Source organism: Streptomyces sp. 1114.5, assembly GCF_003635085.1.
In the GTDB taxonomy this organism is placed as follows: domain Bacteria; phylum Actinomycetota; class Actinomycetes; order Streptomycetales; family Streptomycetaceae; genus Kitasatospora.
Genome location: NZ_RBXE01000002.1, coordinates 1,259,703 through 1,350,000 on the forward strand (window position 1 = coordinate 1,259,703; position 90,298 = coordinate 1,350,000).

77 protein-coding genes, 1 tRNA gene, 1 pseudogene and 2 riboswitches are annotated in these 90,298 nt (G+C 72.1%); of the genes and pseudogenes, 46 read left to right on the forward strand and 33 right to left on the reverse strand.

Translation table 11 applies throughout. From position 1 onward, the window contains the following. The first annotated feature begins 93 nt into the window (after positions 1-93). Positions 94-1,251, forward strand: coding sequence for an EamA family transporter (locus tag BX285_RS28770; protein WP_121178695.1), 1,158 nt, complete (start codon positions 94-96; stop codon positions 1,249-1,251). 94 nt (positions 1,252-1,345) lie between these two features. Here the strand turns inward: BX285_RS28770 and BX285_RS28775 are convergent, their stop codons facing one another. The 6 genes and pseudogenes from BX285_RS28775 to BX285_RS28800 form a co-directional block, all read right to left on the reverse strand. Further along, entirely contained in the window at positions 1,346-1,909 is a 564-nt protein-coding gene (locus BX285_RS28775) for an EF-hand domain-containing protein (RefSeq protein WP_097235225.1), read from the reverse strand. Positions 1,910-2,055: 146 nt separating this feature from the next. Next, a complete protein-coding gene (locus BX285_RS28780) occupies positions 2,056-3,696 on the reverse strand; it encodes an ABC transporter ATP-binding protein (protein ID WP_259470830.1) in 1,641 nt (546 codons plus the stop codon). A gap of 151 nt (positions 3,697-3,847) precedes the next feature. Further along, positions 3,848-4,840: an ABC transporter permease gene (locus BX285_RS28785; protein ID WP_121178697.1), complete on the reverse strand. Its 993-nt coding sequence runs from the start codon at positions 4,838-4,840 to the stop codon at positions 3,848-3,850. A 74-nt stretch (positions 4,841-4,914) separates the two neighbouring features. Then, positions 4,915-6,012 (reverse strand): ABC transporter substrate-binding protein, encoded by a 1,098-nt coding sequence (locus BX285_RS28790; RefSeq protein ID WP_121178698.1) that lies wholly within the window; start codon positions 6,010-6,012, stop codon positions 4,915-4,917. Positions 6,013-6,037: 25 nt separating this feature from the next. Then, positions 6,038-6,670: pseudogene (locus BX285_RS39570) on the reverse strand (ABC transporter substrate-binding protein); the annotation flags it as partial. Between the two features lie 96 nt (positions 6,671-6,766). After that, complete coding sequence (locus BX285_RS28800; RefSeq protein WP_259470831.1) at positions 6,767-7,681, reverse strand: ABC transporter permease; 915 nt, start codon at positions 7,679-7,681, stop codon at positions 6,767-6,769. 386 nt (positions 7,682-8,067) lie between these two features. Then, a riboswitch (ZMP/ZTP riboswitch) is annotated at positions 8,068-8,164 on the forward strand. A gap of 19 nt (positions 8,165-8,183) precedes the next feature. Here BX285_RS28800 and BX285_RS28805 point away from each other — a divergent pair. After that, the gene (locus tag BX285_RS28805; RefSeq protein WP_097235220.1) at positions 8,184-9,641 is read left to right on the forward strand and encodes a glycine hydroxymethyltransferase; all 1,458 of its coding nucleotides are present in this window, start codon (positions 8,184-8,186) and stop codon (positions 9,639-9,641) included. Between the two features lie 89 nt (positions 9,642-9,730). Here BX285_RS28805 and BX285_RS28810 read toward each other — a convergent pair whose 3' ends face one another. Next, complete coding sequence (locus BX285_RS28810) at positions 9,731-11,158, reverse strand: aldehyde dehydrogenase family protein (protein ID WP_257032285.1); 1,428 nt, start codon at positions 11,156-11,158, stop codon at positions 9,731-9,733. A 113-nt stretch (positions 11,159-11,271) separates the two neighbouring features. Next, a complete protein-coding gene (locus BX285_RS28815; RefSeq protein ID WP_097239834.1) occupies positions 11,272-11,736 on the reverse strand; it encodes a DUF6624 domain-containing protein in 465 nt (154 codons plus the stop codon). 520 nt (positions 11,737-12,256) lie between these two features. Here BX285_RS28815 and BX285_RS28820 point away from each other — a divergent pair. Beyond that, positions 12,257-13,225 (forward strand): class I SAM-dependent methyltransferase, encoded by a 969-nt coding sequence (locus BX285_RS28820; RefSeq protein ID WP_097235218.1) that lies wholly within the window; start codon positions 12,257-12,259, stop codon positions 13,223-13,225. 113 nt (positions 13,226-13,338) lie between these two features. Here the strand turns inward: BX285_RS28820 and BX285_RS28825 are convergent, their stop codons facing one another. Continuing rightward, on the reverse strand, positions 13,339-15,012 hold the full coding sequence (locus BX285_RS28825) for an APC family permease (protein ID WP_121178701.1): 1,674 nt from the start codon (positions 15,010-15,012) through the stop codon (positions 13,339-13,341). 312 nt (positions 15,013-15,324) lie between these two features. Continuing rightward, positions 15,325-15,409 (reverse strand) — tRNA-Leu (locus BX285_RS28830). A 354-nt stretch (positions 15,410-15,763) separates the two neighbouring features. Between BX285_RS28830 and BX285_RS28835 the strand changes: the two genes are divergently transcribed. Then, positions 15,764-16,363: an ATP-binding protein gene (locus BX285_RS28835; protein ID WP_121178702.1), complete on the forward strand. Its 600-nt coding sequence runs from the start codon at positions 15,764-15,766 to the stop codon at positions 16,361-16,363. Between the two features lie 20 nt (positions 16,364-16,383). Here the strand turns inward: BX285_RS28835 and idi are convergent, their stop codons facing one another. Beyond that, complete coding sequence (idi, locus tag BX285_RS28840) at positions 16,384-17,031, reverse strand: isopentenyl-diphosphate Delta-isomerase (RefSeq protein ID WP_097235216.1); 648 nt, start codon at positions 17,029-17,031, stop codon at positions 16,384-16,386. A gap of 508 nt (positions 17,032-17,539) precedes the next feature. On the opposite strand from idi, the gene BX285_RS28845 reads away from it, so the two are divergent. The 15 genes from BX285_RS28845 to BX285_RS28920 all read left to right on the forward strand — a co-directional run bounded on the left by BX285_RS28845 (position 17,540) and on the right by BX285_RS28920 (position 35,216). Next, positions 17,540-18,295 carry a sugar phosphate nucleotidyltransferase gene (locus BX285_RS28845; protein WP_097235215.1) on the forward strand — a complete coding sequence of 252 codons (756 nt, stop codon included), beginning with the start codon at positions 17,540-17,542 and terminating at the stop codon, positions 18,293-18,295. Next, positions 18,283-19,344, forward strand: coding sequence for an iron-containing alcohol dehydrogenase family protein (locus tag BX285_RS28850; RefSeq protein ID WP_097235214.1), 1,062 nt, complete (start codon positions 18,283-18,285; stop codon positions 19,342-19,344). The genes BX285_RS28845 and BX285_RS28850 overlap by 13 nt, the downstream gene beginning before the upstream one ends. A 91-nt stretch (positions 19,345-19,435) precedes the next feature. After that, complete coding sequence (locus BX285_RS28855; protein WP_179853021.1) at positions 19,436-20,173, forward strand: CDP-alcohol phosphatidyltransferase family protein; 738 nt, start codon at positions 19,436-19,438, stop codon at positions 20,171-20,173. Beyond that, positions 20,170-21,069 (forward strand): glycosyltransferase family 2 protein, encoded by a 900-nt coding sequence (locus tag BX285_RS28860; RefSeq protein ID WP_121178704.1) that lies wholly within the window; start codon positions 20,170-20,172, stop codon positions 21,067-21,069. The genes BX285_RS28855 and BX285_RS28860 overlap by 4 nt, the downstream gene beginning before the upstream one ends. Before the next feature lie 141 nt (positions 21,070-21,210). After that, positions 21,211-22,152, forward strand: coding sequence for an ABC transporter permease (locus BX285_RS28865; RefSeq protein ID WP_097235211.1), 942 nt, complete (start codon positions 21,211-21,213; stop codon positions 22,150-22,152). Then, a complete protein-coding gene (locus BX285_RS28870) occupies positions 22,145-22,954 on the forward strand; it encodes an ABC transporter ATP-binding protein (RefSeq protein WP_257032283.1) in 810 nt (269 codons plus the stop codon). Before BX285_RS28865 ends, BX285_RS28870 begins: the two co-directional genes overlap by 8 nt. A 294-nt stretch (positions 22,955-23,248) precedes the next feature. Continuing rightward, entirely contained in the window at positions 23,249-24,196 is a 948-nt protein-coding gene (gene hpnC, locus BX285_RS28880; protein ID WP_121178705.1) for a squalene synthase HpnC, read from the forward strand. Between the two features lie 41 nt (positions 24,197-24,237). After that, the gene (gene hpnD / locus BX285_RS28885; RefSeq protein WP_097235210.1) at positions 24,238-25,095 is read left to right on the forward strand and encodes a presqualene diphosphate synthase HpnD; all 858 of its coding nucleotides are present in this window, start codon (positions 24,238-24,240) and stop codon (positions 25,093-25,095) included. Between the two features lie 127 nt (positions 25,096-25,222). Continuing rightward, positions 25,223-26,656: a hydroxysqualene dehydroxylase HpnE gene (gene hpnE / locus BX285_RS28890; protein ID WP_121178706.1), complete on the forward strand. Its 1,434-nt coding sequence runs from the start codon at positions 25,223-25,225 to the stop codon at positions 26,654-26,656. A 185-nt stretch (positions 26,657-26,841) separates the two neighbouring features. Beyond that, positions 26,842-27,930: a polyprenyl synthetase family protein gene (locus BX285_RS28895; protein WP_097239832.1), complete on the forward strand. Its 1,089-nt coding sequence runs from the start codon at positions 26,842-26,844 to the stop codon at positions 27,928-27,930. 64 nt (positions 27,931-27,994) lie between these two features. Continuing rightward, positions 27,995-30,019, forward strand: a complete 2,025-nt coding sequence (shc, locus tag BX285_RS28900; protein WP_121179066.1) for a squalene--hopene cyclase — start codon at positions 27,995-27,997, stop codon at positions 30,017-30,019. Continuing rightward, on the forward strand, positions 30,016-30,696 hold the full coding sequence (locus tag BX285_RS28905) for a 1-hydroxy-2-methyl-2-butenyl 4-diphosphate reductase (protein WP_097235208.1): 681 nt from the start codon (positions 30,016-30,018) through the stop codon (positions 30,694-30,696). Before shc ends, BX285_RS28905 begins: the two co-directional genes overlap by 4 nt. A gap of 2 nt (positions 30,697-30,698) precedes the next feature. Then, positions 30,699-31,727 carry an adenosyl-hopene transferase HpnH gene (hpnH, locus tag BX285_RS28910; protein ID WP_097235207.1) on the forward strand — a complete coding sequence of 343 codons (1,029 nt, stop codon included), beginning with the start codon at positions 30,699-30,701 and terminating at the stop codon, positions 31,725-31,727. Positions 31,728-31,855: 128 nt separating this feature from the next. Beyond that, entirely contained in the window at positions 31,856-33,766 is a 1,911-nt protein-coding gene (gene dxs / locus BX285_RS28915) for a 1-deoxy-D-xylulose-5-phosphate synthase (protein WP_121178707.1), read from the forward strand. After that, entirely contained in the window at positions 33,756-35,216 is a 1,461-nt protein-coding gene (locus BX285_RS28920; protein ID WP_121178708.1) for an aspartate aminotransferase family protein, read from the forward strand. Before dxs ends, BX285_RS28920 begins: the two co-directional genes overlap by 11 nt. A gap of 63 nt (positions 35,217-35,279) precedes the next feature. On the opposite strand, the gene BX285_RS28925 is transcribed toward BX285_RS28920, so the two are convergent. Next, complete coding sequence (locus BX285_RS28925; RefSeq protein ID WP_097235204.1) at positions 35,280-35,552, reverse strand: DUF6343 family protein; 273 nt, start codon at positions 35,550-35,552, stop codon at positions 35,280-35,282. A 77-nt stretch (positions 35,553-35,629) separates the two neighbouring features. Between BX285_RS28925 and BX285_RS28930 the strand changes: the two genes are divergently transcribed. Then, a complete protein-coding gene (locus BX285_RS28930; RefSeq protein ID WP_030056530.1) occupies positions 35,630-35,848 on the forward strand; it encodes an I78 family peptidase inhibitor in 219 nt (72 codons plus the stop codon). Between the two features lie 135 nt (positions 35,849-35,983). Here the strand turns inward: BX285_RS28930 and BX285_RS28935 are convergent, their stop codons facing one another. Together BX285_RS28935 and fabG are read right to left on the reverse strand one after the other, a co-directional pair. Further along, complete coding sequence (locus BX285_RS28935) at positions 35,984-36,844, reverse strand: phosphatase PAP2 family protein (RefSeq protein WP_259470833.1); 861 nt, start codon at positions 36,842-36,844, stop codon at positions 35,984-35,986. A 231-nt stretch (positions 36,845-37,075) separates the two neighbouring features. Next, positions 37,076-37,843 carry a 3-oxoacyl-ACP reductase FabG gene (gene fabG, locus BX285_RS28940; RefSeq protein WP_097235203.1) on the reverse strand — a complete coding sequence of 256 codons (768 nt, stop codon included), beginning with the start codon at positions 37,841-37,843 and terminating at the stop codon, positions 37,076-37,078. A gap of 404 nt (positions 37,844-38,247) precedes the next feature. Here fabG and BX285_RS38750 point away from each other — a divergent pair, with 404 nt between their 5' ends. After that, positions 38,248-39,114 (forward strand): MarR family winged helix-turn-helix transcriptional regulator, encoded by an 867-nt coding sequence (locus BX285_RS38750; protein ID WP_259470834.1) that lies wholly within the window; start codon positions 38,248-38,250, stop codon positions 39,112-39,114. A gap of 198 nt (positions 39,115-39,312) precedes the next feature. On the opposite strand, the gene BX285_RS28950 is transcribed toward BX285_RS38750, so the two are convergent. Then, positions 39,313-40,176, reverse strand: a complete 864-nt coding sequence (locus BX285_RS28950) for an aldo/keto reductase (protein WP_121178709.1) — start codon at positions 40,174-40,176, stop codon at positions 39,313-39,315. 553 nt (positions 40,177-40,729) lie between these two features. Between BX285_RS28950 and BX285_RS28955 the strand changes: the two genes are divergently transcribed. The 11 genes from BX285_RS28955 (at position 40,730) to BX285_RS29005 (ending at position 51,809) form a co-directional block, all read left to right on the forward strand. Continuing rightward, the gene (locus BX285_RS28955; RefSeq protein ID WP_121178710.1) at positions 40,730-42,505 is read left to right on the forward strand and encodes an ABC transporter ATP-binding protein; all 1,776 of its coding nucleotides are present in this window, start codon (positions 40,730-40,732) and stop codon (positions 42,503-42,505) included. 103 nt (positions 42,506-42,608) lie between these two features. Beyond that, positions 42,609-44,381 (forward strand): ABC transporter ATP-binding protein, encoded by a 1,773-nt coding sequence (locus BX285_RS28960; protein WP_121178711.1) that lies wholly within the window; start codon positions 42,609-42,611, stop codon positions 44,379-44,381. A 176-nt stretch (positions 44,382-44,557) separates the two neighbouring features. Next, entirely contained in the window at positions 44,558-44,803 is a 246-nt protein-coding gene (locus BX285_RS28965; RefSeq protein ID WP_097235199.1) for a LapA family protein, read from the forward strand. Positions 44,804-44,859: 56 nt separating this feature from the next. Further along, entirely contained in the window at positions 44,860-45,579 is a 720-nt protein-coding gene (locus BX285_RS28970; protein WP_097239829.1) for an amino acid ABC transporter ATP-binding protein, read from the forward strand. A 60-nt stretch (positions 45,580-45,639) separates the two neighbouring features. After that, complete coding sequence (locus BX285_RS28975; RefSeq protein ID WP_121178712.1) at positions 45,640-46,521, forward strand: glutamate ABC transporter substrate-binding protein; 882 nt, start codon at positions 45,640-45,642, stop codon at positions 46,519-46,521. A 12-nt stretch (positions 46,522-46,533) separates the two neighbouring features. Continuing rightward, positions 46,534-47,178, forward strand: a complete 645-nt coding sequence (locus tag BX285_RS28980) for an amino acid ABC transporter permease (RefSeq protein WP_121178713.1) — start codon at positions 46,534-46,536, stop codon at positions 47,176-47,178. Next, positions 47,175-48,044, forward strand: a complete 870-nt coding sequence (locus BX285_RS28985) for an amino acid ABC transporter permease (RefSeq protein WP_097235197.1) — start codon at positions 47,175-47,177, stop codon at positions 48,042-48,044. The genes BX285_RS28980 and BX285_RS28985 overlap by 4 nt, the downstream gene beginning before the upstream one ends. A 115-nt stretch (positions 48,045-48,159) precedes the next feature. Continuing rightward, complete coding sequence (locus BX285_RS28990; protein ID WP_097239827.1) at positions 48,160-49,065, forward strand: LysR family transcriptional regulator; 906 nt, start codon at positions 48,160-48,162, stop codon at positions 49,063-49,065. A gap of 76 nt (positions 49,066-49,141) precedes the next feature. Further along, entirely contained in the window at positions 49,142-49,735 is a 594-nt protein-coding gene (locus BX285_RS28995; RefSeq protein ID WP_121178714.1) for a cysteine dioxygenase family protein, read from the forward strand. A 74-nt stretch (positions 49,736-49,809) separates the two neighbouring features. After that, positions 49,810-50,877: a YeiH family protein gene (locus tag BX285_RS29000; RefSeq protein WP_121179067.1), complete on the forward strand. Its 1,068-nt coding sequence runs from the start codon at positions 49,810-49,812 to the stop codon at positions 50,875-50,877. Between the two features lie 221 nt (positions 50,878-51,098). Next, complete coding sequence (locus tag BX285_RS29005; protein ID WP_097235195.1) at positions 51,099-51,809, forward strand: spermidine synthase; 711 nt, start codon at positions 51,099-51,101, stop codon at positions 51,807-51,809. 350 nt (positions 51,810-52,159) lie between these two features. On the opposite strand, the gene BX285_RS29015 is transcribed toward BX285_RS29005, so the two are convergent. The 3 genes from BX285_RS29015 to BX285_RS29025 all read right to left on the reverse strand — a co-directional run bounded on the left by BX285_RS29015 (position 52,160) and on the right by BX285_RS29025 (position 55,621). Then, on the reverse strand, positions 52,160-53,992 hold the full coding sequence (locus BX285_RS29015; protein WP_121178715.1) for a hypothetical protein: 1,833 nt from the start codon (positions 53,990-53,992) through the stop codon (positions 52,160-52,162). 217 nt (positions 53,993-54,209) lie between these two features. Further along, complete coding sequence (locus tag BX285_RS29020) at positions 54,210-55,031, reverse strand: TetR/AcrR family transcriptional regulator (RefSeq protein ID WP_121178716.1); 822 nt, start codon at positions 55,029-55,031, stop codon at positions 54,210-54,212. Between the two features lie 71 nt (positions 55,032-55,102). Beyond that, the gene (locus BX285_RS29025) at positions 55,103-55,621 is read right to left on the reverse strand and encodes an NUDIX hydrolase (protein ID WP_121178717.1); all 519 of its coding nucleotides are present in this window, start codon (positions 55,619-55,621) and stop codon (positions 55,103-55,105) included. Between the two features lie 112 nt (positions 55,622-55,733). Here BX285_RS29025 and BX285_RS29030 point away from each other — a divergent pair, with 112 nt between their 5' ends. Next, entirely contained in the window at positions 55,734-56,954 is a 1,221-nt protein-coding gene (locus tag BX285_RS29030; RefSeq protein WP_257032280.1) for a serine hydrolase domain-containing protein, read from the forward strand. Positions 56,955-57,063: 109 nt separating this feature from the next. Here the strand turns inward: BX285_RS29030 and BX285_RS29035 are convergent, their stop codons facing one another. The 3 genes from BX285_RS29035 to BX285_RS29045 all read right to left on the reverse strand — a co-directional run bounded on the left by BX285_RS29035 (position 57,064) and on the right by BX285_RS29045 (position 60,432). After that, positions 57,064-57,387, reverse strand: coding sequence for a nuclear transport factor 2 family protein (locus BX285_RS29035; protein WP_097235190.1), 324 nt, complete (start codon positions 57,385-57,387; stop codon positions 57,064-57,066). Positions 57,388-57,660: 273 nt separating this feature from the next. Next, positions 57,661-59,184: an aldehyde dehydrogenase family protein gene (locus BX285_RS29040; protein WP_121178718.1), complete on the reverse strand. Its 1,524-nt coding sequence runs from the start codon at positions 59,182-59,184 to the stop codon at positions 57,661-57,663. 300 nt (positions 59,185-59,484) lie between these two features. Further along, positions 59,485-60,432 (reverse strand): terpene synthase family protein, encoded by a 948-nt coding sequence (locus tag BX285_RS29045; RefSeq protein ID WP_121178719.1) that lies wholly within the window; start codon positions 60,430-60,432, stop codon positions 59,485-59,487. 419 nt (positions 60,433-60,851) lie between these two features. Between BX285_RS29045 and BX285_RS29050 the strand changes: the two genes are divergently transcribed. After that, positions 60,852-63,761, forward strand: coding sequence for an AAA family ATPase (locus BX285_RS29050; RefSeq protein WP_121178720.1), 2,910 nt, complete (start codon positions 60,852-60,854; stop codon positions 63,759-63,761). Positions 63,762-63,951: 190 nt separating this feature from the next. Further along, positions 63,952-65,016 (forward strand): aldose epimerase family protein, encoded by a 1,065-nt coding sequence (locus BX285_RS29055; RefSeq protein ID WP_121178721.1) that lies wholly within the window; start codon positions 63,952-63,954, stop codon positions 65,014-65,016. A 66-nt stretch (positions 65,017-65,082) separates the two neighbouring features. Here BX285_RS29055 and BX285_RS29060 read toward each other — a convergent pair whose 3' ends face one another. Beyond that, positions 65,083-65,586, reverse strand: a complete 504-nt coding sequence (locus tag BX285_RS29060) for a GNAT family N-acetyltransferase (RefSeq protein ID WP_097235184.1) — start codon at positions 65,584-65,586, stop codon at positions 65,083-65,085. A gap of 310 nt (positions 65,587-65,896) precedes the next feature. On the opposite strand from BX285_RS29060, the gene BX285_RS29065 reads away from it, so the two are divergent. The 5 genes from BX285_RS29065 to BX285_RS29085 all read left to right on the forward strand — a co-directional run bounded on the left by BX285_RS29065 (position 65,897) and on the right by BX285_RS29085 (position 72,147). Continuing rightward, positions 65,897-67,174: an extracellular solute-binding protein gene (locus tag BX285_RS29065; protein WP_121178722.1), complete on the forward strand. Its 1,278-nt coding sequence runs from the start codon at positions 65,897-65,899 to the stop codon at positions 67,172-67,174. 196 nt (positions 67,175-67,370) lie between these two features. Next, positions 67,371-68,372: a carbohydrate ABC transporter permease gene (locus BX285_RS29070; RefSeq protein WP_097235182.1), complete on the forward strand. Its 1,002-nt coding sequence runs from the start codon at positions 67,371-67,373 to the stop codon at positions 68,370-68,372. A gap of 40 nt (positions 68,373-68,412) precedes the next feature. Continuing rightward, positions 68,413-69,321, forward strand: a complete 909-nt coding sequence (locus tag BX285_RS29075; protein ID WP_097235181.1) for a sugar ABC transporter permease — start codon at positions 68,413-68,415, stop codon at positions 69,319-69,321. A 65-nt stretch (positions 69,322-69,386) separates the two neighbouring features. Next, positions 69,387-71,102, forward strand: a complete 1,716-nt coding sequence (locus BX285_RS29080; protein WP_097235180.1) for a glycoside hydrolase family 13 protein — start codon at positions 69,387-69,389, stop codon at positions 71,100-71,102. A gap of 25 nt (positions 71,103-71,127) precedes the next feature. Then, the gene (locus tag BX285_RS29085) at positions 71,128-72,147 is read left to right on the forward strand and encodes a LacI family DNA-binding transcriptional regulator (RefSeq protein WP_179852680.1); all 1,020 of its coding nucleotides are present in this window, start codon (positions 71,128-71,130) and stop codon (positions 72,145-72,147) included. Between the two features lie 120 nt (positions 72,148-72,267). Here BX285_RS29085 and BX285_RS29090 read toward each other — a convergent pair whose 3' ends face one another. From BX285_RS29090 to BX285_RS29100, 3 genes are all read right to left on the reverse strand, one after another. Beyond that, positions 72,268-72,468: a hypothetical protein gene (locus BX285_RS29090; RefSeq protein ID WP_121178723.1), complete on the reverse strand. Its 201-nt coding sequence runs from the start codon at positions 72,466-72,468 to the stop codon at positions 72,268-72,270. Positions 72,469-72,650: 182 nt separating this feature from the next. Further along, on the reverse strand, positions 72,651-73,919 hold the full coding sequence (locus BX285_RS39340; RefSeq protein WP_121178724.1) for a transglycosylase family protein: 1,269 nt from the start codon (positions 73,917-73,919) through the stop codon (positions 72,651-72,653). A 7-nt stretch (positions 73,920-73,926) separates the two neighbouring features. Further along, a riboswitch (cyclic di-AMP (ydaO/yuaA leader) is annotated at positions 73,927-74,123 on the reverse strand. 413 nt (positions 74,124-74,536) lie between these two features. Further along, positions 74,537-75,496, reverse strand: a complete 960-nt coding sequence (locus BX285_RS29100; protein ID WP_257032279.1) for a hypothetical protein — start codon at positions 75,494-75,496, stop codon at positions 74,537-74,539. A gap of 568 nt (positions 75,497-76,064) precedes the next feature. Between BX285_RS29100 and BX285_RS29105 the strand changes: the two genes are divergently transcribed. Continuing rightward, entirely contained in the window at positions 76,065-76,328 is a 264-nt protein-coding gene (locus BX285_RS29105) for a DUF397 domain-containing protein (RefSeq protein WP_097235176.1), read from the forward strand. Between the two features lie 295 nt (positions 76,329-76,623). Here the strand turns inward: BX285_RS29105 and BX285_RS29110 are convergent, their stop codons facing one another. Further along, positions 76,624-77,208 (reverse strand): ATP-binding protein, encoded by a 585-nt coding sequence (locus BX285_RS29110; protein WP_257032278.1) that lies wholly within the window; start codon positions 77,206-77,208, stop codon positions 76,624-76,626. 419 nt (positions 77,209-77,627) lie between these two features. Here BX285_RS29110 and BX285_RS29115 point away from each other — a divergent pair, with 419 nt between their 5' ends. Beyond that, positions 77,628-78,494, forward strand: a complete 867-nt coding sequence (locus BX285_RS29115) for a helix-turn-helix transcriptional regulator (protein WP_097235175.1) — start codon at positions 77,628-77,630, stop codon at positions 78,492-78,494. Positions 78,495-78,609: 115 nt separating this feature from the next. Here the strand turns inward: BX285_RS29115 and BX285_RS29120 are convergent, their stop codons facing one another. Both BX285_RS29120 and BX285_RS29125 read right to left on the reverse strand, forming a co-directional pair. Continuing rightward, positions 78,610-79,215, reverse strand: a complete 606-nt coding sequence (locus tag BX285_RS29120; RefSeq protein ID WP_257032277.1) for a TetR/AcrR family transcriptional regulator — start codon at positions 79,213-79,215, stop codon at positions 78,610-78,612. A gap of 231 nt (positions 79,216-79,446) precedes the next feature. Continuing rightward, positions 79,447-80,961, reverse strand: a complete 1,515-nt coding sequence (locus tag BX285_RS29125) for an MFS transporter (protein ID WP_121178725.1) — start codon at positions 80,959-80,961, stop codon at positions 79,447-79,449. An 86-nt stretch (positions 80,962-81,047) separates the two neighbouring features. On the opposite strand from BX285_RS29125, the gene BX285_RS29130 reads away from it, so the two are divergent. Next, positions 81,048-81,485, forward strand: coding sequence for a MarR family winged helix-turn-helix transcriptional regulator (locus tag BX285_RS29130; protein ID WP_257032276.1), 438 nt, complete (start codon positions 81,048-81,050; stop codon positions 81,483-81,485). Between the two features lie 28 nt (positions 81,486-81,513). Here the strand turns inward: BX285_RS29130 and BX285_RS29135 are convergent, their stop codons facing one another. The 5 genes from BX285_RS29135 to BX285_RS29155 all read right to left on the reverse strand — a co-directional run bounded on the left by BX285_RS29135 (position 81,514) and on the right by BX285_RS29155 (position 86,139). Continuing rightward, positions 81,514-82,461: a M56 family metallopeptidase gene (locus tag BX285_RS29135; RefSeq protein ID WP_121178726.1), complete on the reverse strand. Its 948-nt coding sequence runs from the start codon at positions 82,459-82,461 to the stop codon at positions 81,514-81,516. Between the two features lie 144 nt (positions 82,462-82,605). After that, positions 82,606-83,160 carry a DUF5134 domain-containing protein gene (locus tag BX285_RS29140; protein WP_121178727.1) on the reverse strand — a complete coding sequence of 185 codons (555 nt, stop codon included), beginning with the start codon at positions 83,158-83,160 and terminating at the stop codon, positions 82,606-82,608. Between the two features lie 362 nt (positions 83,161-83,522). Next, positions 83,523-84,296 (reverse strand): amino acid ABC transporter ATP-binding protein, encoded by a 774-nt coding sequence (locus BX285_RS29145; protein ID WP_121178728.1) that lies wholly within the window; start codon positions 84,294-84,296, stop codon positions 83,523-83,525. Continuing rightward, entirely contained in the window at positions 84,293-85,234 is a 942-nt protein-coding gene (locus tag BX285_RS29150; RefSeq protein WP_121178729.1) for an amino acid ABC transporter permease, read from the reverse strand. The genes BX285_RS29145 and BX285_RS29150 overlap by 4 nt, the downstream gene beginning before the upstream one ends. Positions 85,235-85,242: 8 nt before the next feature. Next, positions 85,243-86,139: an ABC transporter substrate-binding protein gene (locus BX285_RS29155; protein ID WP_097235168.1), complete on the reverse strand. Its 897-nt coding sequence runs from the start codon at positions 86,137-86,139 to the stop codon at positions 85,243-85,245. 528 nt (positions 86,140-86,667) lie between these two features. Here BX285_RS29155 and BX285_RS29160 point away from each other — a divergent pair. From BX285_RS29160 to BX285_RS29170, 3 genes are read left to right on the forward strand one after another with little or no spacing between them, the layout of a single operon-like run. Further along, positions 86,668-88,068 (forward strand): DUF6421 family protein, encoded by a 1,401-nt coding sequence (locus BX285_RS29160; RefSeq protein ID WP_121178730.1) that lies wholly within the window; start codon positions 86,668-86,670, stop codon positions 88,066-88,068. Continuing rightward, entirely contained in the window at positions 88,065-88,823 is a 759-nt protein-coding gene (locus BX285_RS29165) for an SDR family NAD(P)-dependent oxidoreductase (RefSeq protein ID WP_097235166.1), read from the forward strand. Before BX285_RS29160 ends, BX285_RS29165 begins: the two co-directional genes overlap by 4 nt. Continuing rightward, the gene (locus BX285_RS29170) at positions 88,820-89,896 is read left to right on the forward strand and encodes a low specificity L-threonine aldolase (RefSeq protein ID WP_097235165.1); all 1,077 of its coding nucleotides are present in this window, start codon (positions 88,820-88,822) and stop codon (positions 89,894-89,896) included. Before BX285_RS29165 ends, BX285_RS29170 begins: the two co-directional genes overlap by 4 nt. Positions 89,897-90,298: the final 402 nt, after the last annotated feature.

A 90,298-nucleotide genomic window follows, 5' to 3' on the forward strand; every position in this document is an offset into this window, starting at 1 on the left:
CCCGCGGTCCGGTTCCTGATACGGAGTGGCGCACCGGGCCACCGATGCGATGTCATGTCGGTGTTCGGCCAGCACCGTCCAAGGGGGACACACATGACACCGCCCGCCTCCTCCCAACCGGCCCCCACCCCCGGTTCCGCCTCCGCTCAAGACTCCACCCCAGGGTCCACCCCGGCCACCCCCGCTCAAGGCTCCGCCCCGGCAGCCCCCGCCACCCGCCTCGTCGGCGCGGTCTGGCTGGCCCTCGCGGTGGTCTACGTCGTCTGGGGCTCGACCTACCTGGCGATCCGGATCGCCCTGGAGACGATGCCCTCCTTCCTCTCCGCCGCGGTCCGCTTCCTCACCGCGGGCCTCCTGCTGGTCGGCTACCTGCTGGTGCGCCAGGGCCCGGCCGGCCTGAAGGTCAGCCTGCGCCAACTGGCCTCCGCCGTCCTGGTCGGCGTGCTGCTGCTGACCGGCGGCAACGGGCTGGTGGTCCTGGGCGAGACCTCCGTCCCCTCCGGCCTGGCCGCCCTGCTGGTGGCCGCCGTCCCGCTCTGGATGGTGGTGCTCACGGCCTTCGGCGGTGAGCGCCCGAAGCCGGCCGAGCTGGCCGGGGTGCTGCTCGGGCTGGTCGGCCTCGGTGTGCTGTCGGCCCCGGCGATCGGCGGGACCGTCGAACCGCTCGGCGTGATCGCGATCATCTGCGCCACGCTGCTCTGGGCGGCCGGCTCGTTCGCGAGCAAGCGGGTCCCGATGCCGGGCAACGTGCTCGCCGCGAGCGCCTACCAGATGCTGGCCGGCGGCCTCTGCGATCTGCTGGTCGGACTGGTGCGCGGTGAGCAGCACGGCCTGGACCTCGGGGCCGTCTCCGGCCGGTCCTGGCTGGCGCTGGCCTACCTGGTGCTGTTCGGTTCGCTGCTCGCCTTCACCGCGTACGCCTGGCTGCTGCGCGCCGCCCCGCTGACGCTGGTCGGCACGTACGCGTACGTGAACCCGGTGGTCGCGGTGCTGCTCGGCTGGCTGATCCTGGCCGAGCCGTTGACCGGTCCGACCCTGACCGGTGGGGCGATCGTGGTGGCGGGTGTCTGCCTGGTGGTGAGCGTCAGCCGGAGTCCGGGACGTCCGGGACGGCCGGGCCGCCCGGGGCGTGCTCCGCGGGCGGATCGCCCGGCGAGCCCGGTGAGTCAGGCGAGCCCGGAGCGTCCGGCGAGCCCGGAGCGTCCGGCGAGTCCGGAGCGGCCCGAGAAGACGACGTCCTCGCGCACCTGAGCGAGCGTCCCGAAGGCCCCGCCGGCCGCCCCCGCCCGCGGCCACCGCCTCCGCCGGCCGCCCCCGCCCCCACCAACCGCAGCCCCGGGACGGCTCAGAAGGCGTGCGGGGGCTTGCCCGTCCACCAGTTGCCCGGGGCCTCCGGGTCGCGGCTGGTCCAGTACTCGATGATCGCTTCGGTGAACTCGGCCGCGGACAGGACGCCGTCCCCGTCGGTGTCCAGGTGGCGGAAGGCCTCGTCGGCGTCGTCGCGGCAGAGGCCGGCGAAGTGGCCGCGCTGGAAGACGAAGAACTCCCCGGCGTCCACCGTTCCGCTTCGGTCGGCGTCGGCGACGGCGAGGAAGGCCGCGGCGAGCGAGCCGAGGATGTCCCGCGCGGCCTCGGGGTCGTCGGCGAGCAAGCCGGTCGAGGCGGCGAACTGCTCGCGGGTGATCACCTCGGTGTCGGCGGGCAGCCCGGCGAGGTGGAGATCGTGCCAGATCGTCAGGTAGGCGCGGACGATGACGGCCTCCGCCTCCGAGCCTTCCTGGTGGCCGAGCGAGCGGGCCACCGAGTGGCCCATCAGGACGTGGTCCCGCTCGGTGAGCAGCCCGTCGCCGTCGGCGTCGAGGTGATCAAAACCGTGGTTGATCTTTGCGATGAGCAGGTCGTCCGACAATGTGGCCCCTCGGCTGGCGATTCCTGGTTCTCCTACGTCTACGTCACATCGCTTGCACGCTAACGCCTTGAGCCACGCCCGCGCAGCCGAACACCTCTCCATTCGGTCCTGGTGGGGCTTCGATCATGGTCCCCGCATCGCCGTCCTCAGTGCACCGCCGCCAGCAGCTCCCGGGTGTACTCGGTGTGCGGCGCATCGAACAGCCGGTCCCGGTCGGTGGACTCCACCAGACGGCCCCGGTGCATCACCGCCACCCGGTCGCAGAAGTGCCGCACCACCGCGAGGTCGTGCGAGACGAACAGGAAAGCCACGCCGAGGCGTTCGCGCAGTTCCATCAGCAGGTTGAGCACCTGCGCCTGCACCGACACGTCGAGCGCCGAGACCGGCTCGTCCGCGATGATCAGGCGCGGCTGCGGGGCCAGCGCGCGGGCGATGCCGATCCGTTGGCGCTGTCCGCCGGAGAACTCGTGCGGGTAGCGGTCCAGGTGGTCGCCGCTCAGCCCGACCTGCTCCAGCAACTCGGCCGAGCGCTCCCGCCGTTCGGCCGGGGTGAGCGGGGTGTGCAGGCGCAGCGGGGTGTCGAGGGTCCGGCCGACGGTACGGCGTGGGTTGAGCGAGGCGTACGGGTCCTGGAAGACCAGCTGGATCTCGCGGCTGAGTCGGCGTCGCAGCTCCCGGTCCGGCCGGGTGGCGTCCTGGCCGTCGTACGACACCTGTCCACCGGTGGGCCGTTGCAGTCCGGCCAGGACCCGTGAGGTGGTGGACTTGCCCGAGCCGGACTCGCCGACCAGGCCGACCGTCTCGCCGGGGGCGATCCGCAGGCCCACGCCCTCGACCGCCCGCACCGGCTCGGTGCGCAGGCCGGGGAAGCGCCGCCGGCCGGGGAAGTGCACGGTGAGGTCGTCCACCTCGACCAGCCATCGATCCGTGCGCTCGACGGCCCTCGGCCGGAACACCCGTGACGGTGACGGCTCATCGACTGTGGCCAGTGCAGTACCCGGTACGGAGTCCAGGCGGAGCGCCGCCCCCACCAGTGCCCGGGTGTACGGCTCACGCGGTGCGGCCAGCAGTTCGGCGGTCGGTGCGGATTCGACCTCGACGCCTCCGCGCAGCACCAGCGTGCGGTCCGTGGTGCCCGCGACCACACCCAGGTCGTGGCTGACCAGCAGTACCGCCGTCCCCTGCTCGCGTTGCAACTCGCCCAGCAGATCCAGTACGTGCCGCTGGACTCGGGCGTCCAGGGCGGTGGTCGGCTCGTCCGCGATCAGCAGCTGCGGGTCGTTCATCAGTGCCATCGCGATCATCACCCGCTGACGCATCCCGCCGGAGAACTGGTGCGGGTAGTCGCGCACCCGGGCCGGCGGGATACCGACCCGGTCGAGCATCTCGGTCGCCCGCCGACGGGCTTCGGCGCGGCCCGCCCCCGGGTGGTGCAGCCGGTACATCTCGGCGAGTTGGGCGCCGACACCGTGGAAGGGGCTGAGTGAGGTGAGCGCGTCCTGGAAGACCAGCGCGGCCGTTCCGCCCCGGACGTCACGCAGCGCGGAGTCGTCCGCGCCCACCAACTCCCGCCCGCCCAAGCGGATCGAGCCGGTGACGGTGGTGGTGCGCGGGTCGTGCAGGCCGAGGGCGGCGAGGCCGACGGTCGACTTGCCGGAGCCCGACTCGCCGACCAGGCCCAGGACTTCACCCGCAGCGAGGTCGAAGGAGAGCCCCCGAACGGCGGTCACGGGCGCGCCACCGCGCGGATCGGCGAAGGTGACGGTCAGGTCGCGAACACTCAGCACCGGCTCGGCACCCCCGACGACAGCACCCGGAGCGTCGCCCGGAACCGAACCCGCAGCAGCACCCGTACCAGCAGCACCCGCACCCACCGCAGCCCCCGAAACCGAACCCGCAACCACACCCGAAACAGCGGACTTCATCACAGCACCCCCCTCAGCTCAGCCGGACACGCGGATCGAGCCAGGCCACCGCGAGGTCGGCCAGCGCGACGAACAGCACCACGAAGCAGGCGGCCAGCAGCACCGCACCGACCACGGCGGGCAGGTCCTGCCCGGCGACGGCCTGCGCGGTGAACCGCCCGACGCCGTTCAGCCCGAACACCGTCTCGGTGATCACCGCCCCGCCGAGCAGCGCCCCGGCTTCCAGCCCGAGCAGCTGCACCAGCGGCCCGGCGGCGCCGCGCGAGGTGTACTTGAGGTGCGCGCGCAACCGTCCGAGGCCCTTGGCGCGAGCCGTACGGACGTACTCCTCGTTCATCGTCTCCAGCAGCTGGGAGCGCGAAAGCCGCGCGAACACCGCCGAGTTGACGAAGCCGAGGACGAGCCAGGGGAGCAGCATCCCGCCCGCCCAGGCGGCGGGGCCCTCGGACGGAGGGGTGTACGAGGGAAGCGGCAGCAGGCCGGTGGAGTAGACCAGGACCCACTGCGCGATGTACCCGAGGAAGTAGATCTGCACGCTGGCGCCGACCAGGGTGAAGCCGGACAGCAGCCGGTCCGTGCGCCGCCCGTGCCGCAGCGCGGAGACGAACCCGGTGCCGAGCCCGAGCACCAGCAGGACGGCCAGCGCCCCGGCGGTCAGCGAGAAGGTGACCGGGAGGTGTTCGGCGAGGGCTTCGGTGACGGGCTGGTGCAGCCGGTAGGAGTAGCCGAGGCAGGGCGCGGCGCAGTCGATGGCCGAGCCGTCGACGTCGTTGATGTCCCGCCCGGCGACGACTCCGACCAGGTAGTCGGTGTACTGGGCGACGAGCGGTTGGTCCAGGCCCATGCTCCGGCGAATCGCCGCGATCTGCCCGGCGTCGCAGCGCGGGCCGCAGGCGTCGCGGGCCGGGTCGGCGGGCGCGGCGTAGAAGAGGGCGAAGGCGGCGGCGGAGACCGCGACCAGGACGGCGAGGGCTTGAACGGTCCGTCGCAGGACGAAGGAGAGCATGGCCGATCCGGGGGTCGACGTGGCGGGGAGGCGGGGAGGCGGTGAGGCAGGGACGCAACGAGTACGTCAGTACGTCACGCCTTCAGGTACAGCCACGCCAGCGAGACCGTCCCGTAGATCGGGTGGATGAACGCCCCGCCGACGTTGCTGCCGCGCAGCTGGTTGACGGTCGGGTAGGCGAGCGGCAGGACCGGCACGTCCTTCATCACCGTCTGCTCCAGCGCGTACAGCTCCTTGGCCTTGGCGCGCGGCTCGCCGATCTGGTTGATCCGGTCGATCTCCTTGTCCACCTCCGGGTTGCGGTAGCGCGCGGAGTTGGTGTCGCTGCCGGAGCGGCCGTCGAAGGAGAACGGGACGAGCGTGGACGGGGTCGGCCAGTCGACGGAGGAGGTCTCCTCGAACAGGTCGTACGGGGAGTCGGCGCGGTGCACCTCGTCCAGGAAGGCCTTGGGGTCGACCGGCTTGGGCACGAGGGTGATCCCGGCCTTGGCGTAGCCGTCCACCAGCACCTGCGCGACGCGCTGCCCGTTCGGCGTGTTCTTGTACGCGTAGGTGAGGCCGGCCGGCGCCTGCTTGGCCTTGGCGAGTTCGGCCTTGGCGGCTTCCGGGTCGCCTTCGGGCTTGGCCGGATAGAGGTCGTACTTCTGCCAGTCGATCAGCGCGGGGGAGCTGAGCGTGGTGGCCGGCTCGCCGGTCCGGGCGCCGCCCTGGACCTGGCGGGCCTGCCGGCGCGGGTAGGCCAGGTGCAGGGCCTTGCGGACCTCGACGTCCGGCACCCGCTCGTTGTTGATCACCAGCTGGGTGACGAAGGCGCCCTGCCGGCCGGAGACGACCAGTTCATCGGCCTTCGGGTCGGTGTCGGCCGTCTGGAAGAGCTCGGGGGAGAGGGTGTCGGAGGCGGTGGTGGCGTTGGCGCCGCCGTCCCGCCCGGAGAGGATCTCCTGGTTGAGGTTGAGCGCCTCCTTGCCGTACGTGAAGACGAACTTCTCCGGGTACTGGTTGCGGATCGGGTCGGTCTCGGGCTTCCACGCCGGGTTGCGTTCCAGCACCATGCGGGTGTTCTGGACGTGCTCGACGATCCGGTAGGGGCCGGTCGCGAACGGCTGGCGGTCGTAGTCCGCCCCGGTGTCCTTGTCCCGGCGCACGGGCGAGGAGGAGGACTGCGCGGCCATGTACGGGACGTCGGCCTGCGGCTGGGGGGAAGTGGAAGACGAGGGTGCGCTCGTCCGGCGTCTCGATGGCGGCCAGGTCGCCGTCCTGCGGGCCGGTGTACTCGGCGCGCGCCGCCTCGTAGGAGGCCTCGCCGGTGAGCCACTGCGGCCAGTAGGGCGGGCCGACCTCGTAGCCCTTGCCGAAGGTGCGCTCGATGCCGTACTTGACGTCCTGCGAGGTGATCGGCTTGCCGTCCTCCCAGGCGACGCCCTGCTTGAGTCGGTACGTCCAGGTGCGCCCGCCGTCGGCCGGGGTGCCGGTATCGGTGGCCAGGTCGCCGACCAGCTTGGCCTTGCCGTCCACGACCTGGTACTGGGTCAGCTGGCGGCCCCAGAGCAGTGAGGCGTTGTAGGTGGCGCCCGCGTAGACCTTCTGCGGGTCGAGGTGGCGGAACTCGACGCTGTTGTACACGTTCACGGTGCCGCCCGCACGGGCGCCCGGGACGGCCGGGGCGGGGCCGGCGCTCTCCTGCTCGGTGCCGAGCACGGCGGTCAGCGGGGAGGTGTCCTTGGCGGGGGCTGCGGCGCCGGCGGAGCCGGTGCTGCCCGCGCCCGCCGAGCAGGAGGTCGCCAGCAGGGCGGTGGCGATGACGGCGAGGGACGGTCGGGTCCAGCGCATGGCGGATCTCTCCTTGCCCCGGCGGATCGCGCCGGGAAGGGCTCGGGTGTCGGTACGACGTAGGAAGTGAGAGGTGAAGAAGTGGGAAGAGGCGGCTCAGCGGGCGCCGGAGCGCGGGTCCAGCGCATCCCGGACGGCGTCGCCGAGCAGGTTGAAGGCGATGACGAAGACCAGCAGCGCCACCCCGGGGAAGACCAGGTACGTCGGGTCGGCCCGGAAGACCTCCGAGCCGCGGGAGATCATCCGCCCCCAGTCCGGGACCGGCTCGGTGATGCCGACGCCGAGGAAGGACAGCGCGGCCTCGGAGGCGACGAAGGTCGGCACCGCCATGGTGGCGTGCACCAGCAGTTGCGAGCGGACGTTGGGTAGCAGTTCGTGGACGACGACGTGGAAGCGGCTCGCGCCCTGGGCCCGGGCGGACTGCACGAAATCCCTTTCCCGGAGCGAGCGAACAGCGGCCCGCAGGGAAAGTGCGAGCGGAATCCAGCCGAACGCGGAGAAAACCAGGATCAGCACCAGGAACTGCATCCACTCCGGTTCTGCGGCCCCCGGGTCGACCAGCCGGGACTGGATGACCGGGCTGAGGGCGAGCAGCAGGAGCAGGGTCGGAAAGGCCAGCAGCACATTGGCGAGGAATCCGAACAGCCGGTCCGCGATTCCGCCGAGATAGCCGACCGCGACGCCGGCCAGCACGCCCAGCGCGGTGGTCACGGCTGCCGCCGCGAAGGCGATCAGCAGCGAGGTGCGGACGCCGTACAGCAGCTGGGTGAGGACGTCCCGGCCGAGACCGGGCTCCAGGCCGAACCAGAAGTCGCCGGAGATCCCGCCGTTCGGCAGCATCGGCAGGCCGCCGTCGCTGAGCAGGCCGGGAGTGTTCTGGCCGTAGTGCTCGGCCGGGTTCTTCCCGTACAGCGCGGCGATCAGCGGGGCCGCCGCGGCGAGCAGCAGGAACAGCAGCACGACGGCCAGGGCGGTGGCGCCGACCCGGTCCTTCAGGATCCGGCGGAGCACGCTCGGTGCCGAGGGGGCCGCGGGGGTCGCAGGAGTCGCGGGCCCGCCCGCGGGGACTGGGACTGTGTCGACCACTGCCATGAGGCGTAACCCCCGAATTTCTCCGCCGCCCCATGGGTGAGGGTGCGCTGGTGTGCATTTCCGGTACGGCCGACGGGGGTTTCCCGTGGGCCGTTCGAGCGACATCAGATCGGATGCGTCCGAGGTTCCGCAAATCACCTCCGGAGGTGTTCGGGGGAATTCCTGCCGGACTGTTTCGGGAAATGTGGCGGCTTCATTTCGCCGCAACACCGGCGTTGCAAAAGAACGGACAAACCTCACCAAACCGGTCGGGCTGTTCCGCATTCTGAGACCTCCGCCACAGTCCGTCCGGTGTTGATACGATTCCGGCGGGCTGCGACTGGCGCGTAGGGATGGAATCAACCATCGGGAAGCAGCCTCGTGAAACCTCACGTGCAGTTGCCGAGCGCCTGGGCCCCCGCATCCCCACCAGGAGACCGCCATGGCCCAGCAGCCCCACACCGCCGCGACCCCCGCCGCCGACACCGCCTTCCGCAGCGCCCTCGACGTGGTCGCCGGCGTCGAGCCCCGGATCGCCGCCGCCATCGGCCGGGAACTGGCCGACCAGCGCGCCTCGCTCAAGCTGATCGCCAGCGAGAACTACGCCTCCCCGGCCGTCCTGCTCGCCATGGGCAACTGGCTCAGCGACAAGTACGCCGAGGGCACCGCCGGCCGCCGCTTCTACGCCGGCTGCCGCAACGTCGACACCGTCGAGACCATCGCCGCCGAGCACGCCCGCGAGCTGTTCGGCGCCGACCACGCCTACGTCCAGCCGCACTCCGGCATCGACGCCAACCTCACCGCCTTCTGGGCCGTCCTCTCCCAGCGGGTCGAGAGCCCGGCCCTGGAGCGGGCCCAGGTCCGCAACGTCAACGACCTCACCGAGGAGGACTGGGCGCAGCTGCGCCACGAGCTCGGCAACCAGCGCATGCTCGGCATGTCCCTGGACACCGGCGGCCACCTCACCCACGGCTTCCGCCCCAACATCTCGGGCAAGATGTTCGAGCAGCGCAGCTACGGCACCGACCCGGTCACCGGCCTGATCGACTACGACGCGCTGCGCGAGACCGCCCGCGAGTTCCGCCCGCTGATCATCGTGGCGGGCTACTCCGCCTACCCGCGGCTGGTGAACTTCCGGAAGATGCGCGAGATCGCGGACGAGGTCGGCGCCACCCTCATGGTCGACATGGCGCACTTCGCCGGCCTGGTCGCGGGCAAGGTGCTGACCGGCGACCACGACCCCGTCCCGCACGCCCACATCGTCACCACGACCACCCACAAGTCCCTGCGCGGCCCGCGCGGCGGCATGGTGCTGTGCACCTCCGAGCTGGCCGAACACGTCGACCGCGGCTGCCCGCTGGTGCTCGGCGGCCCGCTCTCGCACGTCATGGCCGCCAAGGCGGTCGCCCTCGCCGAGGCCCGCCGCCCCGAGTTCCAGGCCTACGCCCGCGCCGTGGTCACCAACGCCCAGGCGCTCGCCGAGGGCCTGCTGCGCCGCGGCGGCACGCTGGTCACCGGCGGCACCGACAACCACCTCGTCCTCGCCGACGTCTCCGGCTACGGCCTGACCGGCCGCCAGGCCGAGGCGGCGCTGCTCGACTCGGGCATCGTCACCAACCGCAACTCCGTGCCGCAGGACCCGAACGGCGCCTGGTACACCTCCGGCATCCGCATCGGCACCCCGGCGCTCACCACCCGCGGCCTCGGCGTCGCCGAGATGGACGAGATCGCCGAGCTGATCGACACCGTGCTGCGCGCCGCCACCCCCGCCACCACGGCCGCCGGCGCCCCGTCCAAGGCCAACCACACCCTCGACGCCGCCCTGCGCGACGCCGTCGCCAAGCGCGCCGCGGACCTCCTCGCCCCGTACCCGCTCTACCCGGGCGTCGACCTCGTCTGACGGCCCGGCGAGCAGCACCCGGCGAGCGCCACCGAGCCGCCCCGGGACGTCGGGCCGGTCCCCGACGTCCCGGGGCCACTCGACCAGCGTCAGTACTGCAGCGACTTGTACTGCAGGAACTCCTCCAGCCCGTGCCGCCCCAGCTCGCGGCCGAGGCCGGAGTGCTTGTAACCGCCGAACGGCGCGAGCGGGTTGAAGCGCCCGCCGTTGAGGTCGACCTGGCCGGTGTCCAGACGGCGGGCGAAGGCGGCGGCGGTGTCGGTGTCGCGGGCCCAGACGCCGCCGCCCAGGCCATACGGCGTGCCGTTGGCGAGTTCGACGGCGTGGTCCTCGTCCCGGTAGGCGAGGATCACCAGGACGGGGCCGAAGACCTCCTCCTGGGCGACCGCCATCTCCGGTGTGACGTCGGCGAGTACGGTCGGACGGACGTAGTAGCCGGTGGGCAGGCCGGCGACGGGCTCGGACCCGCCGACGACCAGCCGGGCGCCCTCGGCCAGCGCGCCGTCGATGTAACCGCGCACCCGGGCCAGCTGCTTGGCGTTGACCACCGGGCCGATCCGGGTCTGCGGGTCGGTCGGGTCGCCCGGGGCGTACTGGGCGGCGGCCTTGGCGGCCCGCTCGACGGCCTCCTCGTACTGGTCCTGGTGCACCAGCAGCCGGGTCCAGGCGCTGCAGGTCTGGCCGGAGTTGGCGAACACGTTGGCCACGTTCGCCTTGACCGCGCGGGTGATGTCGGCGCCCGGCAGCACCACGTTGGCCGACTTGCCGCCCAGTTCCAGGGCGACGCGCTTCAGGCCCCGGCCGGCCGTCTCGGCGACCTGCCGGCCGACGGCGGTGGAGCCGGTGAACGAGACCACGTCCACCTCCGGGTGCGCCGCGAGCACCGCACCCGCCACCGCACCGGTGCCGGTGACCAGGTTGAACACCCCTGCCGGGAAGCCGGCTTCGTGCACCAGGCGGGCGAACAGCCGGGCCACCAGCGGGGTGTCCTCGGCCGGCTTGAGCACCACCGGGCAGCCGGCCGCCAGCGCCGGGACGACCTTGGCCACGATCTGGTGCAGCGGGTAGTTCCACGGGGTGATCGCCGCGACCACCCCGGCCGGCTCGGCGTGCACCACCGAGTTGCCGATCCGCTCCTCGAAGGGGTGCTCGGCGAGCAGGGTCAGGTAGGAGGTCGCCACGGTCAGCGGCAGCCCGGCGTGCACGGCCGCGGTGAAGCCGACCGGGGCGCCCAGTTCGGCGACCACGGTCTCGGTGATCTCGTTCTGCGCGGCGGCAATGCCGTCCCGCAGCCGGGTCAGCAGCGCCAGCCGCTCCTCGCGGCTGGTCGCGCCCCAACTCCGGGCCGCCCGGCGGGCCGCCGCCACCGCCGCGTCCACGTCGGCCGTCCCGCCGGCCGCCACGGTGGCGAGCACCTGCTCGGTCGCCGGGTTCAGTACGGTTATCGACCCTTGGTCCCCGGAGGGCCGCCAGGCGCCGTCGATGTACTGGTCGCCGTACTCCGCGTACTGCTGCACCTGTGGTCCTCTCATCCGCTCGGCCGTCCGACCGCCGGCGCTCGTCGAGGGTCAGTCAAAGCGGCCCGGGCGGGCGGGCGCAAGAGCCGGTTCGGCGCCGACGGACCTGCCGGTCACCCCGGGGCGAACCGCGCGGTGTACGCATCGAACGGCTCAATGCCCACCTCGGCGCGCCGCTCGTCCAGGCGCGACGGGTCCTCGCACGGCCACGGCACCGGCCGTCCGTCCGCAACCGCGCCGATCTGGGTGCCGTAGCGCTGCTCGCGGCCCTCGTTGACGGCCAGCCGGTCCTCCAGGAAGGCCAGGTCGCGCGCGCTCGCTTCGCCCCGTCGGACCGCCTCGCCCATCAGCGCCACTGCCCGCCGCTGGACGTCGAGTTGCCGGTCCGCGTGCTGGGCGACCAGCCAGGCCGCCCGGGCGGCCTCGGGGCCGACGGTCCGCTCGGTCGGCCAGCCGTGCTCGGCGGTGATCGCCAGGAGCCGGTCCCCGTGCCGGGCGGTGAGCCGCCGCCAGAGCGCCTGCTCGGCCAGGTCCGCACTGTTCGCGTACCGGGCGGCCGCCGCGTCCTCGGCCATCATCGCCACCAACTCCCGGGCCGGCACCGGATCCTGCTCGTCCCGCCGGTCGTCCCGTCGCTCGTCCCGCTGTGCTTCCGTCACGCCGACGATGCTCCTCATCGCACCGGCCCTCCCGTCGAGGACCGCCCGCGACCACGCTAGGCGCAGAATCCGAGACGAAGATCATCCTCGAAGCGGGTGACCGGGCGACCCCGGCCGGGACACAATGGATCAACGCCAGGAATCCGCCGAGCCGATCTCCCGGCAGTCCGGCGGTCCGATCTTCCGGCAGTCCGGTCTTCCGGCGGCTCGGTGTCCCCGGTGGCGATTCCGGAAACTCCCCACCCCCAGACCTCCACACGACGGTGGATGCCCAGGTAGATTGCAGGGAACTCAGCGGCGGGGGGTCTACTGCTGACAATGCTCCGACGTGCCGCGCACGGTCGGGGACCGGTGCGTTCCGCGCCCGGCGCGGAGTGCCGCCCCCGCTGAGATCCGCTTCGAGAACCAGCGGACCCACCCGTGTCCCGAAGGAGCTGTCATGACCGACGCCGCGTTGCCGGGCGAGCCCCAGCACCCTGCCGAGCCGGCGAGCCTGGACGACGTCCAGGGGTGGTTCTGGGACCACGACCGGCATTCCTTCGACTGGTTCCTCGGGCGGCAGGAGAAGACCGGTGTCACCGGCGACCTCCTGGAGATGGGCGCCTACCTCGGCCGCAGCGCGATCGTCATCGGTGAGCACCTCCAGCCCGGCGAAACCTTCACCGTCTGCGACCTCTTCGACTCGGAGGCGCCCGACGACGAGAACGCCGCCGAGATGGACCTCTCCTACCGCAAGACGCTGACCCGCTCGGCCTTCGAGACCAACTACCTCGCCTTCCACGACGAGCTGCCGGAGATCATCCAGGCCCCGACCGGCGTCCTGTCCCGCGGGCACATATCCCCCGGCACCTTCCGCTTCATCCACATAGACGCCTCCCACCTGTACGAGCACGTCGTCGGCGACCTCCAGGTGGCCCGGGTCGCGCTGCAGGAGCAGGGCGTCGTGGTGCTGGACGACTACCGCGCCCAGCACACTCCGGGCGTCGCGGCCGCGACCTGGGAAGCGGTCTTCAACCACGGGCTCAAGCCGATCCTGCTCACCGAGTGCAAGTTCTACGGCACCTGGGGCGATCCGGAGCCGTTCCAGCGCGAGCTGCTCGACCGGGTCGACCTCGCGGTCGGTTGCCAACTGAGCATCGACCACCTCAACGGGAACCAGGTGCTGCGCATGTACGGCGACTCGGAGGGCATCGAGCCCTTCCGAGGCTCGCGCCACCAGGACCGGCTGGCCGCCGACGCGGCCCACCTGGCGCTCGACTCGGCCCGCGGCGAGGCTGAAATGGATCTCGCGGTCCGGCGCGCCCGTGCCGCCGAGGCCCGCCGCCCGGTCAACGTGGCCAAGCGGGCGGCCCGGGACCTGCTCCCGCCGGTCGTCACCTCCGCCATCCGCCGCGCCCGCCGGGGCTGACCGGCCGCAGGCCCCCACTGCGCAGGACGGCGCAGCCGCAAGCCCCCCCCCGGGTACGCGGAAGGGCCGGTCGGAACACCGACCGGCCCTTCCGCATCCGTACTGCGGACGACTCAGACCCGCGAAGGCTCGCCCATGGAGCCCTGCGCGCCCTCGGCCGCAGCGTCCGCGGCCTCCGCCGCCTCCGCGTCCGCCAGCTCCTGCCGGACGGCGGCCAGCGAGGGGTTGGCCCAGGCGCTCGCGACGCCCCAGTAGTAGAACGCGAGCCCGATCGCGGCCACGATCAGCAGGTCCCAGCCCTCAGGCAGGTACCCGTGGCCGCCGAAGTCGCTGCTGCCGGCCCAGGAGACGCCGGCCATCACGAACAGGTAGGCGACCATCCAGGCGCCCGCCATCAGGTGCGGCTTGAGCTGGGCGAACGGCTTGCGCAGCTCGTACCAGGCCCAGATCGGCAGACCGGCGGCCATCAGCAGGATGACCTTGCCGGTGAGCGGCCAGCGGGCCCAGTACAGGACGAGCGAGCCGAAGACCATCGCGACCGGGGCGATCACCGGCATGGCGCGCAGCCGGACCGGCCGCGGCAGGTCAGGGGCGAGTCGGCGCAGCGCCATCACGGCGACCGGGCCGGTGATGTACGAGATCACCGTGGCCACCGAGACGATCTCGGCCAGCGAGCCCCAGCCGCGGAAGACCGCGAGGAACAGGAAGGCGACGACCAGGTTGAGCACCAGCGCCGGGCGCGGGATGCCGGTCTTGGCGTCGACCTTGCCGAAGACCTTCGGCAGGTGGCCGTTCTCCTGCACGCCGTGGATCATGCGCGAGGTGGTGGCGGCGTAGATCATGCCGGTGCCGGACGGCGAGATGAAGGCGTCCGCGTAGAGCAGGATCGCGAGCCAGTTGAGGCCCCAGGCGATGGCCAGGTCGGCCAGCGGCGAGGTGTAGGCGAGGCTGCTCCAGCCCTGCGAGAGGTCGGCGGTCGGGATGGCGCCGAGGAAGGCGATCTGCAGCGCGACGTAGATCACCAGGGCGATCAGGATCGAGCCGATGACGGCCTTCGGCAGCGACTTGCCGGGGTTCTTGGCCTCGCCGGCGAGGTTGAGCGGCGACTGGAAGCCGTTGAAGGCCCAGACGATGCCGGAGACCGCGACGGCGGTGAACACCGCGCTCCAGCCGTTCGGCGCGAAGCCGCCGTGGTCGGTGAAGTGCGCGGAGTCGAAGTGCGCGAGGAGCAGCGCGCCGGCGGTCAGCGTCGGCACGACGACCTTGAAGACGGTGATCGCCGTGTTGGTCTTGGCGAACAGCGTGATCGCGAACCAGTTCAGGACGAAGTAGCCGACCAGCAGCACGCTGGCGAGCGCCACCCCGCTGAGGGTCAGTTCCTGGCCGTCGTAGAGCCCCTTGGCCCAGCCGAAGTGCCAGGAGCTCATGTACTGGACGGAGGCGGTGGCCTCACCCGGGATGACCGAGACGATGGCGATCCAGTTGGCCCAGGCGGCGAGGTAGCCGGCCAGCGAGCCGTGCGAGTACTGGCCGTAGCGGACCATGCCGCCGGCCTTGGGGAACATCGAGCCCAGCTCGCTGTAGGTGAGGGCAATGGTCAGCGCCACCGCGGCACCGATCACCCAGGCGAGGATCGAGGCCGGTCCGGCGAGCTTGGCGGCCCGCTCGGCACCGAACAGCCACCCGGATCCGATGATCGACCCCAGCCCGACGGCCGTCAGGCTGATGGTGCCGAGCGATCGGCGGTAGTTCTGGTGTGATGCCGTCGAGGATTCGGGCTCACTCAACGTATCGGTCCTCTCGCTCGGGGTTCATTGGGTGGTGTCGGTGTTTTTGCGGTTTTGAGTCCGCATTCCGGACAAACGCACAGCAGCCTATGGTCGGAAAACGGGCGAATACCTCAGGGGAAGCTCAAACCGTACGATCGTTGCCATCTCGTGTCCGGTTTCCGGACCGACGGGTTCCGTGTGGAGACCGGCGTCACACCGCCACGGGGGTGGCGGACGGGGATGGCGGCCCGGGGGTGGCGGGCTGCGAGTGAGCCGGGAAAAAGGAAATTCCCCGTGGGTTCCTTTCGGATCCCACGGGGAATTCGGCTGTGTCCGAGGGGGGACTTGAACCCCCACGCCCGATAAAGGGCACTAGCACCTCAAGCTAGCGCGTCTGCCATTCCGCCACCCGGACGGGGTGTGTGCTCCGGGGGTTTTTCTCTCGCCCCCTCGGCGACAGAGAGAACATTACCAGGGTTCTGGAGTGCTTCTCACCTGCGTTTCCTCGGGCCCGTCCCCCCACCGGCCCGGGCGCTCCTCCCGCGGGTCCGAGCCGGTCCCCCACCGGCTCGAAGCGGCCCCGTACAGGTTGGTACGGCTGGCGAACACGATCGAACCCCGCCCGAACCGGTGGCGTCCGCGAAGGAACCGGTCGACTTCGCCCCCGCCCGCGATCGGTTCCGGTCGGAAGTGGTCCGACACGGGCAACTTGTCGACGGTGCCACGGCCGCCGGGACGCCTCTCCTAGCCTCTGTGGACCGAGGGCGCCATGAGCGGATCGCCTGATTCCCGGGTCGCGGACGAAGGGCGGCTGGACGTGGAGCAGATCAGCGGAACGGCGGAGGCCGAACCGAGACGCGGCGGGCCGGGCGAGGGGCCGGGGGACGGGCGGGGCGACGCCGCTGCGCCCGGCGGACCGGGCGGACCCGGCGGCGGACCCGCCGAGGGCGTGTGGCGCTTCCCGGTGCCCGCCGCGGAGGCCTCGGTGCCGCGCACCCGGCACGCGGTGCGCGACCGCCTGCTGGCCCAGGGCATGGCCGGGGTGCGTTACCAGGAACTGGTGGACGACCTGCTGCTGATCGTCTCGGAGCTGGTCAGCAACGCGGTGACGCACGCCGCCGAGCTGTCGCCCGAGGTGGTCACCGAGCTGTCGGTGCGCGGCGGCTGGGTGCGGGTGTCGGTCGAGGACGGCGATCCGTACCGGCCGAAGGCGCTGGAGAACGACACCGGACGCACCGGCGGGCGCGGGCTGCTGCTGGTGAAGAGCGTCACCCTGCAGGCCGGCGGGGTGTGCGACGTCGAGCGGACGGGGGAGGGCGGCAAGGTCATCTGGGCCTCGCTGCCCGTCCCCCCGGAGCCCGACCGCTGACCGGCTCTTCGACGGTCCGACTACCAGTCCCGCCCGGCGATCTCCCGGATCCCCGGCAGCGCCGCCTCGAAGACGGTCTCGAACCAGACCGAGAACGGCCGCTCGGCCCGCAGCTCCCGCAGCTCCTCCGCGGTCACGAAGGCGAAGTCGTCCACCTCGTCCGGGTTCGGCTCGACCGGCGCGGTGACCAGTCCCACGAAGAGGTGGTTCCACTCCCGCTCGATCAGCCCGGAGGCCTCGTCCGGCAGGTCGTAGCGGACGGTGCCGGCCTCGCAGAGCAGCGCCGGGGCGACGCCCAGCTCCTCGGCGGTGCGCCGGGCGGCGGCGACGAAGGGCGGTTCGTCGGGGTAGGGGTGGCCGCAGCAGGTGTTCGACCAGACGCCGGGGGAGTGGTACTTGCCGAGGGCGCGGCGCTGGAGCAGCAGCCGGCCCTGGCGGTCGAAGAGGAACACCGAGAAGGCGCGGTGCAGCCGGCCCGGCTGCTGGTGGGCCCAGAGCTTCTCGGCGGTGCCGATCGTCACGCCCTCGTCGTCGACCAGCTCCAGCAGGATCTCGGTGCCGGGAGCCGAGGCGGCCCGTGGGTCGACCGTCACGTCGGTCTCCACGTCGAGACCGGTGTCGATCTCGGCGGCGAAGTGCGTCGGGTCGGTCGGCAGACTCTGGGGCATGGGGCCTCTTTCGGGGAGCGGGAGCAACGGGAGCATCGGGCGTGTCCGGCGCTCCGGACGGAGCGCGGCGGACGCAGCGGGGGCACCGGCGCCGGCGTCGGGCTCCAGTCTGCCGTATGGGTGGCACTCGTCCGGGGTCCCACGCACAACCGGGCGGATCATGGCCCGGAGGAGTCGGAATCCGTACAGAAGTGGGTCCGGGAAGCCCCCGTAAGAGTCATCACTGTCGCAGAACCGTTCGACGGACGTTCGGGGGCTGTTCGACCGCCCCGGTGCGATCGGGTGCGGCTCGGCGCGCAGCCGGAGGGTCACCGGGCCGTCACCTTCCCGTCTCCGGGCGCGTTCGGGCCGATCGTCCGAGTCGCCTACCATCACATACGACACGGTGCCCGGACCTGTGCAGGTACCGGCGCGCCGCTGCCCGGTCCGGTCGCACACCGGCCCGGCGGAGCAGCGGCGCCCCTCGGCACGGTTCGCACGCACAGCCCGACGGATCAGGAGACCCCGCATGATCGGCCTCGTTCTGGCAGCCGGCGCCGGCCGCCGGCTGCGCCCGTACACCGACACGCTGCCCAAGGCGCTGGTGCCGGTCGACGGGGAGCGGACCGTCCTGGACCTCACCCTGGGCAACTTCGCCGAGGTCGGACTGCGTGAGGCCGCGATCGTCGTCGGCTACCGCAAGGAGGCGGTGTACGACCGCAAGGACGCCCTGGAGGCCAAGTACGGCGTCAAGCTCCACCTGGTCGAGAACGACAAGGCCGAGGAGTGGAACAACGCCTACTCGCTGTGGTGCGCCCGCGAGCTGTTCTCCGAGGGCCTGCTGCTGGCCAACGGCGACACCGTGCACCCGGCCTCCGTCCAGCGCACCGTGCTGGAGGGCAACGAGCGCCTCACCGAGGCCGGCCGGGCCCCCGGCATCCTGCTCGCCCTCGACACGGTGAAGAAGCTCGCCGACGAGGAGATGAAGGTCGTCGTCGACCCGGCCGCCGGCATGCGCCGCATCACCAAGCTGATGGACCCGGCCGAGGCGAGCGGCGAGTACATCGGCGTGACCGTCATCAACCCGGCCGCCGCCGACGACCTGGCCGACGCGCTGCGCGCCACCTACGAGCGCGACCCGCAGCTGTACTACGAGGACGGCTACCAGGAGATGGTCGACCGCGGCCTGCGGATCGACGTGCAGCCGATCGGCGAGGTCTCCTGGGTCGAGGTCGACAACCACGAGGACCTGGCGAAGGCGCGGGAGATCGCGTGCCGGTACTGACCCGACTGGTCCCGTCGCCGCTGTTCGTGGAGATCCGCTCGGGCGCGCTGGACGCGCTCGGCGGGATCCTCGCGGACCAGCGGCTGTCGGCCTCGGGCCGGATCGCGGTGGCGATCAGCAACGGCTCCGGCGCGGCCATGCGCCGGCGCCTGGAGCCCGCCCTGCCCGGCGCCGACTGGTACAACGTGGACGACGGCACCCTGGACAGCGCGGTGCGGCTGGCCGAGTCGATGCGCGGCGGGCACTACGACGCGATCGTCGGTCTCGGCGGCGGCAAGATCATCGACGCCGCCAAGTACGCCGCCGCCCGGGTCGGCCTGCCGCTGGTCGCGGTCGCCACCAACCTGGCCCACGACGGCATCTGCTCGCCGGTCTCGACCCTCGACAACGACGCCGGCCGGGGCTCCTACGGGGTGCCCAGCCCGATCGGCATCATCGTCGACCTGGACGTGATCCGGCAGGCCCCGCAGCGCTTCGTGGCGGCCGGCATCGGCGACGTCGTCTCCAACATCTCGGCCTGCGCGGACTGGGAGTTGTCGCACGCGGTCACCGGCGAGCCGGTGGACGGACTGGCCGTCGCGATGGCCCGCTCGGCGGGCGAGAACCTGCTGCGGCACCCAGGAAACACTCAGGATCAGGACCTCCTGACGGCCCTCGCGGAGGCCCTGGTACTGTCCGGCATCGCGATGAACATCGCGGGCAGCACCCGGCCTTCGTCGGGCGCCTGCCACGAGATCTCGCATGCCCTGGACGTGCTGTATCCCAAGCGGTCCGCCCAGCACGGCGAACAGGTCGGCCTCGGTGCCGCGTTCGCCAGCTTCCTGCGGGGCGAGCGCGAGCTGACCGGTCTGATCGTGGAGCGCCTGGCGAGCCACGGGCTGCCGGTGACCGCGGCTCAGATCGGCTTCACCGAGGCGGAGTTCACCGAAGCGGTGCACTACGCTCCGAACACCCGCCCGGGGCGCTTCACCATCCTCGAACACCTCGACCTCTCCCCTTCCGCAATCAGGGACGCGTACGCCGACTATGTCCAAGCCGTCAACAGCTGACCGCTCCACCAAGGGCACCGAACGTCCCCCGGTGGACCTGACCCGCCGGCCCTCGATCGAGGAGCTGCGCGCGGTGATCCACCCGGAGGGCATGCTCCAGCGCCGCAGCGCCGAGCACTGGGCCGGGCGCCTGTACATGCGGAAGATCTCGCTGCGGATCACCCGCGTGCTCTCCACCATGACGGCGATCACGCCCAACGGCCTGACCTACCTGATGATGTTCACCGGCATCCTGGCCGGTGCCGCGCTGGTCGTGCCGGGCATCACGGGCGCGGTGCTGGGCGCCCTGCTGATCCAGGTCTACCTGCTGCTGGACTGCGTGGACGGCGAGGTGGCCCGCTGGCGCCGGCAGACCTCGCTCACCGGCGTCTACCTGGACCGGGTGGGCCACTACATGTCCGAGGCGGCCCTGCTGACCGGCCTGGGCCTGCGCGCCACCGACCTGCTCCACCGCGAGGGCGGCGGCTCGCACTGGGAGTGGGCCTTCCTCGGCACGCTGGCCGCGCTCGGCGCGATCCTGATCAAGTCCGAGACGGACCTGGTGGACGTGGCCCGGGCCCGCAGCGGCCTGACGGCCGTCGAGGACAGCGCCTCGGTGCCGCGCTCGACCGCCGTCGCCAAGGCCCGCCGGGCGGCCTCGCTGCTGAAGTTCCACCGCCTGGTCGGCGCGGTCGAGGCCTCGCTGTTCATCCTCGCGGCCGGGATCGCCGACGCGGTGCACGGCGGGCTCCTCTTCACCCGGCTCGCGGTGGTCGTCCTGGCGGCGATCGCCATGCTGCAGACCGTGCTGCACCTGCTGAGCATCGTCCTCTCCAGCAGGCTGCGATGACCGGCGGAGCGACCGCGGAGAGCTTCCGCCTCGGCGCCGTGATCATCACCATGGGCAACCGGCCCGCCGAGCTCAACGCCCTGATCGAGTCCGTCCGCGCCCAGGAGGGCCCGGCGGTCGAGCTGGCCGTGGTCGGCCAGGGGGCCGAGCTGCCCCCGCTGCCCGAGGGCGTGCGCAGCGTGGAGCTGCCGGAGAACCTGGGCATCCCCGGCGGGCGCAACGTCGGCATCGAGCTGTTCGGCCGGGACGGGAAGGACGTCGACGCCGTCCTCTTCCTGGACGACGACGGGAGCCTGCCGCGCACCGACTCGGCCCGGCTGCTGCGGGAGGCCTTCACCGCCGACCCGGAGCTGGGCATCGTCTCCTTCCGGATCGCCGACCCGGACACCGGTGTCACCCAGCGCCGGCACGTCCCCCGGCTGCGCGCCAGCGACCCGCTGCGCTCGTCCCGGGTGACGACCTTCCTGGGCGGCGCGAGCGCCGTGCGCTGCACGGTGTTCGAGCAGGCCGGCCAGCTGCCCGCCGAGTTCTTCTACGCGCACGAGGAGACCGACCTCGCGTGGCGCGCGCTGGACGCCGGCTGGGCCATCGACTACCGCGCGGACGTGGTCCTGCACCACCCCACGACCTCGCCCGCCCGGCACGCCACCTACTTCCACAACGTGGCCCGCAACCGGGTCTGGCTCGCGAGGCGGAACCTTCCGGCCCCGTTGGTGCCTCTCTATCTGGGAACCTGGTTCCTGCTGACCCTGGCCCGACGCCCCTCCCCCGAGGCGCTGAAGGCCTGGTGGGGCGGGTTCCGGGCGGGCTGGCGCGAACCCTGCGGTCCGCGGCGGCCCATGCGATGGCGTACCGTTTGGCAACTGACCAGGCTGGGCCGACCACCGATCATCTGATCTGATCGAATGATCGATCTCCTCGGCCGGTGACCACACACCGGCCGGCTCCCCCGAGATCCCAGTGGATCCCCATCGGCGCACGGCCGACGGACCCTCCGTCGACCGGCTGCTCCGACCGATCCCGCGTGAAGGACGAATGTGTCGACAGTGAGTGAACCCGTCAGCCTCTCGACCCCCAGGGGGGTGGACGCAGGCCTGACCCCCAAGCAGCTTGCGGACAAGTACGGCCTGTCGGTGAGCGGCGCCCGGCCGGGCCTGTTCGCGTACACCAAGCAGCTCTGGGCCCGGCGCCACTTCATCTGGGCCTTCGCCACCGCCCGCCTGGTGGCCCAGTACACCGACGCCAAGCTCGGCCAGCTCTGGCAGGTCGTGACCCCGCTGCTCAACTGCGCCGTGTTCTACCTGGTCTTCGGCGTGATCCTGGAGAGCAAGCAGGGCTTCCCGCCGGGCACCTACATCGCCTGGCTCTGCATCGGCGTCTTCGTCTTCCAGTTCACCCAGAACGCGGTGCAGTCCGGCACCCGGGCGATCTCCGACAACCTCGGCCTGATCCGCGCACTGCACTTCCCCCGCGCCAGCCTGCCGATCGCCTTCACCGTGATCCAGCTCCAGCAGCTGCTGATCTCGATGGTCGTGCTGGTCGTCACCGTCCTGGCCAGCGGCATCGCCCCGGGCAAGACCTGGCTGCTGATCGTCCCGGCACTGCTCCTGCAGACCATGTTCAACACCGGCATCTCCCTGATCATGGCCCGGATCGGCGCCAAGACCAGCGACATCTCCCAGCTGATCCCGTTCGTGATGCGGGCCTGGATGTTCCTGTCCGGCGTGATGTTCAGCATCCAGGACCGCGTCCACAAGTGGCCGCACTACATCCAGGTGCTGACCGACCTGAACCCGGCCTCGGTCTACATGGACCTGCTGCGGCACGCCTTCGCGCCGGTCATCTACAACAAGCACCAGCCCGTGTACCAGACCCTGCCGCCGCACCAGTGGCTGTTCGGCATCGGCTGGGCGGTCGGGTTGTTCGTCATCGGATACGTCTTCTTCTGGAAGGCCGAGGAGGAGTACGGCCGTGGCTGACACCGACCTGAGCAAGCGCGAGACCGTCCGGGACACGGACGTGGCCCGCGAACCCACCGTCGTCGTCGACGACGTGCACATCGTCTACCGGGTGCACGGCGCCGGCTCCGGCAAGGGCAGCGCCACCTCGGCGCTGAGCCGCATCCTCAGCCGCAAGCGCGGCGCCGGCGTGCGCGAGGTGCACGCGGTCAAGGGCATCAGCTTCACCGCCTACAAGGGCGAGGCGATCGGCCTGATCGGCTCCAACGGCTCCGGCAAGTCGACCATGCTGGCCGCCATCGCGGGCCTGCTGCCGACCGAGAAGGGCGGCATCTACACCAACGGCCAGCCCTCGCTGCTGGGCGTCAACGCGGCCCTGATGAACGAGCTCACCGGCGAGCGCAACGTCGTCCTGGGCTGCCTGGCGATGGGCATGACCCCGGCCCAGGTGAAGGCGCGCTACCAGGAGATCGTCGAGTTCTCCGGCATCAACGACAAGGGCGACTTCATCTCCCTGCCGATGCGCACCTACTCCTCCGGCATGGGCGCCCGCCTGCGCTTCTCGATCGCCGCCGCGAAGACCCACGACGTGCTGCTGATCGACGAGGCCCTGGCCACCGGCGACCAGGCCTTCCAGCAGCGCAGCAAGCGCCGCATCGACGAGCTGCGCGGCTCCGCCGGCACGGTCTTCCTGGTCAGCCACGACAACAACTCGATCCGCGAGGTCTGCGAGCGGACCATCTGGATCGAGGCCGGCGAGCTGGTCATGGACGGCCCGACCGAGGAGGTCGTCGGCCGTTACGAGCGCGGCGAGCGCCCGTAACACCGCAGTACCCCGGCACCACCGAGGCCGGTCCCGCACCCCGGGACCGGCCTTCGGCATGCCCCGCCCGGTCCCCCGGGTGGCCCGCCGCCGCGGGGGTGAGCGCCCCGCCCCGACGGGCGGGGCGGTCTTCTCCAGCGCGCCCCGCGGTGTCAGGCTGTCAGGCGCGAGGGCGGTGTGGCGGACGTGACGCCCGCGCTCGGACGCGTGTCCGAGTCGGACCGGTCGTACCCAGCGGTGTAGAACGGGGGAGTGACAGCAGTGTCGGCTTCGGCCCAGCCCAGTGATACGCCGGTGAACCGGTCCGCAGGTCAGACCCTGGAGAAGGCGGGTGCGGAGAACTTCCCGGTCGCCCCGTTCTTCCTGCCCGCGGCCTGGCGCGACGACCTGATGGCGGTCTACGGCTTCGCCCGCCTCGTCGACGACGCCGGCGACGGCGACCTGGCCGACCCGGCCGCCACCGCCGCCCTGCTCGGGATCGAGGAACGGCCCCCCGCCACCCCTTCGGCCCAGCCCGGCCCGCCGGCTCCGCCGGAGGTCGCCTTCCGGCTCGCCCTGCTCGACGGGCTTGAGCACGACCTCGACCGGGCGTTCGAGACCGCGCTGCACCCCTCCGGCGCCGACCGCCCCCGCCACCCCCTGCTGCGCGCCCTGGTCCCGCTGGTCGACCGGCACGGCCTGACCCCCGAGCCGTTCCGCCGTCTGATCGAGGCCAACCGGGTGGACCAGACCACCGCCCGCTACGCCACCTACGACGACCTGGTCGGCTACTGCACGCTCTCCGCCGACCCGGTCGGCCGCCTCGTCCTGGCCATCGCGGGCGTCTCCACGCCCGAGCGGACCGAGCTCTCCGACGCCGTCTGCACCGCCCTCCAGGTTGTCGAACACCTGCAGGACGTCGCCGAGGACCTGCACCGCGGCCGGATCTACCTCCCCACCGAGGACCTGCAGCGCTTCGGCGTGACCGAGGCCGACCTCGCCGCCCCCTCCGCCGACGGCGCGGTGCGCGAACTGATCGCCTTCGAGGTGGAACGGGCCCGCACCCTGCTCGATCGCGGCGCACCATTGGTAGGTACGGTTCGGGGGAGGCTTCGACTGCTCCTGGCGGGATTCACCGCAGGCGGCTACGCGGCCCTGGCGGCCATCGAGGACGCCGGGTACGACGTGCTCGCCCGGCAGGCGAAGCCGGACAAGCGCCGCCTCGCAGCGAAGGCGGCGGCCATCTTCGCGAAGGGAAGGTGAACGCCCGAGTGGCGGCATCACCACTGGCGTCCGCCCAGGTCATGGCGGCGTACCGGTACTGCGAGGCAGTCACCGGGCTGCAGGCGCGCAACTTCAGCTACGGCATCCGGCTGCTGCCAGAACCCAAGCGACTGGCCATGTCGGCCCTGTACGCCCTGGCCCGCCGGGTGGACGACATCGGCGACGGCGACCTCCCGGCCGACCGCAAGGCCGAGGCGCTGCTGCGCACCCGGGAACTGGTGGACGAGGTCCGCTCCGGGGTGGTCGCCGAGGACGACACCGACCCGATCAAGGTCGCCCTGGCCGACACGGCCCGGCGCTTCCCGATCCCGCTCGGCGGCTTCGACGAGCTGATCGACGGCGTCGAGATGGACCTCAAGGGCGCCGAGTACCAGACGTACGAGGAGCTGAAGGTCTACTGCCGCTGCGTGGCCGGCGCGATCGGCCGGCTCTCGCTGGGCGTCTACGGCTGCGACGACCCCGAACGCGGGGCACGCTACGCGGACACCCTGGGCCTGGCGCTCCAGCTCACCAACATCCTGCGCGACCTGCGCGAGGACGCCCTGAACGGCCGCACCTACCTGCCCACCGAGGACCTGGTCCGGTTCGGCTGCGAGCAGGGCTTCGCCCTGTCCAAGCCGCCGGTCGGCGCGGACTTCACCGGCCTGGTCGCCTTCGAGGCCGCCCGCGCCCAGTCCGCCTTCGAGGAGGGCCTGCGGCTGCTGCCGATGCTCGACCGCCGCAGCCGCGCCTGCACCGCCGCCATGGCCGGGATCTACCACCGGCTGCTCGGTCGCATCGCCGCCGACCCCGAGTCGGTGCTGCGCGGCCGCGTCTCGCTGCCGGGCTGGGAGAAGGCGTACGTGGCGCTTTCCGGGCTCGCCGGGGGGCGTTCTTGATTCTCGCCACACTTCTGTCACGCTGTGTCAGCGGGGAATCACGTGCGGGCAGTTCCGTGTTGACGGAACGGGTACCGGCTTCAACGACCGCCTCCCGGCGGTCCGGCGACTGCGAGGGGGAGGACCGATGACCGGGCGAGCCGATGCCGCGCGCCCGGCCGCCCTCGTGGTCGGCGGCGGCCTGGCCGGCATCACCGCCGCGCTCCGCCTGGCCGAGGCGGGCCACCGGGTCACCCTCGCCGAGGGGCGCCCCCGGCTCGGCGGCCTGGCCTTCTCCTTCCGGCGCGGCGAGCTGACCGTCGACAACGGCCAGCACGTCTACCTGCGCTGCTGCACCGCCTACCGCGGCCTGCTGGAACGGCTCGGCGCCACCCGGCTGGCCCACCTGCAGGACCGTCTCGACGTCCCGGTGCTCTCCGTCACCGGCCCCGAGGACGCCCCGGTGCGCACCCTCGGACGGCTCCGGCGCAGCGGCCTGCCCGTCCCGCTCCACCTGGCGGCCAGCCTCGCCCGCTACCCGCACCTGTCCCCGGCCGACCGCGCCCGGGTGGTCCGCGGCGCACTCGCCCTCAAGGGCCTGGACCTCGCCGACCCGGCGCTGGACCGGATCTCCTTCGGCGAGTGGCTGCGCCGCAACGGGCAGAACGCCGCCACCCAGGCGGCCCTGTGGGACCTGGTCGGCGTCGCCACCCTGAACGCCCGGGCCGACCAGGTGTCGATGGCGCTCGCCGCGAAGGTGTTCCAGACCGGCCTGCTCTCCGACCCCGGCGCCGCCGACATCGGCATCGCCGCCGCCCCGCTCGGCGCGATCCACCACGACCGGGCGATCGCCGAACTGGAGCGCCTGGGCGTGAAGGTGCTGCTGCGCGCCCGGGTCGCCGAGCTCAAGCCGGCCGCCCCGCAGCACGCCGTCCTCCTGGAAGGCGGGGAACTGCTCACCGCCGACACCGTCGTCCTGGCCGGCGCCCAGGACAGCGCGGCCGCCCTGCTGCCGCCGAACGCCATCCCGGGGCAGGACCGGCTGGCCCGCTTCGGCACCGCGCCGATCCTCAACGTGCACGTGATCTACGACCGCAAGCTGGTGCGCCGCCCGTTCTTCGCCGCGCTCGGCTCCCCGGTCCAGTGGGTCTTCGACCGCACCGCGCACTCCGGTCTGGCCGCCACCGCGCTCGGCCGGGCCCACCCGGGCGCCCAGTACCTGGCGCTCTCGCAGTCCGCGGTGCAGGACGAGATCGACCTGCCGGTCGCCGAACTGCGCCGCCGCTACCTGCCCGAGCTGGCCCGGCTGCTGCCGGCCGCGGCGGGTGCCGAGGTGCTGGACTTCTTCGTCACCCGGGAGCGCACCGCGACCTTCGACCCGGCCCCCGGCAGCGGGACGCTGCGCCCGTCGGCCCGCACCGACGTGCCAGGCCTGCTGCTGGCCGGTTCGTGGACGGCCACCGGCTGGCCCGCGACCATGGAGGGCGCCGTGCGCAGCGGCCACGCCGCCGCCGACGCCGCCCTCGCCGCGGCCGGCACCCGGGTGCCGGTGGACCGCGGCGACGGGAGGTGGCCCAGGTGACGGCGGGCCCCGCCGCCGGAGAGCCCGCCAGAGCCGTCGGGCGTACCGTCGAGCGCATCGGCGGAATCGACCGGTTCGGCCGCCCCGACACCGTCGGCACCGGCAGCACGCGAAGAGACACCAGCCGCACCGACAGCACCCGGTCGCCCCGGGCGGTCCGGCACCACGAGGGAGAGGGAACGCACGTGGAGTCACGCACCGGCTTCGCCGTCGGAGGCACGGCGCACGCCGAACCGGTCTCGGTGCCGGAGCTGCTCGCCCGCAGCCGTACGCTCTGCACCCCGCCCCTACGGGCCGCGGTCGCCCGTTTGGCGGCACCGATGGACACCGTCGCGGCCTACCACTTCGGCTGGATCGACCGGGACGGCACGCCCGTCGCGGGTGACGGCGGCAAGGCCGTGCGCCCGGCGCTGGCGCTGCTGTCCGCCCAGGCCACCGGCGCGCCGGCCGAGGTGGGCGTCCCCGGCGGGGTGGCTGTTGAACTGGTGCACAACTTCTCCCTGCTCCATGATGATCTGATGGACGGTGACGAGACCCGTCGGCACCGGGCCACCGCCTGGACGGTCTTCGGACCGGCCCAGGCGATCCTGGTCGGCGACGCCCTGGCGACGCTCGGCACGGAGGTGTTGCTCGACGCCGCGGTGAACGGCGGCGCGAGCCCCACCGACGCCGCGCGGGCCGTGCGGCTGCTCACCACGGCGACCCGCCGGCTGATCGACGGGCAGGCCATGGACGTCGCCTTCGAACAGCGCGACAGCGTCACCGTCGCGGAGTGCCTGGAGATGGAGGGCGGAAAGACGGCGGCCCTGCTGGCCGCCGCCTCGGCGATCGGTGCCGTCCTGGCCGGAGCCGACGACAAGGTCTCCGACTCCCTCCAGCGCTACGGCCACCACCTGGGACTGGCCTTCCAGGCGGTGGACGACCTGCTCGGCATCTGGGGTGCCACCGAGGTCACCGGCAAGCCGCACTGGGGTGACCTGCGCCAGCGCAAGAAGTCCCTGCCTGTCGCCGCCGCCCTGGCGGAGGGCGGCCCGGCCTCGCGCCGGCTCGCCGAGCAGCTGGCCGACCCGAAGGGACGCGGGGAGGAGGGCGAGCCCGAGCTCGCCGCCCGGGCCGCGCTGATCGAGGAGGCCGGCGGCCGGGCCTGGACCCAGGAGGAGGCCCGCCGCCAGCACACGACTGCCCTCGCCGCCCTGGACGAGGTGCCCATGTCCGACGAGGTGCGCGAGCACTTCGTCGCACTCGCCGAATTCGTGGTGGTACGAGAGAGGTGACGTTACGTTGACAGCAACCGCGGACGGCCGGCTCGACCCTGAGTACGATCCCGAGCCGGTCGCGGTGGGCGACCGCCCCCCGACCCTGCTGGGCGCGGGGCGGCGGCAGCCCGAGGACACCGACCAGCTCCGGCCGGCCGGTGAGGCGGACCTCCGGCCGGCCGACGCGCGGGAGGCCCTGGCCCGCGCCACCACCCACCTGCTCTCGCTGCAGTCCTCCGAGGGCTGGTGGAAGGGCGACCTGGAAACCAACGTCACCATGGACGCCGAGGATTTACTGCTCCGCCAGTTCCTCGGCATCCGGACCGAGGAACAGACGCGCGCCACCGCCGACTGGATCCGCTCCCAGCAACGTGAGGACGGCACCTGGGGCACCTTCCACGGCGGGCCGGCCGAACTGTCCACCACCGTCGAGGCGTACGTCGCGCTCAGGCTGGCCGGCGACGACCCGAACGCCCCGCACATGCTGGCCGCCGCGCGGTACGTCCGCTCCGCCGGGGGCATCGCGGCCGCCCGGGTGTTCACCCGGATCTGGCTCGCACTGTTCGGCTGGTGGCCCTGGGAGCGGCTGCCCGAGATGCCGCCCGAGATCATCTTCCTGCCCAAGTGGCTGCCGCTGAACATCTACGCCTTCGGCTGCTGGGCCCGCCAGACGATCGTCCCGCTGACCGTCGTCTCGGCCCACCGGCCCGTCCGTCCGGCGCCCTTCCCGCTCACCGAGCTGCACACCGACCCCGACAACCCCTTCCCCGAAAGGCCGCTCGCCCCCGCCACCTCCTGGGACGGCCTGTTCGAACGCCTGGACAAGGCGCTGCACGCCTACCACCGCCGGGCCTTCCGCCCGCTGCGCCGGCTGGCCGTCTCCCAGGCCTGCCGCTGGATCGTCGAACGGCAGGAGGCCGACGGCTGCTGGGGCGGCATCCAGCCGCCCGCCGTCTACTCGCTGATCGCCCTCCACCTGGAGGGCTACGAGCTGGAACACCCGGTGATGCAGGCCGGGCTCTCCTCCTTCGACCGCTTCACCGTGCACACCGAGGACGGCAAGCGCTGGCTGGAGGCCTGCCAGTCCCCGGTCTGGGACACCTGCCTGGCCACCATCGCCCTGGTCGACGCCGGGCTGCCGGCCGACCACCCGGCGCTGGTCTCCGCCGTCGACTGGATGCTCGGCGAGGAGATCCGCAAGCGCGGCGACTGGGCCGTCAAGCGGCCCGGGCTCGCCCCCGGCGGTTGGGCCTTCGAGTTCGAGAACGACACCTACCCCGACATCGACGACACCGCCGAGGTGGTGCTCGCACTGTGCCGGGTCACCCACCCCGACCCGGCCAGGGTCGACGCGGCGGTGGACCGGGGCGTGGTCTGGAACCTCGGCATGCAGTCCAAGAACGGCGCCTGGGCCGCCTTCGACGTCGACAACACCAGCACGCTGCCCAACAAGCTGCCGTTCTGCGACTTCGGCGAGGTCGTCGACCCGCCGTCCGCCGACGTCACCGCCCACGTGGTGGAGATGCTCGCCGAGACCGGCCGCGCCCGCGACCCGCGGACCCGGCGCGGCATCGAGTGGCTGCTGCGCAACCAGGAGGCGGACGGCTCCTGGTTCGGGCGCTGGGGCACCAACTACATCTACGGCACCGGCTCGGTGCTGCCCGCCCTGGTCGCGGCCGGCGTCCCGGACGAGCACCCGGCGATCCGCCGGGCGGTGCGCTGGCTGGAGGACCGGCAGAACGCCGACGGCGGCTGGGGCGAGGACATGCGCTCCTACGAGGACCCGGCGCGCTGGGCCGGGCGCGGCGACTCCACCGCCTCGCAGACCGCATGGGCGCTGATGGCGCTGCTCGCGGCCGGCGAGGGACCGGACGGCCGGGCCAACCTCGCGGTGGAGCGCGGCGTGGACTGGCTGGTGCGCACCCAGCTGCCCGAGGGCACCTGGGACGAACCGCAGTTCACCGGCACCGGCTTCCCGTGGGACTTCTCCATCAACTACCACCTGTACCGGCTGGTCTTCCCGGTCACCGCGCTCGGCCGCTACCTCAACGGAAGCCCGGGGGCTGCCAAGCCGAGCGGCACCCCGGCGATCGGGGCGGCGCGGTGACCACCGCCCCCCTGCTGGTGCTCTGCGCACTGGGCCCCGAGGTCTGGGCCCTGCGCGGCGGTGACTGGCGCGGCGCGGTCGGCGGACCCCCGGTGCTGCTGCGCACCGGGGTCGGCCGGCGGCGCGCCGGGTCGGCCGTGCGACGGCTGCTCGGCTCCGCCCCCGGCTGCTACGGCGCGGTGGTGGTGGCCGGGTTCGGCGCGGCGGTCGGCCCGGGCGTGCAGCCCGGCGACGTCGTCGCCGCCGACGGCGTGCGCGACGCCGAGGGCCACCTCTACCCGCTCGACTCCGGGCCGGAACTGACCCGGGCACTGAAGGAACGCGGCCTGGTCGTGCACACGGGGGTGCACCACACCGCCGACCACGTGGTGCGCGGCATCGAGCGGCGTGCGCTGCACCTGCAGGGCGCGCTGGCCGTGGACATGGAGGCCGCCGCCGTCCTGGCCGCACTGCGGGAGGTGCGGCCGGCACTGCCCGCCGCCGTCCTGCGGGTGGTGGTCGACACCCCCGAACACGAGCTGCTGCGGCCCGGCACCCTCCCGGCCGGAGTACGGGCCTGGCGCAACCTCCGGGCGACGGTACCCGCCCTGGTCGACTGGTACCGGCAGGAGCGCACGCCCGGCTCCGCAGACCCGAACCACCCCACATCCGCGACGCTCCCACAGGAGGCGAGCTAGCCATGGCCATGCCGTTGCGCCAGACCGTGCGGGTCGGCACCTACCTCATGCAGCAGAAGCTGCTCAAGCGACGGGAGAAGTTCCCGCTGATCGTGGAGCTGGAACCGCTGTTCGCCTGCAACCTCGCCTGCGAGGGCTGCGGCAAGATCCAGCACCCGGCGGGCGTCCTGAAGCAGCGGATGCCCGTCGCCCAGGCGGTCGGCGCGGTCCTGGAGTCGGGTGCCCCGATGGTCTCGATCGCCGGCGGCGAGCCGCTGATGCACCCGCAGATCGACGAGATCGTCCGCCAGCTCGTCGAGCGCCGCAAGTACGTCTTCCTGTGCACCAACGCGCTGCTGCTGCGCAAGAAGATGGACAAGTTCACGCCCTCGCCGTACTTCACCTTCGCCGTGCACATCGACGGCCTGCGCGAGCGGCACGACCAGTCGGTGGCCAAGGAGGGCACCTTCGACGAGGCGGTGGCCGCGATCAAGGAGGCCAAGCGACGCGGCTTCCGGGTCACCACCAACAGCACCTTCTTCAACACCGACACCCCGCAGACCGTCATCGAGGTGCTGGACTACCTCAACGACGAACTGAAGGTGGACGAGATGATGATCTCGCCCGCCTACGCCTACGAGAAGGCCCCCGACCAGGAGCACTTCCTCGGCGTCGAGCAGACCCGGGAGCTCTTCCGCAAGGCCTTCGCCGGCGGCAACCGCAGGCGCTGGCGGCTCAACCACAGCCCGCTCTTCCTGGACTTCCTGGAAGGCAAGGCCGACTTCGAGTGCACCCCCTGGGGCATCCCCAACTACTCGCTGTTCGGTTGGCAGCGGCCCTGCTACCTGATGGCCGACGGCTACGTGCCGACCTACCGCGAGCTGGTCGAGAAGACCGACTGGAGCAAGTACGGCCGCGGCAAGGACCCGCGCTGCGCCAACTGCATGGCCCACTGCGGCTACGAGCCGACGGCCGTCCTCGCCACCATGGGCTCGCTGCAGCAGTCGCTGCGCGCCATCACCGAGACCGTCAGCGGCAACAAGGCCCGCTGAGCCGGGAGTCGACCCCCCAGGTCGGCACCCCGGGTCGGCACCCGGCCCGGGCCCCGCGTGCCCGGGCCGGCTCCGCCCTCCGCCGGGCGGAGGCACCACCGCACCGCTTCGAGTCGTGAGGTGTACCCATGTCACTGCTCTCCCGCGTCACGTCGCCGGCCGAGCTGCGCAAGCTCCCGGCGGCCGAACTCCCGCTGCTCGCCGACGAGATCCGCGACTTCCTGATCGACGCCGTCACCCGCACCGGCGGACACCTCGGGCCCAACCTCGGCGTGGTGGAGCTCACCATCGCCCTGCACCGGGTCTTCGACTCGCCGTACGACCGGATCGTCTTCGACACCGGCCACCAGAGCTACGTCCACAAACTCCTCACCGGCCGCCAGGACTTCACCCGCCTGCGGATGCGCGGCGGACTATCCGGCTACCCATCGCGCGGCGAGTCCGAGCACGACCTGGTCGAGAACTCGCACGCCTCCACCGCGCTCTCCTACGCCGACGGCCTGGCCAAGGCCGCCCAACTGCTCGGACAGCACGACCGGCACACCGTCGCGGTGATCGGCGACGGCGCCCTGACCGGCGGGCTCGCCTGGGAGGCGCTCAACAACATCGCCGAGGCCCGCGACCGGCCGCTGGTCATCGTCGTCAACGACAACGAGCGCTCCTACGCCAGGACCATCGGCGGGCTCGCCAACCACCTGGCCACGCTGCGCACCACCCAGGGCTACGAGCGCTTCCTCGCCCTCGGCAAGGAGGCGCTGCAGCGCACCCCGCTGGTCGGGCAGCCGATCTTCGACGCCCTGCACGGCGCCAAGAAGGGGTTCAAGGACGCCTTCGCCCCCCAGGGCATGTTCGAGGACCTGGGGCTCAAGTACCTCGGGCCGATCGACGGCCACGACGTGGGCGCGGTCGAACAGGCACTGCGCCAGGCCCGCAACTTCGGCGGGCCGGTCATCGTGCACTGCCTGACCGTCAAGGGGCGCGGCTACCGGCCCGCCGAACAGGACGAGGCCGACCGCTTCCACGCCGTCAACCCGATCGACCCGTACACCTGCCTGCCGATCTCGCCCAGCAGCGGGGTCTCCTGGACCTCGGTGTTCGGCGACGAACTGCTCGCGCTGGGCGCCGAACGGCCGGACCTGGTGGCGATCACCGCCGCCATGCTCCAGCCGGTCGGTCTGGCCGGATTCGCCAAGGCCTACCCGGCGCGCACCTTCGACGTCGGGATCGCCGAGCAGCACGCCGTCACCAGCGCGGCCGGGCTGGCCACCGGCGGGCTGCACCCGGTGGTCGCGGTGTACGCGACCTTCCTGAACCGGGCCTTCGACCAGGTCCTGATGGACGTCGCCCTGCACCGGCTGGGCGTCACCTTCGTGCTCGACCGCTCCGGGGTGACCGGACCGGACGGAGCCTCGCACAACGGCATGTGGGACATGTCGATCCTGCAGGTCGTCCCCGGCCTGCGACTCGCCGCGCCGCGCGACGCCGAACAGCTGCGGGCGCAGCTGCGCGAGGCCGTCGAGGTCAAGGACGCGCCCACCGTGGTGCGCTTCCCGAAGGGCAACGTCGGGCCCGCGGTGCCGGCCGTCGAACGGATCGGCGGGGTGGACGTGCTGCTGCGCACCGGGCGGCCGGCCGAGATCCTGCTGGTCGCCGTCGGCACCACCGCCTCCGCCTGCCTGGACGCCGCCCGGCTGCTGCTCGCCGAGGGCTTCACCGCGACCGTGGTCGACCCGCGCTGGGTCAAGCCCGTCGACCCGGTGCTGCCCGAACTGGCCGCCGCCCACCGGCTGGTGGTCACCGTCGAGGACAACGGCCGTACCGGCGGCGTCGGTTCGGCGATCGCCCAGGCGCTGCGCGACGCCGACGTGGACGTACCGCTGCGGGTGCTCGGACTGCCGCAGGAGTTCCTCGGGCACGCATCGCGCGGGGAGATCCTGGAGGAGGCCGGGCTCACCGGGACCGGGGTCGCCGCCCAGACCGCCGTCTTCGCCAAGAACCTGCTACCGACCCGAGGAGCGAACCCGCGCCATGCCGGCTGAACCAGACCGCCCCGCCGTCGACCGCCGCGCCGTCGATTCTCCTGCTGTCGACCGCCGGGCCGTCGACCGTCCCGCCTTCGACCTCGCCGCCCTGATCGCCGAACGCGGCGCCGAGCGCTACGAGTTGAACAGCCGCTACCTCAATCCGCAGCTGTCCCGGATGCTCCACACCATCGGCTTCGACAAGTACTACGAGCGTGCTGCGGGGCCGTACTTCTACGACGCCGAGGGCAACGAGTACCTGGACATGCTGGCCGGCTTCGGCATCTTCGCGCTCGGCCGCCACCACCCGGTGGTGCGCTCGGCGATCCAGCAGGTGATGGACCTCGACCTGCCGGACCTGGTCCGCTTCGACTGCTCGCCGCTGCCCGGCCTGCTGGCCGAGCGGCTGCTGTCGTACGCGCCCGGGCTGGACCGGGTCTTCTTCGGCAACAGCGGGACGGAGGCGGTGGAGACCGCGCTGAAGTTCGCCCGCTACGCCACCGGACGCCGGCGGATCCTCTACGCCGACCACGCCTTCCACGGGCTGACCACCGGCTCGCTGTCGGTCAACGGGGAGAACGGCTTCCGCAAGGGCTTCGAGCCGCTGCTGCCGGACACCGCCATCCCGCTCGGCGATCTCGGCGCGCTGGCCAAGGAGCTCAAGCGCGGCGACGTCGCGGGGCTGATCGTCGAACCGATCCAGGGCAAGGGCGTCCAGGCGCCGCCGCCGGGCTGGCTGCGGGCCGCCCAGGCGCTGCTGCACGAGCACAAGGCGCTGCTGATCTGCGACGAGGTGCAGACCGGGATCGGCCGCACCGGCGAGTTCTTCGCCTACCAGCACGAGGACGGCGTGCTGCCCGACCTGGTCTGCGCGGCCAAGGCGCTCTCCGGCGGGTACGTCCCGGTCGGGGCGACGCTCGGCAAGGGCTGGATCTTCGAGAAGGTGTACTCCTCGATGGACCGGGTGCTGGTGCACTCGGCCAGCTTCGGGTCGAATGCCCAGGCCATGGCGGCCGGGCTGGCGACGCTGGAGGTGATGCGGGACGAGAAGGTGGTGGAGAACGCCCGCAAGGTCGGCGACCAGTTCCGCGAGCGGCTGACCGCGCTGGTCGACAAGTACGAGCTGCTGGCCGAGGTGCGCGGGCGCGGGCTGATGATCGGCATCGAGTTCGGCCGGCCCAAGTCGCTCAAGCTGCGCACCGGGTGGACGGCCCTGCAGGCGGCGCGCAAGGGGCTGTTCGCGCAGATGATCGTGGTGCCGCTGCTGCAGCGGCACCGGATCCTGACCCAGGTGTCCGGGGACCACCTGGAGGTGATCAAGCTGATCCCGCCGCTGATCATCACCGAGCGGGACGTGGACCGCTTCATGGACGCCTTCACCGACATCATGGACGAGGCCCACCGGGGCAGCGGCCTGATGTGGGACTTCGGGCGGACGCTGGTGAAGCAGGCGGTCGGCAGCCGCTGACGACCGGGCGCGGGGAGTGGGAAGTCGGCCGGGCCGACTTCCCACTCCATGGGAGACACCGCGTCAGAGCTCGGTCCGGCGGCGCCGGATGACCACCACGAGATCGACGACGGCGACCAGCGAGAGCAGGCCGCAGGCGACGGCGAAGCCGGTGAGGGTGCCCCGGCCGGGTGCACCGTCGACCGGGGAGACGGCCGCCCAGACCGCGAAGCCCACCGTCGCCAGCACGAACAGCGGCGTGAAGATGAGCGAGAGCAGGTAGCGGAGCTTGAGGTCGCTGCGGGCGGTGGCCGGCTCGGTGCCGCTGCGCCACCGTCGCGGGGTGGTGGTGCGCATCGCGGTTCACCTCCGGACCACGCGGGTCGGGCTACGATTCCAGCGTACGTCCGAGGGGGCTAGCCGGGGGAGGCGCGATGTCGGGGTCGGACGCGGTGGGGTCGGGTGCGGCGGGGCCGGACGCCGAGGGGTACGCGGGGCTGCGGATCGAACGGGCCAGGGAGTTGGCCCGGCGGCACGGCTGGGCCTCGGTCCGGGTGCTGGAGCCGGGGGCGATGATGACCATGGAGTACCGGCAGGGGCGGCTCAACCTCGCGGTGCGGGACGGTGTGGTCGAGCGCAGCTGGGAGGGGTGAGGCGGCGCGCTGCCCGGGCCGGCGGATTGCCCGGGACCGGCCGTCGGCGGGTTTCGGGTCCAGGCCGTCCACGGGTTTCGGGGCCGGCGGGTTTCCGGTACGGCCGTCGGCAGGCCTTCCCGGTACGAACGGCTCTCAGCACGGCAGGGGCGGGCGGCCGAAGCGGCGGTGGAGCCGCTGCTCGGCGGCGGCGACCAGGGGTTCCAGCAGCGGCAGCGAGAGCAGGACGAGCAGCCCGGCGGCCCAGCCGGCCAGCACGTCGGTGACCCAGTGGGTGCCCAGGTAGACCGTGGTGAGGCCGATCGAGCAGGCCGTCGCGGCGGCGATCACGGCGCCGGTGCGCCGCCAGCGGACGGCGAGGTAGGCGAGCACGCCCCAGGTGACCACGGCGTTGGCGGTGTGGCCGGAGGGGAAGATGGTGCCGCCGGAGAACAGCTCGGGCGAGCCGACGTACTGGGCGTAGTGCGGGCCGAGCCGACCGGTGACGATCTTCACCGCGCCGACCGTGACGTTGAGCAGGAGCAGCGCGATGCCCATGACCAGCAGTGGGCGCAGTCGGCCGAGGCGGCGGGCGCGCCAGGCGAGCCAGGCGAAGGCGGCGATCGCCGAGGGGCCGCGCTGCCCGGCGACCACCCAGGTGTCGAGCAGGGGCTCCAGCCGGGGCCACCGCTCGTACGGGCGCAGCAGGCGGACCGACCAGTCGAGGTCGACCAGGGCGGTGTTGAGCAGGACGCCGGCCAGCACCAGCAGGTAGACGGCGAGGGTGGCGGCGAGCAGGGCGGCCCGCCGTCGGCTCATCGGCGGCCAGCCGGGCTCGCGGTGGTCGTGGGCGTCGCCGCGGCGGCGGTGGTCGCGGTGGTCGCGGGCGTTGCCGGGGCCGCGGGGGTCGGGCCGGGCCGGGCCGCGCGTGCCGCGGGGGAGGTCCAGGCCGGTGGTGGCCGTGCGGTGGTCCGACCCCTGTCGCGGAATGGGAGCGCGGGTACTTCTGGATTGCACGGGGTGACCTTACCCATCCGGACAGGGCTATTCCGGGGGTAATTGTCATTTTCCCGGGAAATCGACAATTGGGTCGTCCCGGCGTGACTCGGGGGGTGATTTCCACTATTCTCGGATCGAATATCAGTGTGGTCTTCGAATGATTCTGCAAAAGCGCCGGTAAAGGAAACGGAGCGGGGAGCCGGTCCGCCCGGCCTCCCGCCCCGTGGTCACCCTGTGTAGGTTCCGTGCTCAGTCGAGGGGGCCGCCCGCGACGTAGATCACCTGGCCGGAGACGAAGCCGGCGCCCTCGCTGGCCAGGAAGGAGATGGTGTGGGCGACGTCCTCAGGCAGACCGACCCGCTGGACCGGGATCTGAGAGGCCGCGGCCCGCTTGAAGTCTTCGAAGTCCATGCCGACCCGGCTGGCGGTGGCTGCTGTCATGTCCGTGGCAATGAAGCCGGGCGCGACGGCGTTGGCGGTGATGCCGAACTTGCCCAGCTCGATGGCCAAAGTCTTGGTGAAGCCCTGCAGGCCCGCCTTCGCGGCCGAGTAGTTGGCCTGGCCGCGGTTGCCCTGGGCGGAGGAGGAGGACAGGTTGACGATGCGGCCGAAACCGGCGTCGACCATGTGCTTCTGCACCGCGCGGGTCATCAGGAAGGCGCCGCGGAGGTGAACGTTCATGACCGTGTCCCAGTCGGACTCGGACATCTTGAAGAGCAGGTTGTCGCGGAGCACGCCCGCGTTGTTGACCAGGACCACGGGGGTGCCGAGCTCGGCGACCACGCGGTCGACGGCGGTCTGGACCTGCTCGGCGTCCGAGACGTCGGCGCCGACGGCCAGGGCGTTTCCGCCCGCGGCGGTGATCCGGTCGACGGTGTCCTTGCCGGCCGCCTCGTCCAGGTCCAGGACGGCGACCGCGTAGCCGTCGGCGGCCAGCCTGACGGCGGTGGCGGCGCCCAGACCGCGGGCGGCACCGGTGACGACGGCGACCCGGGGGGTGCTGCTCTGCTCGCTCATGCTCGCTCTCGTCTCTCTCGGGGGTTGCCTCCGGGGGAGAGCCCCCGGAGAGGGTGGCCACACCCTACCGGCGAGTAGGGAGCGCGGCCAGGGTGGAGAGGCGCAGGTGACGGTCGGTAAGGACCGACCGGTCGGCTTTCTGCTGAGAACGGGTTACTGCAAGTGGTTCGCGGCGAGTAAATATGCCAATGTTGCCGAACCTGCGTCTACTATCCGCCCCTGCCTGCCAGCAAGGGCCCGCCGTTTGTATAGTGTCCGCCAGCAGCCACCGGCTGCACGGCTGGAGCGCCCTCCCTCATAGCTGGACGCCCACTCGCCGTTACTGCCCCACCCGGGTGTCCCACACACACCGGGTGTGACATCGGGACGGATACATGGTGCTGGGGGAGATCCCGACAACCCGCGTGTCCGCGCGACTTCAGCAGTCGCCCGGTCACCTGATTCGCGTTGCACAGCAGGTTCACACCCGGCTGTGGTCCGAGCACGTCGGAGCCGATCTCACGGCTCCGCAGTTCGCCGTACTGCTGGTCCTGGCCCTGGAACCGGGTGCGGACCAGCGCACGGTCGGCGAGAGAGCCTCGCTGGACAAGGCCACGATGGCGGAGATGGTCGCGCGGCTGGTCCGCCGCGGCCTGGTGCTGCGCAGGCGTGACCCGGCCGACGGCCGGCGCAAGCTGCTCGCCCTGTCGCAGAGCGGCGCCCAGGCGGTGCGCGAGGCCACCGGTGGTGTGGTCCGCGTCCAGCGCGTCCTGTTCGAGCCGCTCACCGCGGACGAGCAGGTCGAGGTCGTCCGGGTGATGGCCAAGATAGCCAGGCTGGAGCCCGCAGCGGTCGCCGTCTTCACGGACGCGCGGCCGATACTGGACGCCCAGCGGGCGATCGGCTACCTGATCAGGGTGAGCCAGCAGGTGCACACCAAGCTCTGGTCGGAGCACGTCGGCTCCGAGCTGACGGCCCCGCAGTACGCGGTGCTGGACGCGCTGGAGCTGGAGCCGGGCGCCGACCAGCGCACGGTCGGCGAGCTGGCCTCGCTGGACAAGGCCACGATGGCCGAGATGGTGAGCCGACTGGTGCGCCGCGGTCTGGTGCAGCGTCGGCGCGACCCCTCGGACGGGCGGCGCAACCTGCTCTCGCTCTCACCGGCGGGACAGGACCTGCTGCACCGCTCGGCCGCCGGGGTGGCCGAGGTCCAGCGGCTGCTGCTGGCTCCGCTGGAGATCGGCGAGCACGAGGCTGCGCTCGCGCTCATCGCCAAGGCGGCAAGGCTTTAGACCAAGCCTTGGTAACAACAGCCAAAACGATTCGCCAACTGATCGAGAGCCTGACGCTGTCGGCGTCGGTGAATCACGGCATGCCGAAGACCGCCCACTCCTGAACGGTGTGGGCGGTCTTCGGCATGAGGCCGGTCTTCGGCTTGACCGGGTTTCAGGGCCCGGCGGGCCGTGGGACGGGCCGGGCCGTGGGTCGGGTCAGTTCCAGTCGAAGCCCTGCGGGTCCGGCCCGATGCGCTTGCCGGTGGCGACGGCGGCGATCGCGGTGAGGTCCTCGGCGTCCAGCTCGAAGCCGGCGACGTCCAGGTTCTCCCGGATCCGGGACGGGGTGACCGACTTCGGGATGGCGATCACACCGCTCTGCAGGTGCCAGCGGAGCACGACCTGGGCGACCGTGCGGCCGTGCTTCTCGGCGATCTTCACCAGGGCCGGCTCGGCGAGCAGCTCGCCGCCCTGGCCCAGCGGGCTCCACGCCTCGGTGGCGATGCCGTGCCGGGCGTGGAAGGCGCGCAGCTCCTCCTGCGGGAAGTACGGGTGCAGCTCGACCTGGTTCAGCACCGGGACGACCGAGGCCTCGTCGAGCAGGCGGGTCAGCTGCTCGGTGCCGAAGTTGGAGACGCCGATCGACTTGACCCGGCCGTCCGCCTTCAGCTGCTCGAAGGCCTTCCAGACGTTCAGGTAGCTGCCGTGCATCGGGCGCGGCCAGTGGATCAGGTACAGGTCGATGTAGTCGAGGCCGAGCTTGGTCAGCGAGGCGTCGAACTCGCGCAGCACCGCGTCGCGGCCCTGCTCGCCGGACCAGTCGCGGGTGCCGGAGTTCCACAGCTTGGTGGTGATGTAGAGGTCCTCGCGGGCGACGCCGCCCTTCAGCGCCTCGGCGATCGCCGCGCCGGTGCCGGCCTCGTTCTCGTAGATGGCCGCGGTGTCGATGGAGCGGTAGCCCGCGTCGATCGCGGAGCGGACGGCGGCGGTGGCCTCGCCGTCCGGGACCTGCCACACGCCGAAGCCGAGCTGCGGGATCTGTGCGCCGTCGTTGAGGGTGACGCTCGGGATGTTGCTCACGGGACGGGATGCCCTCCTGGTCGTTGGTGCTTCCAGTGGGGGGCAACTGGCTGCGGAACGGGATTGTTCCCGCCGAATGGGCGAATTTTGGGCCAAGGTTTGCGAAGCGTCGCGGGGGTTCGGGCAGGGCTCGGGAGGCGGCCGGGAGGAGGTCGGGAACGGTTCCGGGCGGGGTGTTCGGGGGTCGGTGGCCCGTCGTGCGGGGCCCGAGGGGCCTGGTGGGGCTGCGTGGGCGCGTGTGGGTGGGTCAGGGCGGGCGGAGTGGTCGGGCGGTCGGGCGACCGGGCGGGCGAGGCGACGGAAAACCTGTTGCGCGGGTCACATCGGGTTGGCAGGCTCGCGGACATGACCTCCTGACATCAGGGCGCTTCGTGTCCTTCCCATGTCCGTCCGGCGCTCCGTCCGGACCTGTCGAGGCGCCGCGTCGTCGCGCCGCGCCTCCGTCGCCCGTCGGCTCGTGCCGTCCGCGTGAGCCGCGCCGCCGTGTCGTGCGGCACGTGCCCGCTCGCACTCGTGTTCCCCCGTACCTCCGCACCGTTCGTATCGGAGTGTCATGCCGCTCTCCTCCCTGCCGTTGGCCGATCCCGGCAGTCCCGACCTCTCCTCACCCCTGGCGTTCCTGCGCTGGCTGCAGCGCAGTCAGCGGCGCGGGCAATGGCTCGCCACCTGGTGGACACTGCTCGAAATGGGGTGTCAGGCCGCCCTGCCGATACCGCTCGGGCTGGGCGTGCAGGCCGCCGTCGACGGTGACGCCGGCGGGCTCTGGCGGGCCGGCGGGCTCGCGCTGCTGCTCGCCGCGGGAGCCGCCACGGGCACTGTCCTGTCGCACCGTCAGGCGGTCTGGAACTGGATCCACGCCGCTTGTCAGGTGCGGCAGTTGGTCGCCCGGCAGGCCTCGAACCTGGGGGCCGGGCTGTCCCGTCGGATCGCCACCGGGGAGGTGGTCGCGGTCGGCAGCGGGGACGTCGAGCGGATCGGCTGGTACGTGGAGCTGGTCGCCCGGGTCCGGTCCGCGGTGATCGTCTGGCTTGCCGTCAGCTCGGTGGTCCTGGTGGTCGAGCCGGTGCTGGGCCTCGGCGTGCTGCTCGGCGTCCCGGTGCTGGCGGCCTCGGTCTGGCCCTTGATCGGGCCGTTCGAGCGGCGCTACGAGCAGCAGCGGGCGCTGGGCGGGAAGGCCACCGAGCTGGCCGCCGACACGGTGGCCGGGCTGCGGGTGCTGCGCGGCATCGGTGGCGAGGAGCTGTTCCTGGAACGGTACCGGGCCGCCTCCCAGAAGGTCCGGGCGGCGGCCGTCCGCTCGGCCCGGATCTGGTCCCTGATGCAGGCCCAACAGGTGCTGCTGCCGGGCCTGTTCGTGGTCGGTGTCACCTGGTACGGCGCGCGGCTGGCGGCCGACGGCGAGCTCGCCGTCGGCACCCTGATCGCGGTGTACGGCGCGACCGCCTTCCTGGCGGCGCCGCTGCGGATCCTGGGCGAGGCGGCGCACGCCTGGAGCGTCGCGCGGGTCTCGGCCGGGCGGGCCGTCCGGGTGCTGTCGCTCAGCCGGACCGACGGCGCGGCCGAGGCCTCGTTGACCGGTCCGGCCAAGGCCGACCTGTACGACCCGGTGACCGGGCTGACGGCGCGGGCCGGCGAGCTGACCGCGGTGGTCTGCGGGGACCCGGACTTCGCCGGGGCGCTCGCCGAACGGCTCGGTGGGCACGTCCCGTTGGCCGAGGGCGAGCAGGAGCAGCCCTCCGTACGGCTCGGCGGTACGGAGCTGGACGCGGTGCCGCTGACCGAGGCAAGGGCGGCGGTGCTGGTCCACGACAAGGAGCCGGTGCTGCTCTCCGGCACGCTGGCCGAACTGTTCGAGGTCCCGCGCTCGGGCCGGGTCTCGGCGCCCGAGGCGCTGGCCGCCGCCCGGTCGGACGACGTGCTGGAGGCGCTGGTGGACGGCTCGCCGGAGTGCGCGGGCGACCCGATGCGCGCCCGGATCACCGAACGCGGGCGCTCGCTGTCCGGTGGGCAGCGTCAGCGGCTCGCGCTGGCCCGGGCACTGCTGGCGGACCCGCCGGTCCTGGTGCTGGACGAACCCACCAGCGCGGTGGACGCCCACACCGAGTCCAGGATCGCCACCGGGCTGCGGGACACCCGGGCGGGCCGCACCACGGTGGTGTTCGCGACCAGCCCGCTGTTGCTCGACCAGGCGGACCGGGTGGTGCTGCTGTGCGACGGCCGGGTGGCCGCGGCGGGGCGGCACCGGGAGCTGATGCGGTCCGAGCCGGCCTACCGAGCCGTGGTCACCCGCGACGAGGAGGCGGCCCAGCCGGTGGGGGAGGCCGTGTGAACAGGTCCGTGAGCAGGTCCGTGGACCAGTTCCCGAGTAGGTCCGTGGGCCGGGTCCCGTGCAGATCCGTCAACTGCCGTGCGACGCAACCGAGGAGTACGTCATGAAGCCCCCCGTCCATGAGGAGCAGGGGCCGACCGCCACCCTGCCGGTCGGCTCGCCGGCTGCCGTGCGCGGATACCTGTTGCTGCTCGCGCGGCGGCACCGGGCCGGGTTCTCCGTGGTGGTGGCGCTGCACTCGCTGTCCACGCTGGCCGGGCTGGTCGGCCCCTGGGTGCTCGGCAGCCTGGTCGAGTCGCTGGCCACCGGCACCGCCGGGGCCACGATCACGGTGGCCGTCGCCTGGTACCTGCTGGCGCTGGTGGCGCAGGCCGCCTTCACCGGCTGGTCGCGGATGCGCGGCGCGGTGCTCGGCGAGCGGGTGCTGGCCGACCTGCGCGAGGACTTCCTGGTCCGCTCGGTCGCGCTGCCGACCGGTGTGCTGGAGCGGGCCGGCACCGGGGACCTCGTCTCCCGGGGCACCACGGACGTCGACCGGCTGGACAAGTCGGTCCGCGAGGCGGTGCCCGAACTCGCCGTCGCCGTGGTCTCGTTGCTGCTGGTGCTCGGCGCGCTGCTGATCACCTCGCCGCTGCTCGCGCTGACCTCGCTGGTCGGGCTGCCGCTGCTGCTGGCCAGTTCCCGCTGGTACTTCCGGCGCGCGCCGCAGTCCTACCGCAATGAGTCGGCCGGGTACGCCGCGGTGAACACCGTGCTGGCCGAGACGGTGGACGCCGGGCGGACGGTCGAGGCGCTGCGGCTGGGCGACCAGCGGATCCGGCTGACCGACCGCAAGCTGCGCGAGTGGCTGGCCTGGGAGCGCTACACCCTGTGGCTGCGCTCGGTCTGGTTCCCGACCATCGACGCGGTCTACACCGCGGCGGTGCTCGCGACGCTGGTGTTCGGCGGGCTGTTCACCCTCCGGGGTTGGATCACGGTGGGCCAGTTGACCACCGGCGTGCTGTACGCGCAGATGCTGACCGGCCCGGTGGACATGATCCTGCGCTGGTACGACGAGCTGCAGATCGGACAGGCTTCGCTGGCCCGGCTGGTCGGCGTGCGCGAGGTGCCGGAGCACGAGGGGGACGAGTCGGCCCGCCCGGACGGCCGTCGGGTCGAGGCCCGGGACGTCCGGTTCGGCTACCGCGAGGGCGCGGACGTCCTGCACGGGATCAGCCTGGACGTCGCCCCGGGCAGCCGGGTCGCGCTGGTCGGGCCCTCCGGGGCGGGCAAGTCCACCCTCGGACGGCTGCTGGCCGGGATCTACGCCCCCGGCCGCGGCAGTGTGACCCTCGGCGGGGCGGCGCTGTCGCGGATGCCGGCCGAGCGGGTGCGCGCCGAGGTCGCCCTGGTGAACCAGGAGCACCACGTCTTCGTCGGCACCCTGCGGGACAACCTGAGGCTGGCCGCGCCCGAAGCGGACGACACCGAGCTGCGGGCCGCGCTGGACGCGGTGGACGCCGGCGCCTGGGTGGACGCCCTGCCGGAGGGGCTGGACACCGAGGTGGGCTCGGGCGGCGCCTCGCTGACCCCGCCGCAGGCCCAGCAACTGGCGCTGGCCCGGCTGGTGCTGGCCGATCCGCACACCCTGGTGCTGGACGAGGCCACCTCGCTGCTCGACCCGCGCGCCGCCCGGCACCTGGAGCGTTCGCTCTCCCGGGTTCTGGAGGGCCGGACGGTCATCGCCATCGCCCACAGGCTGCACACCGCGCACGACGCGGACGTGATCGCGGTGGTCGAGGGCGGGCGGATCAGCGAGTACGGCAGCCACCCGGAGCTGGTCGCGGCCGGCGGACCGTACGCGGCGCTCTGGCGCTCGTGGCGGGACGAGCGGTAGCGGTAGGGACGCCGGGGACGAGCGAGTAGGGCGCAGCGGAACGAGCGGGTGGGGGTGCGCCGGCTCGCTGCGGGGTTCAAACCCGCACGGGGTCGGATTGCCCCGTGCGGGTTACTCCCTGGCCCGGAAGGGCGCGTATCCGGGCAAAACGGCGGCCCGGCCCGCAGACTGCTCCGGTGACCAAGACTTCGGACGGCTCGTCCCGCACGCCGCGCGGTGAGATCGGCGGGATCCCCACGCGCTACATCGGGATCGGCGTCATCGTGATCCTCGCCGTGTGGTTCCTGTTCGCCAACCTCGACAAGGTGAAGATCCAGTTCTGGGTGTTCACCGTCACCGCCCCGCTCTGGATCGCACTGCTGGCCACGCTCCTCGCGGGTGGTGTGCTGGGCTGGCTGCTGAACGGGCGGCGCAACCGGTGACCGCAGCTCCCGGGCCGCCCCAGGGCGGCCCCTCGGCCTTCACCCCGCTCATCGAGATGCGCGGGGTCAACAAGCACTTCGGGGACCTGCACGTGTTGCAGGACATCGAACTGACCGTGGGCCGCGGCGAGGTCGTCGTGGTCATCGGCCCGTCCGGCTCCGGCAAGTCCACGCTCTGCCGGGCGATCAACCGGCTGGAACCGATCGAGAACGGCACCATCCTGATCGACGGCGAGCCGCTGCCCGAGGAGGGCAAGGGGCTGGCCCGGCTGCGGGCCGAGGTCGGCATGGTGTTCCAGTCCTTCAACCTGTTCGCGCACAAGACCGTGCTGCAGAACGTCTCGCTCGCACAGATCAAGGTCCGAGGCCGGCCCAAGGCGGATGCGGACACCAAGTCCCGCGCGCTGCTGGAGCGGGTCGGCCTCGCCTCGCAGGCCGACAAGTACCCGGCCCAGCTCTCCGGAGGCCAGCAGCAGCGGGTCGCGATCGCCCGCGCGCTCGCCATGGACCCCAAGGCGCTGCTGTTCGACGAGCCGACCTCGGCGCTCGACCCCGAGATGATCAACGAGGTGCTGGACGTCATGCGCCAGCTCGCGCACGAGGGCATGACGATGATCGTGGTCACCCACGAGATGGGCTTCGCCCGGGCCTCCGCGAACCGGGTGGTGTTCATGGCGGACGGCCGGATCGTCGAGGACCGCGCCCCGGAGGCCTTCTTCAGCGCCCCCGAGAGCGAGCGCGCCCGGGACTTCCTGTCCAAGATCCTGAAGCACTGAGGCGGCGCCGTGAACCGTGAGACGACGCCCGGCGGCGCCGGCCCGGGGGCGGGCAGGCGCGTGCTCGCCGCCGCCCTGCTGCTCGCCGCGCTGGCGACGGGCTGCGGCAAGCCCGGCACCCCGCCGCCCAAGGGCCCGCAGCCCAGTGCGCTCCCCAGCTACCAGGTGCAGGACGCCTCCTCCATCACCGGCTCGCCGACCCTGGACGCGGCCCGCGGCCGGGGCCACCTGGTGGTCGGCGCCAAGGAGGACCAGCCGTACCTGGGCCAGAAGAACCCGGCCACCGGCGAGTACTCCGGCTTCGACATCGAGATCGCCAAGATGGTCGGCGCCTCCCTCGGCTTCCCGCCGAGCAGGATCCAGTTCAAGACGATCGCCTCCGCCAACCGCGAGACCGCGCTGCAGAACGGCCAGGTGGACTACTACGTCGGCACGTACACCATCAACGACAACCGGAAGAAGCTGGTCGGCTTCGCCGGGCCGTACTTCATCGCCGGGCAGTCGCTGCTGGTGCGCAAGAACAACAACAGCATCCACGGCCCGCAGGACCTGAACGGGAAGAAGGTCTGCTCGGCGGCCGGCTCCACGCCGTTCCAGCGCATCCAGTCGAAGTACCCGAAGGCCAAGCTGATCGGCTACGACACCTACTCGGCCTGCGTGGACAACCTGATCACCGAACAGGTCGACGCGGTGACCACGGACAACGCGATCCTGCTCGGCTACGCGGCCAAGGTGCCGGACGAGCTCAAGGTCGTCGGCCCGCTGTTCTCGACCGAGCCGTACGGGATCGGGGTGCCGAAGAACGACACCGCGCTGCGCCTGGCGCTGGACGACGCGCTGCAGCACCACGAGCAGAACGGCGACTGGAAGAAGGCCTTCGAGGCGACCCTCGGGCTCTCCGGGGAAACCGCGCCGAACCCGCCGCAGATCGACCGGTACTGAGAGGGCCGCGCCGTGAAAACGCTGACCGACAACTGGTCGACCTACTGGGACGGCTTCCTCGGCACGCTCTCGCTGTTCGCGGTGAGCGCCGTGCTGTCGCTGGTGCTGGGGGTGCTGATCGCGAGCTTCCGGGTCTCGCCGGTCAGACCGCTGCGGGTGTTCGGGACGGCCTGGGTCACGGTGCTGCGCAACACGCCGCTGACCCTGCTGTTCTTCATCGTGGTGCTGGGCCTGCCCCGGTTCGACATCACCCTGCCCTTCTATGCCTTCGCGGTGCTCGCGCTGGGCTGCTACACCTCGGCCTTCGTCTGCGAGGCGATGCGCTCGGGCGTCAACACCGTGCCGACCGGGCAGGGCGAGGCGGCCCGCAGCCTCGGCATGAGCTTCGGGCAGACGATGAGCCTGGTGGTGCTGCCGCAGGCGTACCGCTCGGTGGTGGCGCCGATCGGCAGTGTGATGATCGCGCTGGCGAAGAACACGGCGATCGCCGGCTCGTTCAGCGTCACCGAACTGCTGGGCACCTACCGGACCATCAACGAACTGGGCTACAGCATCGTCTGGACCTTCGTCTGGATCGCCGTCGGCTACCTGATCATCACCCTGGCCATCAGCGCCGTCTTCAACCTGCTGGAACGACGAGTGGCGGTGTCCCGATGACCGTTGAATCCTCGGCGCTGTACGACATCCCCGGCCCGAAGGCGCTCGCCCGCCACCGGCTGTACGGCGGGATCGCGCTGCTGGTGATCGCGGGCGTGGTCGCCTGGGTCGTCTACATGCTGTTCCACACCCACCAGTTCACGTACGCCAAGTGGCAGCCCTTCGCGTACCGGGGCGTCCAGGACCTGCTGCTGCGCGGGCTCGGCAACACCCTGCGGGCCTTCGGCTGGACGGTGCTGTTCGCGCTGCCCTTCGGCGCGCTGTTCGCGGCCGGGCGGCTGTCCGACCACCGGGTGGTGCGCTGGTTCTCCACGCTGGTGGTCGAGTTCTTCCGGGCCATGCCGCTGCTGGTGATGATCTTCTTCGTGTTCGTCGCCCTCAAGGTGCAGCCGCTCTGGGCGCTGGTGGCCGGACTGGTGCTCTACAACGGTTCGGTGCTGGCCGAGGTGTTCCGGGCCGGCGTGCTCGCGGTGCCCGCGGGGCAGCGGGAGGCGGCGTACGCGCTGGGCATGCGCAAGACCCAGGTGATGGCGAACGTGCTGGTGCCGCAGGCCAACCGGGCGATGCTGCCGGCCATCATCAGTCAGCTGGTGGTCGCCCTGAAGGACACCTCGCTGGGCTTCCTGATCACCTACGAGGAGTTCCTGCACGCGGGCAAGCTGATCGCCACCAACCTGGACTACGACCTGCCGTTCATCCCGGTGGTGATCGTGATCGCGCCGATCTACATCGGCATGTGTCTGCTGCTCTCCTGGCTCGCCCGCTTCGTCGAGAAGCGCAGCCGGCGCAGCCCGAGCATGCGGGGCGGGGCGCCGGTGGTCAAGGCCGGGGTGGCGATGGGGCTACCGCCGTCGGCGCAGCAGTGAGAAGGATGGTTCGGTTCTTAACCATAGGTGTGGATGGGGTTAGGTCCGCAGGCTCCAAATTCCTCTTATGATTGCGAGGCTGCAGCGGACGAGGGGCGGAGGGGCCATGGAGCCGGTGTTCGACTCGCGACACATCAGGACCTTCCACGAGGTCGTACGGGCCGGTTCGTACTCGGCTGCCGCCCGGGAACTCGGCTACACCCAGCCCGCCATCACCCAGCAGATGAAGGCCCTCGAACGCACCGTCGGCGTCCCGCTGTTCACCCGTGCCGGGCGCGGGCTGCGGCTCACCGAGGCGGGCGAGGCGCTCTCCCGGCACGCCGAGGTCATCCTCGGCAGCATGTCCGCCGCCCAGCAGCAGCTCGCCGCGCTCGCCCGGCTGCGCGCCGGGCGGGTCCGGGTCTGCGCCTTCCCCAGCGCCAATGCCACCCTGATACCCGAGGCGATGGCCCGGCTGCTGGCCGAGCACCCCGGCGTGCGGGTCGAACTGCTGGAGGCCGAGCCGCCGGACTCCGTCCAGCGGCTGCTGCGCGGGGAGTGCGACATCGCGCTGGCCTTCCGCTACCCGGGCGTGGCCACCGAGGTGCCGGACGGGCTGGACGAGATCCCGCTGATGGAGGACCTGCTCACGGTGCTGCTGCCGGTCGGGCACCCGCTCGGCCGCCGGCACGCCGTGCGGCTCGCCGACCTCGACGGCGAGCGCTGGATCGCCGGCTGCCCGCGATGCCGGGCCAACCTGCTGCACGTGTGCGCGGAGGAGGGCTTCGCACCGGACATCGTCTTCTCCACCGACGACAACCTCGCGGTGCAGTCCCTCGTCGCCGCCGGGGTCGGGATCGCCCTGATGCCCGCACTGGTGCTCTCCTTCATGTGCCACCGCAAGGTCACCGGCCGGGCCGTCGAGCCGCACCTGCGGCGGCAGGTGAGTGCGTACGTGCTGCGCGAACACCGCCGCATCCCGGCCACCGGACTGGTGCTGGACCACCTGCGGCAGGCGGCAGCGAGCAGGGTGGGGTGCTGATCCATAAGGCGGGGTAGGGGTAATGCTTACGAACCCTCCTTGGACGTGATAGGTCGGTAGGTCCGAACCTGCTGACATGACACCCCCAGCCACGGTCGCCCACGACCGGCTCACCGACCGGCTCACCGAGCGGATGACGGCGCTGATCAGTGAGATCCGCGCCGTCGTGGACCGAGGACTGCCCCCGGAGCTCACCGCCTACCTGGTCGGCGAGCGCCTCGCCCCCCACCTGCTCGCCGACCAGGACGGACCCGACGCGCTGCTCACCCCCGCCCAGTGCGAGGGCGACCCGCAGCGCTACCGCCAGCACGTCCTGCACGCCGAGGAGGACGGCAGCTTCTCCGTCGTCGCCCTGGTCTGGCTGCCCGGACAGCAGACCCCGATCCACGACCACGTGTCCTGGTGCGTGGCCGGCGTCCACCGGGGCCAGGAGAGCGAGACCCGCTACCGGCTGGTCTCCGACGGCCGCACCGCCCGGCTGGTCGAGACCGAGCACGTGGCCGGCCCGGCCGGCACCGTCGCCGCCTTCGCCCCGCCCGGCGACATCCACCTGGTGCGCAACGCCTGCAGCAGCACGGCCATCTCCATCCACGTGTACGGCGCGGACGTCTCGCGGCTCGGCACCAGCATCCGGCGGGTCTACCGGCTCCCCGCCGGCCAGGAGCAGTGAGCGGCGGCGTGGCACTCACCCTCAAGCAGCGCACCGCCCGCACCCGCTCGCTGCGCACCAGCTCGCTGCCCCCGATGCGCGGGGACGCGCCCGGGCTGCTGCTCGCGGCCCTCGGGGTGGCGGCCGCCGTCGGCGTCCACGCGGTGGTGCCGGCGGTGCCCAAGCTCACCGCCGCCGTGGTGCTCGGCATGGCGGCGGCCCACCTGCCGGGGCTGCGGCCGGTGGTCCGCGGGGTCGCCCGGCCGGGGCTCTCCATGGCCGGGAAGCGGCTGATGCGGCTCGGGATCGTCCTGCTCGGGCTCAAGCTCAGCCTGGACGACGTGCTCGGCCTCGGCTGGGCCACCGTCGCCATGGTGCTCGCGGTGGTCGCCGCCACCTTCGCGGGGACGCTCTGGCTGGGCCGCAAGCTCGGCCTGCCCGGGGACCAGCCGCTGCTGGTCGCCACCGGGTACTCGATCTGCGGCGCCTCGGCGATCGGCGCGGTCAGCCAGGCGGCGGGCAGCGAGGAGGAGGACGTCGCGGCCTCGGTGGCGCTGGTCACCCTGTGCGGGACGCTGGCGATCGCCGTCCTGCCGCTGCTCCAGCAGCCGCTCGGGCTCGGCGAGGTGGAGTTCGGGCGCTGGGTCGGCGCGAGCGTGCACGACGTCGGCCAGGTGGTCGCCACCGCGCAGACCGGCGGGGCGGGGGCGCTGCGGGAGGCGGTGCTGGTCAAGCTGATGCGGGTGGTGCTGCTGGCGCCGCTGGTCGCGGGGGTGGCCGTGGCGGTGCGGCGGAACCTGCGGCGGAGCCGGCAGGGGATGGCGGGGGTCCGGGGCACGGGTGGGGTCGGGAACGCGGCCGGGGGCCCGGGTGGGGCCGAGAACTCGGTGAAGACCGGCAGTCGGCCGCCGATCGTGCCGCTGTTCGTCGCGGGGTTCCTCGCGATGATCGTGCTGCGGACCACCGGTGTGCTGCCCGAGCGGGCGCTCGGCCTGGCCGGGGACGCCCAGGAACTGCTGCTGGCCGCCGCGTTGTTCGGGCTCGGCAGTGCGGTGCACCTGCCGACCATGATCCGGACCGGTGGGCGGATCGCCCTGCTCGGGCTCGGCTCCTGGGTGGTCGTCGCGGGCGTCTCCTACGCCGGGGTGCTGATCACGACCTGACGGGAGCGGTCCCGGACTCGGCTATTGTCGGGCGGGTACTCGTCCGCACCAGGACGGTCCGGTGCTCGTACCGGGGCGGTTCGGCAGGCGGGTCCACCCGAGTTCCTTCGAGTTCACGCGAGTTCGTCCGAGCCAGCGCGAGTCGGTTCGGCTTGGTTCGAGCCGGTTTCGAGTCGGTTCGAGCTCCGCGTGGGTTCGCCCGAGTCCGCCGAGGAGGACGGATGACCACCGCACTGCCCGAGCGGGACGGCCCCGAGGCCGTCGTCACGCTCGACCGACGGGAAGGACCCTTCGGAGAGGTGGTGCTGCGACAGCGCGGTCGGCACTTCGAGATCATCGCCAACGGCTGCTTCCTGATGGACACCGCCGACGGACGCTCGGAGCGGCTGCTGATCCAGGCCGCGCTGGACGAGCTGGACCGGACCGGCGGGCGGGTCGACCGGCCGTCGGTGCTGATCGGCGGCCTCGGCGTCGGCTTCTCGCTGGCGTACGCGGTGGCCGAACCGCGCTGGGGACGGATCGCCATCGTCGAGCGGGAGACCGCGATCATCGACTGGCACCGGAACGGCCCGCTCGGCGCCTTCTCGGGCGGCGCGCTCGATGACGAGCGGGTCGCGGTGCTCCACACCGACCTGTTGGAGTACCTCGCGGCGGCGGACGGCGAGCGCTACGACGCGCTGTGCCTGGACATCGACAACGGGCCGGACTGGACCGTCACCGAATCCAACAACGGGCTGTACGGCGCGGACGGGCTCGCGGTGCTCTGGCACCGGCTGCGGCCGGGCGGGGTGCTGGCGGTGTGGAGCGCGCAGCCGTCGTCGGCCTTCGAGGAAGCGCTGCGGGCAGCCGGGTTCTCGGACGTGGCGACGCACGAGATCCCGGTGTCGCGCGGGGTGCCGGACGTGGTGCACCTGGCTCGGCGCGCGAGCTGAGGGTGAACTCGGCCGGTGCGCCGGGTGGTTGGCGATGACCGCTCCATCGGGCTTGTCGCCGGGCGAAGTTGGGGGTCGGGCGGAGACGGTGGTGGCCGGTGGCTGAGAGCGGGACTGCCTCGGAGCGGATCGCGGCCGAGCTCCGACGGCGCAGCGCGGCAGGGGAGTTGGCGCCGGGGACACGGGTGCCGTCCACCCGGCGGATCACCCGGGAGTTCCGGGGTGCGGCGGCGGGTGGCTGACCAGGTAACGGGTAACGGCTGACAGATTTCAGCCGACAGATTTCAGGTAACAGATTTCAGATTTCAGCGAACAAAATCTGAAATCTGTTACCTGTTACCTGCCATCTGTTACCCGAACGGGCGGTGCTCCGGTGCCGGCTCCGCCTCGGCCGCGGCCTGGGGCTCCTCCGCCGGCGTGGACGGGAGGTTCGGCATGGCGAAGGGGTTGAAGTCCGGCGGCGGGATCATCACCGGGGTGCCCTTGCGCGGGGGCGCCTCCTCGTCCGCAGCGGGCGCCGGAGTCGGGGCCGGAACGACCGGCGGGGTCGAGGGCGGCGGAGGGACGGCGGGGCCCTGGGCGAGGGTGGTGCCGAACGGGTCGTTCTTCTGCTCGGCCGAAACCGTGGTGCCGAAGGGGTCGGCGGCCGCGGGCGCCGGGTGCGGCTGCTCGGTCGGCGTGGACGGGAGGTTCGGCATGGCGAAGGGGTTGAAGTCCGGCGGCGGGATCATCACCGGGGTGCCCTTGCGCGGGGCGTCCTGCTCGGTCGCCACGGCCTCGGCGGCGGGCTCGTCGGAGACCGGGGCGAACGGGTTGAAGTCCGCGGGCGGTACCCGTACCGGCGTGCCGCGCAGGTGCACCGGCAGCTCGTCCGGCTCCTCCTCCGTCGCTTCCACCGCCTCCTCCTCCGCAGTCGCCCGCTCGGAGACCGCCTCGACGGGCACGGAGGCGGCAGCGGGAACGGAAGTGAAGCTCGGAGCCGGGGCGGGCTCGCCGTCCCACCCGAACTGGATGCTCTTCAGCAGCTCCGCGAACGCCTCGGTGTAGAGCTCCCAGTCCTCCGGCCGTGCCGTGGACAGCTGCGCGCAGAGCACCGTCCCGCCATCCGGCAGCGGGACGAACGCCTGGACGGCCGAGGTGACGACCCAGCGTCGCTGTCCGTCGGCGGCCAGCGGCCCGGGCACCGGGACGGTCCGTCCTTCGACCAGGACGGCGGCGGGGCCCGCCGGCAGCAGGACCGTCCACACCTCGGCGTGCCGTCGGACGGTGGCCAGCTCGGTGGCGAGCGCGGTGATCGGCAGCGGGTGCCGGGCGAGCGAGACGACGAGGGCGGCGTCCGAGGTACGGCCGTCCCGTTCCAGCGCGCAGACGCCCGCGTACACGACGCCCGCGTCGTGGATCAGGTCGGCCAGGGTGGCGGAGATCACCGCGAAGTCGCGGCGCGGTTCGCGGCCGGTGCCGCTGAACAGCTCCTCGGCGACCTCGGCCAGGTGTCCGGTCAGCTCCTCGGCCGCCGCCACCGTGGCGGGGACGGCCCCGTCGGTCCGGACCTCGTCGGTCCGGCCCGCGCCGGGCTGCTCGGCCCCGGTGCGCAGCGCGGGCACCGTACGGGCGGAGACTCCCGGGGGCCCGCCCGGAGAGGTCAGCGGGTGGAAGCCGGTCGGGACGACCAGTCGGACCTCGGCGCCCGCGCCGGTGGGCAGTTCGACCGGCTGCCGGGTCTGCTGCCCGGCAGCCAGCGCGGCCAGCGCGGGGGCGAACGGCGGGCGCAGCTTGGCGTCGGCGAACTCGCCGGTGACCGGCAGCTGGAACAGTGCGGCCGAGGTGGTGCCCCGGTCGGCGATGGCCCCGCGCACGGCTCCGCCGCCGTAACGGGCCTGCAGGGCGGTGATCACCCGGTCGGCGAGCGGCGCGCCGGTGCCCGGTCGTGCGGTGCCGGCGGTGATCACCGTGCCGAGCCGGTCGAGCGCGGCGTGCACCGGCCCGTTGGGTGCCAGCGGCAGGCCGAACAGCGCCTCGGCGGCGGGGTGGCCGGCCGGGCGCACGGCGCTCAGCGTGGCCGCCGGGTGGCGCGAGGTGTGCTCGTCGAAGAGGGCGTCGGTGAGCGTGCCGAGGGTCGCACAGACCTGCTCGGCTGCCGCGAAGGGGTTGGCCTCCGCACTGAACTGGACGTCCTGGGTCAACTGGTGAGCCCCCCGCTCTGCTCCGTCTGCGATCGGTGGTTCGGTGGTTCGGGTGGGGTCGGGCGTGCCGTGGCGGCGCGCCGTCAGATCCCCGCCCATTCCTATCAGAGGCCACCGTCCTGACCGAACCGAAGGATCATTCGATGATCACTCGGACGATCGGGCCGCCCCTCGTCGTGACCACCACCGGGAGCGGGAGCGCTGCCGTGCGCAACGCTTACGGCGTCGGTTCGTCCGGGGACCCGGTGCCGAGCGCGGTGACCGCGTCGAGGATCCCCGGGACGGCGAACAGCCCGGCGAGGTCCCGAACCAGGCGACCGGTCGGTCCCTGCGGGTGCTCGTCCGCGAGGAAGGAGGCCAGTTCGACCGCGAGCGCCGGCTCCCGGGCGGCGGTGAGGGTGAGCGCCGCGACGAACTCCTGCACCAGGTGCAGCTGCAGCTCCTCCAGCGGCACCGAGCGCTCGCCCAGCCACTCCAGCGAGGTGATCTCGGCGTTGGCGATCCAGGCCCGGACGGTCAGCCGCAGTCCGGGGCTGGGCGAGGGGACGGCCAGATGGGCCAGGATCTGTTCCTGGGCGGCCCGGCGCACGTCGTCGATCACCGCCGAGGTGTCCGCGCTGGCCGCCACCGTGCCGCCCCGCAGCAGCGCGGCGAAGCCGGGGCCGTGGCTCTGCACGAAGTCCAGGTAGCGGCCCATCACCCGGTACAGCCGCTCCGAGAGCGGCCCCTCCATGGGCTCCTCGAAGCGGGCCGACAGCTCCTGCCCGGCCCGGCGCAGCGACTCCTCGTACAGTGCCTGCTTGCCGGGGAAGTAGTGGTAGACGAGCGGCCGGGAGGCGCCCGCGGCGGCGGCGATGTCGTCGATCGACACCTCCTCCGGCGGGCGCCGGCTGAACAGCTCCAGGGCGACCGCGATCAGCTGCTCCCGGCGTTCGTCCACGCTCAGCCGGCGGCGCGGCCGCTCACCGGCCGCCGCCCGGCCGGGTGCGGAGGTCCGTGCTGCGCGGTCGGCCGTCGGGGACGGCGTGCGGGAGGCCATGCGCGCCACCCTATCCGGCGGTCGTCCGGCGGCCCATGCGGCCTGATCCGACAAGATCCACAAGGCGCGCCCTACGCGGCCCGGAAGTCCAGGTAGCGGCGGTAGGCGTCGAGGCCGTCGGGGACGAAGGTGTCGCGGGTGAGGCGGTCGGCGAGTTCGTCGGGGGTGAGCCAGGCGTGCCAGGCGACCTCGGACTCCTGCGGGGAGACCGGGCCGTCCCACTCCGCCTCGTACGTGTCGCACCACCAGGCGAGCTTGCCGCCGTCGGGCTCCCGGAAGAGGAACTTGAACAGCGGGCGCGGGACGATGCCGTGGACGCCGAGCTCCTCCTCGGCCTCACGGACGGCGGCCTCGGCGTAGCTCTCGCCGGAGCCGACCACGCCGCCGACGAACATGTCGTGGGCGCCGGGGGCGAACAGCTTGGTGTCGGTGCGGCGGTGGACGAAGATCCGCCCGGCCGGGTCGCGGACCAGGATGAAGACACAGCGGTGGATCAGACCGCGCCGGTAGACCTCTCCGCGCAGGGCGGTCCCGATCACCCGGTCGTGCTCGTCGACGACGTCCAGCAGTTCTTCGGCAGGGTTGGCCATGGGGGACAGGTTAGGGTTTCGGGGCCCGGCTCGAACGGATTCCCACGAACTTTCGAACAATGGGCGGACTACGACGGACGATGACGGTCAGGACGGCTGGAGGCGGCGCGCGGTGGTGGAGATCTGGGGCGAGACGGCCGAGGGGTTCGAGCCCGTGCGAGCGGCGTTCGCACGGAACTTCGCGGAGTACGGCGAGCTCGGCGCGGCCTTCGCACTGTACGTGCGCGGCCGCAAGGTGGTCGACCTGTGGGGCGGTGACGCCCGGCCCGAGGTGGGTGGGCGGCCCGCGCCGGCGGTGCCGTGGACGGCGGACACCGCGCAGGTGCTGCGCTCGGCGACCAAGGGGATGACCGCGACCGCCGCGCTGCTGGCCGTCGAGCGCGGCCTGCTCGACCTGGACGCGCCGGTGGCCTCGTACTGGCCGGAGTTCGCCGCGCAGGGCAAGGGTGGGGTGCCGGTGCGCTGGCTGCTCTCGCACGAGGCCGGGGTGCCCGCGCTGGACGTGCCGCTGCGGCTGGAGGACGTGCTCACCTGGGAGCGCGCGGTCGCCGCGGTGGCCGCCCAGGCCCCCGCCTGGGAGCCGGGGACGGCGCACGGCTACCACCCGTACACCTTCGGCTGGTTGGTCGGCGAGGTGGTGCGGCGGGTGACCGGTCGGACGATCGGACAGTACTTCGCCGAGGAGGTCGCCCGGCCGCTCGGGCTGGACCTGTGGATCGGGCTGCCGGCCGGGGCCGCACCGCGAGTCGGCAAGCTGGTCGACCTGCCCGCCCCGGAGGCGGCCCGGACCGGCCCGAGCGGGCTGCGGCTGCGGCCCAAGCAGTCCGTCCGGGACGCCTACCAGGATCCGACCTCGCTGACCGCGCGGGCCTTCGCCTCGGTGCGCCCCGGGGTGGACATGAACGATCCGGCGGTGCAGGCCGCCGAGATCCCCGGCGGCGGCGGCATCGGCACCGCCCGCTCGCTGGCCCGCTTCTACGCGGCGCTGATCGGGGCGGCGGACCGTCCCGACGGCTCCGGCGTGCTGCTGCCGCCACTACTGGGGCCCGAGGTGCTGGCCCGTGCGGTCGAACCGGCGGTCAGCGGGCCGGACCGGGTGCTGATCGTCAACTCCACCTTCGGCCTGGGCTTCTGGCGGCACGGCCCGACCGCGCCGATGGCCTCCCCGGCGAGCTTCGGCCACCCCGGCCGGGGCGGCTCGCTGGGCTTCGCCGACCCGGAGCTGGGGCTGGGCTTCGGCTACGTCACCAACGGCATGCAGCCGGGCGTGACCGGGGACGTCCGTTCACGGAACCTGATCCGCGCGGTGCGGGGGTGCCTGGGGCTGTCCTGAGTCGCGGGCGCAAGGGCCTGTCCGGCAAGGTCCACTGGCCGGGCCGTACGCCTGGCCGGTCGTGCGCCTGGACGGCCCTACGTCTGGCGGGCCCTACGTCTGGCGGGCCCTACGCCTGGCCGGTCTCGAAGCGGCTGATCTTCCCGCCGTCGACGGTGAAACGCCAGGCGGTGCGCATCTCACCCCAGGTGTCGTTGGTGAAGTTGGCGATCAGGGCGTGGCCGCCGTCCGACTCGGTCTGGACGGCCATCCGGCCGCCGGCGCCGAAGATCTCACGCTCCGTCCAGTCCGCCAGGTCGCGGTCGGAGCCGTCGTCGGACATGGTCGCGCCGGGGGTGAGGGTCGCGTCGAAGGCCTGGCGGTCGCCCGCGTTGATCGCGGTGACGAAGGCGCGGACCGCCGGGTCGGAGAGCTTGGAGACGGCGATGGTCATGCGGGACTCCTGGTGATGAGGGGGTTCGGGGAGTCCTGTTCTAAGGCGTTCGCGGGGTTCGTCCGGGAATGTCGACGGCGCGTCGGGATAAATAGCAGGATTCATGTGCTTAGATCCCGAAAAAGCCGTTTTGCTCTCATGCCCGCCGCGGGGAGTGGCGGTGAAGCGGGAGACCGGAACCGGTCTCCCGCTTCACACTTTCGGGGGAACCCGCTCTGTTCGGGGGGACCTGACCCGTTCGGGGGCCCGCCGCCCTCTGCGGGGGAACCCGCCCTAGAAGAAGCCGACCGCGTCGGGGGAGTAGCTGACCAGCAGGTTCTTGGTCTGCTGGTAGTGCTCCAGCAGGGCCTTGTGGTTCTCCCGCCCGATGCCGGAGTTCTTGTAGCCGCCGAAGGCCGCATGGGCCGGGTAGGCGTGGTAGCAGTTGGTCCAGACCCGGCCCGCCTGGATGGCGCGCCCGGCCCGGTGGGCGGTGTTGAGGTCGCGGGTCCACACGCCGGCGCCGAGCCCGTACTGGGTGTCGTTGGCGAGGGAGACGGCCTGGTCGAAGCCGTCGAAGCGGGTCACCGAGACCACCGGTCCGAAGATCTCCTCCTGGAAGACCCGCATCGCGTTGTCGCCCTCGAAGACGGTCGGCGTCACGTAGTACCCGTCGGCCAGGGAGCCGCCGAGGTCGGCGCGCTCGCCGCCGGTGAGCACCCTGGCGCCCTCGGCCCGGCCGATCTCGAAGTAGGAGAGGATCTTCTTCAGCTGTTCGACACTGGCCTGCGCGCCGACCTGGGTCTCGGTGTCCAGCGGGTTGCCCTGGCGCATCGCGCGGACCCGCTCCAGGCCGTCGCCGAGCAGCCGCTCGTAGATCGCGGAGTCGATCAGCGCCCGGCTGGGGCAGGTGCAGACCTCGCCCTGGTTGAGGGCGAACATCGCGAAACCCTCGACGGCCTTGTCGTAGAAGGCGTCCGAGGCGTCGGCGACGTCCGCGAAGAACAGGTTGGGGCTCTTGCCGCCGAGCTCCAGGGTGACCGGGATCAGGTTGTCGGCCGCCGCGCGGGCGATCAGCCGGCCGGTGCCGGTCTCGCCGGTGAAGGCGAGCTTGCGGATCCGCGGGCTGGCGGAGAGCGGGGCGCCCGCCTCCTCGCCGAAGCCGGTGACGATGTTGAGCACACCGGGCGGCAGCAGGTCGGCGGTCAGTTCGGCGAGCAGCAGCACCGAGGCCGGGGTCTGCTCGGCGGGCTTGAGCACCACCGCGTTGCCGGCCGCGAGCGCCGGGGCGAGCTTCCAGATCGCCATCAGGATCGGGAAGTTCCACGGGATGATCTGGCCGACCACGCCCAGCGGCTCGTGGAAGTGGTAGGCCACGGTGTCCTCGTCCAGCTGGGAGAGGCCGCCCTCCTGGGCGCGCAGCGCACCGGCGAAGTACCGCAGGTGGTCCACGGCCAGCGGGAGGTCGGCGGCCAGCGTCTCGCGCACCGGCTTGCCGTTCTCCCAGCTCTCCGCGACGGCCAGCTGCTCCAGGTTGGCCTCGATCCGGTCGGCGATGCGCAGCAGCACCTGGGCCCGCTCGGCGGCCGGGGTACGGCCCCAGGCGGGGGCGGCGGCGTGGGCCGCGTCCAGGGCGGCCTCGATGTCCTCGGCGGTGCCGCGGGCGACCTCGGTGAACACCTCGCCGGTGACCGGCGTCGGGTTGCCGAAGTACTCGCCGCGCACCGGGGGCGTCCATCCGCCGGCTATCCAGTGCTCGTACCGGGAGCGGTAGGCGACGATGCTGCCGGGCGCGCCGGGGGGCTGGTAGACCGTCATGCTCTTGGTGTCTCCTCGCGTCGTCGGGCGCCGTCCGGCGGGAGGGCCGGAGACGGCGCGCCGGACCGCCCGGTCGGGGGCGGCCCGGCGGGAGGGGCTGGACACGCACAGGGTCGGACTCCCGGTCGGGGCGTCCGCCGTCGAGCACGATAGCCGTCGGACGCGCGCGCGGCTACGGTCCGTACGTCCGGCCCGTACGGAGGGTGCGCGTTCCGCTCGCTCCCGGCGGGCCGGTCGTTTCCGGCGTTCCGGCCGGCCCCGCGCGCCGGGCGGAGGGCTGAGAGCTGGGGGCGGCGGACGTCAGACGGAGTGGTAGCGGCCGGTGCGCGCCTCCCAGCTGAGGTAGCCGGCCAGCCAGGTGAGCAGCCCGTCCGCGTACCGCTGGGCGATCGTGCGTTCGATCCGTGACAGGCCCAACTCCCGGTAGACGTCGGGGAGTCGGCCGTGCAATTCGGAGCAGCGCTCGACCATCAGCTGGGCCTCCGCGATGACCGCGGCGCAGGCCTCCTCGGCCGTGCAGCGGCGCTCGCGCTGGACGATCATCACCAGGTTGTTGACGTCCCCGCGCGGCGCCTCCAGCGGGTAGGACCGCACGTCGTTGCTCAGTGACGGTATGTCGGCCGCCAGCTGGCGGAGTTGACGCAGCACCGGGTGGTGCAGGACGGCGGCGGGGACCTCGAACTGACCCAGTCGTTCGACCATGTCGAAGATGGTCTCCATCGCCGCGGTGCCCCGTCTGAGTTCGAGGTAGCCGTCCCGGTCGGGGGGCCGGGTGGAGATTCGGCCGGCCGCCTCGGCGGGGTGACTGGCCAGGTAGTACTCCCAGTTGTAGGCCGCGCGCGCCTGCCAGCGCGCGGCCATGCCGTGCGCGCTGCGGTTCCAGAGGTCGGCGAAGGCGGTCTCGACCGGGGAGCCCCGGTCGGGGCGGGCGCCGTGCAGGACGGCGATCAGGCGTTCGCAGATCGGGGCGACCTCGGAGGGGCGGCGGCCGAGCGGGCCGTCGAACTGGTCGTCGAAGAGGAAGTAGAAGCCCATCAGGTCGGCAGCCAGGGCGAGCTCGTCCGGTCCGGCGTCCGGGTAGCCGAGCGCGGCGAGGTCCACCACCTCCCAGTGCGCGTAACCGGGGTGGTCGGCGTCTTGGAGCAGCGGATGGCGGATCAGCCAGTCGCGGTGCCGTGCGGTGGCGTACGTGCCGTGCGGACTGCGGCGGTGCGGGAACGGGATCTGAAGTGAGGTGTCGTCAGACATCGGACTCCCGGTGCAGCGGAGGGCGGGGGCGCTTGTGGTTCGAGCACTGATTGTGGGGGGAGTTGACGCGGCGGTGCTGAGATGATGAGGGTGAGTATTCGCAAGATCATCTGCGTCTGAGGGCCGTAGGGTATCGGATGCAATGATCGGACGTTAGGGATATAGGGCAATTGCCCTTGGCAAACCGTCCGAACCCTCACCGTCCGCCCCAGCCTGCACGAATGCCGCACGGGAGGGCCCGCACAGCGCTAACCTCGGCCCCACACAGTGATGGAGCTGTGACGCGAATCAGGCGAGGCGGAGGCGCGACGGTGACCGAGCAGCAGAACGAACTTCGGGCAGGACTCGGTTCCGGCCGAGAGGGCGACGCCACCGCGCCCCGGATCCGGCTGCGCGACCGCGACGCCGAACTGCGGTAGGTGGAGACCGCCGTCGACCGGCTGTGCCGCGAATTCGCCGCCGGCGGCACCGAGATCGGTGACCTCCTCACCTTCTCCGGCCGCCCCGGCATCGGCAAGACCAGCCTGCTGCACGAGGTCCGACGGATCGCCAAGGTCCGCGAGGGCGCCACCGTGCTGTTCGCCCGAGGCGGCGAACGGCAGTTCAAGGAGCCCTACCACGTCCTGCGCCAGCTGCTCCAGCCGGTGCTCAGCAACCTCAAGCCGGACGAGTTCCACCAGGTCATGGGCACCTGGGAGGAGGTCGTCGGACCGGCCATGGGCCTCAAGCAGCCCAAGGCCGGCGCCCGCCGCCTCGACCCGCAGGGCGTGCGCGACGGCCTCGACTACGTCCTCACCCAGCTGGCACCGCGCCGCGCACCGATGGTGATGATCGTCGACGACCTGCACTGGGCCGACGCCGAATCCCTGTCCTGGCTCGCCAAGTTCGCCGTCCGCTCCGACATGCTCCCCGTGCTGCTCGTCTTCGCCTTCCGCGACGACGAGAGCGACTGGCCCGCCGAGACCCACCGCCTGCGCAGGGACGTCCTCGCGCTCAAGGGCCGCAAGCACGAGCTCAACCGGCTCAACCTGAGCTCCGTCACCGACATGATCCGCGCCGAACTCGGCGACAAGGCCGAGGACGCCTTCTGCTACGAGTTCTGGAACGTCGTCAACGGCAACCCCTTCGAGGCCGGCCGCCTGCTCGACCAGGTCCGCGACCAGGAGCTCGAACCGGTCGAGGAGAACTCCCGGCAGCTGCGCGAACTCGCCGTCGACGCCACCGGGATGACCCTCAAGAGCTGGCTGGACCAGCTCGGCGCCAGCACCCTGCGCTTCGCCTGGGCCTGCGCCATGCTGGGCACCGACATCCGGATCGACCTCGCCACCCGGATCTCCACCCAGAGCAGCGAAGCCGCCCGGGAGTCCATCAAGCAGCTGCGCAAGCAACGCGTGCTCACCCAGGCCCCCAACGGGAACCTGGAGTTCGTCCACCCGCTGATCGGCAGCTCCATCTACAACACCATGCCGGACGCCACCCGCCTCGGCATGCACGGCATCGCCGCCGTCGAGATCGAGAACGCCGGACTCGGCCTGCTGGCCGCCTCCCGCCACCTGGTCGAGACCCACTCCGGCGAGGGCGACGACCGGATCGTCAAGAAACTGCGCCGCGCCGCCGTCGAACACCAGCTCATCGGCGCCCCCGAAGCCGCCCAGCGCTGCCTGCACCGCGCGCTCGAAGAGCCGCCCGCCGACGACATCAAGGCCGAGGTGATGTACGAACTCGGATGCTCCGCACTGCTCACCGACCCCGTCGCCACCGTCAACCAGCTCAAGCTCGCACTCGACCCGGACGAGGGACCCCTCCGCCCCGAACTGCGGGTTGACGCCACCTTCCGGCTCTCCGAAGTGCTCGCCCACAGCGGCGAACTGGGCGAGGCCGCCCTGGTCTGCCAGGACGAGGCCGAACAGACCGCCGACCCGGCCGGACGGCAGCGGCTCCAGGCCGCCTCGTTCATGTGGCACGCCTTCCGCAAGTCCGAGGAGGACGGCCCCGGACGCTCCGCCCGGCTCGGCGAGATGTGCCGCAGCCTGACCGGCCGGGAAGCCGCCGACCGCGCCGTGCTCGCCATGCGCGCCTGGGACCTCACCCTGCGCGGCGACGCCTCCACCGAGGCGCTGGCGCTCGCCGACGAGGTCCTCGACGGCGGTCGGCTGCCCAAGGGCCTCGGCTGGACCGACACCACCTGGGGCTTCGAACTGCCCTCGATGCTCAGCCTGACGTACATCTACAACGACCGCATCGCGCAGGCCGAACGGCTGGCCGCGGACGCCATCATCCAGTTCGAGCTGGCCGGTTGGAGCGGCGCCCACCGGGGCTTCGCGTACTTCCTGATGGGCCTGGCCCGGTTCCGCCGCGGCCTGCTCGCCGAGGCCGAGGACTTCCTGCGCCGCGCGTACCGGATCTCCGAGCGGATCGGGGCGCGGTTGCCGCTGGCCTGGGACGCGGTCGGTGTGCTGGTGGACACCCTCATCGCCCGCGGCCGGGTCGAGGAGGCCTGGGAGCTGGCCAACGACTTCGGCTTCCACCCGCCGTACCACGCGACCGCGATGGTGCTGCCGGACGCCGCCTCGCTGTACGGCAAGCTGCTCGTCGCCAAGGAGCGGTACGCGGGCGCGGCCGCTGCGCTCACCGAGGCCGGCGCTCAGCTGGAGATCCGCGGCTGGCGCAACACCGTCTGGGCGCCCTGGGCCGGCCACCTCGCCGTCGCCCTCGCCGACGACGAGCCGGAGCGCGCCCGCGAGCACGCCCTCAAGGCCGTCCGGGACGCGCACACCTTCGGCATCGCCTCGGCGATCGGCAGCGCGCTGCGGCTGCGGGCACAGGTCGAGGACGGGCAGCAGGCGGTCGAGCTGCTGGAGCAGGCCGTGCAGCACCTCGGGCAGTCCCCGGCGGGGTACGAGCACGCCGTCGCGCTGGTCGACCTCGGTGCCGCGCTGCGCCGGGTCGGGCGGCTGGAGGACGCCCAGGAGCACCTGTACCAGGGCATCGAGCTGGCCCAGCACTGCTCGGCGGAGGGCCTGGTCGACCGGGCGCGGCGCGAGCTGGCCAACTACGGCCTGCGGCCCAACCGGCTCGGGCTGCGCGACTTCGGTGACACGCTGGAGAGCCTCAGCGGGCCGGAGTTGGAGGTCGCCAAGCGGGCGGTGCAGGGCGTGCCGCCGCAGCGGATCGCCGACGAGCTGGGAGTGCACATCAGCCTGGTCAACCGGCGGCTGGCCGCCGTCTACCGCAAGGCGGGCAGCGGGCCGGACGGGCTGGCCTCGGCGCTCGGGCTGCCGGCGAAGCAGCGGGAGGCGAGCCGGGCGGAGGAGGACGGGGAGGAGTAGGGGCGGCGTTCCGTACGGGGGCGGCGCTGCGTACGGGCGCGCTGCACCGTGCGGCGGCGGCGCTCGTACGGCGGCGCTCGTACGGCGGCGCCGTCGTTAGGCTGACGGACACGGGGCGGCACGGCGAGCCCCCGACGGACCAGGAACCGGGCGGTCGCGGTGCGCGGCCGACGCCAGTGAGGAGCAGGCCATGGCGAGTGAGGCCACCAGCGTGCGGCACGAACCCCTCGACCGCTCGGGGGCGGGCGCCGCGATCGGGCGCTGGACGCTCACGGCCGGCCCGTACGAGGCGAGCGTGCTCACCCTGGGCGCCACCCTGCACACCCTTAGCGCCCCCGACCGTTCCGGGCGCTCCGCCCAACTGCTGCTGGCGACGGACGAGTTGGCGCAGATCCTGGGCCCGGCCCGGCACTACGGCACGGTGGTGGGCCGGTACGCCAATCGGATCGACCGCTCCTCCGTCACCATCGACGGGGTGGAGCACCAGCTGGCCTCCACCGGCGGCGGCATGACGCTGCACGGCGGGCCGGACGGTTTCGCGCACCGGATGTGGGCGGCGGAGCCGGTCGAGGGCGGGGTGCGGCTGCGGCTGCACAGCCCGGACGGGGACCAGGGCTTCCCGGGCGCGCTGGACGTCACCGTCGACTACATGCTGGACGCGGCGGGCGAGCTGGTGATCGGCTACCACGCCGTCACCACCAAGCCGACCGTCGTCAACCTGACCAACCACGCGTACATCAACCTTGCGGGTGAAGGCAGCGGCGACGTCCTCGGCCACCTGCTCACCCTGGACGCCGACGAGTACACCCCGGCCGACGAGCGGCAGATCCCGTACGGGCGGACCGAGCCGGTGGCCGGCACGCCGTTCGACTTCACGGTGGCCACGCCGATCGGCAAGTCGGTGCACGACCGGCACCCGCAGCTGGTCGGGCCCGGCGGCTACGACCACAACTGGGTACTGCGCGCCCGGCCGGCGGACGGCAGCCCGGCGCGGGCGGCGCTGCTGGAGGACCCGGTCAGCGGCCGCACCCTGGAGGTGCTGACCACCGAGCCGGGCATCCAGGTCTACACGGCGAACAAGTTCCAGGGCGCGGTCACCGGCACGAGCGGCGTTCCGTACGGCCCGTTCGCCGGGATCGCGCTGGAGACCCAGCACTTTCCGGACGCCCCGCACCACCCGGCCTTCCCGAGCACGGTGCTGCGGCCGGGGGAGGAGTTCCGCTCGACCACCGTGCTGCGGCTGGGAACCAACTAGCGGGTCGTGGCCCTAGCGGGTCGTGGCTCTAGCGGGTGGTGGCCCGGTGGGCCGGGTCTCTGCAGGTCACGGCCGGAGGTCGCGGCGCATGCAGAGCCGGGGCCAGCGGTCCAGGCCGTGCTCGGCCTCCCGGCGGCGGATCTCGCGCAGACCGGGGGTGAGCTCGTCCCCGGCCAGCGCGCGGAAGCCGCAGCGCTCGTAGTAGGGCGCGTTCCAGGGGACCTCGGCGAAGGTGGTGAGGGTGAGCGCGGGGGCGTCGGTGGTCCCGGCCAGGTGCTCGATCAGCGCCCGGCCGATGCCCCGGCGGGCGTGGTCGGGGTGCACGGAGACCTGTTCGACGTGCAGCGCGCCGTCCACCGGTTCGGCCAGCAGATAGCCGGCGATCGCTCCGTCGGGGGCTTCGGCGACCAGGGCGACGCCCCGTTCCAGGTAGTGCGCCAGCTCCCCGGGGGCCGGGGGCTCGTCCTCGGCGATCTCCGGCATGCCGATCTCGGCGAAGGGCGCGCCGGCGGCCCGTTCCAGCTCGGCCAGCAGCGGAAGTTCGTCCCTGGTGACGGCTCTGATGCGCATGCGCCCAGTCTGCTGCAGGCAGCTTTCGGCCACGCAGGGTGGTCTGTCCGGCCGCCCGGGGGACGGGCGAATCGGACGTACCCGGGCAATCGGCGCCGGCGTCAACTACCGAGTGGCAACGTCCAGGACACGCGGATGTAACGATCCCCGTTTCTTGCAGAAACTTGCTGCAAGGACTTTCCGTCGATCTTTCACCGCTGTTAACTTCCTTCCCGAGCCCGACGGCAGCAACGGTGCGGTCGGCACGAGGCAGCCATTATGCGCCTGTCTCCGAACATCTCGGGCACCCCCACCCTCCCAAGGAGTTCTCATGCGGCGTGGCATCGCGGCCTCTGCCCTCGTTGTGGCCCTCGCGGTCTCGATGGCTGCCTGTGGCAGCAGCGGCTCCAGCTCGGACGGCAAGGCCGACGGGCCGGTCACCCTCACGTACTGGGACACTTCGAACGCCACCAACGAGGCACCGAACTACCAGGAGCTCGTCAAGAAGTTCGAGGCCGCCAACCCGAACATCAAGGTCGACTTCGTCAACGTCCCGTTCGACCAGGCGCAGAACAAGCTGCAGACCGCCATGGGGGCCAAGGGCGCTCCGGACGTGTTCCGCTCCGAGGTCGGCTGGACCGCCGCCTTCGCCAAGGCCGGCTACCTGGAGCCGCTGGACGGCACCCCGGCCGCCGCCGACACCTCCGCCTTCCAGCCGAGCCTGATCCAGCAGGCCAAGTACGAGGGCAAGCTGTACGGCGTCCCGCTGGTGACCGACACCCTCGGCCTGCTCTACAACAAGGAGCTGTTCGCCAAGGCCGGCATCACCGACGCCCCGAAGACCTGGGACGAGCTGAAGGCCGACGCCGCCGCCGTCAAGGACAAGGCCGGCGTGGACGGCTTCTGGCTGAAGGCCGCCGACGGCTACTACGCGATGCCGTTCCTGTTCGGCGAGGGCACCGACACCGTCGACGCCGCCGGCAAGAAGATCACCGTCACCTCGCCGGAGGCCGTCAAGGCCGTCGAGACCTACAAGACGATGTTCACCTCGCCCGGCACCGCCAAGGCCGACGTCACCACCGACGCCTACGCCCACATGATGGACGCCTTCAACAGCGGCAAGGTCGCGGCGATCATCCAGGGCCCCTGGGAGATCACCAACATCTACAAGGGCTCGGCCTTCGCCGACAAGGGCAACCTCGGCATCGCCGCCGTCCCGGCCGGCTCCGGCGGCAAGGCCGGCGCCCCCACCGGCGGCCACAACATCTCCGTCTACGCCGGCGCCGACAAGTCCCACAAGGCCGCCGCCGAGAAGTTCGCCGCATTCATGACCTCGGCCGAGAGCCAGGCGTTCATCGCGCAGAAGAACTCCACCCTGCCCACCCGCTCCGACGCCTTCACCGCCGACGTCAAGGCCGACCCGGGCATCGCCGGCTTCCAGTCCATCCTGAGCAGCGCCAAGCCGCGCCCCGAACTGCCCGAGTACAGCTCGCTGTTCGCCTCGCTCGGCACCAACCTGGGCAAGGCCGTCCAGGGCACCGGCACCCAGGACGCGCTGAACACCGTCGCCACCGACTACGCCAAGCTCCTGCCGGGCTTCGCCAAGTAGTCCCCGGGCCCGGCCTGCCGGCTGACCGACGACGGATGGACGGATGACGGCGAACAGATAACAGATGACAGATTTCATCATCTGTCATCTGTCGCCTGTCATCTGTCCGCCGCCGTCGGTCGCCCCGGCGGCCGGGCCGTCGGCTCCCCCGAGGACTCCCCGGAGCCCGAGAACCCCCTCCGAGAAGGTGCAAACGATGTCAGTCGCCGTGCAGGGCGCCACCGGCAAGGGCAGCCGGGAGCGCGAGCAGCGTCCGGGCCTGCTGGAACGAGTCAAGCGCTCCTACGCCAAGCACTGGTATGCCTACGCGATGATCGCCCCGGTCGTGTTGGTGCTCGGCGCGCTGGTGATCTACCCGCTCGTCCAGGGCATCTGGCTCACCCTCACCGACGCCAACAGCCTCAACGTCGCCCGCACGATCGGCGTCAACCAGATCCCGGCCAGCTACGAGTTCGTCGGCTTCCACAACTACGCCGACATCCTCTGGGGCCCCGGCTCGTACGACCGCTTCTGGTCGCACTTCGTCTGGACCATCGCCTGGACGGCCGGCTGCGTCTTCCTGCACTACACCCTCGGCCTCGGCCTCGCCCTGCTGCTCAACAAGAAACTGCGCGGGCGTGCCGTCTACCGGATGCTGCTCATCCTGCCCTGGGCCGTACCCACCTTCGTCACCGTCTTCTCCTGGCGCCTGATGCTCGCCGACGGCGGCGTCGTCAACGGCATCCTCTCCGCCCTGCACCTGCCCGAGCCCGGCTGGCTGACCGAGCCGTGGGCGCAGAAGGCGGCCGCGATCCTGGTGAACACCTGGGCCGGCGTGCCGTTCATGATGATCTCGCTGCTCGGCGGCCTGCAGGCGATCCCGGCCGAGCTGTACGAGGCCGCCGAGATGGACGGCGCCACCCCCTGGCAGCGCTTCCGGTTCGTCACCCTGCCCGGGCTGCGCTCCGTCTCCTCCACCGTCGTCCTGCTCGGCGTGATCTGGACGTTCAACCAGTTCAACGTCATCTTCCTGCTGTTCGGCACCGGCGCGCCCGACGCCCAGCTGCTGGTCACCTGGGCCTACCGCCTCGGCTTCGGCCAGATCCCCCGGGACTACGCGCAGTCCGCCGCCTACGGCGTGATCCTGCTGTCCATCCTGATCGTCTTCACCGCCTTCTACCGGCGTTGGCTCGCCCGCAACGAGCAGGCCAACGGCTGAGGCCCCGGACCCAGTTGACCCACGAAGGCAGGTAACCCCGATGAGCACCACCACCGAACGCCCGGCCCCCGCGGCGGGCGCGGCCCCGACCGCCGCCCGGCCGGCCAAGGTCCGTCGCCGCGGCGAGAGCAGCCCGCTGGCCCGGACGCTGTCCCACGGCACCCTGACCGTGGCCAGCCTGATCGCCCTGTTCCCGGTCGGGTGGATCCTCTTCGTCTCGCTCGGCCCGGACAAGAGCGACTACCTCCACCCCGGCCAGATCCTCGACAAGCTCACGCTGTCCAACTACCAGCACGTGCTGTCCGACACCGACTTCTTCACCTGGTTCGGCAACGCCCTGCTGGTCTCCGGCGTCACCACCGTCTTCGGCGTCCTGGTCGCCGCCACCACCGGCTACGCCGTGTCCCGGATGAAGTTCCCCGGGCACAAGCCGCTGATGTGGTCGCTGCTGGTCACCCAGATGTTCCCGATCGCGGTGCTGATCGTGCCGATGTACACGATGCTCTCCGAACTCGGCCTGCTGGACAGCTACACCGGCCTGATCCTGGTCTACTCGACCACCACCGTGCCGTACTGCGCCTGGCTGCTGAAGGGCTACTTCGACACCATCCCGGTGGAGATCGACGAGGCCGGCCGGGTCGACGGGCTCAGCCCGTTCGGCACCTTCTGGCGGCTGGTGCTGCCGCTCGCCCGCCCGGGCCTGGCGGTCGCCGCGTTCTACTCCTTCCTCACCTACTGGGCCGAGGTGCCGTTCGCCTCGACGTTCATGCTCAGCTCCGACAAGTACACGCTGGCCGTGGGCCTGCAGACCTTCGTCAGCGAGCACGACGCCCAGTGGAACCTGATGGCCGCGACCGCCGTGCTGATCGCGATCCCGTCCGCGGCCTTCTTCTACCTGGTGCAGCGCCACCTGGTCACCGGCCTGACCGCCGGCGCCTCCAAGTCGTGACGCCCGACGCGGAACTCCTCCCGCGCAAGGCCCCCCGCAACTCCGATCCCCGAGGGATACCGTCCATGACCCAGAACCTGGCCGACGCCTCCCGGCCCGTCGCCGACACCGCTCACGAGGCGAACGCCCCGGCTGCTGTGACGGGCGGCGCGTCCAGAGGCTGGTGGCGGGACGCGGTCATCTACCAGGTGTACCCGCGCAGTTTCGCCGACTCCAACGGCGACGGCATGGGCGACCTGCCCGGCATCCGCAGCCGGCTGCCCTACCTGCGCGACCTCGGCGTGGACGCCGTCTGGCTCTCGCCGTTCTACGCCTCGCCGCAGGCGGACGCCGGCTACGACGTCGCCGACTACCGCGCGGTGGACCCGATGTTCGGTACCCTGCTGGACGCCGACGCCCTCATCCGGGACGCCCACCAGCTGGGGCTGCGGATCATCGTCGACCTCGTCCCCAACCACTCCTCGGACCAGCACGAGTGGTTCCAGCGCGCCCTGCGCGAGGGCCCCGGCTCCCCGCTGCGCGACCGCTACCACTTCCGTCCCGGCAAGGGCGAGAACGGCGAACTGCCGCCCAACGACTGGGAGTCCATCTTCGGTGGCCCGGCCTGGACCCGCACCGAGAACCCGGACGGCACCCCCGGCGACTGGTACCTGCACCTGTTCGCCCCCGAGCAGCCCGACTTCGACTGGGACAACCCGGCCGTCGCCGACGAGTTCCGCTCGATCCTGCGCTTCTGGCTCGACATGGGCGTGGACGGTTTCCGCATCGACGTCGCCCACGGCCTGGTCAAGGCCCCCGGCCTGCCCGACCTCGGCGGCGGCGACCAGCTCAAGCTGCTCGGCAACGACGTCATGCCCTTCTTCGACCAGGACGGCGTGCACGAGATCTACCGCAGCTGGCGCAAGATCCTCGACGAGTACCCGGGCCAGCGGATCGGTGTCGCCGAGGCCTGGACCCCGACTGTCCAGCGCACCGCCAACTACGTCCGTCCCGACGAGCTGCACCAGGCCTTCAACTTCCAGTACCTGGGCACCGATTGGGACGCGGCGGCGCTGCGCGAGGTGATCGACCTCTCGCTCGACTCGATGCGCCCGGTCGACGCCCCCACCACCTGGGTGCTGTCCAACCACGACGTCACCCGGCACGCCACCCGCTTCGCCAACGAGCCGGGCCTCGGCACCCAGATCCGCACCGCCGGCGACCGCGCACTGGGTCTGCGCAGGGCCCGCGCCGCCACCCTGCTGATGCTCGCACTGCCCGGTTCCGCCTACGTGTACCAGGGCGAGGAGCTCGGCCTGCCCGACGTCACCGACCTGCCGGACGAGGTGCGCCAGGACCCGTCCTTCTTCCGCCAGGCCGGACAGGACGGCTACCGCGACGGCTGCCGCGTCCCGATCCCGTGGTCCGGCACCGAGGCCCCGTACGGCTTCGGACCGGTGGCCGGCGGGCCGTCCTGGCTGCCGCAGCCCGCCGAGTGGGCCGAGCTGAGCGTCGAGGCGCAGACCGGTGACCCGTCCTCCACCCTGGAGCTGTACCGCAGCGCCCTGGCCGTCCGCCGGGCGCAGCCCGACCTCGGCGCCGGCGCCGGTGTGGAGTGGCTGGACGGCCCCGAGGGCACCCTGATGTTCCGCCGCGGTTCCTTCGTCTGCACCGTGAACACCACCGGCGAGCCGGTGCGGATCGCGGCCCCGGGCACGCTGCTGCTCGCCTCGGCCGACCTCGTGGTGGACGGCGGCGAGACGGTGCTCGCCCCGGACAGCACCGGCTGGTGGGCGGTCTGACGTGGTTGCAATAGGCTCTGGGACCGTGACTACGGCGCGACTCTCAGACATCGCGGCGCAGGCGGGGGTCAGCGAAGCCACCGTCTCCCGCGTGCTCAACGGCAAGGCGAACGTCTCCGCCGCGACCCGGCAGACCGTGCTGGCGGCGCTGGACGTGCTCGGATACGAGCGGCCGACCCGGCTGCGCCAGCGCAGCGCCGGGCTGATCGGGCTGATCACACCGGAGTTGAGCAATCCGATCTTCCCCGCGCTGGCGCAGGTGATCGAGCAGGTGCTCAGCCGGCACGGCTTCACCCCGGTGCTGTGCACCCAGACGCCGGGCGGATCCACCGAGGACGAACTCGTGGAGATGCTGGTGGACCGGGGCGTGGCGGGCATCGTCTTCGTCTCCGGGCTGCACGCCGACACCACGGCCGACCACGACCGCTACGCGCGGCTGGCCGGGCGAGGGGTGCCGTTCGTGCTGATCAACGGCTTCAGCGAGAAGATCGACGCGCCGTTCATCTCGCCGGACGACCGGGCCGCGATGTGGATGGCCGTCCAGCACCTGGCGGAACTCGGCCACCAGCGGATCGGGTTGGCCGTCGGGCAGCGCCGGTACGTGCCGGTGCTGCGCAAGATCGAGGGCTTCACGGCGGCGATGCGGGCGGTGCTCGGTCGTAGCCAGGAGGAGGCCGAAAGCCTCGTCCACCACACGCTGTTCAGCGTGGAGGGCGGGCACGCGGCGGCCGGCGCGCTGCTCGACAAGGGCTGCACGGCGATCGTCTGCGGGAGCGACATGATGGCGCTCGGGGCGATCCGGGCGGTGCGCCAGCGGGGACTGTCGGTGCCGCAGGACGTCTCGGTGGTCGGCTTCGACGACTCGCCGCTGATCGCCTTCACCGAGCCGCCGTTGACCACGATCCGGCAGCCGGTCGAGGCGATGGCCACGGCGGCGGTGGATGCGCTGCTGGAGGAGGTCGGCGGGAACGCCGCCCAGCGCGGCGAGTTCATGTTCCAGCCGGAGCTGGTGATGCGCGGGTCCACCGGGGCCTGCGCGCGCTGAGCCGCCGGTCGGGAGGTCCGGTCGGAGGCGGGTGTGCGGCCTGCCGACGACCGGGGGCAGGGCCCAAGTGAAGGGCCCCGGAGGGCAGTTGCGCTCCGGGGCCCTTCGGCGTGCGTCGGTTCAGCCCTCCTGGGCGGTCGGGCGGTCGGCGGTGAGGCGGTGGCCGTCGGCGGCTTCGCCGGTACGGCTCTCGGTGCGGCGGCCGCGGGCCAGGTAGTCCCGCAGGATCAGCTCGACGGCGTCCTGCGGGCTCTTGGTGCCGGAGAGCATCATCGCGTCGATCGCTAGGTTCGCGTCGAGCGTGACGGTGACCTGGGCCATGTGACTCCTCCTCGGGTGCGAAGCAGCAGCATGCCCGCTGGGAGCCGGGTTTGACCACGGGATACGCCGGAACCCCCGGGGAGGAGTGGTCGGACTCTCCCCGGGGGTGTGGGCGGTCGGCGGTCAGCGGTCGGCGGTCGGCGGTCGGCGGTCAGCCGTCAGCCGTCAGCCGCTCACCGTCCTCAGACGCGGCCGGCGAAGTCCGGCGCCCAGTTGGCGATGGTCTGCTCGCGGACGCCCGCGCTCGGGTTGGCGGCCTCGACGTACTTGCCGCCGCCGACGTAGATGGCGACGTGGTAGACGCCCGAGTCCTGACCGTTGTTGGACCAGAACAGCAGGTCGCCCGGCTGCAGGCTGTCCAGCGAGACGTGGGTGCTGGCAGCGGCCTGGTCGGCGGCGACGCGCGGGATGGAGACGCCCGCGGCGCGCAGCGCGGCCTGGGTCAGGCCGGAGCAGTCCCAGCCGCCGTTACCGGTGCCGCCGTAGACGTAGGCCTGGCCGACCTTGGACTCGGCGAAGGAGACCGCGGCGGCCATGCTGCCGGTGGCGGTCTGCGCCGGGGCGGCCGGCTTGGCGGCCGGGGTCTGGGTCTGCGCGGCCGGCTTGGCGTTCACGGAACCGCCGTTCGCGGACTGACCCGACTTCTGCGAGCGGTTGAACCAGCTGAACTCCGAACCGGAGGTGGCCGAGGAGGACTGGTCGGCCGAGGCCGACGGCTGGGCCTGGCCACGGTCGCCGAAGGACAGGTGCTGGCCCGGGTAGATGGTGTCCGGGCCGTCGGCCAGGGTGGCGCGGTTGAGCTCGTAGAGCCGCTGCCAGCCGCCCTGGACGTTGTGCTTGTCGGCGATCGAGGACAGCCAGTCGCCCGCGACCACGGTGTAGTCGTCGCTCTGGGCCTGCTGCTGGTGCTTCTGGGCCCAGTTGCCGGCGGCGGAGTCCGTGGTGGCCTGGGCGTCGTCCTGGGCGGGCGCGGCCGGCTTGGCGGGCTTCGCGGCCGGGGCCTGGGTCGGCTTCGCGGCCGGAGCGGCCGGAGCGGCCGGCTTGGCGGCGGCCGAGGTGTCGACGGCGGCCGGGGCGCCGCCCTTGGTCAGGCCGGCCTGGACCGAGCAGACGGGCCAGGCGCCCGGGCCCTGCGAGGCGAGGACCTTCTCGGCGACGGCGATCTGCTGGTCCTTGGTGGCCTGGTTGGCCTGCGGGGCGTACGCGGTGCCGCCGAAGGCCGCCCAGGTGCTGGAGGTGAACTGGAGGCCGCCGTAGAAGCCGTTGCCGGTGTTGATGCTCCAGTTGCCGCTGCTCTCGCACTGGGCGACCTTGTCCCAGGTGGCGACGGAGGCGGCGGAGGCGTTGCCCGACACGAGGCAGGGGACGGTGAGGCCGACGCCCGCGACGCCGATGGCGGCGATCACGCGGCGGGTGCGGCCGGACAGACGGGTGCCGTTGGTGGGAAGCATGAAGACGCAGTCCTCTCCCACGCCTGCGAGGTGAGCTGTCGGATTCGGGCTGGAGTTGCCCGGCCGCGCATGCGCGGCTTCACCCCTAGCCCTGGACCGTTCCGGAGAGCGGTCCGGGGCGACTTACCTGTGGGTCCCCCGCTCCTGCCGTGGTGCGTTTTCGCGCTACCAGACACCCGACGGCAGGACTCGGCGTTGCGGATGAACTGGGTCCGTGTGGTCACGAACGGGGAGCACGTTAAGCAGACTTAAGTTCAAACTGCAAACACCTGTGACCCTCATCACGGTTTAGCGAGAATCACCAAAACGACGGGCTTTCATGATCGGAAATGATCGTTTTTCGGCAATGTCGTTGCGGATATGCACAACTGTCTCCGCCTCAGGAAGAGTGTGACGGCGCGTCGAAGCGCGGAACGGCACATGCGTCGAGCCGGGGGAGGGGAGGTGATTCGAGCGCCTGAGGGGCCGCAGAGCAATTACCTGCAAATGGCACCAGATCGGACATTCCTCTTCATTGCCTTCTTAACTCCCGTACGGAACAAGGGGAGCAAAGCGAAGGGCCCGGAACGGAAGCCGCTCCAGGCCCTTCGTGCGCACCGGCGGGCGCGCGGTGTCCATTACCGCTCGAACGACTCCCGGCCGGCCGCGTGGGCGCCGCGAGCGCCCTCCACGGTGCCCTCGGCCTCGGCGGCGGCCGCGGCCTCAGCCTCGGCCCGCGCGAGCTCCTCCGCGGACGGCACGGGCAGCGCGGCCAGGTAGGTGGAGGCGATCAGCTGGCCGACGGCCGGGTACGCGCCCAGCGGCGCGGCCGACGGGCAGCCGGTCTCCTCGGCGGCCGTGGCGAGCAGCTCGGAGTCGGCCTCCGGTCCGATCACCAGCGGGGCCAGTGCGGGGCGCTGCGAGCCGGTCTCCTTGAGGTGGTCGACGGCCGCGGCCACCGAGCCGGGCACGTCGAGGGCCGCGGCCACGACCGGGACGGCCAGCCGGGCCGCCAGCAGCACGCCGGTGATGCCGGCCGCGGCGGCGGCGTCCTCGCCACCGGCGGTGGTCAGGACCACGCCGTCCGCGGCGGTCGCGATGGCGAACAGCCGGGCCCGGTCGGCGCGGGCCAGCCCGGCCTCGGAGAGCCGCACGTGGACGGCCTCGGCGAGCAGCGGGTGCGGGCCCAGCGCGTCGGTGACCTGCGCGCCGTATTCGGCGGCGAGTGCGTGGAGTTCGGGCAGGAAGCCGTGCGGACCGGGTACCAGCGGCACCAGGACGGGCATCGGCAGCCCGGCCTCGGCGGCCGTCGCCAGGAGTTCGGCGACGGTGCGGTCGTCGCCGCGCTCGCCCTCGGCGGTGCCGCCGGGGAGGTAGCCGACCGTCGCCCGGATGCCGTTCTGCTCGCTGCGGACGACCGACAGCAGCTCCTCGACGACCGAGCGGGACTCGGGCCCGGCGGTCGCGGGTACGGCGAGCACCAGGGCCGGGGCGTCGGCGGGGATCTCGGGGCGCTCGGGACGACGGTGGCGCCCCCGCGCACGGGAGCCTGGAGTGCGGACGGGCAGTGGCGCGCCCGGGATGGCTGCGGTGCTCATGCCGGAGATCGTAGGACATCGGCCCGTCAGGCCTGCAGTCGGCTGCCGTGCGGGTTTCGCGTGGAGGCGGCGCGGACCCGGTACGGACCCGGCGCGTTGCCCGTGCCGGTCCGGGTGGTTTGCCTACAATCCGGACATTCTTCGCCCAACCCCCGTACGAGCGGGGGTCGTTGCCTTGACGCGCACCGAGGGGCTCCGCGTTGCGGCGATGTCGAGTGAGATGTCTCACAGCTCGGAGGTATTTCTGACGCAGGGTCACGGTGGTGCGACTCCCGGCATTCGAAGATCAACATTCAGCGGGGGGCTGCTCACGGCCGGTTATCGCAGGTTCGGCGATTCAGTCGGTATGTCCGTTTACGTACCGTCGGGAGAAGGCCCGTGAAGAATTCGGGGCGGCGGGTGAAAAGCCTCGTGCACCTGCAACGTCCCGTGCTGATGCACGTGCACAGCGGCTATCATCGCGTCAAGTGAGGCGTTGTGCCGGGCCGGTACGGGGCCGGTCCGTTCGTTCGGCGGTGCCGGGGGCGCCGCGCTGGACGACAACTCCGGAGCTCTTCGGGAGATTTCTATGCACGACTCGCAGGACACGCACGGCTCGTACGACACCTACAACGGGATGGCCGCCGCCGATCTCCAGGGGGTGGTCTGGCAGAAGAGCCGGCACAGTAACTCCCAGGGCAACTGCGTCGAGTTCGCGGCCCTTCCGGGCGGCGATGTGGCGATGCGCAACTCGCGGTTCCCGGACGGTCCGGCGCTCATCTACACCCGGGCCGAGATCGCGGCCCTGCTGCTGGGGGCCAAGGACGGGGAGTTCGACCACCTGGCGGTCTGACCGGCCGCCGTGCTTCACCATCGGGGGGCCGTCGTGGGTGCCGACACCACGACGGCCTTTGTCTTTTGTGCTGTGACGGCCCTTCGCCCGGTCCGGATTCCCGTCCGGTGCCGAACCGCCGTCCGTTGACGAACCGCCAGTCGATGACGAACCGCCGTCCGGTGCTGATCCGCCGGCGCAATGGCCCGGGGAGTGCTCCTCCCGGGATTCCCGTCGAACCGGCCGTCCACCGCCTTCGACCGGGCCGTCCACCGCCTTCGACCGGGCCGTCCACCGCCCGGCGCGACGACGGGTCCTAGGCCGAGCGCCGGTGCCGTCCACCGACGTCGAACGGTCCGCCGAGCGCGTCCAGCGCCGATCGCCCGCCGACCTCCGGGTGCCCGTCGAGCGGGGAGCCGCAGGCCTGTTCCGCCTCGAACATCGCCCAGACCACCTTGCCGCTGCCCAGCGGGTGCCAGCCCCAGGAGCGGCTGAACGACTCCACCAGGTGCAGTCCGCGGCCGGATTCGGCGACGAAGTCCGCCTCCCGGGCGACCGGGCCGATGCTGCTCGGGTCGCTGACCGCGCAGACCACCTGGGGTGCGCGGTGCACCAGGCTTATTCGGATCGGCAGCCGCCCGTCCGGGGTCGGCTGTGTGGGAAAGTCGTACTCGCCCTGGGCGCCGCCCGCCGGGTCGGGCCGTGCGCCGATCGCATGCCGGAGCGCGTTGGTCACGAGTTCCGAGGCCACCAGCGCGACATCGTCGAACAGCTCCGTCAGTCCCCAGCGTCGGAGCGTGGTCCGGGCGAAGTCGCGCGCGGTTCTGACGGCTTCGAAGCGAGGAGCGAGCGTACAGGTGACCACATGGGGGTCAACCGCCAAAGCCGTACCGGTGCTCATGAAGAGCTCCTCCCATAAGGGGGCGGACACGGCTGGACCCGCCGGGGTCATGCCGGTCACCTCCGACTCGCTCGGCCGCACGGCCGCCCCTTCGACCAGGCGCGCGCGCACTCGAACGCCCGATGGCGCGGGGGACGCCGTCGGGCCCGGTGCACGGAGTCGCGCGTGGGGTCGACGCGGAGCCCGCGGGATTGCCAGGGATGTGCAGGTGCACGTGCACCATGGTGGTGTGCGCTCACTGCAGATGCAAGAGTCGATTCACGTGCAGTCGCACTATTGGCATATGCAAGCGCCGAATGCACGTGCATCCTGGTGTGCGGAGTGGAGAACTGATAGGAACATCCGTCAGTATCGGCACCGTGAGCGCTCAACTGATGGCAGACTGTGCGCTGTTTGCCCTAGGTGGAGGTTTCGACCGCATGACCACAGTTCAGCCGGGCGGCGGCTCGATGGTCCGCCGGATCCTCCTCGGCTCTCAGCTGCGTCGCCTGCGTGAGGCGCGCGGAATCACCCGCGAGGACGCGGGCTACGCGATCCGGGCCTCCGAGTCCAAGATCAGCCGCATGGAACTCGGCCGCGTCAGCTTCAAGGAGCGCGACGTCGCCGACCTGCTCAGCCTGTACGGCGTCGACGACGGCCTGGAGCGGGAGGCCCTGCTCGGCCTGGTCCGCGAGGCCAACAAGTCCGGTTGGTGGCACAGCTTCAACGACGTGCTGCCGGGCTGGTTCCAGACCTACGTCGGCCTGGAGGAGGCCGCCCAGCTGATCCGCACCTACGAAGTGCAGTTCATCCCCGGGCTGCTGCAGTCCGAGGAGTACGCACGGGCGGTTTTCGGCCAGAGTCGGCCGGTCATCAGCGAGGAGGAGATCGAGCGGCGGGTCAGCCTCCGCCTGCGCCGTCAGAAGCTGCTGACCGAGGGCACCAGCCCGCGTCTGTGGGCGGTCATCGACGAGGCCGCGCTGCGCCGGCCGGTCGGCGGGCCGAAGGTGATGCGCGGTCAGGTGCAGTACCTGATCGACGTCGCCGAGCAGGCCAACGTTGTGATCCAGGTCATGCCGTTCCGGTTCGGTGCGCACGCGGGCGAGTCCGGGGCGTTCACGATCCTGCGCTTCCCGGAGCAGGACCTGGCGGACGTGGTCTACCTGGAGCAACTCACCAGCGCGCTCTATCTGGACAAGCGGGACGACGTCGACGCCTACATCCAGGTCATGGAGCGGCTGTGCGTGGACAGCCTCACGCCGGAGCGCACCATAGACCTGCTGGCCTCGATCCTGAAGGAGCGCTGAGCCGCTTCCGCGCGGAGCCTGTGAGGCCGCTCCCCGGCGGGGCCGCCGGCAGCAGGCCCGCCACCGACCGAGCCGCCGCCGACCAGGTCGCTGCCGGCAGGCCGCCCACCCGCCGTCAGCCGCGGGCCGGCGGCCTTTCGCGTTCCGGAGGGTCCTGCTGGGGCGGGAGGCCGAGCTCCCAGGCCAGGTCGTAGCGGCGGAAGAGGTCGGCCCGGATCGGCGCCAGCGGGCTCTCGGCCCCCGGCAACAGGACGCCGATGCAGCCGCCCATCAGCGCGCTGCGCAGCACCGCGTGCTCGGCGAGCGGATCCGGCGCGCCCCAGTCGCGCAGCAAACCCTGCAGGATGGCGCCGAGTTGCTGCTGCTCGGGGTCCTGGACGAAGGCGCCGGTGTCGGGGTCGAGGATCAGCGCCAGGTGGGAGCGCATCACCCGGGGGTGGTCCAGCGCGAGGCCGAGGACGGCGTCGATGGCGCGGGCCAGCCGGGCCTCGGGGGAGGAGCCGGGGGCCAGTTCCGCCAGCGCGCGGGACAGGCACTGGTGCATCATCCGGTGCGTGGCGGACTGCATCAACAGCCGTTTGCCGTCGAAGTAGTACGACAGCAGCCCGCGGGCGAGCCCGGCCCGCTCGGCGATGTCGGTCAGTGTGGTGCCCGCGTAACCGCGCTGGTCAACCAGTTCGACGGTGGCCCGCATGATGCGTTGGCGGGAGCGTTGCCGCATCTCCTCATTGACCGATTCCCCGCGAGGTGCCATCGTGACTGCTCCGAACGTTCGTTGGCTCCGGGCCAATATACTTGCGGAGCCGACAGCCGCACCGTGGAACCGCGCCCCGGCGGGCGCCGCCCCGGGCGGCCGGTACGAAGACGGCCGGCTCCACCAACACGGGGGTTTGGTGGAGCCGGCACCATTGTCCGACGGCCTCGGGGTACGGCCGCGGGCGGGGCCCCGGGATCAGCGCTCGGTCAGGACTCCGCTTCGGGTCGACGTCGATCCGGCTGACGGGTAATCATAATCGGGTACCGACACGGGGATCGCCTTCCGCCGCCGGTCCACCAGGGCGCCTGCCGCCGCGACCGCCAGGCCGATCAGCGAGACCACCGTCACGAACACCAACGCGGGCCGGTAGCCGTCGAGTTGGGCCTGCGGGCTGTCGCCGCCCGCGCTGCCGGCCGTGATCATGGCGGTCGCCCCGGCCAGCACCACCGCAGTGCCGACCTGGATCGCGGTGTTCACCAGTCCCGAGGCCAGGCCCTGCTCCTCGTCGCCCACCCCGTCGGTGGCGGCGATGTTCACCGAGGGGAAGGCGAGCGCGAAGCCCACGCCGAGCAGCAGCATCGAGGGCAGCACCAGGGCCGGGTAGGAGCTGTGCTCGTCCAGCCGCAGGAAGAGGGCGAAGGCGCCGACCAGGGCCAGCAGGCCGAGCGGCAGCAGCCGACCGGTGCCGAAGCGGTCCACGATCGGGCCCATGAACGGCGCCGAGAGCGCGATGAACGCACCGGCCGGCAGCAGCCCGAGGGCCATCTGCAGGGCCGACCAGCCGAGCAGGTGCTGGAGGTAGAGCGTGACCACGAACTGGAAGCCGCCGTACGCACCGGTCATCGCGAAGGCGACCACGTTGGCCCGGGCGACCGAACCGTTGCGGAAGATGCCGAGCCGGACCAGCGGGTGGGCGGTGCGGCTCTCGACCAGCAGAAAGGCGGCGGCCAGCGCGGCGACCACGACCAGGGAGCCGAGCGTGCGCAGGCTCAGCCAGCCGGCGCCCTGTGCCTCGGTGACGGTGAAGACCAGCAGCAGGACGGTCGCGGTGCCGGTGATGGCGCCCAGCACGTCGTAGCCACCCTTGGCGGGCTCCTCGACCGGGCGGGGGAGCAGCCGGACGGCGAAGACCAGGGCGAGCAACGCGACCGGGACGGGCATCAGGAAGGTCCAGCGCCAGCCGACCGAGGTGAGCAGGCCGCTCAGCACCAGGCCGAGCGAGAAGCCGCTGGCGCCGCAGGTGGTGTAGATCGACAGTGCGCGGTTGCGGGCCGGGCCCTCGGCGAAGGTGGTGGTGATGATCGACAGGCCCGCGGGGGCGGTGAAGGCGGCGCTGACGCCCTTGAGGAAGCGGGCCGCGATCAGCAGTCCGCCGTCGTCGACCAGGCCGCCGACCAGCGAGGCGGCGGCGAAGGCGCCCAGGGCGACCAGGAAGACCCGGCGGCGGCCGAGCAGGTCGGCGGCGCGGCCGCCGAGCAGCAGCAGGCCGCCGTAGCCGAGCACGTAGCCGGAGACCACCCACTGCAGGGCGGAGGTGGACAGGTGCAGCTCGGAGCCGATGGACGGAAGGGCGACGCCGACCATGGAGACGTCCAGGGCGTCCAGGAACATGGCGGCGCAGAGCACGATCAGCGTGCCCCAGAGGCGGGGTGTCCAGTGCAGCCCGCTGGTTGACGGAGCGTCGGGTGGCGTGACGGTCGCGGTGGTCATGGGAGGACAGTACATGCGTGTGCATTCAATGCAAATGAATTAGATGTGAACGCAATAATTTACGGCGCACATGCTAGGGTGGCGGTGTGGCTGAACTCGACTCCTCGGCGGAGGCCGGTCTCGTCGCGCAGTGGCGCGACCTGCTGGCCCGGCACGCTGCGGCCGCCTGCATGCTCGACCGTGAGCTGGGCGACCGGTTCGGGCTGGGCATGAGTGAATTCGAAGTGCTGGAACGCCTCGTCGAGGGCTGCGACGCGGGCGGTGGGCACGCGCTGCGGGTGACCGAGCTGGCGCCCACCGTCCACCTGAGCCAGAGCGCGCTCTCCAGGCTGATCGCCCGCCTGGAGAAGGCCGGACTGGTCACCCGGGCGATGTGCGAGAGCGACCGGCGGGGCATCGTGCTCACCCTCACCGATGCCGGCCGGGACCGCTACGAGCAGGCTCGGCCGCTCCACCGCGAGGTGCTGGATCTGACCCTCGGCAGCCCGCTCGGCCCGCTCTGTGTGGACGACCCCGCGAGCTGACGTGACGTCAACTCACCGCCGGTGACGGTCAGAGGAGTGAGTGCAGACCCGGGGCGAAGGCCAGCAGGACGGCCGCGGCGGGTGCGGCGAGCGCCGCGACGGTCAGTTGCAGCCGGTGCGGGACGGAGAGCCTGGGGCGGCCTGCGAGCAGCCGGTCCACCCGCTTCGGGGACTGTGCCAGGCCGGGCGGGCAGGAGCCGAACACCCCGCGGTCCAGGTTGAGTTCGGCCAGGGCGAGGGCGGTGGTGTGCCGGCCGTGCCGGCGCGCGGCCCGGTCGTCGGCCGCCAGCTCGACCAGTTCGGCCACCTGGTCCCGGAAGGCGGCGAACACCCCGACGCCGGGGAAGCCCGAGGCGAGCGCCTGGGCGAACTGCTGCAGCCAGTGGTGCCGGGCCCGGACGTGGCCGCGCTCATGGCTCAGCACGGCCGCCAACTCCCGGTCGGTCAGCTGCTGGAGAGCGCCGGTGGTGACCACCAGGCGGGAGTCCGGACCGGGCAGCGACCACGCCTCGGGGCGCACGTTCTCCAGCACCACCAGCCGCTCCCGGCGACTCCGGGCGGCCTCGATCGACTCCGGCAACTCCGGCGCCCGATCCGCCAGTTGGGCATGGCGACGGTCGCGCAGCGCCTTGGCCGTCCGGACCTCGCGGGTGAGCGCCAGGACCGTCTGCACCCCGCCCGCCGCCAGCACCGCGGCGCACAGCCGCCCCCAGCCCTCGGCCTCCTGCAGCCCGTACGCGGCCTCCACCCCGTGCGGCGCACCGGCGAACACCAGAGCGCGCAGCTCCGGCATCGCGGCGGAGGCGGCCAGCACCAGCCCCAGCGCGCAGCACAGCAGCACCGCCACCACGAGGCACTGCCACACCAGCAGCGCCAGCACCGGTTCGCGCTCCACCCAGCAGGCCCGGGCCAGCAGCCGGGGCGCGAGGGTCGAGAGCAGCAGTCCGAGCAGCAGCAGGCCGATCAGGGCAGGCATCGCATGGGCTCCCCGAGTACGCACGGAACGCGACAGCGCGCTCCCCGCCAACCTATGTGCTGGCGAAGCCCGGTGGAACGGCTTTCGGCCGGCCAGTGACCAACGCCACGCGCACACCGCGGCCTTGGCGCGTGCGTGGCGGCCTCACATGGTCAGGAGCATGGCGAACATGCCGATGCCCATGGTGAGCCGGCAGGCGTGCGGCAGCCCTGTGGTGCCGATGGCGAGGGTGCCGGCGGGGGTGCGCAGCAGGCGGCTGCCGGCCCAGAGGGTGTACCCGCCGAAGTAGAGGAGGAGGGCTCCGGTCAGCAGTGGCAGGCCCTGGGCGGCGGTGTGGTGGTGCTGGTGGCCGGAGGCTGCGGCCATGGCGAGGGCCATGTACGTCATGGCGAGCGCGCCGACCGCGTGGTGCAGCCGGTGGGCCCGGCCGGCGGGGGCGTGTGCGGCGGCGAGCAGGAAGGCGACGGCGGGGGGGCCGAAGAGGGCGGCCCAGACGGTGGGCGGGACGGTTGCGCCGGTGACGGCCATCGCGGCCATGCCGAGGCCCATCAGGGCCTCGGCGGCGTCGGACTCCCGGGCGAGCGGCCGGTGCGCGCCGCCGGGGGCGCAGGCGGAGCGCCGCAGCCGGGCCAGGCAGGTGGCGCCGGCGGCGGCGGTGAGGAGGGCGAGGAGCCAGTTGACCAGGGCGGGTCCGTGCAACGGTGGCCTCCCGGGGCGGTGGGCGACGGGAGGCGGCGAACGGCGAACGGCGAACAGCGAACAGCGAACAGATGATGAAATCTGTCGGCTGTTATCTGTGATCCGTCATCTGTCAGCTGTCATCTGTTCGCCGACCCCGCGCGCGGCGACGGTCGTCCGGTCCACGATCACCGCTCCGCACCGGGCGCGGCCAGGCGCGTACGGGGGCGCACGGTGGTGGCCGCTGTGGTGAGAGCCGCGGCCGCACACCGGTCGGCCGTACACGTGGTCCGTCCCACACCCGGTCCGTCCCACACCCGGTCCGTCCCATACCCGGCCCGCCGCACACCCGGTCCTCCGCACACCCGGTCCCGCCGCCGGCCTCAGCCCTGGAGCCGCCCCGAGGCGACCACCCGGCTGAGGAACCGCCGGGTCCGCTCCTCCCGCGGATCCCCGAACACCTGCTCAGGCGGCCCCTGTTCGAGCACCACCCCGCCGTCCAGGAAGCAGACCTGGTCGGCGACCTCGCGCGCGAAGCCCATCTCGTGGGTGGAGATGACCATCGTCATCCCCTGCTCCTTGAGGTCGCGCACCACCGAGAGCACCTCCCCGACCAGCACCGGGTCGAGCGCCGCGGTGATCTCGTCCAGGAGCAGCAGCCGGGGTCCGGTGGCCAGCGCCCGCACGATGGCGACGCGCTGCTGCTGCCCGCCGGAGAGCCGGTCCGGGTACTCCTTCGCCTTGGCCGCCAGCCCGAGCCGGTCGAGCAGTTCCAGCGTCCGAGCCTCGGCCTCGGCCCGCGCGACCCCGTGCACCCGGCGCGGCGCGAGCGTGATGTTCTCCAGCACCGTCATGTGCGGGAACAGGTTGTACGACTGGAACACCACCCCGATCCGGCGCCGCACGGCGTCCTCGTCCGCACGCGGATCGGTGATCTCCTCGCCGTCCAGGAAGATCGCGCCGTCGTCCAGGCTCTCCAGCAGGTTGACGCACCGCATCAGCGTGGACTTCCCGGAGCCGGACGCCCCGATCAGCGCCGTCACCGAGTGCTCGGGCACGGCGAGGTCCACGTCGCGCAACACCACCTGCCCGCCGAAGGTCTTGCGCACCGACTCCAGCCGGAGCACTTCGGTCCCGGGGCCTCCGGCCGTGGTCATACCGCACCTCCCTGGAACTGCCGACGGTTCATCCGGGCGGTCAGCCAGTCGGCGAACCGGGTCAGCGGAATGGTCAGCACGATGAACACCAGCCCCGCCAGCAGGTACGGGGTGAAGTTGAACGACCGGGCCGCGATGATCTTCGCCGCGTACACCGCGTCGATCGCGCCGCCGATCGAGACCAGCCCGGTGTCCTTCTGCAGGCTCACCAGGTTGTTCAGCAGTGGCGGCACCACCCGCCGGACGGCCTGCGGCAGCACCACGTACCGCATCGCCTGCGCGTTGGTCAGCCCCAGCGAGCGCGCCGCGGCCCGCTGGCTCGGGTGCACCGACTCGATGCCGGAGCGGAACACCTCCGACACGTACGCCGAATACGTCAGCACCAGCGCCACCCCGCCCAGCAGCAGCGGATCGGTGGTCACCCCGGTCAGCCGCAGCGCCGGCACCCCGGTGATCATCACCAACAGGCAGATGATCATCGGCAGCCCGAGGAAGAAGTCCACGTAGGCGGTGGCGAGCAGCCGTACCGGCAGGAACACCGGTCCGCGCAGCGTCCGCAGCACCGCCAGCAGCAGACCGAACACCAGGATCAGGACCCCGCAGCCGAGCATCAGCTCCAGGTTGAGCCGAAGCCCCTTCAGCACCTCGGGAAACGCCCGGCGGGCATAGTCGAGGTTGAAGAAGGTCCGCCGAGTCACCTCCCAGCCGGGGGAGTTGACGATCAGCAGGTAGAGCGCGACGGCCGTCGCCAGGGTGGAGGCGGCGGCGATCAGCGCCGACCGTCGGGCCCGGGCGCGCCGGTACGCCTCGTGGGCCAGCCGCCGCTCGGACGGGCGGTAGCCGTCGTCCAGGGGCCGGCCCTTCGCACCGTGCGCGACCTCCCCGCCCACGCCCTCGCCCAACTCCCCGCCCAAGTCCCCGCTCAGTCCGGGGCTCATGTCAGCGCTCACTTCAGCACCGGTGCCGAGACTGCGTCGGAGAGCCACTGCTTCTCCAGCTTCGCCAGCGTGCCGTCCGCACGCAGCGCGTCCACCGCCTGCGACACGCAGCCGGTCAGCTTGGAGCCCTTGTCCAGCACCAGGCCGAACTGCTCGCCCTGCGAGGCCGACTCGAACTGGCCGACCACCTGGGCCTCGGGCACCTCGGCGCCGGTGATGTAGAAGGCGGTCGGCAGGTCCACCACCAGGGCCTCGACCTGGCCGTTCTTCAGCGCGGCCTTGGCCAGGTCGTTGGAGTCGAAGACGGCCGGCTGGCTGCTCGGCTTGATGGTGTTGGTGATGGTGTCCAGGCTGGTGGTGCCGACCTGAGCGCCGAGCTTGGCGCCCTTGAGGTCGGCGATGGTCCTGGCGCCCGCCGCCTTGGAGTTCTTCAGCGCGATGACGGCCTGGCGCACGTCGTAGTAGCCGGAGGAGAAGTCCACCGCCTGCTTGCGCTCGTCGCTGATCGACACCTGGTTGATGTCGAAGTCGAAGTCCTTGGCGCCCGGCGCGGTCGCCTTGCCGAACGGCGCGACCACCCAACTGACCTTGTCCTTGGGGTAGCCCAGCTTCTCCGCCACCGCGTAGGCCACGGCGGACTCGAAGCCCTTGCCGTTCTCCGGCTTGTCCTCGGAGAACCACGGGTCGTACGCGGGCTTGTCGGTGCCGACGGTCAGCGTCCCGGCCGTACGGGTACCCAGCGCGCCCGGCGCGCAGCCCGCCGCCGTGCCGGCCGCACCCGAGGCGCCGGAGGCGGCGTCGGACGTGGAGTCCTGCGGGGCGCACGCGCTCAGTGCGGCGGCGGCGACCAGAGCGACGAGGGGCAGTGCGACGGACGGCTTGCGGAGGGTCATGCGGGGCTCCATGAGGAAGGAAGGACCGGGCAAGGAGAGCGGGACGGGAGCTGCGGGCGGCACGAGCAGCGCGACGGGGCGGCCTGGTCGGCCGGGGCCCGGCGGATCACTTCCCCCGGTGGCGGCGCCGGAACACACACGGCATGGTCGGCGTACGGGTCCACGTCCGCGGCGCCGTCCGGCTGGGGGCGTCGGCCGGATCAACAACAGCGGCGGCAGCGACAGCAGCGGCAGCAGAGTCCGCGCGCGCGACAGCGACAGCCGACGTGCCGATGCGAGGGCACCCGGACCGGGCTGTTGTGGCGTACGGCCACCGTGATCACCGCCGGGAACATGCGGGGAGGTTCGCATCAGAGCGGCGCATCTGTCCAGAACATCCAGATCACTGTCCACATGCCGGACAACCGGCCTGTCGGCGAAGGTTTTCGGGCCGGAGTGGCAGTGCGCCGCAGCTTTGCCTGTCCGGGCCCCCTTGAACGGGAGAACCTTTCGTACTTATGGTGTCCTCGTTGAAATAACTCCTGTCGAAGTGAGTCCACGATGCAGAATCTTTCGCCAAGGCTCGCTGCGGCGGCCGTCGCCCCGGTCTCGACCTTCGCCGGCCACCCGGCCTGGCTGCGCCTGAAGGAGGCCGTCGAGACGCTGCGCCCGCTGCAGTCCAAGGACGGCTCGATCGACCTGGCCGCCGTCCAGCGGCACACCGTCGACCCGCTGGTCGCCACCGTCCGCGGCGCCGTCGAGGAACTCGCCCCGAACTTCCCGCACGACGCCGCCTACCTGGCCGCCGTCGACGCCGACCTCGCGAAGTGGGCCGACACCGGCTACCGCGAGCCCGACTTCCTCGACTCGCTGCTCGCCTTCCAGCCCGCCGACCAGCGCGAGGACGGCCTGGAGCACCTGGTCGTCTTCCCGATGTACACCCAGAACGGCAACCCGGACCGCAACCTGGAAGCCGTCCTGCTGCGCGTCGTGTGGCCCGACTGGCTGGCCGAGCTGGAGCGCACCCGCTTCGACAACCCGATGTTCGTGCCGATCACCTTCACGGACTTCACCGCCGGCTACGACACCAACTCCGCCGTCCTCTTCCCCGAGACCGTCGCCGTGCGCAAGGCGCCGGAGCGGTTCACCTGGGGCGGCATCTTCTGCGACCGCGAGGCGGCCCGTTTCCGCGCCGTCACCACCAGCGCCGTCCAGCAGCTCGGCCTGGAGATCCCGGCCGACGCCGAGGGCCTGCTGCAGGACCAGCAGCGCGCGCAGGAGACCTTCGTCCTGTGGGACCTGGTCCACGACCGCACCCACAGCCACGGCGACCTGCCGTTCGACCCCTTCATGATCAAGCAGCGCAGCCCGTTCTGGATGTACGGCCTGGAGGAGCTCCGCTGCGACCTCACCACCTTCAAGGAGGCGGTGAAGCTGGAGGGCGAGGGCAACCCGCACGCCCGCGACGTCCAGTACGCGATCCTCTTCGACCGCCTGTTCCGCTTCCCGGTCAGCGGCGACCGCGTGCGCAACTACGACGGCCTCGGCGGCCAGCTGCTCTTCGCTTACCTGCACAAGCACGACGCGCTGCGCTGGCGCGACAACCGCCTGAGCATCGACTGGGACCGCGCCCAGCAGGTCACCAACGCGCTCTGCGGCGAGATCGAGACCCTGTACCGCGACGGCATCGACCGGCCCAAGCCGGCCCACTGGATCGCCGCCTACCAGCTGGTCTCCCGCTACCTCACCCCGCACCCGGCCTCCACCTGGGCGAAGGGCCCCGAGGCCCTGCCGCTCGACCTCATCGACGGCAAGGCCCTCAACAAGGCCCTGTGCGACGCCGTGCTCCCGGACGAGTTCCCGCTGAGCATGTTCTACGAGGCCCTGTCCAAGAAGCTCCGCGGCGTCATCGCCGCCACCGCCGGCATCACCGGCGCCGGTATCCAGGGAGTCGCCGCGTGACCACCTCCACCAACGCCCCGCTGGCCGGCAAGGTCATCGCCGTCGCCGGAGCCAGCGGCCCGGCCGGCCGCGCGGTGCTGCGCCGCCTCACCGCCGACGGCGCCACCGTGATCGGCGCCGACATCGACGCCCACCGCCTGGAGTCGGCCCTGGACGCCACCCGGGTGGCGGTCCGCGGAGCCAAGGTCAGCGGCCAGGTCATCGACCTGCTCGACCCGCAGGAGGTCCACGACTGGGCCGACCACCTGGAGTCCGAGCACGGCCACGTCGACGGCCTGTTCCACCTGGTGGGCGGCTGGCGCGGCAGCAAGACCTTCTTCGACTCCCGCCTGGACGACTGGGACTTCCTGCACGACACAGTCGTGCGCACCCTCCAGCACACCTCGCTGGCCTTCCAGCCCGCGCTGGTGCGCAGCCCCGCCGGGCGCTACGCGATGATCTCCGCCGCGGCCGCGCACAAGCCCACCGCCGGCGGCGCCGCCTACGCGGCGGCCAAGGCCGCCACCGAGGCGTGGACCCTCGCCATGGCCGACTCCTTCAAGAAGGAGACCACCTCCCCGGACGGCGAGCCCACCGCCGCGGCTGCGATCCTGGTCATCAAGGCGCTGGTCAGTCCCGAGATGCGGGCCGAGAAGCCGGAGGCGAAGTTCGCCGGCTTCACCGACACCGCCGACCTCGCCGAACACCTGGCGGGCCTCTGGGACCGCCCCGCAGCAGAACTGAACGGACAGCACCTGTGGCTGACAGCCCGATGACCGACCTCACCCGTACGGACGCGGTACGGCGGCACGACCCCGCCGTCCGCGGCTTCGCCAGCGACAACTACGCCGGCGTGCACCCGGAGGTCCTCGCCGCGATCGTCCTCGCCAACGACGGCCACCAGGTCGCCTACGGCGAGGACGACTACACGGTCAACCTCCAGGAGGTCTTCCGCCGCCACTTCGGCGAGAAGGCGGAGGCCTACCCGGTCTTCAACGGCACCGGCGCCAACGTGGTCGCCCTCCAGGCGCTGCTCCCGCGCTGGGGCGCCGTGGTCTGCGCCGAGACCGCCCACATCAACGTGGACGAGGGCGGCGCCCCGGAGAAGATGGGCGGCATCAAGCTGCACACCGTCCCCACCCCGGACGGCAAGCTCACCCCCGAGCTCATCGACCGGCAGGCCTGGGGCTACGGCGACGAGCACCGCGCGCAGCCGCTCGTGGTGTCCATCACCCAGAGCACCGAGCTCGGCACCGTCTACACCGTCGAGGAGATCCGCGCGATCACCGAGCACGCCCACCAGCTGGGCATGCTCGTCCACATGGACGGCTCCCGGCTGGCCAACGCGGCCGCCTCGCTCGACAAGCCGCTGCGCGCCCTCACCACGGACGTGGGGGTCGACGTGCTGTCCTTCGGCGGGACGAAGAACGGCCTGCTGCTCGGCGAGGTCGTGGTGGTGCTCAACCCGGAACGGGTGCGCAACATCAAGTACCTGCGCAAGACCTCCATGCAGCTGGCCTCGAAGATGCGCTTCGTCTCGGCCCAGTTCGAGGCCCTGCTCTCCGGTGACCTCTACCTGCGCAACGCCGGCCAGGCCAACGCCATGGCCAAGCGCCTGGAGGCGGCGGTCCGGAAGGTCGACGGCGTCGAGATCGTCCGCCCGGTCCAGGCGAACGTGGTGTTCGCGATCCTCCCGCGCGACGTGAGTGAGCGGCTCCAGAAGCGTTACCGCTTCTACTTCTGGAACGAGCACACCGGTGAGGTCCGCTGGATGTGTTCCTTCGACAACACGGAGGCCGACGTCGACGCCTTCGCGGCGGCCCTCGCCGAGGAGATGAGCCACCGCTGACGGTGCTCGAACAACGAATCGCCCCTGCCCGGGAGTCCGGGCGGGGGCGATTTGCATGGGGCGGGTCGGTCCCCGTACAGTTCCGGAGTCGCCGCGGGAGACCGGGGTGGCAAGCGGAAAGCGAATCCGATGAATGAAGCTCCGGAAAACGGGGCGGAAAACGTCTGATAAGCTGGAAACACGAATGAACGAAGCCCGGAGGGTCCGCTGGAAGGCGGTCCGAAGGAAGCGTCCGTTCCTTGAGAACTCAACAGCGTGCCAAAAGTCAACGCCAGATATGTTGACATCCCCGGCCTCAGGTTTCCTGGGGTTGGAGATTCCTTTTGAAATAACACTAGCGAGGACGCAGTGCGCGGGATCACCCTATTCCGGTGGTTGCCGTGCCGCTCAACGCGAGTGCCG

Excerpts from the sequence above, each read along its gene's own strand:
- BX285_RS28770 (WP_121178695.1), top strand. The coding sequence starts at position 94 with ATGACACCGCCCGCCTCCTCCCAACCGGCCCCCACCCCCGGTTCCGCC.
- BX285_RS28785 (WP_121178697.1), bottom strand. The coding sequence starts at position 4,840 with ATGCTCTCCTTCGTCCTGCGACGGACCGTTCAAGCCCTCGCCGTCCTG.
- BX285_RS28790 (WP_121178698.1), bottom strand. The coding sequence starts at position 6,012 with ATGGCCGCGCAGTCCTCCTCCTCGCCCGTGCGCCGGGACAAGGACACC.
- BX285_RS28805 (WP_097235220.1), top strand. The coding sequence starts at position 8,184 with ATGGCCCAGCAGCCCCACACCGCCGCGACCCCCGCCGCCGACACCGCC.
- BX285_RS28815 (WP_097239834.1), bottom strand. The coding sequence starts at position 11,736 with ATGATGGCCGAGGACGCGGCGGCCGCCCGGTACGCGAACAGTGCGGAC.
- BX285_RS28820 (WP_097235218.1), top strand. The coding sequence starts at position 12,257 with ATGACCGACGCCGCGTTGCCGGGCGAGCCCCAGCACCCTGCCGAGCCG.
- BX285_RS28835 (WP_121178702.1), top strand. The coding sequence starts at position 15,764 with ATGAGCGGATCGCCTGATTCCCGGGTCGCGGACGAAGGGCGGCTGGAC.
- idi (WP_097235216.1), bottom strand. The coding sequence starts at position 17,031 with ATGCCCCAGAGTCTGCCGACCGACCCGACGCACTTCGCCGCCGAGATC.
- BX285_RS28845 (WP_097235215.1), top strand. The coding sequence starts at position 17,540 with ATGATCGGCCTCGTTCTGGCAGCCGGCGCCGGCCGCCGGCTGCGCCCG.
- BX285_RS28855 (WP_179853021.1), top strand. The coding sequence starts at position 19,436 with ATGCTCCAGCGCCGCAGCGCCGAGCACTGGGCCGGGCGCCTGTACATG.
- BX285_RS28860 (WP_121178704.1), top strand. The coding sequence starts at position 20,170 with ATGACCGGCGGAGCGACCGCGGAGAGCTTCCGCCTCGGCGCCGTGATC.
- hpnD (WP_097235210.1), top strand. The coding sequence starts at position 24,238 with ATGGCGGCGTACCGGTACTGCGAGGCAGTCACCGGGCTGCAGGCGCGC.
- hpnE (WP_121178706.1), top strand. The coding sequence starts at position 25,223 with ATGACCGGGCGAGCCGATGCCGCGCGCCCGGCCGCCCTCGTGGTCGGC.
- hpnH (WP_097235207.1), top strand. The coding sequence starts at position 30,699 with ATGGCCATGCCGTTGCGCCAGACCGTGCGGGTCGGCACCTACCTCATG.
- dxs (WP_121178707.1), top strand. The coding sequence starts at position 31,856 with ATGTCACTGCTCTCCCGCGTCACGTCGCCGGCCGAGCTGCGCAAGCTC.
- BX285_RS28920 (WP_121178708.1), top strand. The coding sequence starts at position 33,756 with ATGCCGGCTGAACCAGACCGCCCCGCCGTCGACCGCCGCGCCGTCGAT.
- BX285_RS28925 (WP_097235204.1), bottom strand. The coding sequence starts at position 35,552 with ATGCGCACCACCACCCCGCGACGGTGGCGCAGCGGCACCGAGCCGGCC.
- BX285_RS28930 (WP_030056530.1), top strand. The coding sequence starts at position 35,630 with ATGTCGGGGTCGGACGCGGTGGGGTCGGGTGCGGCGGGGCCGGACGCC.
- fabG (WP_097235203.1), bottom strand. The coding sequence starts at position 37,843 with ATGAGCGAGCAGAGCAGCACCCCCCGGGTCGCCGTCGTCACCGGTGCC.
- BX285_RS28955 (WP_121178710.1), top strand. The coding sequence starts at position 40,730 with ATGCCGCTCTCCTCCCTGCCGTTGGCCGATCCCGGCAGTCCCGACCTC.
- BX285_RS28960 (WP_121178711.1), top strand. The coding sequence starts at position 42,609 with ATGAAGCCCCCCGTCCATGAGGAGCAGGGGCCGACCGCCACCCTGCCG.
- BX285_RS28970 (WP_097239829.1), top strand. The coding sequence starts at position 44,860 with ATGCGCGGGGTCAACAAGCACTTCGGGGACCTGCACGTGTTGCAGGAC.
- BX285_RS28985 (WP_097235197.1), top strand. The coding sequence starts at position 47,175 with ATGACCGTTGAATCCTCGGCGCTGTACGACATCCCCGGCCCGAAGGCG.
- BX285_RS28995 (WP_121178714.1), top strand. The coding sequence starts at position 49,142 with ATGACACCCCCAGCCACGGTCGCCCACGACCGGCTCACCGACCGGCTC.
- BX285_RS29000 (WP_121179067.1), top strand. The coding sequence starts at position 49,810 with ATGCGCGGGGACGCGCCCGGGCTGCTGCTCGCGGCCCTCGGGGTGGCG.
- BX285_RS29005 (WP_097235195.1), top strand. The coding sequence starts at position 51,099 with ATGACCACCGCACTGCCCGAGCGGGACGGCCCCGAGGCCGTCGTCACG.
- BX285_RS29020 (WP_121178716.1), bottom strand. The coding sequence starts at position 55,031 with ATGGCCTCCCGCACGCCGTCCCCGACGGCCGACCGCGCAGCACGGACC.
- BX285_RS29025 (WP_121178717.1), bottom strand. The coding sequence starts at position 55,621 with ATGGCCAACCCTGCCGAAGAACTGCTGGACGTCGTCGACGAGCACGAC.
- BX285_RS29035 (WP_097235190.1), bottom strand. The coding sequence starts at position 57,387 with ATGACCATCGCCGTCTCCAAGCTCTCCGACCCGGCGGTCCGCGCCTTC.
- BX285_RS29040 (WP_121178718.1), bottom strand. The coding sequence starts at position 59,184 with ATGACGGTCTACCAGCCCCCCGGCGCGCCCGGCAGCATCGTCGCCTAC.
- BX285_RS29045 (WP_121178719.1), bottom strand. The coding sequence starts at position 60,432 with ATGTCTGACGACACCTCACTTCAGATCCCGTTCCCGCACCGCCGCAGT.
- BX285_RS29055 (WP_121178721.1), top strand. The coding sequence starts at position 63,952 with ATGGCGAGTGAGGCCACCAGCGTGCGGCACGAACCCCTCGACCGCTCG.
- BX285_RS29060 (WP_097235184.1), bottom strand. The coding sequence starts at position 65,586 with ATGCGCATCAGAGCCGTCACCAGGGACGAACTTCCGCTGCTGGCCGAG.
- BX285_RS29065 (WP_121178722.1), top strand. The coding sequence starts at position 65,897 with ATGCGGCGTGGCATCGCGGCCTCTGCCCTCGTTGTGGCCCTCGCGGTC.
- BX285_RS29070 (WP_097235182.1), top strand. The coding sequence starts at position 67,371 with ATGTCAGTCGCCGTGCAGGGCGCCACCGGCAAGGGCAGCCGGGAGCGC.
- BX285_RS29075 (WP_097235181.1), top strand. The coding sequence starts at position 68,413 with ATGAGCACCACCACCGAACGCCCGGCCCCCGCGGCGGGCGCGGCCCCG.
- BX285_RS29080 (WP_097235180.1), top strand. The coding sequence starts at position 69,387 with ATGACCCAGAACCTGGCCGACGCCTCCCGGCCCGTCGCCGACACCGCT.
- BX285_RS29090 (WP_121178723.1), bottom strand. The coding sequence starts at position 72,468 with ATGGCCCAGGTCACCGTCACGCTCGACGCGAACCTAGCGATCGACGCG.
- BX285_RS39340 (WP_121178724.1), bottom strand. The coding sequence starts at position 73,919 with ATGCTTCCCACCAACGGCACCCGTCTGTCCGGCCGCACCCGCCGCGTG.
- BX285_RS29100 (WP_257032279.1), bottom strand. The coding sequence starts at position 75,496 with ATGAGCACCGCAGCCATCCCGGGCGCGCCACTGCCCGTCCGCACTCCA.
- BX285_RS29105 (WP_097235176.1), top strand. The coding sequence starts at position 76,065 with ATGCACGACTCGCAGGACACGCACGGCTCGTACGACACCTACAACGGG.
- BX285_RS29110 (WP_257032278.1), bottom strand. The coding sequence starts at position 77,208 with ATGAGCACCGGTACGGCTTTGGCGGTTGACCCCCATGTGGTCACCTGT.
- BX285_RS29115 (WP_097235175.1), top strand. The coding sequence starts at position 77,628 with ATGACCACAGTTCAGCCGGGCGGCGGCTCGATGGTCCGCCGGATCCTC.
- BX285_RS29120 (WP_257032277.1), bottom strand. The coding sequence starts at position 79,215 with ATGCGGCAACGCTCCCGCCAACGCATCATGCGGGCCACCGTCGAACTG.
- BX285_RS29125 (WP_121178725.1), bottom strand. The coding sequence starts at position 80,961 with ATGACCACCGCGACCGTCACGCCACCCGACGCTCCGTCAACCAGCGGG.
- BX285_RS29135 (WP_121178726.1), bottom strand. The coding sequence starts at position 82,461 with ATGCCTGCCCTGATCGGCCTGCTGCTGCTCGGACTGCTGCTCTCGACC.
- BX285_RS29145 (WP_121178728.1), bottom strand. The coding sequence starts at position 84,296 with ATGACCACGGCCGGAGGCCCCGGGACCGAAGTGCTCCGGCTGGAGTCG.
- BX285_RS29150 (WP_121178729.1), bottom strand. The coding sequence starts at position 85,234 with ATGAGCCCCGGACTGAGCGGGGACTTGGGCGGGGAGTTGGGCGAGGGC.
- BX285_RS29155 (WP_097235168.1), bottom strand. The coding sequence starts at position 86,139 with ATGGAGCCCCGCATGACCCTCCGCAAGCCGTCCGTCGCACTGCCCCTC.
- BX285_RS29160 (WP_121178730.1), top strand. The coding sequence starts at position 86,668 with ATGCAGAATCTTTCGCCAAGGCTCGCTGCGGCGGCCGTCGCCCCGGTC.
- BX285_RS29170 (WP_097235165.1), top strand. The coding sequence starts at position 88,820 with ATGACCGACCTCACCCGTACGGACGCGGTACGGCGGCACGACCCCGCC.